This window comes from Ciceribacter sp. L1K22 (assembly GCF_017599385.1).
Taxonomy (GTDB): domain Bacteria; phylum Pseudomonadota; class Alphaproteobacteria; order Rhizobiales; family Rhizobiaceae; genus Allorhizobium.
In genome coordinates, this window is the sequence record NZ_JAGFPK010000001.1 from 2,166,717 (window position 1) to 2,280,105 (window position 113,389).

The window sequence follows — 113,389 nt, forward strand, 5'->3', positions numbered from 1 at the left end:
CGGAGGTCTCACATGGCAAATGAACCAGTCGACATGATCATGCCGATGCTGCGGGAAATACGCGGCGAGATTGGCCAGATGCGCGGCGAGATGCAGGACATGAAGCAGCAACTGGACAAGCTGGAAAGCGGCCAGAAGACCATTCGCCAGGCTCTGCAGGCGGATACGATGATGTCGAGACTCGTGACCGGCGAATTCGAGGACCGGATATTCGAGCTGGAGCGCAAGGTCGATGCGCTGATGAAGGGCAAGTGACGGGTCGGGCGCGGACGCGTTTACGGCAAGGGCAGGCAAGGGACCGAAGGCTCATATGAAAAGCGTTCTCTGCTACGGCGATTCACTGACCTGGGGTTATGATCCCGTCAATCTCGGCCGTCATGCCTATGAAGACCGCTGGACGAGCGTGCTGCAGAAGGGGCTTGGCCATGGCGTCCGCGTTCTGGCGGAAGGGCTGAACGGGCGCACCACGGCCTATGACGATCACCTGGCCGACTGCGAGCGCAACGGCGTGAAACTGCTGCCGACCCTTCTCGAGACCCACAAGCCCATCGACCTCGTGGTGATCATGCTCGGCACGAACGACATGAAGCGCGGGATCGAGGGAACGGCCGTGGGCGCCACCAGCGGGATGAAGCGCCTTGTTTCGCTCGTGCGCCACCACGACTGGGGCTTCGACTTCGAGGGACCGGACGTGCTGATCGTCTCGCCGCCGCCGATTTGCGAGACGGCGAACGCCTTTTTCGCGGCGATGTTCAAGGACGCGCTGGAGGAAAGCGCCATGCTCGCCAGCATGTATCGCGACATGGCCGATGAGATGGGGTGCGGTTTCTTCGATGCCGGTTCCGTGGCGAAGACGACGCCGCTTGACGGTATCCACCTCGACGCGGCCAACACCCGCGCAATCGGTCGCGGGCTTGAGCCGGTCGTGCGCATGATGCTTGGAATCTAATAGAAATCCGGGATTTTTGATCAGGATCAAGGAGTGAGAGAGAGGGGACGCTAGGCTTCAGGTATCAGACAACAAGAGGAGATACCTGATGTCGAACACCCCGCACGAACTGGCGGAAGAGTTTCCCGAACATGTCGCCAAGATGCACGCGCTGAAGACCGGCGACGCACACTTTGCGAAACTCTTCGAGGACTATCACGAGGTGAACCGCGCCATTCATCGTGCAGAAACGGATGTGGAGCCGGTCGGTGACGCGCACATGGAAACGATGCGCAAGAAGCGGATGGTTCTGAAGGATGAAATCTACGGGATGCTGATGCGCGCATAGCTCTTCATCCCGGGCAGGCGGGCCGGTTCAGGTCCGCTTGCCGATAACAAGGAGATGAAGACCCGTGTCGAACGCCTATGACGTCATCGTAATCGGATCCGGTCCCGGCGGATACATCGCCGCGATTCGCGCAGCCCAGCTCGGCATGAAGGTTGCCGTCGTCGAGCGCGAACATCTGGCCGGCATCTGCTCGAACTGGGGCTGCATTCCGACCAAGGCGCTACTGCGCACCGCCGACGTGATGCATACCGCCACCCATGCCAAGGATTACGGCCTGACGCTCGAAGGCTCGATCAAGCCTGACATCAAAGCGATCGTCGCCCGCTCTCGCGGCATCGCGCATCGCATGAACAACGGCGTCGGATTCCTGTTCAAGAAGAACAAGGTCGACATCATCTGGGGCGAAGCCAAGATCACCAAGCCCGGCGAGATCGTCGTCGGCAAGCCGACCAAGAAACCGGTCGAGCCGATGGGTCCCGTGCCGAAGAACACGCTGGGCGAGGGCACCTACACCGCCAAGCACATCATCGTCGCCACCGGTGCGCGTCCGCGTGCGCTGCCGGGGATCGAGCCTGATGGCAAACTGATCTGGACCTATTTCGAGGCCATGAAGCCGGAGGAAATGCCGAAGTCCCTGCTGGTCATGGGCTCCGGCGCCATCGGCATCGAATTCGCCAGCTTCTACCGTACCATGGGCGTAGACGTGACCGTCGTCGAGATCATGAAGCAGGTTATGCCGGTCGAGGACGAAGAAATCTCGGCCTTTGCCAAGAAGCAGTTCGACAAGCAGGGCATGAAAATCCTGCTCGAGGCCAAAGTCGCCAAGGTCGAGAAGGGTGCCAATTCCGTCACCGCAACGATCGAGAAGAAGGACGGTTCGGTCGAGAAGATCACCGCCGACCGGATGATCTCGGCGGTCGGCGTGCAGGCCAATATCGAGGGTATCGGGCTGGAAGCCGTCGGCGTGAAGACCGATCGCGGCTTCATCGTCATCGACGGCTACGGCAAGACCAATGTGCCGGGCATCTATGCGATCGGCGATGTCGCCGGCCCCCCGATGCTGGCCCACAAGGCCGAGCATGAGGCGGTCATCGTCGTCGAGAAGATCGCCGGCCTGCCGAACGTCCACCCGATGGACAAGAACAAGATCCCCGGCTGCACCTATTGCCACCCGCAGGTCGCCTCCGTCGGCCTGACCGAAGCCAAGGCGAAGGCCGAGGGCCGCGACATCCGCGTCGGCCGCTTCACCTTCGCCGCCAACGGCAAGGCGGTGGCTCTTGGAGAGGACCAGGGCATGGTCAAGACGATCTTCGACAAGAAGACCGGCGAGCTTCTGGGCGCCCACATGGTCGGCGCGGAAGTCACCGAACTCATCCAGGGCTTTGTCGTCGCGATGAACCTCGAGACGACAGAGGAAGACCTGATGCACACGATCTTCCCGCATCCGACCATTTCGGAGACGATGAAGGAAAGCGTGCTCGACGCCTACGGCCGGGTCCTGAACGCCTGAGGTCTGTTGTGAAAGAGGACCAAGCCGCCTATATGGGCGGCAGGTCCAAACTGCAATCCGAAAGGGGTTCGACGTGGCTGGTTTCGAAGTCGGCATCATTGCAACGATATTCTTCGGCGGTCTCGCCGGCTGGCTCGCTGGCAAGCTGATGAACATGCGCTTCGGCGTGTTCATGAACATCGTGATCGGCATCGTCGGAGCGGCGATCGCCGCCGCTATCTTCCGCCGCCTTGGCATTTTCGTCGAGGGCGACTGGCTCGGCTATCTGATCACCAGCTTCGTTGGCGCAAGTCTCCTTCTCTTCATCGCCAGGCTCGTCAGGCGATAAATCAGAAAGGCCGTCTCGGCGGCACAAAGGGTCTCCATCATGGTCACCATCCTCGACAGGACCAATCTCGCAACGGCAGCCGCGGATGAGAAGCGCGTTCGCCATCCGGAGAAGGCGCACCGGCCCGATACGGAAGTGCTGCGCAAGCCGGAATGGATCCGCGTCAAGGCGCCGACCTCGAAGGGCTACAACGAGACGCGCGAACTGGTGCGCTCGCACAAGCTTGTCACCGTGTGCGAGGAGGCGGGTTGCCCGAACATTGGCGAGTGCTGGGACAAGAAGCACGCCACCTTCATGATCATGGGCGAGATCTGTACCCGCGCCTGCGCCTTCTGCAATGTCGCCACCGGCAAGCCGAACGCGCTTGACATGGACGAGCCGGAAAACGTCGCCAAGGCCGTCCGACAGATGGGCCTGAGCCACGTGGTCATCACCTCCGTCGACCGCGATGATCTGGAGGACGGCGGCGCCGAGCACTTCGAGAAAGTGATCTGGGCGATCCGCGAAGCCTCGCCGCTGACGACGATCGAAATCCTGACACCGGATTTCCTGAAGAAGCCGGGTGCTCTGGAACGCGTCGTCGCTGCCAAGCCTGACGTGTTCAACCACAACATGGAAACCGTTCCGGGCAATTACCTGACGGTCCGCCCCGGCGCGCGCTACTTCCATTCGGTACGGCTCCTCCAGCGGGTCAAGGAACTCGACCCCACCATGTTCACCAAGTCAGGCATCATGGTGGGCCTCGGCGAGGAGCGCAACGAAGTCCTTCAGTTGATGGACGACCTGAGGACGGCCGATGTCGACTTCCTGACGATCGGCCAGTACCTCCAGCCGACCCGCAAGCACCACAAGGTCGAGCGCTTCGTCACGCCGGACGAGTTCAAGTCCTACGAGACGGTCGCCTATTCCAAAGGCTTCCTGATGGTCTCGTCGAGCCCGCTGACGCGGTCTTCGCACCATGCGGGTGATGATTTCGCGCGGCTGCGAGCGAACCGGGAGAAGTATCTGGCGTCGCACCCCTGATGGCTTTGTACGGTCGGCGCTCAACCTTTCGGGGCATTTGACGTCGACCGCTAAGGCTCAATCTGCTAGTATTTGTTGTATCCGCCAACGATTTGGGGATAGCAGATGCTGTCGAAGATCAAGGCTTGGGCTTCGATGCCCTGGTACGCCATGCAGGTGTTGACCGGACAAAAGGCCTTCAAGGGCAATCCAATCCTGACCAGCGAGCGCCTGAACAGGCGCGGCCTGCATGTCTGGCGCGTGCGAACGGCACATCGGCTGGCCGCTTACCGTCGTCGCAAGTTGGAGCATCTCGTCGCTGCGGAGGACCGCGAGGCGTTCGACCGGAACGGCTATATTGAGCGGCGGGACCTTCTGCCGCCCGACCGCTTCCGGCAGGTGATGAAGGAGGTCGAGAGCCTTCGCATGCCGGCACGGGAGATGTACGAGGGCAACGCGGTCACCCGCCGCACGCCGCTAACGCCCGATGTTTTGGCGAACATGCCCGCACTCCGTGCGCTTCTCGATAGTGCCGAATGGAAGAACCGGATTTCCTATGTCGGCAGCTTCCGTAACGAACCTGTGCTCAGCATACAGACGATCTTCTCGGACGCTTCGCCGCGCGAGAAGGGAAAGGACCCCCAGACCAATCTGCACATGGATACCTTCCATCCCACGGTGAAAGCCTGGTACTTCCTGCATGACATTGTGGAAGAGGAGGGACCCTTCACCTATGTGCCCGGCTCGCACAAGCTGACCCGTCGTCGTCTCGCCTGGCAGAAGCGCAAAAGCATCCTCGCATCGCGCAAGGCCGACGGTGGCTCGTTCCGGCTGCAGGCGACGGATCTGAAATATCTTCGGCTGCCGCAACCCACAGTGTTCAGCGTACCTGCCAACACGCTGGTCGTGGGCGATACGTTCGGCTTTCACGCACGCGGTCCGTCGTCGCGCCCCTCAGTACGGATTGAAATCTACGCGACGCAAAGACCGAATCCGTTCATTCCTTTCGTCAATCTCGACAGCGCTGTCTTACCGTTTGTCCGCGGTCGCAAACAAGTCATTCCGTGGTACTTCGAAGACCTGCTGCTGAAACTCGGTATCGGCCGGCGCCGCTGGTATCCGGTGGGTGCGCCGGCACCTGGTGAACCGGTGCCGCAGGCAGAGGGCTGACGCGGCCGGGGGGCGCCGTGGCGACGATGGACGTCACGTGTGGAAATTGCGTCCGGATTTCCGATGCCTCCGCTTGATCTCCGCCGCGCGCGCGCCTAATTGGCTGGTATGCCTCAATTCGAAACCCGCCGTATCGTCAAGCACTCGCCCGACCGAATGTATGCCCTCGTCGCCGATGTCGAGCGCTATCCGGAATTCCTGCCGCTTTGCGAGGCGCTGACCGTTGGGTCGCGCAAGGAGCGCGACGGCAAGGAACTGCTGATTGCCGACATGAGCGTCGGTTACAAGGCGATCCGGGAAACCTTCACGACACAGGTTCTCCTGAATGAGCCCGAACGGGCGATCGATGTGAAATACATCGACGGGCCGTTCCGCTATCTCGACAACCGCTGGCGGTTCGAGGAAACGGCGGACGGCGGCTGCTCTGTCCACTTCTTCATCGACTACGAATTCAAGAGCCGGATATTGGGCGCGCTGATGGGCTCGATGTTCGACCGCGCCTTCCGCATGTTCGCCGAAGCCTTCGAGGCCCGCGCCGACAAGGTCTATGCCGCGGCCTGAGCCGCCTCGATCAGCATGTCGAGCGCCGTTCTGACTGTGGCGAGCCTTACCTCTTCCCGACCGAGATCGCCGTAACGCATTTCGCGGTGGAACGCCGTGCCATCTCTGGCAACCGCGGCCAGATGCACGAGTCCGACAGGCTTGTCTTCCGATCCGCCGCCTGGACCGGCGATTCCCGTCACGGCGACAGAAACACTTGTGCCGGCCTTCGCGCGCGCGCCGCGCGCCATCTGCAGGGCGGTCTGCATGGAGACAGCGCCGAAGTCGCGCAGCGTATCGGCCTCCACGCCGAGCATCTCCATCTTGGCCTTGTTCGAATAGGTGACGAAGCCGCGGTCGACGACCGCCGACGATCCGGCGATCTCCGTCAGGATTCCGGCGATCAGCCCGCCCGTGCAGGATTCCGCCGTTGCGATCGTCAGGCCACGCGCGGTGAAGTCCCTGATGATGGATGATGCAAGCGCTTCCAGTTCGGCGGGAAAGAGGCTCATCCCTTGGCTCCGTAGACGACCGTCGCCGTAGCGATCGCGGCGATGCCCTCTCGGCGACCGACGAAGCCGATCGTCTCGTTCGTCGTCGCCTTGACCGAGCAGCGGTCGACGGTGATGCCGAGGATGTCGGACAGCATCTCCCGCATGGCCTGCCGGTGCGGCCCCACTTTCGGCGCCTCGGCGATCAGCGAGATATCCGCGTTCATGATCGTGCCGCCGGCATCGCGCACGATTTTTGCCGCATGCTCCAGGAATATTCGCGAGGCCGCGCCTTTCCATTGGGGGTCCGATGGCGGAAAATGATCGCCGATGTCGCCCGCGCCGCAGGTGGCAAGCAGGGCATCCGTCAGGGCATGCAGTGCTACATCCGCATCGGAATGCCCCTTCAGTTTCTGGTCGTGCTGGATGAAGATGCCGCAGAGCGTGACACCGTCGCCGGGTTCCAGTTGGTGGACATCGTAGCCGTTGCCTGTGCGCACGTCCGGCAGTTTTGTCTGTGACAGACGTTCGTCGGCCATGGCTATATCCCTTTGTATGGTGAGCTTCACATTGTCGGGCGAGCCAAGCACGATAGTAACAGGCAGCCCGGCCCATTCGGCGATTGCGGCATCGTCGGTGAAGTCGAGCCGGCCTTCCGCGAGAGCCTTGCGGTGCGCGGCAAGGATCGCCTGCAGGTCGAAGCTCTGTGGTGTCTGCGCGGCATAGAGGTCGGTGCGGGAAACAGTTTCCTTAACTGTCATGCCCTCGCCAGCCCTTTTCAGCGTGTCGGTAACAGGTGTGGCCGGCAGCACGCACGGCGCGCCTTCCTCAAGCGCGTCCGCCACCCTGTCGAGCAGCTCCGGATTGAGGAACGGCCTGACGCCGTCATGAATCATGACGTGGCGGAGATCGTGGCCGTCAAGGCGTTCGAGACCTGCAAGCACGGATTGCTGCCGGGTCGCGCCACCGAACACTTTCTCGACCGAGATCGGCCCGGCTGTGGCTTCAAGCGCGGCGTCGAACAAGGTCTCGTCGTCCGGGTGGATGACCACCACGATCGGACCGTGATCTCGCCAGGCCGCGAACCTGTCCAGCGTGTGGGCGATGACAGGACGGCCGCCGATACGCCTGTATTGTTTAGGGCCTTCCGACGAGGCGCCGGCCCGCTCTCCCCGCCCGGCCGCGACGATGACGATTCCCGTGTGCGGCGCCGAACGATGTTGCATTTGCACAAAAAATCCCGGAGAGAAAATCAGACGACCTTCCTCTAGCCTCTGCACAGGTGTTTTTCCAGCATTTGCCCGGTTTTTTGTCCACCGCTTGGGATTTTGCTTGGCAAAGGCGCCGTCGATGTTTAAAAAACGTGCAGTACATTATCGTGCCTGAAAGATAGTCATTTGCGTCCAGCGGACCTCGATACGCCCTTCCAGATCGGATCGGTCACTGTTCGGAACAGGGTCGTGCTTGCGCCGATGTCCGGCGTGACGGATCTGCCTTTCCGAAAGCTGGCCGTTCGCTTCGGCGCAGGGCTCGTCGTGACGGAAATGGTCGCAAGTCGCGAACTCGTTCACAACGCGGCCGAATCGTGGACACGCCTGCGGCATGCCGGCCTCAAGCCGCATATGGTGCAGCTCGCGGGACGCGAGGCACACTGGATGGCCGAGGCCGCCAGGATCGCCGAGGCCGAAGGTGCTGATATCATCGACATCAACATGGGTTGCCCGGCCAAGAAGGTGATCGGCGGCTATTCCGGATCGGCGCTGATGCGCGATCCCGATCATGCACTATCCCTGATCGAGGCGACAGTGAAAGCCGTCAGGGTGCCTGTGACTGTCAAGATGCGGCTCGGCTGGGACGAAAACTCGCTGAACGCGCCCGAGATTGCACGCCGCGCCGAACAGGCAGGCGCCGCGCTTGTCACCGTGCATGGCCGGACGCGCATGCAGTTCTATGAGGGCCGTGCCGACTGGGACGCGATCGCGCGGGTTCGCGAGGTCATATCCATTCCGCTGATCGCCAATGGCGATGTCGATTCGGCTGAGGATGCCCGCGAGATCCTGCGCCGGTCCGGTGCGGATGCCGTGATGGTCGGACGAGGCTGTCAGGGCCGTCCCTGGCATGCGGGTGTGCTCGCCGGTCATGCCGCGCCCGCGGCCAGCGAGATCGGTGCGATCGTCGAGGAACATTATCTGGCGATGCTGGAACACTACGGCGAAGCCGTCGGCATCCGTCACGCCCGCAAGCATCTGGGCTGGTATGTCGAAAGGTTCGCTCCTGAAACCTCGGCCGGGGAGAAGGCGGCGCTGATGACCGCGAAGGACAGCGGGACGGTCGTATCGCTGCTGCGGCGCCTGTTCGACGCGGCCGGACACAAGATCAACCAGCGTTGCGAGGCAGCATGAGCGGATCGAACCCCGCCGCAGGATCGAACGGACTGGCGATGGCCGTCCTCAACGCGATCCAGAATCCGGTGATCCTCGTCGATGCCGCGGGCCATATCGCCTTTGCGAACTGGGAGGCCGAAGCTTTTTTCGGTGCCAGCGCCAGCCATCTGTCGCGCTATCGTATTTCCACCTTCATCCCCTTCGGAAGTCCCCTCCTGGCGCTGATCGACCAGGTGCGGGAGCGCCGTGCGCCGGTCAATGAATACAGGGTCGATCTCTCGTCGCCACGGCTCGGGCAGGACAAACTGGTCGATCTCTATGTCGCTCCGGTCGTCAGCGAACCCGGCTCGGTCGTCGTCGTCTTTCAGGAACGGTCCATGGCCGACAAGATCGACCGGCAGCTGACCCACAGGGCGGCGGCGCGCTCGGTCACCGGGCTCGCTTCCATGCTGGCGCACGAGATCAAGAATCCGCTGTCGGGCATTCGCGGTGCGGCGCAATTGCTGGAAAGCTCTGTGCAGGATGACGACCGGGCGCTGACGCGGCTGATCTGCGACGAGACCGACCGTATCGTCTCTCTGGTCGACCGCATGGAGGTGTTCTCCGACGAACGGCCAGTCGACCGCCTGCCGATCAATATTCACTCGGTTCTCGATCACGTGAAGGCGATCGCCCAGGCCGGTTTTGCCCGCAATATCAAGATCACCGAAAGCTACGATCCCTCGCTACCGCCGGTCTTCGCCAATCGCGACCAGCTGGTCCAGGTCTTCCTGAACCTCGTGAAGAACGCGGCAGAGGCGGTCGGCGACCGGACTGACGGCGAGATCCAGCTCACAACCGCGTACCGCCCCGGCATCCGCCTGTCGGTCGCCGGTTCGCGGGAGAAGATTTCACTGCCGCTGGAGTTCTGTGTCCATGACAACGGTCCCGGCGTGCCGACGGATCTGCTGCCGCATCTCTTCGATCCCTTCATCACCACTAAGACCAACGGTTCGGGCCTCGGCCTCGCGCTGGTCGCCAAGATCATCGGCGCCCATGGCGGCATCGTTGAATGCGACAGCCAGGCCAGCCGCACCACCTTCCGAGTGCTGATGCCGGTCTCCAAGGTCCCCGGACCGGACGACATCGGCACGCCGAGACCAACGGGAAGCAACGCATGACAGCAACAATCCTTGTCGCCGACGATGATGCCGCCATCCGCACGGTGCTGAACCAGGCGTTGAGCCGCGCCGGCTACGATGTCCGCATCACCTCCAATGCCGCGACACTCTGGCGCTGGATTTCGGCCGGCGAGGGCGATCTGGTGGTGACCGATGTGGTCATGCCGGATGAAAACGCCTTTGACCTGCTACCGCGCATCAAGAAGGCGCGGCCCGAGCTTCCGGTTCTGGTTATGAGCGCGCAGAACACCTTCATGACCGCCATCAAGGCGTCGGAGAAGGGGGCTTACGACTATCTGCCGAAGCCATTCGACCTCACCGAACTCATCGCTATCATCGGTCGGGCGCTATCGGAGCCGAAGCGCCGGCCGGCGCGCGCGGACGATGACATGCAGGACGGCATGCCGCTGGTCGGCCGCTCCGCCGCCATGCAGGAAATCTACCGTGTGCTCGCGCGCCTGATGCAGACCGACCTGACGCTGATGATCACGGGCGAGTCCGGCACCGGCAAGGAGCTGGTTGCCAAGGCGTTGCATGATTATGGCAAGCGCCGCAACGGACCCTTCGTTGCGATCAACATGGCGGCGATCCCGCGTGACCTGATCGAATCCGAATTGTTTGGCCACGAGAAGGGTGCTTTTACCGGTGCCCAATCGCGGTCCACCGGCCGTTTCGAGCAGGCCGAGGGCGGAACGCTGTTTCTCGACGAAATCGGCGACATGCCAATGGACGCCCAGACCCGGCTTCTGCGCGTTCTTCAACAGGGCGAATATACGACGGTGGGCGGCCGCACGCCGATCCGCACCGATGTGCGCATTGTTGCGGCCACCAACAAGGATCTGAAGCAGTCGATCAACCAGGGTCTGTTCCGCGAGGATCTCTACTATCGCCTCAACGTAGTACCCCTGCGCCTACCGCCGTTGCGCGACAGGGCCGAGGACATCCCGGACCTCGTGCGCCACTTCGTGCAGTATGGCGAGAAGGAAGGCCTTGACGCCAAGCGCTTCGACAACGAGGCGCTGGAGGCGATGAAGGCCTATCCCTGGCCGGGTAACGTCCGCGAACTGGAGAACCTCATCCGTCGCCTCATGGCGCTCTACCCGCAGGATATCATCACCCGCGAGATCGTCGACGCGGAACTCCGGTCCGAGGTCAGCGACAGCCCGATCTCCAAACCCGGCATTGCGGCTGGCTCCATGACCATCGCCCAGGCGGTGGAAGAGAACATGCGCACCTATTTCGCGAGCTTCGGCGACGGTCTGCCGCCTCCGGGCCTCTACGACCGGGTGCTGACCGAGATGGAATATCCCCTGATTCTCGCTGCGCTCACGGCAACGCGCGGAAACCAGATCAAGGCCGCCGATCTTCTCGGACTGAACCGGAATACGCTCCGCAAGAAAATCCGCGAGCTTGGCGTTTCGGTCTATCGGAGCTCGCGCTCGGCTTGACAACCGTGACCGCTTAGTTGCAATTTCGCCACATTGCGTTGCTCAAAAGTCACGAATCCACCATGGACCGCGCGTTGATGGTGGAGCGTCGGGACCGAGCCGCGCCTGTCCCCCGATTTGTCAAGCGCGGCCGTCCGGCCGGACGGGTGGCTGACTGACCTTGCCACCCGCAATGGGCGACGAGAGGGGATGAATGAAGAAGCCGAATATGCTGAGGAAAGCTGATGGTGAACCGGTGTCCGCCCCGCAGGATCGCCGTGCGTCCTTCGCCATGCCCGGCTTGCTTCTCGCCGGCGGCGCGCTGACCTGCGCTATCCTTACGCTCCCGATCCTTCTGGGACTGACACCGGTCGAACCGACGTCGCAGGTTCTGATCGCCTCCGCGGTCGTCAACTCGCTGTTCGTCGTCGGACTGATGGTGCTGATCGGGCGGGAGGTGAGCAGGCTGGTGCGTGCTCGCACCCACGGACGAGCCGCCGCCCGGCTGCACGTCCGCATCGTGGCGCTGTTCTCGATCGTCGCCATTACCCCCGCGATTCTCGTCGCTATCTTCGCGTCGATTACGCTCAATGTCGGTCTCGATCGCTGGTTCTCGATCAGGACGCAGTCGATCGTCAGCTCGTCGATGAATGTCGCCCAGGCCTACATGCTGGAGAATGCCAGCTATCTGCAGGGCCAGACGATTTCCATGGCGAACGACCTGGAGCGCAATCGCGCGCTGTTCTTCCTCGATCGCACCGGTTTCGTAGAGCTTTTGACGCGGCAGGCGCGGGGGCGTGGCATGCTGGGTGCGTTTCTGGTGCGTCAGGATGGTTCGGTCATGACCCAGGCCGAGATCGACACCGAAAAGCCGCTTCCCGCCATCCCCCAGGATGCGCTCAACAGCGCCGTGGCGGGACAGCCGACCCTCATCCCGCCTGGGGTCACCAACCTCGTCGGCGCGATCATCAAGCTCGAGGCGATTTCAGGCGCCTACCTTTATACGATCCGGGCGGTCGATCCGAAGGTGATGTCGGCCATGCGGCTGATGGAAGACAACATCGCCGAATACAAGGCGATGGAGGCCGGGCGGGCGTCGCTGCAGATCGCATTCGCCGTTCTCTATGTCGGCTTCGCGCTCGTTGTGCTTCTCGCAGCGATCTGGACGGCAATCGCCGTGGCGGACCGAATCGTACGGCCGATCCGCACCCTTATCGGAGCCGCCGACAACGTTGCCTCGGGCAATCTCGACGTCGTGGTGCCGGTACGTGCCATCGATGGCGACGTCGGCAGCCTGTCGCGCACCTTCAACAAGATGATCTCGCAGATCAGGACGCAGCGGAACGAAATCCTCGAGGCCAAGGACGAGGTGGACGACCGACGTCGCTTCATCGAGGCCGTGTTGTCGGGCGTCACCGCCGCCGTCATCGGCGTCGAGGACGATCACGTGATCACCATCGCCAATCCGACCGCGGAGTATTTCCTGGGGCTTTCAGCCGATCAACTTGTCGGACGCAAGCTCGGCGACGTCGTGCCGGAGGTCGAGCAGGTGCTGCAGGAGGCGGCGGGGCGCCACCGGACCGACTACCGCCGCCAGATCAACATCATCAGGGGCGGCACCGAGCGCACGCTCAACGTCCAGGTCACCCGCGAGGAAACACGCGGCAGTGCCGACAGCTACGTGATCACGCTCGACGACATTACCGACCTTGTGATCGCCCAGCGCTCGACTGCCTGGGCGGATGTGGCCCGCCGCATCGCCCACGAGATCAAGAACCCGCTGACCCCGATCCAGCTCTCCGCCGAGCGCCTGAAGCGCCGTTATGGACGGCAGATCGCCGACGACGACCGCGCTGTCTTCGACCAGTGCACCGACACCATCGTCCGGCAGGTGGAGGATATCGGGCGCATGGTTGACGAATTTTCGGCTTTCGCGCGCATGCCGAAGCCGACGAAGCAGAAGTCCGACCTGCGCGACATCGTAAAGGATGCCGTCTTCCTGCGCGAAATGGCGAGCACCGGCGTCACCTTCGACCGCGATCTGGGCGATGCCCCGCTGATGGGCATGTTCGACGCCCGAATGCTCGGCCAGGCCTTTGCCAACCTGATCAAGAACGCGGTGGAGGCGATCGAGGCTGCGGCGACCGATCGCCCGGGCATGGTCGGCCAGATCCTCGTGCGGTCGCGTTTTGAGCCGTCGCTCGACCGGTTCGTGATCGACGTGATCGACAATGGCAAAGGGCTGCCGGTCGAGAACCGGCACCGCATTTTGGAACCGTATATGACGATGCGCGAGAAGGGCACCGGGCTCGGTCTTGCGATCGTGAAAAAGATTATCGAGGAGCATGGTGGTCAGCTCGAACTGCATGACGCACCGGCCGATTTTGACAATGGACGAGGCGCGATGATCCGCGTCCTGCTTCCCCGCATGGAAGCAGGTGCGGTCTCCGCCGAGCAGGACAAGGAAGTAGTTCATGGCCTCTGACATTCTGGTGGTCGACGACGAGGAAGACATCCGCGAGATCGTGTCGGGGATCCTCAGTGACGAGGGGCATGAGACCCGCACCGCGCATGACGCCGACAGCGCGCTTGCCGCGATTTCCGATCGCGCGCCGCGGCTCATCTTTCTCGACATCTGGATGCAGGGCAGCCGTCTCGACGGACTGTCGCTGCTCGACGAGATCAAGGCCCGTCATCCCGACCTTCCGGTCGTGATGATTTCCGGCCATGGCAACATCGAAACAGCCGTCTCTGCCATCAAGCGGGGCGCCTTCGACTTTATCGAGAAGCCGTTCAAGGCTGACAGGCTCGTGCTGATCGCCGAGCGGGCGCTGGAGAATTCCAAGCTGAAGCGTGAGGTCTCCGAGCTCAAGCGCCGCACGGGAGATGCCAGCGAACTGATCGGTACCTCGGTGGCCGTCTCCCAATTGCGCCAGACAATCGAGAAAGTGGCGCCGACCAACAGCCGGATCATGATCGTCGGCCCGTCCGGTTCCGGCAAGGAACTGGTGGCGCGAATGATCCACAAGCGGTCCTCCCGCTCCGGTGGTCCATTCGTGACGCTGAACGCCGCCGCTATCACGCCGGAGCGCATGGAGATCGCGCTCTTCGGCACAGAGGGCGGTCCCGGCCAACCGCGCCGTATCGGCGCGCTGGAAGAGGCCCATCGCGGCATCCTCTATCTCGACGAGATCGGCGAAATGCCCCGCGAGACGCAGAACAAGATCCTGCGGGTTCTCGTCGACCAGCAGTTCGAGCGGGTCGGCGGCTCGAAGCGGGTAAAGGTGGATGTCCGCATCTTTTCGTCCAGCGCCTACAATCTGGAATCGATGATCGCCGAAGGCCGCTTCCGTGAGGACCTGTTCCACCGTCTGGCGGTCGTGCCGGTCAAGGTGCCGGCGCTTGCCGAGCGGCGCGAGGACATTCCTTTCCTGGTCGACATGTTCATGCGCCAGATCTGCGAACAGGCGGGCATACGCCAGCGCAAGATCGGTGACGATGCCATGGCCGTGCTTCAGGCCAACGACTGGCCGGGGAACATTCGCCAGTTGCGCAACAATATCGAGCGTCTTCTCATCCTGGCGAAGAACGACAGCCCCGAGCAGGCAATCACCGCCGACATGCTGCCGACCGATCTGTCCGACATGCTTCCCAAGGTATCGGCGAAGAACGACACGCACATCATGACGCTGCCGCTGCGCGAGGCGCGCGAAATGTTCGAGCGCGACTATCTGGTGGCGCAGATCAACCGTTTTGGCGGCAATATTTCCCGAACCGCCGAATTCGTCGGCATGGAGCGCTCCGCTCTCCATCGCAAACTGAAATCGCTTGGCGTATAAGACGCACGACGAAGCGGGCCGCGAAGGCGGCCCGATTCTCCTAAAAAACGGCGGTGAAAGACAACAATGAAGGTGATTATCTGCGGCGCGGGTCAGGTGGGCTACGGCATCGCCGAGCGTCTGTCCCAGGAAGACAACGACGTCTCGGTCATCGACACGTCCGCCTCGCTGATCGCCAGAATTACCGAAACGCTCGATGTCCGCGGCTATGTCGGCCATGGCGCCCATCCGGATGTGCTGGCGAAGGCCGGCGCGGACCAGGCCGACATGCTGATCGCCGTCACGCTCTACGACGAGATCAACATCGTTGCCTGCGAGGTGGCGCACGCGCTCTTCAACGTTCCGACTAAGATCGCCCGCATCCGCGCGCAGAACTATCTCCTGCCGGAGTATTCCGACCTCTTCAGTCGCGATCATATGCCGATCGATGTGGCGATTTCGCCGGAGGTCGAGGTTGGCAAGATGGTGCTGCGCCGCATTTCCTTCCCCGGTGCCACCGACGTGGTGCGATTCGCCGAGGAAAACATCGCGATGGTGGCGATCGAGTGCATGGAGGACTGCCCGGTCCTTAATACGCCGCTACACCAGTTGAGCCAGCTTTTCCCGGACCTGATGGCGACGGTGACCGGCATATACCGCAATGGCCGCCTGTCCGTTGCCCATTCGAATGACCAGTTGCTGGTTGGCGATCTCGCCTATGTCATCTGCCAGAAGGACCATGCGCGCCGCACGCTCGGCCTGTTCGGCCACGAGGAGCAGGAGGCAGCTCGGATCGTGATCGCCGGAGGCGGCAATATCGGCTATTTCGTCTGCCGCGCCATCGAGCAGATGCAGCCGAAGACGCGGATCAAGATCATCGAAAACGACCGGGCCCGCGCGGTCGCGATCTCCGAGCAGTTGCGCAACGCCATCGTGCTGCACGGCTCGGCTCTCGACCAGAACATTCTGCAGCAGGCCGACATCCAGGACGCCGAACTGATGGTGACCCTGACGAACAGCGACCAGACCAACATTCTGGCCGCCGCCATGGCCAAACGTCTCGGCTGCCAGTCGACCATGGCGCTTCTCAACGATCCTTCGATGCAGGAATTGACGACCGCCGTCGGCATCGACGCACACATCAATCCGCGCGCCGTGACCATTTCGCGCGTCCTCCAGCATGTCCGCAAGGGTCGCATCCTTTCTGTTTATGCCGTCCAGAAGGGCGCAGCGGAGGTGATCGAGGCGGAAGCGCTCGAAACCTCGCCACTGGTCGGCATTCCCTTCCGTGACCTTCACCTACCAGCGGGTGTCCGCATCGGCGCCGTGTACCGCGACAAGAAGGTCCTGCGGCCGGATGGCGACCTGAAGATCAAGGCGAAGGACCGCGTGGTGCTGTTCGCCACCGCCGCCGCCGTCAAGGACGTCGAGCAGATGTTCCGCGTTTCCATCCAGTTCTTCTGAGAGACCCATGCCGCGCATAGCCTATGTTAACGGCCGTTACGTGCCCCACACCGAAGCCCGGGTCCACATCGAGGATCGCGGCTATCAGTTCGCCGATGGCGTCTACGAAGTGTGCGAGGTGCGCCACGGTCTGATCGTCGACCTGACCCGCCATCTCGACCGGCTGGACCGGTCGCTGTCGGAATTGAGAATTGCGGCGCCGATGAGTCGCAAGGCGCTGACCGGCGTGATCCGCGAGGTCGTGCGGCGCAATCATGTCCGCAACGGCCTGTTCTACCTCCAGGTGACGCGCGGCGTGGCGCGGCGCGATCATGTGTTTCCGTCAGCCTCTGTGAAACCGGCTCTGGTGGTGACAGCGAAGAGCACGGACCCGAAAGGCATTGCTGCGAAGAACGAGAAGGGCATCAAGGCGATCACGGTCCCCGACAACCGCTGGGACCGAGTCGACATCAAGTCCGTCGGCCTGCTTCCCAATGCGCTCGCCCGGCAACAGGCAAAGGAGGAGGGCGCCCAGGAAGCGATCTTCATTGATGTCGACGGCATGGTGACGGAGGGTGCGGCGACCAATGTCTGGATCATAGACCGCGACGGTTTCCTCGTCACGCGTCCCGCCGATCACGGCATCCTCAAGGGCATCACCCGCACGACGCTCATGGATGTGGCGGAAAAACTTGGCGTCGAGATCCGTGAGCGGCGGTTCTCCCGCGCGGAAATGCTGGCCGCAAGGGAGGTGTTCATCACCGCCGCCACGAGTATTTGCTTTCCCGTCGTGGAGATCGACGGGCAGGTGATCGGCAACGGCCATCCCGGCGAAACGGCCGAGCGCATCCGCGGTCACTTTTTCGAGATTGCGGAAAAGATCGCGATTTGATACCAAACCTTGCCGGGAGGGGGCTCGGGGGCGAACCCTATCCAGCTTAGCAAGCTCAAGAATCATAAGATCCGGCACAATGCCGGCAAAGAAGAAAGAATCGGCGCCATGGCGGAACGTTCTCAGAATTTGCAGGATTTGTTTCTCAATACCGTCCGCAAGCAGAAGATCTCCCTGACAATCTTCCTGATCAACGGTGTGAAACTGACAGGAGTCGTCACGTCTTTTGACAATTTCTGCGTGCTTCTGCGGCGCGACGGTCACTCGCAGCTGGTCTACAAGCACGCGATTTCGACGATCATGCCCGGCCAGCCGATGCAGATGTTCGAGACCGAGGAAGCCTCGGCTCAGTAAGGGTTGATCCGATCAACACCAGGGATACCAACAACGACTCGATCATCCCGGAGCTGGAAAAGCGCCGCGATGACATGCGGGCACTGGTTGTCGTTCCGGTCCTGAAGCAGCAGGCGAAGGTGCTTGCGGCGCAGGCGGCGGAAGCCTCGCACGCGCCGCGCAGCAATGAAGCCCGGCTCGAGGAAGCGATCGGGCTTGCCCGCGCCATCGACCTCGAAATTGTCGACGGCTTGATCGTGACCGTGTCGCAGCCGCGCCCGGCAACCCTGATGGGAACGGGCAAGATCGCGGAAATCCGCGAAGGCCTCGACGCGCACAATGCCGGCCTCGTCATCGTCGACCATCCGCTGACGCCCGGCCAGCAGCGCAATCTCGAGAAGGAATGGAACGCCAAGGTCATCGACCGGACGGGCCTGATCCTCGAAATCTTCGGCCGCCGCGCCTCCACCAAGGAAGGCACGCTGCAGGTCGAGCTCGCGCATCTGAACTACCAGAAGGGCCGTCTGGTTCGCTCCTGGACCCACCTCGAACGCCAGCGCGGCGGTGCGGGCTTCATGGGTGGCCCCGGTGAAACCCAGATCGAGGCCGACCGCCGGCTGCTGCAGGACCGCATCGTGCGCCTGGAGCGTGAACTGGAACAGGTGGTGCGCACCCGCCAGTTGCATCGGGCCAAGCGCCGCAAGGTGCCGCACCCGATCGTGGCGCTCGTCGGCTACACCAATGCCGGCAAGTCCACTCTGTTCAACCGGATCACCGGGGCAGGGGTGCTGGCCGAGGATATGCTGTTCGCCACGCTCGACCCGACGCTGCGCCGCATGAAGCTGCCGCATGGCCGGACCGTGATCCTGTCGGATACCGTCGGCTTCATTTCCGACCTGCCGACCCATCTCGTCGCCGCCTTCCGCGCCACGCTTGAAGAGGTGCTGGAAGCGGACCTGATCCTGCACGTGCGCGACATGTCCGACCCGGACAACGGCGCGCAATCCGCCGACGTCCTGCGCATTCTCGACGATCTAGGGATCGACGAGAAGGAGCGCGCCGAGCGCATCATCGAGGTCTGGAACAAGATCGACCGACTGGAGCCCGAGGCGCACGACGCGCTCACCCAGCGCGCCGCCGGCCGCGAGGACATTATGACCGTCTCGGCCGTCACCGGCGAAGGCATGGATCGGCTGCTTAACGTGATTTCGGAGCGATTGTCCGGCGTCCTGACGGAGACCACGGTCGTCATTCCGGCCGACAAACACGCGGTCATTTCCTGGGCCTACGAGAATGCCGTCGTCGATGGCCGCGAGGACCACGAGGATGGCTCGGTGGGCCTGGAGGTGCGCCTCACCGAGCGCCAGGCCGCCGAACTGGAGCGCAAGCTCGGGCTCGGAAAGAAGCCGAAAAAGGAAGATTGGGAGCGCTGAGTGCTCCCAGTATCTTAGAACATCTGTGATCTATTGATCTACGTCAAATTGCCGTGACTGTCTCCGTGTCAACTTATGTTGACACTTTAGGGAGGTGGTCATGCGCGTCGTCTTTATCCATCCGAACTATCACTCCGGCGGCGCCGAGATTGCTGGCAACTGGCCGCCGGCCTGGGTCGCCTATCTCGGCGGGGCGCTGAAATCAGCTGGCTTCAGCGACATCCATTTTATCGATGCCATGACGAACGACATGACAGAGGAGCGCCTGCGCGAGGAATTGCGTCGCCTGCAGCCCGACATCATCGGCTGCACCGCGATTACCCCGTCGATCTATATGGCCGAGCGCTGCCTGGAGATCGCCAAGGAGGTCTGCCCGGACGCGCTGCGCGTTCTGGGCGGTGTTCATGCCACCTTCATGTACCAGCAGGTGCTGTCAGAGGCGCCTTACATCGATGTTATCGTACGCGGCGAAGGCGAGGAGATCATCGTCGACCTGGTCCGCGCTGTTGCCACGGGCGACTGGAAGGAGGCGAGGGCATCGATCAAGGGGCTCGCCTACACCGCCGACGACGGCAAGATCGTCGCCACCCCGGCCGCACCGACGGTCAAGAACTTCGATGCCATCGATCCGGACTGGACGCTGCTCGAATGGGAGAAATACATCTACGTGCCGCTCGGCGTCAGGGTCGCGATCCCCAACATGGCGCGCGGCTGCCCCTTTACCTGCTCCTTCTGCTCGCAGTGGAAGTTCTGGCGCGACTATCGCATCAGAGACCCGAAGAAGGTGGTCGACGAGATCGAGAAACTGGTCAACGACCACAAGGTCGGCTTCTTCATCCTGGCCGACGAGGAACCGACCATCAACCGCAAGAAGTTCATCGCCTTCTGCGAGGAGCTGATCGCCCGCGGCCTGCCGGACAAGGTCAAATGGGGCATCAACACCCGCGTCACCGACATTATCAGGGATGAGGAATATCTGGCGCTCTACCGCAAGGCCGGCCTTGTGCATGTCTCGCTCGGCACGGAAGCGGCCGCCCAGTTGAAGCTCGACCGCTTCAACAAGGAGACCAAGGTCGAGCAGAACAAGAAGGCTATCCGCCTCCTGCGCGAAGCCGACATCTTCACGGAGGCACAGTTCATTGTCGGTCTCGAAAACGAGACGGCGGAGACGCTGGAGGAAACCTATCGCATGGCGCGCGACTGGAACCCGGATCTCGCCAACTGGGCCATGTACACGCCCTGGCCCTTCTCGCCGCTGTTCCAGGAACTGGGCGACAAGGTCGAGATCTTCGATTTCTCGAAATATAATTTCGTCACACCGATCATGAAGCCGGATGCCATGGATCGCGGCGAACTGCTCGACCGGGTCATGAACAACTACCGCCGGTTCTACATGATCAAGGCGCTATTCCACTATCCCTGGCGCGGCAAGGGTTTCCGCCGCCGATATCTGCTCGGCTGCCTCAAGGCCTTCCTGAAGGCCGGCTTCGAACGCAAGTTCTACGACCTTGGCAAGCACAATTACTGGGGTCCGCAATCGAAGGAGAAGGTCGACTTCGGTTTCGACATGACACGCAAGATCGCTCCGGCGCAAATGGCGGATTGGCAGGCAGCTTCCGATCGGGCGAGCCAGATGCGCGCCCGCAAGGCTGGCGAGGCGGAGCAGGGGAAAGCCCCTATGCTTGCCTGCGGCGGCGGACCGGAGGCGCATGATGCGCTCGTCTGAGCCGGCGGTGACGGAGGTGCACGGCATCACCGCTTCCGTCCGTGGCGACGCAGGAACGATATCCGGCGCCACGCCGGTCGCCCGGATCGGTCCCAACGCGGTGATCCAGACCGGTCATGCGCTGGCAGCCCTCTACGGTCGGGACGTCGCCCGGCTGATCTACGAGAGCGCCGGATTGGCGCATCATCTCGATCATCCGCCGCAGGCCATGATCGACGAACGCGAACCGGTGCGCCTGTTCGCCGCGATCCGCAAGGCCCTGCCGGTGGAGGAGGCGGACCGGGTGCTTGCCGAGGCCGGTCATCGCACGGCGCACTATATCCTCGAAAACCGCATCCCGCTTAATGCCAGGCGTCTTTTGCCGCACCTGCCGCCTGCCGTCTCGGCGCGCCTTCTCGCCTTCGCCATCAAGCGCCACGCCTGGACCTTCGCCGGCAGCGGCCGTTTCTCCGCGAGCGTGTCCGGCTGGACGCGTCCTGTGGTCACGCTGACGATCCGCGACAACCCGTTGGCCACGCCCGGCTGCCCCTGGCATAGCACAGTGTTCGAGCGGCTGTTTGCCACCCTTGCCGGCGGTGTTTCGACCGTCCGCCATCCGCACTGCCGTGGGAAAGGCGAGGGGCGGTGCGTGACGGAACTGGTGATCGGCGCAGGCGGTTGATCGGTTCTGTCCGCGCCGTCACGTCGACAACAGTCGCTCCCGAGGCTAACTTCGCGTCGCTCAACGATGGGAGGAGCGACATGGACGAGACGCGGCAGAAAATCGACGACTTCTTCGACAAGGCGGAGCTGTGGCCAGCGGAGCTTGCGGCGCTGCGGGCGATCCTGCTCGGCTGCGGCCTCATCGAGGTGTGGAAATGGAGTTCCCCGGTCTACACCGTCGATGGCGGCAATGTCGCGATCCTCTGGGGCTTCAAGGACAATGCCACGCTCGGCTTCTTCAAGGGTGTTCTCCTTAAGGATGAGCAGAACCTGCTGGTGGCGCCCGGCGAAAACTCCCGCTCGTCGCGCATCTTCAAATTCACCGACATCGACCAGATCCGGGCGATGGACGACACCATTCGCGCCTATGTGACCGAGGCCATGGAACTGGAAAAAGCCGGCGCTAAGGTCGATTTGCCGAAGGACGACATTGCCTATCCGGAAGAACTGCTGGCCAAGCTGGAGGAAGACCCTGTAATGCACGAGGCCTTCGAGGCGCTCACCCCCGGCCGCAAACGCGGCTACGCTCTCTACTTCGCCCAGCCGAAACAGTCGGCGACGCGGGTCGGGCGGATCGAGAAGATGCGGGAGAAGATTTTGGCGGGGAAGGGGTATCAGGAGCGGTGATGCGAGTGCCGGCTCATGCCTCGAATTTCAGCCGCATCTCCCTCGCCATCTCGAACCCGACGGAACGGTAGACCGGTTCGCCGGCATCGGAGGCATGGAGGATGACCAACGTGCATCCGGCGCGTCGCAAATGCTCGACGGCTGTCTTCACCAATGCCTTCGCGATACCCCGGCCCCGGAATGCATCGTCGACGAAGACCGACCAGATGTAGCCCGGCAGTCGCTTTTCCGAACGGATCACGGCTGGAAAAACGGGAAAGCCGACATAGCATGACAACGATCCGGCGGCATTTCCATCTACGTCGGCGATGAAGGATGTCAGCGCGGTCTGCGTGCGGCCGTTTTCCAGGAACTCGGCGATCGCCTCCCGTACATCCGGCCTGAAGTCTTCGGCAGGCGTCTCGTAGCTTTCCCAGATTTTGATGTGGTGGTCGATGATGAGCAGGTCATCCGCCGGCGTGGCGATCCGGATATCCATCGTCAGCCTCGCATGCCCGAAGTCGCCTTCGCCGCCTGCCACAACGCTTCCATCCGCTCCAGGCTCGCTCCCTCCAGCGTCTCACCTGATGCTTGAAGACCCTTCTCTATGTGGCTGAATCGTCTCCTGAACTTTGTGTTCGTCCCCCGCAGCGCCTGTTCCGGTTCGGCCTTCACATGCCGGCCGATATTGACCAGTGCGAAGATCAGGTCGCCGAGTTCGTCCTTGACCTTGTCAGGTCGCCCCTCGGCCAGCGCCTCGCGCAATTCGCCGATCTCCTCCTCGATCTTGTCGAGAATGGGCGCGGGTTCGGACCAGTCGAAGCCGACCTTGGCGGCGCGCTCCTGCAGTTTCAGCGCCTCCGTGAGCGCCGGGAAGGAGCGCTGGACGGAGCCGAGATGGCCGGCCTTGAAATCCTCGACCGGAGCGCCGGTCGCGTCCGCCCGCGCGGCGCGGCGGGCGGCGCGTTCGACTTTTTCCTGCTGCTTGATCGCGTCCCATTGCAGCTTCACGGCCTCCGGCGTGTCGGCCTCGGAGCGGGCGAAGACGTGCGGATGGCGACGGATCATCTTCTTCGTGATTGCCTCGACCACGTCGCCGAAGGAAAACAGTCCCTGTTCCTCCGCCATCCGGGCGTGGAACACCACCTGCAGCAGCAGGTCGCCAAGCTCGTCGCAGAGGTCGTCCGGATCCTTGCGCTCGATTGCGTCGGCCACCTCGTAGGCCTCCTCGATCGTGTAGGGCACGATGGTCTCGAAGGTCTGGACCACGTCCCAGGGGCAACCGGTCTCGGGGTCGCGCAGCGCCGCCATGATCTCGATCAGGCGCGCGATGTCCTTCGATGCTTCCATCGTGAAACTCCAATAGCAGGATCGTTTCGCCGGCCGCAGCCGACTCAGTTGAGCGGAATGTCGTTTTCGCCCTTGCCGGACTGGTAGCGCTCCGAAAGGGTCGCGTAAACGTCCTTGATGCGGGCCGTCTGGTCGACGAGGCGCTGACGCAGCGGTTCGTCTTCCGCCGCCACGAGGTCGGCGATCGCGAAGGAGTGCCAGAAGGCGTTCTGCTTGCGATAGCCGCCGGGCTCCAGTCCGAACACTTCCTTCAGGATCTTCAGGTCGTGCGGAATGGCGAAGGCGTCGCGGCTGTCCTCGTGGCTGAAGAAATAGTAGAAATTGTCGAAGCCCGCCCAGGTGATCGCCGACATGCACATGGTGCAGGGTTCGTGGGTCGAGAGGAAGATCAGGTCCTTCGTCGCCGGCTTCTCGCCGAGTTCGTAGAAGCGCTTCAGCGTATGGACTTCGCCGTGCCAGAGCGGGTTTTCGAGCTCGTTGTTGGTTTCGGCGATCACCACCGACAGGTCTGATTTCCGCAGGATCGCGGCGCCAAACACCTTGTTGCCAGCCGAGACACCCTTGTCGGTCAACGGCAATATGTCATGCTCCATCACGTCGAGCAGGCGGGCGGCGGGAACGGGCTGGTGCAAAGGAATGTCTCTTCTTGGAAAATCAGGTCAGTGTTCCGGACGTTATCGGGCCTTCCCGTCGATGTAAATTGGTGCGATGCGGTCGATTTTACCCGCGAAAGGCCGCTCTCTAGCAAAGAAATGTCCGACGCGGACATGACCCGGATTTCCGTTTCTTCATATTTAGGACGTTAGAAGGGATAGTTGGGCCTCATCCTAGGGGATTCTGTATGTCCGCGACCGAAAACCGACTTGGCGTCTTTCCGGCCTTCTTCCGCGTTGCGGACGAAGCCGTCGCCGTGTTCGGAAACGGCGACGAGGCTTTCGCCAAGGCACGCCTGCTCGGCAACACCAAGGCGCGCGTGATCGCCTACGCGGACGCGCCCGAAGCAGATTACGCTGCCTATCTTGTCGACAAGCGCATCGAGCAGGTCCGGGCCGCGTTCGATCCGGCGCAGGTCGAGGACAAGACGCTCGTGTTCGCTGCCACCGGCGATGGCGCGCTCGACCGGGCGATCGTCGATGCTGCGCGCGCCGCCAAAATCCCGGCCAATGCCGTCGACCAGCCGGACTGCTGCGATTTCTATACACCGGCGCTCGTCAACCGCGCGCCGATCGCCGTTGCCATCGGCTCGGAAGGGGCGGGACCCGTGCTCGCGCAGATGATCCGCGCCGATGTCGATCGCCTGCTGCCGAAGTCGCTCGGCAAACTGGCGCTTCTCGCCAATTCCTACCGCTCCGCCGTCGACAGCCTCCTGCCGCGCGGTGTCGTTCGGCGGCTGTTCTGGCGCTCCTTCTTCAAGGGCGACGTCGCCGACGCTGTCGAGAATGGCGATGTCAGCACCGCTCGCCGGCATGCGACGCGTCTCCTCAAGGCAACGCGGGCGAGCGGCAATGTCGGTCGCGTGTTCCTCGTCGGCGCCGGCCCGGGTGCCGAAGACCTGCTGACGCTGCGCGCCCACCGCCTGCTGATGGAAGCCGACGTCATCCTGTTCGATGCACTGGTGCCACAAGCAGTGGTCGACATGGGCCGCCGCGACGCCGAACGCATCTCCGTCGGCAAGCGCAAGGGCTGTCATTCGAAGTCCCAGGAAGAGATCAACGATCTGCTCGTCGAACTCGCCCGCGAAGGCAAACGCGTCGTGCGCCTCAAGGCGGGTGATCCGCTGGTCTTCGGCCGCGCCGGCGAGGAGATGGCAGCGCTGCGAAATGCCGGTATTCCCTATGAGGTGGTGCCCGGCATCACGTCGGCGCTTGCGGCGGCTGCCGATTTCGAGCTGCCGTTGACGCTTCGCGGCGTGGCCTCGACGCTCGTCTTCACGACAGGCCACGATCTTCACGGCGACGTTCTGCCCGACTGGGCGCGGCTTGCCCTTTCCGGCGCAACCGTCGCCGTTTATATGGGCCGCTCTGTTGCCGCTTCGGTGGCCGGCAAGCTCATGGGTGCCGGCCTGCCGGAGGATACGACGGTCGCCGTCGTCGAGAATGCCGGCCGCGCCGACAGGCGCCTGCTGCATGGCACGCTCGCCGAACTGCCCCGGCTCGAGCATGTCGACAGCCTGACGGGCCCGGTCATGGTGATCATCGGCGACGCCGTTGCGGGCGCCAGTTTCGAACGTTCAGTGGCGCTCGGCGGCATCGTCGCCGGCGCCCGGCAGAATTTTGCGAGGATTTGACGATGGCAGACAAGGTATTGACCGCCAACCGGCTGACCGACGGCATCGCCGTCTGGCTCGACGCCGCCGGCCAGTGGAACGAGAACCTGCAGAACGCTTTCGTCGCCCGCCATGCCGAGGCCGTTTCCGCGCTGGAAGAAACCGGCAAAAAGGCTTTTGCCGACAATCTCGTTGTCGACGTCAACGTCATCGAGATCAAGGAGCGCGACGGCCAGCTCTGGCCGCTGCGTCTGCGCGAACGCATCCGGGCCGGTGGCCCGACCATCCCATACGCCAAGGACCACGGCTTCGCCGATCCGGCCTTCGTCGCCGCCTGAGGACAGCATGTACCGTTACGATGAATTCGACCACGCCTTCGTCAACGCCCGGGTCGCGCAGTTTCGCGACCAGGTGGGCCGCCGCCTGTCCGGCGAGTTGACCGAGGATGCCTTCAAGCCGCTGCGCCTGATGAACGGCGTCTACCTGCAGCTGCACGCCTACATGCTGCGCGTCGCCATTCCTTATGGCACGCTGAATTCGCGCCAGATGCGCACGCTGGCGCATATCGCCCGCAAGTACGATCGGGGCTATGGTCACTTCACCACCCGGCAGAACATCCAGTACAACTGGCCGAGCCTCTCGGATACGCCCGATATCCTGATGGATCTCGCAAGCGTCGAGATGCACGCGATCCAGACTTCGGGCAACTGCATCCGCAATGTCACCGCCGACCATTTCGCCGGCGCCGCCGCCGACGAGGTCGCCGACCCCCGGCCGTACGCCGAAATCCTGCGGCAGTGGTCGAGCGTGCATCCGGAATTTTCCTTCCTGCCGCGCAAGTTCAAGATCGCCGTGACAGGCGCTCCGGCCGACCGCGCCGCGATCCAGGTTCATGACATCGGCCTGCACCTGAAGAAGGACGAAGCGGGACGCCTTGGCTTTGCCGTCTATGTCGGCGGTGGCCAGGGTCGCACGCCGATGGTGGCGAAGAAGATTCGGGACTTCCTCCCCGAAGAGGACCTTCTGTCCTACGTGACCGCGATCGTGCGCGTCTATAATCTGCACGGCCGCCGCGACAACAAGTACAAGGCCCGCATCAAGATCCTCGTACACGAAACCGGCACCGAGGAACTGACGCGCCAGGTTGAGGCCGAGTTCGCCGAGTTGCGCGATGGCGAGCTGAAGTTGCCCGACGCCGACATCCGGGCGATCGAAACCTATTTCGCGCCGCCGGCTCTGCCGGAACGCCCTGAGGGTTGGGCCGATCTGACCAAGGAGCGCAAGTCTGACGCCGGCTTCGACGCCTGGGTGGCGCGCAATGTGGGTGCCCACAAGCATCCGGACTATGCCACCGTGACGATCTCGCTGAAACCGATCGGCGGCATTCCGGGAGACGCAACAGACGTTCAGATGGATCGCGTTGCCGATCTCGCCGAGCGCTATGCCTTCGACGAAATCCGCGTCAGCCACGAGCAGAACCTGATCCTGCCGCACGTCGCCCGCGCCGACCTGAAGGCGCTCTACGATGCGCTGCTCGAAGAAGAACTGGCGACCGCCAATGCCGGCCTGATCACCGATATGATCGCCTGTCCGGGCCTCGATTATTGCGCGCTTGCGAACGCCCGCTCCATTCCCGTCGCCCAGGAGCTGTCGATCCGCTTCGGATCGGCTGCGCGTCAGGCGGAGATCGGTGATCTCAAGATCAAGATTTCCGGCTGCATCAATGCCTGCGGCCATCACCATGTGGGCCATATCGGCCTTCTCGGGGTCGAGAAAAAGGGCGGCGAGCTCTACCAGATCACCCTCGGCGGCTCCGGCGACGAAAACACCTCGATCGGCGAAATCATCGGTCGCGGCTTCGAGCCGGAAAAGGTACCGGACGCGGTCGAGACGATCGTCGACACCTATATCGGCCTGCGCCTGTCGCCCGCCGAAACCTTCATCGAGGCCTACCGCCGCGTCGGCCCGCAACCCTTCAAGACCGCGCTCTACGGCAGCGCCGCCGAAGCCGCCTGAGGAGCGACCCATGACGCGTATCTGGAAAACAGACGGTTTCGTCGCGGCCGATCCCTGGGTGGTCGAAACCGATGAGCGCAAGGCAGGCGAGGGCGAGCGCGCCGTTCTGCCGATGAAGGAGTTCCTGGTGAAGGCCGAGGAAAGCAACGAAGGCGGCTTCGGCGTGCTGATCGCACCGGCCGATGACGTGAAGACGCTTCAGCCCTATCTCGACCGCATCGACCTCGTTGCCGTTGCGTTTCCAGCGTTCAACGATGGCCGCGCCTTCAGCCATGCCTCGCTGCTGCGCGACCGCCTCGGCTTTTCCGGTGAAGTTCGGGCCGTGGGCGACGTGCTGATCGACCAGATCCCTCTGATGCTGCGAACCGGCATTTCGTCGTTTGCCGTCACCAACGCGACGGCGCTGAAACGGCTGGAAGAGGGCAGGTTGCCCGGCATCGATCAGCACTATCAGCCTGCTGCGACGGAGAACTGTCCGGCCGGCGGCTATAGCTGGCGCCGGCGGGCCTGAGAGAAATATTAAAAAGAAACTATGTATTCTGTCGTGCATTGACGGAGGTCAATGATTGGAGGCATGTGCTGCGGCACAACAGTCCCGGATGTCCGGCTTGGCCTCGTTGCGCCGCCGGGCGGGACCTGCTCCCGGTGCGCCCCCCGCGGCGCCAGACGGATCGATTAGGATAGGACCAGATAGCGCATGAATGCCCCAGCCAAGACAGACAATGCGGAACTGATTGTTCCGGACGGTGTCTACGCCGAAACCGTTCTCAGCGTCACCCATTACACCGATCGCCTGTTCCGTTTCAGGATGACGCGCCCGGCGGGCTTCCGCTTCCGCTCGGGCGAGTTCGCCATGATTGGATTGATGGTCGACGGCAAGCCGATCTACCGCGCCTATTCGGTCGCCAGCCCGTCGTGGGACGAGGAATTGGAATTCTTCTCGATCAAGGTGCCGGACGGACCGCTGACCCAGCATCTGCAGAAGATCCAGCCGGGCGACAAGGTCTTGATGCGAAAGAAGCCGACGGGCACGCTGGTGCTCGACGCGCTGACGCCGGGCAACCGTCTCTATATGTTCTCGACGGGCACGGGTATCGCTCCGTTCGCGAGCCTGATCCGGGATCCGGAAACCTACGAAAAGTTCGAGGAAGTGATCCTCACGCACACCTGCCGCGACGTCGCTGAGCTGAAATACGGCTTCGACCTCGTGGACGAGATCAGGAACCACGAGTTTCTGGCCGAGGTCGTCGGCGACAAGCTGAAGCACTATGCGACGGTGACTCGTGAGGACTATCCCTTCAAGGGCCGCATCACCGACTTGATCGAAAACGGCAAGCTGTTTTCTGATTTGGGCGTCCCGCCGCTCGATCCGGCCGTTGACCGTGGCATGATCTGCGGATCGGCCGCCATGCTGAAGGACACCAAGGCGCTCTTGGAAAAGGCGGGGCTTACTGAGGGCGCCAACAACAAACCGGCCGAGTTCGTGATCGAGCGCGCCTTCGTCGGTTGACGTTTGACCTGCCGCAAAACGCAGCTTTCACGCCCGGCCTCGCGCCGGGCGTTGTCGTTCACGCGTCCCGCAGCGCTCCGATCAGCCGCCGCATCGCCGTTTCGGCCTCGACGGCGTTGCCTTTCTGGATCGCGCGAATGACCGCGACATGCAGCAGGACCGAGCGATCCATCTTCTCCGGCGTGGCGCCCGCATACCAGAGACGGCGCGAGTGGGTCTGGAGCGGCGATAGCGCCGAGATCAGGAAGGGATTGGGGCAGGCGGCCTCCAGGATCTCGTCGAACCGCTTGTCAGCCGCGAGGAAAGCCTCGTAGCTTCCGGCCGTTGCCGCCGACGTCATGGCTCTGGCGCACTCGACCAGCGCCGCGCGTTGTTCGTCGTTTGCGTTTTCGGCAACGAGCGACGCGGCCATCGGTTCCAGGAGATGCCTTACCGCCAGGATCTTTCCGTGGTCGGCCGGGCAGATCGCCGAGATCCGTAGCCCAACGCGGGGACGCACCTCTATCAGGCCCTGCCAGGCGAGTTTCTGTATCGCCTCTCGCACCGGCGTTCGCCCGTGTCCAGAAAGGTCGATCAGTTCCCGCTCGGTGACGAGAGTCCCCGGCGCGAGCCGATGAGTCACGATGCGTTCTTCGATATCGAGATAGGCGCGGTGGCTTTGCGAACCTAGAGTGAGTGTCATCAAGCCCTCATTGATATATCAGACTCTGCCATGCTCCATGACGCAATGCAAGGTTGCCTGATATATCAGCCGCGCTATCACTCGTGACGCAGAGCCTCGATCGGGTTGAGTTGGGCGGCGCGGCGAGCCGGGAAGAAGCCGAAGACCATGCCGATCGCGGCTGAAAACGCGAAGGCAAGGGCAATGATCGACGGGCTTGCCACGAACGGCACGCCCATCAAGCTGACGGCGGTATAGGCAAGGCCCAGTCCGAGTAAGATCCCGACGATGCCACCGAAGACCGAAAGCGTCACTGCCTCGACCAGGAACTGCATCAGCACCTGCCGTTCAAGTGCGCCGATCGCCAGGCGGATGCCGATTTCCCGTGTCCGTTCCGTGACCGAAACCAACATGATGTTCATAATCCCGATGCCACCGACAAGCAGGCTGACGGCAGCGACCGCGCCCAACAGGCCGGTCATCAGTGTCGTCGTGCCGGTCAAGGTCGAGGCCATCTGCGTCATGTCGTTCACAGTGAAGTCGTCGCTGCGGCCGGCGACGATTTTCCGCCGCTCCCGCAACAGGCGCTCGACATCGGCCTGCACCTTCGACGTCGACACTCCATCCCGCGCCGACAGGATCATCGCAGAAACGTCAGTCGTTCCGCCTATGCGGCGCTGAAAGATCCGGAGCGGCATGATGACGACATCGTCCTGATCGCTGCCCATGCCGCTCTGACCCTTCTCGGCAAGAATGCCGATCACCTCGCACGACAGTCCGCCGACGCGGATTTTTTGCCCGACCGCTGGTGTGGAGCCGAACAGTTCGCGTCTCAGCGTCTCGCCCATGATGCAGACAGCCTGTCCGCCCCGTTCCTCGGACGCAGTGAAGCTTCGGCCGCTGGAGAGGAGCCAGTCCTGCGCGACGAGATAGTCGGAGATCGTGCCGATCACGGTCGTTGACCGGTTGGCGCTGCCGAAGATCGCGACCGCCGTCGACTGGTTCATGCCAGCCGCGGCCCTGAGACCGCCGATCTGGTCGCGGACCGCCTCGACATCGCGAATCGTGAATTTTCGGGCGTCGGTACTGGCCCGGCCGGGGCCGAATTGACCGGGGCGGACGAAGAGCAGGTTCGTGCCAAGCTTCGAAATCTCCGCCGTCACCTGCGCCGTCGTGCCATTGCCGATTGTGACCATGGCGATGACAGCCGCCACTCCGATCACAACGCCGAGCACCGTCAGGAAGGACCGGAGCATGTTGCGGCTGATCGCCCGGAAGGCGAGCTTGATGGTCTCAAGAAACATCGGCGCGAACTCCGTTCGTCTGGTCAGACTGGATACGGCCATCGAGGAACCGGATCACCCGGCGTGCATAGGCGGCGATGTCGTCCTCGTGCGTCACCATGATCACGGTGATCCCGTGCTCCCGGTTGAGACCGCTGATCAGTTCCATGATCTCCCGGCTGGTCTTCGTATCGAGGTTGCCGGTCGGCTCGTCTGCAAGCAGGACCCTTGGGCTGGTGACGATTGCACGCGCGATCGCCACGCGCTGCTGCTGGCCACCCGAAAGCTCCTGCGTCGTGTGCCCCTCGCGTCCGGCGAGCCCGACCTGCTGCAGCGCGATGCGCGATCGCCCGCGGCGTTCCGCCGCCTCCATGCCGCGGTAGATCAGCGGCAATTCGACATTTTCGATCGCCGAGGTGCGGGCCAGCAGGTTGAAGCCCTGGAAGACGAAGCCGAGCATGTGGCGCCTGAGTATGGTTCGCTGCGCCTGGTCCAGCCCCGATGTGGGAATGCCTTCAAAGAAGTATTCGCCTGAGGTCTGCACGTCGAGGCAGCCGAGGATGTTCATGGCCGTGGATTTGCCGGAGCCCGATGGCCCCATGATCGCCACGAACTCGCCATGGCCGATCGTCAGATCGACGCCATCAAGGGCCCTGATCGTCGCCTCGCCACGGCCGTAGACCTTGGTGATGTCTCGGAACGCGATCAGCGGCTTTTCGAGGGTAGCGGCCATCCTCTTATTCGTTCCCGGCCGTTTCATCGGTGATCAGTTCGTCCCCCTCGGCGATGTCGCCTTTGGTGACGACGGTGTTCTGCCCATCGCTGGCGCCGATCTCGATATTGACCGCAACCGGGACCCCCGCCTTGAGCAGCCAGACGGTCCGCTCGTTGCCCGCCGGCTCGGGCGCGGTGAGCGGACCCATGCGCGGCGGCCGGAAGATGCTGAAGACGCCGCCACCGCTGCTGTCACTTTCCGGCGTTACAGCGCTGGCTGCCGGGCTATAACGGAGGGCGGCGTTGGGAACGAGCAGGCCTTCCTTGATGGACTGCACTACGATGTCGGCCGTTGCGGTCATGCCCTGTCGCAGCTTCAGCGCATCATTGTCGACCGACAGGATACCTTTATAGGTCACGACATCGTTCGTCGTCTCTGAGGCATAGCGCACGCTGGTGATTTCCGCCGGAAACCGTTCGTCCGGAAAGGCGTCCACGGTGAAGGTCGCCTTCTGTCCCACGGCCACCTGGCCTACATCGGCTTCGTCGATCGCCACCTGAAGCTCCATCTCCTTGAGATCGCCGGCGATGGTGAAGAGAACCGGCGCTTCCAGCGACGCCGCGACCGTCGCTCCCGGATCGACGTCGCGCGACAGAACGATCCCATCGATGGGCGAGATGATCGTCGCCTTCGACAGGTTGAGTTCAGCCTGCTGCAGCGCGGCCTCCGCCGAAAGCACATCCGCCTCGGCGCTTTCCTTGGTGGCGATTGTCGCGTCGTAGGAATAGCGCGCCGCGTCGAGATCCTGCTGGCTGGACACCCGGCTGTTGACGAGGCTCGTCAGACGGTCGAGCGTGATCCGTGCCGAATTCATGTCGGCGACGGACTTGGAGACGGCGGCCTTCGCCGCCAGCAGCTTCGCTTCCGCGCTCTTGACGTCCGCCTCAAGCTTCGCCGTATCCAGCCGGGCAACGATCTCACCCTTCTTCACCGGGCTGTTGTAATCGACGAAGACTTCGCGGAGCGTACCCGACTGCTCGCTGGAGACATCGACGCTGACCGTCGGCTCGATCGAGCCCGTCGCCGTCACCAGCACCGTGAGGTCACCCTTGCGGGCCGGCACGGTCGTGTAGCTGTAGGTTGCTTCGCCCCCCGCCAGCAGCAGGTATCCGGCCAAGGCTACGATCACCAGCCCCAACACGACGCTTCGCCACAGCCAGCGGCGCCTCCCGCTCCCGCTACGCGCCGACGCCAGCAGCGTCGCGAGGTCGGGGGAGGCGCCGCCCTGGTTCGTGGATTTCGGTGTCATGTCGCCCGTCATGCTCTCTTCCGTCGGTGGAATGTCGTTACCGTTCTTATGGCCCGGATCACGCTAAACGCCTTTGACGAGAATCAAGTTCGCCGCCGGCCGCCGATCCTGGGCGTCTGGGATGCGGCCGACAATTTCACATGGATGTGATGGGGAGTAGTGAAATTGTCGTAATGTTGCCGCTCGGCTCTGACGCAAGCCTCGCGCAATTCCAGCAGAACAGTTTCGTGGCAGTCGTTCGGAACAGGCGGCAGGCCGGCGCGTTAAGCCGACAATCCGTCAATCGAACAGAGACCAAGCAACAGGACGTTGCGCGGCTTCCCCGGCATTTGCCGCATGGGACGGTTCATGACGGTATCGGAGACCAAGATGCGAAATTCCGGCAGAAACTTCACGATAGAGATCAAGGGCTCGCGCGCTGCAAGCCTTAAGAGAAAGCAATCGTCGCTCTGGGGAGAGATTGATCTCGGCCATTTGATGGAAAAGGCAGAGCAGGACATGCCGATCGACGCGCGCGACAGCGACGACGGCGTGGCAAGGCCTGCAGCCGACTGACGCCATCGTACTGACCATCCCAGGAACTGGCCAGGCACACATGCGACTCCGGGAGCGGCGCTCTGTGGCCATGACCCTTCCCAGCTAACGTCGAGCTCTCAATTCGCTCAACGATAAAGCTGCAGGAGGACCTCCGGCGAGGAGTTGGCGATCGAAAGCGACTGGATGGCCAGCTGCTGCTGGGTCTGCAGTGCTTTCAGGCGGGTCGATTCCTCGTTCATATCGGCATCGACGAGAAGGCCGATGCCGCGGTCGATCGAATCCGACAGCTCGTCGATGAAGTCGATCTGAAGATCGATTCGCATGCCGACGGAGCCGAGGTGGGCCGCAGCACTTGTCATCAGCATCAGCGCGTCGTCGACCATCTGCACCAGTCCGTCGAACTGTGCGGCTGTGGTCGAATTGTTGATCGTGAGGCCGACCACCGAAGCGGTGATCGCGCCGGCCGGAGGGGTCAGATCGACAGCCCAGAGTGCGCCGGTGCCATCTTCGTAGGCGACTTCCTGATTCGTGACGCCGCTTTGATCGACGGCCCGGACCCAGGTATCCTTGGCAATCTTCACATAGTCATTGCCTCCGGCATTGGCATAGTCGCCGTCAAATGCTCCGCCAGCTATACCAATCACGTCCTCGGTCGTGAAAGCGTCGACAGTGTAGGCTGAAACGACGCCGTCGACATTGACCTGCAAGGTTACCGTTGAGCCCTCGATCGCGTGCTGGGCATCGAGAATGCCGATGTCGCCGCCGGTGTCGAACAGGACGGTACTGGATGACAACTCGTAGTTCACCCGCTGGACACGCACGCCGCTGTCGTCCCGCACCAGCGAACCGACTACGCTCTTCGTGTCCGTGCCACCTGCCGCCGTGATGTCGGCCTGCAGCCAGTTTTCACCGTTAAAGGAGGCAGACTGGGCGATGGAGAGGAGCTGGTCCTGAAGCTGTGAAAGTTCCTCCTGGATCTTTTCCCGGTCGACGCCGTCTTCCGTCGCGGCAATGAGCTTGGCCTTGATTTCCTTTACGACCTCGACGGCCGATTCCATGCCGGTGTAAGCGGTGTCGACCTTGGCTGCGCCCAGGCCGAGGGCGTCGGAGACCGTCGACAGCCCCATATTGTCCGAGCGCATGGTAGTGGCGATGGACCAGTAGGCGGCGTTGTCGCTCGCGGTTCCGACACGCATGCCGGCCGAAAGTCGTGCCTGGCTCTCTTCAAGATCGCTGGAAATGGCGCGAAGGGTTTTGAGCGCGGCCATGGCTCCAATATTGGTAATAACGCTAGACATACTCACAGCACCAAGAAACAAAGTACAAATGGGGCACATTCCGGCCTTTGCCGGGGAACGGAGAGAAGCGTCATGCAGGGCGAGGCTAGCGAGCCATTAACCATACCGTTCGATTTACAAAAATGCACCGGGATGGTTAAATAAGCATAAAATCTATGTTTAGATCGAACTATATTTCGCTCGTTGAGAGAGTATAGTTTTGGTTAATATTTGAATTTCTGCTAATTTAAGTCGGCGGCGCGCGCCCCTCAGAATGATCAAGGCCGGAAGAGCGCGCGGGGTCGCAGGCGCACGGACACCTGATGACACTCGTCGTTTGGATTTTGGCTGCCGGAGAATCGTCAAATGGTGAGAGCGCAGGGATTCGAACCCTGGACCTACTGATTAAAAGTCAGTTGCTCTACCGGCTGAGCTACGCTCTCCCATGGGCGACCGCAGGGGGTCGCCGGAAGTGCGCGGAACATATTCAGGTGACCCCTTGCGGTCAACCCGAAAAATTGCCCGCCGGTCCGGCTTGTCAGCACGATTGTCGCAGCGAACACAAAGGTGATTGGCAAGTGAGGGGTGGCGGGGGTAGGAAGGGCCGTTTTTGCGGAGCCGCCTTGTGTCCATCGTCGATATCTCGTTCTGGAGCGCCTTGCTGGCAGGAGCCCTGTCGTTCCTGTCTCCGTGCGTTCTTCCGCTGGTTCCTCCGTACCTCTGCTACATGGCGGGCATCTCGGTGGAGCAGTTCCGCAATGGCGGCGAGGCGGCACCGGCGGCCCGGCGCGCGGTCATGCTCTCGGCGTTCTTCTTCACATTGGGATTTGCGACCGTCTTCGTCGCGCTTGGGGCAGGGGCGTCGTCGATCGGCATGCTTCTGCGACAGCATCTAGACGTTCTGGCGAAGATCGGCGGCCTGATCATCATCGTCATGGGCCTGAATTTTCTTGGCGTCTTCCGGATCGGACTGCTGTCGTCAGAGGCACGGTTCCAGGGCGGTGGCAAGCCGGCGACTTTATCCGGCGCCTATGTCATGGGGCTCGCGTTCGCCTTCGGCTGGACGCCGTGCATCGGGCCGGTTCTCGGTGCCATCCTCGCTGTTGCGGCCGCCCGCGACACCGTATCGGATGGCGCGCTCTTGCTCGCGATCTATTCGCTGGGGCTCGCCGTGCCCTTTTGGATCGCAGCGGCGTTTTCCGGCGCCTTCATGCGCTTCCTCTCCCGCTTCCGCAAACATTTAGGCACCGTCGAAAAGGTGATGGGCGGCCTTCTGGTGTTGACCGGACTTGCCTTCATGTTCGGTTTCGTTACCGATCTTGCGATCTGGTTCCAGCAGACTTTCCCGGTTCTCAGTCGGATCGGTTGAGGGGCGTCGCACGTGGCCACTCTCTTGACTGGAGAGAACCGTTTTGCTCCCATCCGGCCTTGATCCCGCACGCCTGACACGGCAATCCAGAGATATACCTTTCATGATCGCCGGGATGACCGGCCGATTTGCCGTGAGTGAGGCGAGATGGCGGAAATCATCGGGCTCGTCCTGCCCTTCTTCGGACTGATCCTCATCGGCTACGTCGCCTGCAAGCTCGCCCACCAGCCGGCAGAAGCGCTCGGCTGGCTGAATTTCTTCATCGTCTACATCTCGCTGCCGGCGCTGTTTTTCAAACTGGTCTCGCGTACGCCGATCCACGAACTGACGCGGATCGACTTCATCGTCGCATCGCTGCTGGCCACGTATGCGATCTTCGCTTTGGTCTTCGCCATCGGCTGGTTCATCCGCCGCAATTCAATCGCGGACTGCACGATACAGGCGCTGGCGGGTGCCTACGGTAATATCGGCTACATGGGGCCTGGTCTTGCGCTTCTGGCGTTCGGCGAAAAGGCAGCCGTGCCGGTGGCGCTGATCTTCTGTTTCGAAAACGCCGTGCATTTCATGGTCGCACCGGCGATGATGGCCGTGGCCGGTGGGGATGATCGCCCTCGGGGTCGGGTCGCAATCGATGTGGTCAAGCGGATCGCCTATCATCCGTTCATCATTGCGACCGTGGTTGGCATAGCCGCCGCGGCAATCGCGTTTGAACCGCCGACGGCGGTGCAACGCCTCATTGACTACCTCGCCCAGGCTGCGGCGCCCTGTGCTCTGTTCGCCATGGGCGTCACGCTGGCACTGCGGCCGCTGAAGCGCGTGCCGCCGGAAATCGGCTACATCGTGCCGATCAAGCTTCTCCTGCATCCTGTGCTGGCCTACGTCGTCCTGAGCTTGGCGGGAGATTTCGAGCCGCTCTGGGTGTACACCGCCGTCCTTCTGGCCTCGCTGCCGACGGCCACCAACGTTTTCGTCATTGGTCAGCAGTACGGCGTGTGGCAGGAGAGGGCGTCTGCAACGATCCTGATCACCACCGTCCTGTCGGTGCTGACGGTCTCTGCCCTTCTCTACGCGATCACCAACGGCCTGCTACCGGCGGATCTTTTCCCGCAGTCGTGAGGGAATGCCCGAAAGACCGAATCCAGGGGCAACACCTTCCTGCATGACCAGATGACGAAGGGGCGGAATGCTCGCCAGCACGTGAAGTCCGGCGGCCCTCACCATCTGCACGGGCAGGAATGGGCTGAGCAGCGACCGGTTCAAAAGATCGACGCTCGCCGTGCGGCTCCACACGTCGGCGCGACGCTTGCGATCGAAGGCGTCCCCTGCATGCGCATCGATTGGTTTGTCGGACCGGCAAAGCAGGTCTTCGAGCGCCATCACGTCGCGCAGCGACAGGTTCAGCCCCTGCGCGCCGATCGGCGGGAAGGCGTGCGCTGCTTCGCCGATGAAGGCGGCGCGCCCCTTGCCGTAGCGCTTCGCCGTCAATCCGGAGAGCGGCCATGATTGAACGCCATCCTCGACGGAAACCTTGCCGAGCAGCGAGGCCAGCCGCTCCTCGACAAGACGGCTCAACTGGTCGAGCGGAAGCGAAACCAGGCGTTCCGCTTCAGCAGGTTCGACGACCCAGACGAGGCTCGAGCGGTCGCCTGGTAGCGGCACCTGCGTACAGGGGCCGTGGTCGGTGTGGAATTCGGTCGAGACATTACGGTGGGGAAGGCTGTGGCCGAAATTCAGCACCACAGCCGTTTGCGGATAGGACCAGGTATGGATGCCGACCCCGGCGCTTTCGCGTGTCCTTGATCGCCGGCCATCCGCGCCGACAACGAAATCCGCAGCGATCGACGTGCCTTTGGCAAGCGTCACCGCCACGGCATCATCTCGGACCTCCACTGCGGCCGCGTTTGACGGAAACACGGCGATATTTGCCTCGCCCGCCACAGCCTCATCGAGAACTGCCAGAAGGGCGGCGTTCGGAATGTTGTAGCCGAAGGCCTCGAGATTGATTTCGGAGCTGCGGAACGCAACCGGCGGGGCGCGCAGCAGCCGCTTCGTGCCGTCGATGATCTGCATCGTTGAGAGCCGCGCCGCCGCAGGCCGGATCGCCTCCCAAAGCCCGAGACGGTCGATATAACGGATCGACTGCTCCATCAACGCCGTCGTACGGCGGTCGTTCGTGTCGGATCTGGGCGCGACGAGCGCGACCTTGCGGCCGCCGCGTGCAAGCGCGATCGCAGCGATATTGCCGGCCAGCCCGGCGCCGATGACGGTGATGTCGAACCTGTCCATGAACCCGATCCTCGTCTGATCTCGTCACATCTAGGGCGATTTGAAACGGAAATCCATGGGATGCTTTGGCGCACCCCGGTGACCCCTTTCCGTGGGCAAAGCCGAACCGGTGTCGTTTCGACATTGCAAAACGGTCGGATTCGTCGAATATCGCCGCACCGAAGAGACAAGGGGCCGAAACGGCATGAAAATCTTCAACTACAGACGGGTGCCTTACGCGGAGATGCGTGCGTTCTCCGTACATATCCTGACGGCATCCGGCTCGTTCCTGGCCTTTCTCGGTGTCGTGGCGGCTGCCGAGCACCGCTTCGTCGACATGTTCTGGTGGCTTGGCCTTGCGCTTCTCGTCGATGGCATCGATGGGCCGATCGCCCGCAAGGTGCGGGTCAAGGAAGTTCTGCCGAACTGGTCCGGCGACACGCTGGACAACATCATCGACTATGTCACCTATGTCCTTCTGCCCGCCTTCGCCCTCTATCAGAGCGGCATGATCGGCGAGCCCTGGTCGTTCGTCGCGGCAGGCATGATCGTCGTGTCCAGCGCCATCTACTACGCCGACATGGGCATGAAGACCGACGAGTACTTTTTCTCCGGCTTTCCCGTGGTCTGGAACATGATCGTCTTCACCCTGTTTGTGATCGACGCCTCGGCCTTGACCGCGATGATCGTCGTCTCCGTCTCGGTCGTGTTGACCTTCCTGCCGATCTTCTTCCTCCACCCGGTGCGGGTGAAGCGGCTTCGTGGCCTCAACATGGCGGTGTTTCTGCTGTGGTGCGCGCTCGGTGGTTATGCCTTGCTCCTGCATTTCGAGACGCCTGCCTGGGTCGTGTATCCTTTCATCGCGACCGGCATCTATCTCTATGTCATTGGCGGGATACTCCAGGCCTTTCCGGCACTAGGGCGTCGAGGCTGAAGGTGCCTCTCCGGCGGGCGCGATCCACGAAAAATCATGCGGCACCAGTTGTGCAAAGCAACAAACCGGTTATCAATAGTCGCTTGTTGCGTGTCCGGCATCACACCGGGGCGCGGCGGGGAACAACAGCATGCCCGGGATGAATAAAATATACCCGGTACGATAGGGGGATTTGTGTCGCTTTCGCCTCAGCCGGAACCGGCCGCTCTATTGTCGGCTCGCAAACTGACGAAGCTTTTCGGGACATTCGCGGCCTGCGACGGGATCGACCTGAGCATCGCGCCGGGTGAAATCCATGCGCTTCTCGGCGAGAATGGCGCCGGAAAATCCACTTTGGTGAAGATGCTTTTTGGCGTTCTGGCGCCGAGCTCCGGCAGCGTTGAATGGCAGGGCCGGGTGGTCGCGATCGGTTCGCCCGCTGCGGCGCGTCGTCTCGGCATCGGCATGGTTTTCCAGCACTTTTCGCTCTTCGAGTCGTTGACGGTCGCGGAGAACATCGCTTTGTCGCTCGACAGCAAGGTTCCCCTCGATACCATCGCGCAGAAGGCGGCCGAACTGTCCCGGACCTATGGACTTCCTCTCGACCCGTCCGCCCATGTCGCGGACCTGTCCGTCGGTGAGCGTCAACGCATCGAGATCGTCAGGGCGCTGCTTCAGAACCCGCAATTGATTATCCTTGACGAGCCGACCTCGGTGCTGACGCCGCAGGAGGCCGACAGGCTGTTCGAAACGCTCGACAAGCTGAAGGCCGAGGGGCGCTCTGTGCTCTACATCAGCCACAGGCTCGAAGAGGTGCAACGCATCTGCGACCGCGCGACGGTCTTGCGCCACGGCAAGGTGACGGGTGCCTGTGATCCCCGCAAGGAGACGCCGGCCTCGCTCGCCCGCATGATGGTCGGCGCAGAAGTGCCGCATGTGTCGGCAGAGGGCACGACTACCAGGGGCGAGGTGCTGCTCGAGGCCGTCTCGCTGGATGTCGCGCCCCGCACTCCGTTCGCCGTCTCGCTGAAACAGGTGAACCTTAAGGTTCGCGCCGGCGAGGTGCTCGCCATCGCCGGGGTTGCCGGAAATGGGCAAGGGGAGCTCTTTGACGCATTGTCGGGCGAGTATCCCGTGGTATCGGACGCGTCAGTCGTCATACGCGGCAAGCCCGTTGGCCGGAGTGGCATCAATCGCCGGAGGCTGATGGGAGCCGGTTTCGTTCCCGAGGAACGCCATGGCCATGCGGCTGTCTCGGCGCTCACGCTTTCCGACAACCTGGTATTGGCGCGCAACGCGTCGGACCGCCGGGCCTTTGTCGGTGGTGGCGTTCTCGGCATCATCCGCAACGATGCGGTCAAGGCCGCCGCCCGGCGGATTTCGGAAGCCATGGATGTCCGCAAAAGCGGAGAAGACCCACCGGCCGGGTCGCTCTCAGGCGGTAACCTGCAGAAATTCATCGTCGGCCGAGAACTCGATCGGCGCCCTGCCGTGCTCGTGGTCAACCAGCCGACCTGGGGTGTCGATGCCGGTGCGGCGAGCCGCATTCGTCAGGCGCTCGTCGATCTCGCAAAATCCGGTTCCGCCGTGCTCGTGATCAGTCAGGATCTCGACGAGATTTTCGAGGTCGCGACCGAGATCGCCGTTATCAGCGAGGGCCGGCTTTCGTCAGCCTATCCGGCAAAGGATATGACCCGCGAGAAGATCGGGCTGCTGATGGGCGGCCTTCACGGGCTGGAGCCCGTGGCGGGGGAGACTGCCCATGCGCATTGAACTCGAAAAACGCGCAGCACCCTCGCGCCGCTGGTCGCTGCTGTCGCCGTTCGTCGCGCTTCTGCTGACGCTCGTGTTCGGCGCCCTGATGTTCGCTCTTCTCGGCAAGGACCCGATCCAGGCGCTCTATATAATCTTCATCGAGCCGCTGACGGAAGTGTGGTCGCTGCACGAGCTCGCCGTGAAAGCATCGCCGCTCATCCTGATCGGTGTCGGCCTCTCGGTCTGCTACCGCTCCAACAACTGGAACATCGGCGCCGAGGGCCAGCTGATCTTCGGTGCCATCTTCGGCTCGATCCTCCCGATCGTGTTCTACGACTGGCAATCGCCGCTTCTGCTGCCGCTGATGCTTGTCATGGGAATGATCGGCGGAGCGCTCTATGCCGCCATCCCGGCGTTTCTCAAGGCGCAGACCAATACCAACGAGATCCTCACGAGCCTGATGCTGGTCTATGTCGCCGAGCTCTTCCTCGACTGGCTGGTGCGCGGCCCCTGGCGGGATCCCGGAGGCTACAATTTCCCGGTGACACGGTCGTTCGTGCCGGAGGCCATCCTTCCGGAGATATTGTCCTCCGGTCGCGCCCATCTCGGTATTGTCTTCGCGATCGTCGCTGCCTTTGCGGTCTGGTTCATGCTCCGCTTCACCTTGCGCGGCTTTCAGGTCAACGTCATCGGCCAATCGGAACGCGCCGCGCGATTTGCCGGCTTCTCCCGCCGCGGCATGATCTGGTTCTCGATGCTGCTGTCGGGCGCCCTTGCAGGTCTCGCCGGCATCTCGGAGGTCAGCGGCATCATCGGCAAGCTGCAGCCTGAAATTTCGCCGGGCTACGGGTTCACCGCAATCATCGTCGCCTTTCTCGGACGGTTGAATCCGCTCGGCGTGATCGTAGCCGGCCTGGTCCTTGGTCTGACCTATCTCGGCGGCGAAGCGGCTCAGATCTCACTCAATGTGTCGGACAAGGTCGTTCGCGTCTTCCAGGGCATGCTGCTGTTCTTCGTCCTGGCCTGTGACTCGCTGGCCTATTGCCGCATCCGGCTGGTCGGACGGTCCGCCGCCGCAGGGGAGGCATGATCATGGGCATGATCGAAAGCATCCTCCTGACCATCGCCACCGCAGCGACGCCGCTTCTCATCGCGGCCATCGGCGAGATGGTGGTGGAGCGGTCGGGCGTCCTCAATCTCGGTGTCGAGGGTATGATGGTGATGGGTGCGGTCTGCGGCTTCGCCGGCGCCAGCCTCAGCGGCTCGCCCTGGATCGGTGTCCTTTGCGGGATTGCCGCCGGGGCGCTGTTCTCCATGCTGTTTGCCGTCCTGACCCTGACGATCGCGGCCAACCAGGTAGCGACGGGTCTGTCGCTCACCCTGCTCGGGCTCGGGCTCTCAGGCATGATCGGGGAGAGCTTCGTTGGCCAGGCAGGACAGAAATTGCCGAGCCTGTTCATCCCCGGCCTCAGCGAACTGCCGCTTGTGGGGCGGTTGGTGTTCGGCCAGGACCCGATCTTCTACGCCTCCGTCGCCCTTGTGCTCGGTACGGGCTGGTTTTTGTTCCGGACGCGAACCGGCCTGACGCTTCGCTCGATCGGCGACAATCCGGCCTCGGCGCATGCGCTTGGCATCGGCGTCATTCGCTATCGCTACCTCGCGGTCCTGTTCGGCGGAGCCTGCGCCGGTCTCGCCGGGGCCCACTTGTCGCTGGTCTACACGCCGCAATGGGTGGAGAACATGACGGCTGGCCGTGGCTGGATCGCGCTTGCGCTCGTCGTCTTTGCTTCCTGGCGACCGGCCCGTGTTGCCGTCGGCGCCTACCTGTTCGGCGGTGTGACGATCGGCCAGTTGCATGCGCAGGCGATCGGTCTCGGTATCCCGTCGCAGTTCCTGTCATCGCTGCCATATCTTGCGACGGTGGTCGTTCTCGTGGTGATGTCGAGAAACAGGCGGTTGATGCTGGTGAATACCCCGGCGGCGCTCGGGCGGCCCTTCGTGCCGGACCGTTGAGGCCGGGGAATAACAAAATCCGATAAACAGGTTTGAAGAGAGGAACCTATCATGAAGAAAATCATCCTTGGCCTTGCGGCGGCACTCGCCGCCTCGACCATGGCCGTTCCGGCCATGGCGCAGGAAAAGACGAAGGCCTGCTTCGTCTATATCGGTCCGAAGACGGATGGCGGCTGGACACAGGCGCATGACGTCGGACGCCAGTACGTCGAAGAGAAGATGGGCGACAAGGTCGAAACCCAGTACGTCGAAAACGTTCCGGAAGGTCCGGACGCAGAGCGCGCCATCGAGCGTCTTGCCCGTTCCGGCTGCGCGATCATCTTCACCACCTCGTTCGGCTATATGGATCCCACGCTGAACGTCGCGAAGAAGTTCCCCGATGTGAAATTCGAGCACGCGACCGGCTACAAGACCGCCGAGAACGTCACGACCTACAACTCGCGCTTCTATGAAGGCCGCTACATCATCGGCCAGATCGCCGCCAAGATGTCGAAGACCGGCGTTGCCGGCTACATCGCCTCGTTCCCGATCCCGGAAGTGGTCATGGGCATCAACGCCTTCGAACAGGGCGCCAAGTCGGTCAACCCGGATTTCAAGATGAAGGTCATCTGGGTCAACACCTGGCATGACGCCGGCAAGGAAGCCGATGCCGCCAAGGCGCTCGTCGACCAGGGCGTCGACATCCTGACGCAGCACACCGACTCGGCCGCGCCGATGCAGATCGCCGAAGAGCGGGGCATCAAGGCGTTCGGTCAGGCATTCGACCAGATCCAGGCCGGCCCGAACGCCCAGCTGACGGCCATCATGGACACCTGGGGCCCGTATTACGTCAAGAAGATCCAGGCGGTCATCGACGGCACCTGGAAGGGTGGCGAATCCACCTGGGACGGCCTCAAGGACGGTATCCTGGCGATGGCGCCTTACACCAACATGCCTGACGACGTTAAGGCGATGGCCGAGGAAACCGAAGCCAAGATCAAGTCGGGTGAACTGCATCCGTTCACCGGTCCGATCAACAAGCAGGACGGCACGGCATGGCTTGCCGCCGGGGAGAAGGCCGACGATGGCACGCTTCTTGGCATGAATTTCTACGTCGAGGGTGTCGACGACCAGTTGCCGAAGTGAGGCTTTTAGAGGCGTACGATTGGGGAGGGGCGCTTCGGCGCCCCTTCTTTTTTCTCGGAAGGCGAAAAAAAGCCGATTTACAAAAGTAATACTATATGATTTAAAAAATCGCACGTCGTATGGAGACGACGTTTGGGAGGTAAATCATGAAATTGTTTCAAGCGCTTGCCAGCGCCACGGTTCTTGCTGGCCTTATGTTCGCTCCGGCCGTAGCGGCTGACATGACCGTCGGCTTTTCGCAGATCGGTTCGGAATCCGGCTGGCGCGCCGCCGAGACCACGCTCACCAAGCAGCAGGCCGAAGCCCGCGGCATCGACCTGAAGTTCGCCGACGCCCAGCAGAAGCAGGAAAACCAGATCAAGGCGCTTCGCTCGTTCATCGCCCAGGGCGTTGATGCGATCCTGGTTGCTCCTGTCGTTGCAACCGGCTGGGACGAAGTCCTGGAAGAAGCCAAGGATGCCGACATCCCGGTTATCCTGCTCGACCGTACGGTCGATGCGCCGGAAGATCTCTACATGACCGCCGTTACCTCCGATCTCGTCCACGAAGGCAAGGTTGCCGGCGAGTGGCTGGTGAAGACCGTCGCCGATAAGCAGTGCAACATTGTCGAGCTGCAGGGCACGACCGGCTCCTCTCCCGCGATCGACCGCAAGAAGGGCTTCGAGGAAGCGATTGCCGGCAAGGATAATCTCAAGATCATCCGCAGCCAGACCGGCGACTTCACCCGCACCAAGGGCAAGGAAGTCATGGAAAGCTTCCTGAAGGCCGAAGACGGCGGCAAGAACATCTGCGCCCTCTACGCCCACAACGATGACATGGCCGTCGGCGCCATCCAGGCGATCAAGGAAGCCGGTCTGAAGCCCGGCACCGACATCCTCGTCGTCTCGATCGACGCCGTTCCGGATATCTTCCTCGCCATGGCCGCTGGTGAAGCGAATGCGACGGTCGAATTGACGCCGAACATGGCAGGCCCGGCCTTCGACGCCCTGGAAGCCTACAAGAAGGACGGCACCATGCCTCCGAAGTGGATCCAGACCGAATCCAAGCTCTACACACAGGCCGACGATCCGCAGAAGGTCTACGAAGAGAAGAAGGGCCTCGGCTACTGATCCGAACCGAGATCGTGCGGGCGTAAGCGTCCGTTCGAACACGGGGAACCGGCGGAAGATCCCGCCGGTTCCCAGTCTCTTTATGTCATCGGAACCGGGCATGACCTCTCACGACACAGCCATTCTGGCGGCGACGGGTATCTGTAAGAATTTCCCGGGCGCCAAGGCGCTCGACAATGTCGATTTCACGTTGAAACGGGGCGAAATCCACGCGCTTCTCGGCGAAAACGGCGCCGGCAAATCCACCCTTGTGAAGTGCCTGACCGGCGCCTATCGCCGCGATGATGGCGACATCAGGCTTGACGGTCAGTCGATCGATCCGCGCGACACGCACGAGGCCCAGGTGCTGGGCATTGGGACCGTCTACCAGGAGGTCAATCTCCTCGAAAACCTGTCCGTCGCGGAAAACCTCTTTCTCGGTCGCCAGCCACGTCGCTTTGGTCTCGTCGATAACCGGCGCATGAACGCCGCCGCGCGCGACCTTCTGTCCGGCTACGGCCTCGACATCGACGTCGGTGCCGAGCTTTCCCGCTATTCGGTCGCGATACAGCAGATCATCGCGATCGCGCGCGCCGTCGACCTTTCGGGCAAGGTGCTGATCCTTGACGAGCCGACGGCAAGCCTCGACAACCGCGAAGTCGAAATGCTGTTCAATGTCATGCGCGATTTGAAGGCGCGGGGCCTCGGCATCGTTTTCATCACCCACTTTCTGGGTCAGGTTTTCGATGTGACGGATCGTGTCACGGTCTTGCGGAACGGCTGCCTCGTCGGCTCCGCAGACACCGCCACGCTCGACCGCCGTAACCTGATTTCCATGATGCTGGGCCGCGATCTGGAATCTGCAGAGAGCCAGCATCACAACAAGTCGGCTGTCGACCAGCCGGTGCGCTTCCGCTTTTCTGGCTACGGCCGGCGGGGGAAGATCGAACCCTTCGATCTTGATGTGCGGGGCGGAGAGGTGGTCGGCATGGCCGGCCTGCTGGGCTCCGGCCGCACCGAGACCGCGGAAACCCTGTTCGGTGTGACACCCGCCGACAGTGGGCAGGCCACGGTCGATGGCAAAACCGTCAACCTGCGCTCGCCTCGCGACGCCATTCTGAACGGCTTCGGTTTCTGCCCGGAGGATCGCAAGCTCGACGGCATCGTCGGTGACCTGTCGATCCGGGAAAACATCGCGCTTGCGCAGCAAGCCCGTCGTGGTTGGTGGCGCCCCATCCGACTCGCTGAGCAGATCGAGATGGCCGATCGCTATATCGCGGCGCTCGACGTGCGGACGACGGATCGCGAAAAACCGATCCGCGAGCTATCGGGCGGCAACCAGCAGAAGGTTATTCTGGGACGTTGGCTTGCGACCAATCCGGGTTTCCTGATCCTCGACGAGCCGACCCGCGGCATCGACGTCGGTGCTCACGCGGAAATCATCCGGTTGATCGAGAAGCTGTGTGACGACGGCATGTCGTTGCTCGTCATCTCCTCCGAACTCGAGGAGCTTCTGGCCTACAGCTTGCGCATTATCGTCGTTCGCGATCGTAAGCATGTCGCGGAACTGGTCGGCGAACAGATGACGACGGCATCGATCGTCGACGCAATCGCGTCGCTTCACACCGAGGAGGCGACGCAGTGATCGCAGCCCTGCCATATTCTGTGCGCCGTCTGGCGCCGCAGATCATCGCGCTGGTGATCATTCTGGCGTTGAATTTCCTCGCCTTTCCGAGTTTCTTCGACATCGGCGTTCAGAACGGCCGGCTCTACGGAAGCCTGATCGACGTCCTCAACCGCGGGGCGCCGGTGGCACTTCTCGCGGTCGGCATGACGCTGGTGATCGCCACCAAGGGCATCGACCTCTCCGTCGGCGCTGTCATCGCGATCAGCGGCGCTGTCGCCGCTGCCATGGTTGCCTCAGGCCAGCCGCTTGCCGTCGCGCTGCTTGCGGCGCTGGCGACGGGGCTGCTGTGCGGGGTCTGGAACGGCGTGCTTGTCGCCGTCCTCGGCATCCAGCCCATCATCGCGACTCTCGTTCTCATGGTCGCGGGCAGGGGTATCGCCCAGCTCATTACAGAGGGCACGATCCTCACCTTCACCAATCCCGGATTTGAGTTCATTGGTAGTGGTGCTGTCGGTTACATCCCTATGCCGGTGATCATCTGGCTTGCCTTCGCTGCAATTGTGGGGCTCGTCGTCCGCCGCAGTGCCCTTGGCTTGCTCGTCGAAGCGGTCGGCATCAACAAGCGCGCCGCCGTACTTGCAGGCGTCGGCGCGCCGGCACTTCTCATCAGCGTCTACCTGATCAGCGGCCTGGCCGCATCGATCGCGGGCATCATTGTCGCCGCCGACATCAAGGGCGCGGATGCCAACAATGCGGGCCTCTGGCTCGAGCTCGATGCCATCCTCGCGGTCGTGGTCGGCGGCAACTCGCTGCTCGGCGGTCGCTTTTCGATCGCCGGCTCGTTGCTGGGCGCGATGATCATCCAGGCGATCAACACCGGCATATTGCTGTCCGGTTTCCCGCCCGAGTTCAACCTGATCATCAAGGCCGCAATCATCGTGGTCATCCTGATCGTCCAGTCGCCGTCGCTGCACGGGCTGTCGGGCTTCTGGCTCGCGGCAAAAAGAAAGTCCCAGGAGCAGCCGAAATGAATGCCCGTCACCTGCCGCTGCTCGCGACGATCCTGATCTTCTTTGTCGCTTACGCCATCTGCGCATTCCAGTTTCCGGCGATGCTGTCGCTGCGTGTTCTGTCCAACCTGCTGACGGATAATGCGTTTCTCGGCATAGTCGCGGTTGGCATGACATTCGTCATCCTGTCCGGAGGGATCGACCTGTCAGTCGGTGCCGTCATCGGCTTTGCGGGCGTGTTCCTGGCCGTGATGCTGCGGGATACGGGCGTGCACCCGATTACCGCCTTTGTGCTTTTGCTGGTGATCACGACGCTCTTCGGCGCGGCCATGGGCGCCGTCATCCACTATCTCGACATGCCGGCCTTCATCGTGACGCTGGCAGGCATGTTCCTGGCCCGAGGCATGGCGTTCGTCCTGTCGATCGACAGCATTCCCGTCGATCACGAGTTCTACAGTATGCTGCGGCGGACCTTCTACAAGCTGCCCGGCGGAGGACGATTGACGCTCATCGGCGGCCTGATGATCCTGGTCTTCATCGTCGGGGCCATCGTCGCGCACCGCACCCGCTTCGGCGCCAATGTGTATGCCCTCGGCGGCGGCGTGCAGACCGCGCGCCTGATGGGTGTGCCGGTGGCGCGGACCACGATCAGCATCTACGCGCTGTCCGGTTTCCTTGCCGGCCTGTCGGGAATCGTCTTTTCGCTTTACACGTCTGCAGGATACCCGCTGTCGGCAGTTGGAGTGGAGCTTGATGCGATCGCGGCGGTGGTGATCGGCGGTACGCTTCTGACGGGCGGCTCCGGCTATGTCGTGGGCACCTTCATCGGGATCCTGATCCAGGGTCTGATCCAGACCTACATCACCTTTGATGGTTCGCTCTCCAGTTGGTGGACTAAAATCCTAATTGGCCTTCTTCTGTTTGCGTTTATTTTGCTGCAGAAGGCGATCCTGGCTGCTTCGCAGGGGCGGGGTCGATGAGGGGCGGAAAGGGAGTGTCTTTTGCAGAATGCATTGGCAGGAGTGGGGTCCGCGATACAGTTATCGCGTAACAGCCACGGACAGGTGGTGAATGCGCTGGGACGCGCGATCGTGTCCGGCGAATTCGCCGTCGGGGGCCTGCTGCCGGGAGATGTGGAGCTTGCCCAGCGTTTCCAGGTATCGCGCACGGTGCTCCGCGAAGCGATGAAGACGCTGACGGCCAAGGGGCTGGTCGTGCCCAAGGCGCGGATCGGCACGCGCGTGACCGACAAGGCGTTCTGGAACCTGTTCGACGCCGATATCCTGACCTGGCACTTCGATGTCGGCGTCAGCGAGGAGTTCCTGCTCCATCTCTACGACATCCGTCTGGCCTTCGAACCGGCAGCCGCCGCTCTGGCCGCGGAACGTGCGACGCAAGACGAGATCGACGAACTCGACCGTTTGGCAGAGTCTCTTGGAGACGAGGGCCACAGTGTCGAAACGCTTGCTTTCGCTGATCTGCGCTTTCATCTGGCTCTTGCCGCAGCCTCCAGGAACCCCTTCATGCGTACGCTCGGCGGATTGATCAAGGCGGCGTTGATGGGGGCCTTCCGCATGTCGTCGCTACCGCCCGAAAAAGGCCGTGGAAACGATGTCCGCGTCTCCCACCTGGCGATCGTCGAGGCGATTCGCGCTCGTGATCCGGCTGCCGCCAGGTTGACGATGGAAAAGGTGATCCAGGTCGGCCGCCAGCGGGCGCAGGCCACCCACCGCGGCGAGAGCGTATAACCCATCGAGTCAACGCGGCGAGCGCTCTTCCGGGCTTGCGGCAAATCGTGGTCGCGGCTAGGAGTCCCTGTCCTTCGGCCCCAATGGGTCCGTTCATCTTGGAGCAGAGCATGCAGCGCAGTTGTCTCGCCGTCATTCTCGCCGCCGGCGAGAGCACCCGCATGAAATCGTCGATGTCGAAGGTGCTGCATCCCGTGGCCGGCCGACCGATGATTGCCCATGTGACAGCGGCAGTGGCGAGCGCCGGCATCGCCGATGTCGCCTTGGTCGTCGGCCGCGATGCGGAGAAGGTGGCTGCGGCCGCCAGCGTCGAAGGTGTATCGGTGACGCCCTTCCTGCAGGCGGAGCGGCTCGGCACAGGTCATGCTGTGCTTGCGGCGCGCGCCGCGATCGAAAAGGGATACGACGATGTGCTCGTCACCTACGGCGACGTTCCGCTGATCACCGAACAGCCCTTCCTCGCCGCACGCGAAGCGTTGGCGGGCGGTGCCGATGTCGTGGTCATCGGCTTCCATACCGACAAGCCGACCGGTTACGGACGCCTGCTGGTCAACGATGGCGAACTGATCGCCATCCGGGAGGAGAAGGACGCCACCGAATCGGAACGCGCCGTTACCTGGTGCAACAGCGGCCTGATGGTCATCAACGGCGGCAAGGCGCTCGATTACCTGCTGCAGATCGGCAACAAGAACGCCAAGGGCGAATACTACCTGACGGACATCGTCGAGATCGCCCGCGCCAATGGCGGTCGGGTCGTGGCCGTCGACGCCCCGGAGGCCGAACTTACCGGCTGCAACAACCGTGCCGAACTCGCCATGGTCGAGCGTCTTTGGCAGGAGCGTCGCCGCACCGAGCTTATGGTGGAAGGCGTCACAATGATTGCGCCGGAAACCGTTTTTCTGAGCTACGACACCGCCATCGGCCGCGATGCGGTCATCGAACCGAATGTCGTCTTCGGCCCCGGCGCCGTGATTGAAAGCGGCGCCATCATCCACGCCTTCTGCCATATCGAGGGCGCCCGCGTGTCATCAGGCGCCACCGTCGGACCGTTCGCGCGGCTTCGCCCCGGCGCCAACCTCGCCGAAGGCGCCAAGGTCGGCAATTACTGTGAAGTGAAGAATGCCGAGATCGGCAAGGGCGCCAAGGTCAATCACCTGACCTATATCGGCGACGCCGAAATTGGCGCCGACAGCAATATCGGTGCCGGCACGATCACCTGCAACTATGACGGCGTCAACAAGGCAAAGACGAAGATCGGGCAGGGCGCCTTTATCGGCTCCAATTCCTCGCTCGTCGCGCCGGTTGCCATCGGCAACGGTGCCTATGTGGCCTCAGGCAGCGTTATCACAGAGGACGTTCCGGATGACGCGCTGGCCTTCGGCCGCGCCCGCCAGGAGGTCAAGCCGGGCCGGGCGGTCGCCGTTCGCGAACGCGCGCTCGCCATCAAGGCGGCGAAGAAGGCCGGGCGCTGATTGCTGCGATTGCGTAACGATTAGAAATCGAAAGTGACCGATGGCCGGATTGCGCCGCGGCGCAAAATCATTAGGACTGGCGCTCGAAACTCACGCCAGACGGAGAATTCTATGTGCGGTATTGTCGGGATCGTCGGTAACCAGCCTGTCGCGGAACGTCTGGTCGACGCCCTCAAGCGGCTCGAATATCGCGGCTATGACTCCGCCGGCGTCGCCACGATCCATGACGGCGCGATGGATCGCCGTCGCGCCGAGGGCAAGCTGTTCAATCTTGAAAAGAGGCTCTCCGAGGAACCGCTCGCCGGCACGATCGGCATTGCTCACACGCGTTGGGCGACGCACGGCGTACCGAATGAGACGAACGCCCATCCGCATTTCGTCGATGGAATAGCCGTTGTCCATAACGGCATCATCGAGAATTTTTCCGAACTGAAGGACGCACTTGCCGAGGGTGGCGCCACCTTCACGACGCAGACCGATACCGAAGTCGTGGCCCATCTGCTCGCCAAGTACCGCCGCGAGGGCCTGGACAACCGGGCGGCGATGCTCGCGATGCTGAACGAGGTGACCGGCGCTTATGCGCTCGTCGTCATGTTCGCCGAGGATCCGGATACGATCATGGCCGCCCGCTGCGGCCCGCCGCTCGCCGTCGGTTTCGGTAGGGACGAGATGTTCCTCGGATCGGACGCCATCGCGCTCGCGCCTTTCACTAACGACATCGTCTACCTAGAGGATGGCGATTGCGCCATCGTTCACCGCAGCGGTGCCGAGATCATCGACTATCGCGGCAATCCAGTCGAACGGCCGCACCAGATTTCGCAGGCGACGGCCTATATCGTCGACAAGGGCAATCACCGCCACTTCATGGAGAAGGAAATCTATGAACAGCCGGAGGTGATCTCCCACGCGCTGTCCCACTATGTCGATTTCGCCACCCACGGCGTTCGCCCCAACGAAACCGCCATCGATTTTGCGGCGCTGCGCGGTCTGGCCATCTCCGCCTGCGGCACAGCCTATCTGTCGGGCCTGGTCGGGAAATACTGGTTCGAACGCTACGCACGCCTTCCCGTCGAAATCGATGTCGCCTCCGAGTTCCGCTACCGTGAAATGCCGCTGTCGCAGGATCAGGCGGCATTGTTCATCTCGCAATCCGGCGAAACCGCCGACACACTCGCCTCGCTCCGCTACTGCAAGGATGGCGGCCTCAAGATCGGTGCCGTCGTCAACGTCAAGGAATCGACCATCGCTCGTGAAGCCGACGCGGTTTTCCCGATCCTCGCCGGACCCGAAATCGGTGTCGCCTCGACCAAGGCTTTCACCTGCCAGCTCGCCGTGTTGGCTTCGCTCGCGATCGGTGCCGGTCGAGCGCGCGGTACGCTGAGCGCTGATGATGAAAAGCAGATGGTGCGCCACCTGATCGAGATGCCGCGCATCATGAGCACGGTGCTGAACCAGATCCAGGAACCGATCGAGCATCTCTCGCGAGAACTGTCTAAGTTCAAGCATGTGCTCTATCTCGGCCGCGGTACCAGCTATCCGCTGGCGCTGGAGGGCGCGCTGAAGCTCAAGGAAATTTCCTATATCCACGCCGAGGGTTATGCCGCCGGCGAGCTGAAGCATGGTCCGATCGCGCTGATCGACGAGACCATGCCTGTGATCGTCATCGCCCCGCATGACCGTTTCTTCGAAAAGACGGTCTCCAACATGCAGGAGGTCGCGGCGCGCGGCGGCCGGATCATCTTCATCACGGATGAAAAGGGTGCAGCCGCGTCCAAGCTCGAGACCATGGCGACGGTCGTTCTGCCCAACGTGGCGGAAATCATCGCGCCGATGGTGTTCTCGCTGCCGATCCAGTTGCTCGCCTATCACACAGCCGTCTTCATGGGCACCGACGTCGATCAGCCGCGTAACCTCGCGAAATCGGTCACCGTCGAATGATCGTCCGGCCGGAGCGCGTAGGTGACGAGGCGCAGATCGGCGCGCTCACGGCCCGCGCCTTCGCAGACATGCCCTATAGCGACCAGACCGAGTCGCTGATTGTGGAGCGGTTGCGCAGAGCCGGGGCGTTGACGGTCTCACTTGTGGCGGAGGACGATGGCGTGATCGTCGGCCACGTCGCTTTTTCACCCGTCATGCTTTCGAGCGGACAGACAAACTGGTATGCGCTCGGTCCGATTTCGGTCGACCCAGTCCGGCAGAGATCGGGAATTGGATCGATGCTGATCGCGAAGGGCTTCGCAAGGTTGCAAGAACTCGGTGCGGCCGGCTGCATCCTCGCGGGCGATCCTGCCTACTATGGCCGCTTCGGTTTTCGCGGCGTCGAAGGTTTGTCCTGCGACGCCGTACCATCACAGTATTTGCTCGCTCTGCCCTTGAATGACGAGGCTCCCTCCGGCATTGTCGGCTTCCATCCGGGTTTCTTCGGCGATGCAGCATAGCGGCGAGGGCGATGAGCGACATCCATCCTGAGCGGATTTCCGTAGCGACGCGCCTGCGCAACAATTTCCTGACAGGCGTGATTATCTGCGCGCCGATGGCGATCACCATCTATCTGACATGGACCTTCATCCATTGGGCCGACAGTTGGGTAAAACCTTACATCCCCGATCGCTACAACCCCGAGTCCTACCTCAAGTTCGCGATCCCCGGATTCGGCCTGCTGATCGCGATCGTTGTCATCACGCTGGTCGGATTTCTCGGCCGCAATCTCATCGGTCGCTCGATCGTTCGCTACAGTGAATCCATCCTCAATCGCATGCCGCTGGTCCGCACGGTCTACAAGAGCACCAAGCAAATCTTCGAGACGGTGCTGAAAGAGCAGTCGAACTCCTTCAAGAAGGTCGGCCTGATCGAGTTTCCCAATCCCGGGACATGGGCCCTGGTCTTCGTCTCGACTGACGCGAAAGGCGAGATAGCCGCCAAGCTCAACGAGGATGGCGAGGAGATGGTCGCCGTCTTTCTCGCGCCCACTCCGGTCCCGACAGCCGGTTTCCTGATGTTCGTGCCGCGCAGCAAGCTGAAACTGCTCGACATGTCGCCGGAGGAGGGAATCAAGCTGTTGATTTCCGCCGGCCTCGTTACCCCAGAATACAAGGGCGCGGCGACCGAGACGGCGGTCGACCTGGTCACCCGGCCCGCAAAAACCGGATAGCCTCGTCGCGGCGGTGCAGATAGAGCAGCGTGCGCACAGCCTGGCCTCGCTCGCTCGTCAGGTCCGGATCCTTTTCCAGGAGATAGGCCGCGTCCTTGCGCGCGATCTCCAGCAGGTCCGCATGAGCCTCAAGACTGGCGATCCGGAAACCCGGCGTGCCGGATTGGCGGGTGCCGAGAAGCTCGCCTTCGCCGCGCAGGCGAAGATCTTCCTCGGCGATCAGGAAGCCATCCTCGCTTTCACGGAGGATATTGAGTCGCGCCCGGCCGTTTTCCGAGAGCGGCCCCTTGTAAAGCAGGATGCAGCTCGAGGCTTCGTCGCCGCGCCCGACGCGGCCGCGCAACTGGTGCAGTTGCGCGAGCCCGAAGCGTTCGGCGTGCTCGATCACCATAATGGAAGCATCAGGCACGTCGACGCCCACCTCGACCACGGTCGTCGCCACCAGCAGCCGCGTCTCGCCGGTCTTGAACGCCATCATCGCGGCATCCTTTTCCGGCCCGCTCATCCGGCCGTGCACAAGACCGATATCCGGACCGAGTGCGGCGACCAGCGTCGCATGTCGCTCCTCCGCCGACATCAGGTCGGAAACCTCTGATTCCTCGACCAGCGGGCAAATCCAGTATGCCTTTTTGCCTTCTGCGATCGCCGACTGCAGCCGGTCGACGATATCGCCGACACGCTCCATCGGCACCGTCACCGTCTGGATCGGTTTTCTGCCCGCCGGCTTCTCGGTCAGCTTCGAGACGTCCATGTCGCCGAAGGCCGCGAGTACCAGCGTGCGAGGGATCGGGGTGGCAGTCATGACCAGCATATGCGGCGAGATTCCCTTCGCGGTCAGCCGCAGCCGCTGGTGCACGCCGAACCGGTGCTGTTCGTCGACGACGGCAAGCAGCAGGTTCTTGTAGCTGACGCTGTCCTGGAACAGCGCATGCGTGCCGATGATGATCTGCGCCTCGCCGGTGGCGATGCGTTCGGTGATCGCGTCGCGTTCCTTGCCCTTGGTACGACCCGTCAGCACCTCTATGCGGATGCCAGCGGCTGCGGCCAGCTTCGATATCGTCGCGTGGTGTTGGCGCGCGAGAATTTCGGTCGGCGCCATCAGTACGGCCTGGCCGCCGCTCTCGACGGCCGCCGCCATCGCGAGCAGTGCCACCAGGGTTTTGCCGGCGCCGACATCGCCTTGCAACAGGCGCAGCATGCGTTGGTCGCCGGCCATGTCGTTCAGGATGTCGCGCACGGCCGCTTCCTGGCTGTTGGTGGGTGAGAAAGGCAGCGCGGTTCGGATCGCTCCGCTCATCTGTCCGGTCGCCTTTACCGGCGTCCCGGCGACCCGCCGCAGCTTCTGACGCACCAGCGCCAGCGATACCTGGCCAGCCAGGAATTCATCATAGCCCAGCCGGCGGCGCGCCGGAGCCTGCGGATCGATGCCGATCTCGTCGCGCGGATGATGCAGCCCCATGAACGCCGCGGTCGGCGGCGGAAAGCTTTGCTGCAAGGCGAGCGTCGCGTCGGCCCATTCCGGCAGCGCCGGCAGCCGTTCCAGTGCATGCTCGATGGCTTTGCGCAGCACCTTTGGCGAAAGCCCGGCCGTCAGCGGATAGACGGGCTCCGTCAGCGGCATGTCTCCCGCTTCGCTCGCCTTCACCATCAAGTCCGGATGCACCATCGACGGCCGGCCGTTGAACCAGTCGACCTTGCCGGAGACGATGATCTCCTCGTCGACCGGCAGAGCCTTTTCCAGCCAGTTACCCTTGACCTTGAAGAAAGTCAGCGCCAGTTCCCCGGTCGCATCGTGGATGAACACCCGGTAGGGCAGGTTCGATTTTCCACGCGGCGGCGGCTGGTGCCGGTCGACACGTCCGGTGATCGTCACGATCGCGCCTTGCGGGGCGAGTGCTATCCCCGGCTGGTTGCGCCGGTCGATCAGCCGGAACGGGGCGAGAAACAGGAGGTCAACGACCCGCGCATCGTCGGCATCCTCCTTGCCGAGCAGAGTCGCAAGCAGGCTCGCGACCTTCGGCCCGACGCCGGAGAGCGAGGATATGGGGGCAAACAGGGGATCGAGCAGCGTGGGTCTCATGGTGCCGGCAGGATGCGACGAGAAATGCGCCCGATGCAAGGCTGACAAGGGACGGGCAGGGCGCTATAGAGGCGCATCAACAGGAAGGTGAATGACATGACAGGGCTGACGCTGAGCAGTGCCGATCTCGACCCCCGCCGGCGGCGCATCCTTTTCCGCTGTTGGCACCGCGGCATCCGCGAGATGGACCTGATCCTCGGCCAGTTTGCCGAGGCCGAAATCGCCCGCCTTAATGATACCGAACTCGACGAACTCGAGCGCATCATGAGCGAGGAGGACAACGACCTCATCAAGTGGATCAACGGCGCGGCACCCGTCCCTGATCACCTGAAGACGCCGATGTTCGAACGTATCGCCGCCGTTCGTCCGGACTTCTCGCCCGTCACCATGGAGCCGGATGGCCGCTGACATGATCCGCTTTCTCGATACCAAGGTCGTCTCGGACGTTGGCGTTCCCCTGACGCTGTCCAATGTCCAGCAGGGCATGGATGCCTTCCTGCTTGCCGAACTCGCCCGCGAGGGCCGTTCGATCGCCTACATCGTCTCGGACGGCCAGCGGCTTGCCGATGTCGAGCAGCTGTTGGGCTTCGCGGCGCCGGAGATCCCGGTTCTGACTCTGCCGGCCTGGGACTGCTTGCCCTATGACCGCGTGTCGCCCAGCCATGACGTGTCGGCGCGGCGCCTTGCGGCACTTGGCGGCCTGATAGCGCGGGCGAAGAAGCCGCATCCGGCCATCGTCCTGGTGACGGTCAATGCCATGCTCCAGAAGCTGGCGCCGGCTGATCTTATCGAAAGTCTGTCGTTTTCCGCAAGACCGGGCAACCAGGTCCGCATGGACGATATCGCCGCCCGCCTTGAGCGTAACGGTTTCGAGAGAGTCGCGACCGTCCGCGAGGTCGGCGAGTACGCCGTCCGCGGCGGCATCCTTGACGTTTTCGTTCCCGGCTCTGAGGAACCGGTGCGGCTCGATTTCTTCGGCGATACGCTGGAAAGCATTCGCTCCTTCGATCCCGCTTCGCAGCGCACGACGGGACAGGTTCGCTCCCTCGATCTCAATCCGATGAGCGAGGTGACACTGACGCCGGAGACCATCGGCCGGTTCCGCAAAAACTATCTCTCCCTGTTCGGCGCGGCCACCCGCGACGACGCGCTCTATGCCGCCGTCTCGGAAGGCCGTCGTTACGCAGGCATGGAGCACTGGTTGCCGCTTTTCTATGACGGTATGCAGACCGCCTTCGATTACCTCGACGGCTTTACCTTCGTCACCGACCATACGGTGCGCGAGGCGGCGGAGGAACGTGCCAAGCTGATCCGCGACTATTACGAGGCGCGGCTGTCGGCGGGCGAGGGCGGCAAGGGCCATCTCGGCCAGGGCGCGCCTTACAAGCCTGTCCCTCCAGAGCACCTCTATCTCGGCTCGGGCCAGTTCGGCCGGCTTCTCGACAGCGTCAACCCGGTGCGACTGACACCCTTCGTTGAGCACGACGGCGCCGGGCGTCGCGTCGTCGAACTCGCCGCTCGCCAGAGCCCGCGCTGGGCCAAGACCGCGCTTGAGGAAAATGACGGCGCGCGTGTCAACGTCTTCGAGCAGGCGGTGAAGTTCATCGCCGAGAAACGCGCGAGCGGGACGAAAGTGCTGATCTCGGGCTGGTCGGAAGGCTCTCTCGACCGCCTGCTACAGGTTCTCAACGAACACGGGCTGGAAAAGCTCAAGCCCGTCGCGGCGCTGAAGGACCTCGACACCCTGAAGAAGGGCGAGGCCGCAACCGCCGTTCTGTCGCTGGAAGCCGGTTTCGAAGCCGATGGCATTCTCGTCATCGGCGAGCAGGACATCCTCGGCGACCGCATGGTGCGCCGGTCCAAGCGCCGCAAACGCGCCGCCGACTTCATCTCGGAAGTCACCGCGCTGGAAGAGGGCTCCATCGTCGTCCATGCCGAACACGGTATCGGCCGCTTCGTTGGGCTCCAGACGATTGAGGCGGCAGGCGCGCCGCATGCCTGCCTTGAGCTGCGCTATGCCGACGACGCCAAGCTGTTTCTGCCGGTCGAGAACATCGATCTGCTCTCGCGCTACGGATCGGATGGCTCCGATGCCCAGCTCGACAAGCTCGGCGGCGGCGCCTGGCAGATGCGCAAGGCCAAGCTCAAGAAGCGGCTGCTCGACATGGCGGGTGCCCTGATCCGGGTCGCGGCCGAGCGCATGACGCGGACAGCGCCTGTCCTGACAACCCAGGAAGGTCTCTACGACGAATTCGCCGCCCGTTTCCCGTACGACGAGACAGAAGACCAGATGAACGCTATCGACGCCGTGCGGAGCGATCTCGGTGCCGGCCGTCCTATGGATCGCCTCGTCTGTGGCGACGTCGGCTTCGGCAAGACCGAGGTGGCCCTTCGCGCCGCCTTCGTCGCTGCAATGAATGGCATCCAGGTCGCAGTCGTCGTACCGACCACGCTTCTCGCGCGCCAGCACTTCAAGACCTTCTCCGAACGCTTCCGCGGCCTTCCGGTTCGCATCCAGCAGGCCTCCCGTCTGGTCGGCACCAAGGAGCTCAACCTCGTCAAGAAGGAGCTGGCCGAGGGCAAGACCGATATCGTCGTCGGTACGCACGCTCTGCTCGGCACCGGCGTCCAGTTCGCCAATCTCGGCCTGCTGATCATCGACGAAGAGCAGCATTTCGGCGTCAAGCACAAGGAGCGGCTGAAGGAGCTGAAGTCCGACGTCCACGTTTTGACGCTTTCGGCGACGCCCATCCCGCGCACGCTTCAGCTTGCGATGACCGGTGTTCGCGAACTCTCGCTGATCACTACCCCGCCTGTCGACCGCATGGCGGTCCGCACCTTCATCTCGCCATTTGATCCGCTGGTCATCCGCGAGACGCTGATGCGCGAGCATTATCGCGGCGGCCAGAGCTTCTATGTCTGCCCGCGCCTCGCCGATCTGCCGGAAATCCAGGCGTTCCTGCAATCGGACGTGCCGGAGCTCAAGGTCGCCGTCGCCCACGGACAGATGCCGGCGAGCGAGCTTGAAGACATCATGAACGCCTTCTACGACGGCCGCTACGATGTGCTGCTGTCGACAACGATCGTCGAGTCCGGCCTCGACGTGCCCACCGCGAACACCATGATCGTGCACCGCGCCGACATGTTCGGTCTCGCCCAGCTTTACCAGTTGCGCGGCCGCGTCGGCCGCTCCAAGGTCCGCGCCTTTGCGCTCTTGACCCTGCCGGTCAACAAGATGCTGACGCAGACGGCCGAGCGCCGCCTCAAGGTCCTGCAGTCGCTCGATACGCTGGGCGCCGGTTTCCAGCTCGCAAGCCACGACCTCGACATACGCGGCGCCGGCAACCTGCTCGGCGAGGAACAGTCCGGTCATATCAAGGAAGTCGGCTTCGAACTTTACCAGCAGATGCTGGAGGAGGCGGTCGCCGAGGTGAAGGGCATCGATGAGGTTCACGATACGGGCTGGTCGCCACAGATCTCGGTCGGCACCTCGGTTATGATACCCGACGATTATGTCCCGGATCTCCATCTGCGCATGGCGCTCTACCGTCGTCTCGGCGAGCTCACCGACCTCAACGAGATCGACGGGTTCGGCGCCGAGATGATCGACCGCTTCGGCCCGCTTCCGCCCGAGGTCCAGAGCCTTTTGAAGGTCGTCTACGTCAAGGCGCTCTGCCGCAAGGCCAATGTGGAGAAGCTCGACGCCGGCCCCAAGGGCGTCGTGGTGCAGTTCCGCAACAAGGAGTTCCCGAACCCGGCTGCCCTGGTCGGCTACATCGCCAAACAGGGCACCATGGCGAAGATCCGTCCCGACCAGAGCGTGTTCCTCACCCGCGACCTGCCGACACCGGAAAAGCGGCTAGCGGGTGCTGCCATGGTGATGACTCAGCTCGCGGAATTGGCGACCGTTAAGTAGGATGACCGGCACGACATCGCTCGGACAACATTCAGCTCAGGCACGCGCTCGTGCGTGTTAGGCGTCGTCCGTCTCCGGCTTGATTGCCAGCGCCGCTTCTCCCTTGCCCGCCACCGGCGGGGGAAGCGGTACGCCGCGGGTGCGTTCGCGCGACAGCGTCAGCAGTCCCGAGCCGATGATAAGGGCGATGCCGACAAGCATCGGCGTATCGATCCTGTCGCCAAACATCAGATAGCCTAAGGCGATCGCCCACAGCATCTGGCTGTACTGGATCGGTCCCACAATGGCGGCCGGGGCGTAGAACGAGGCATACATCAGGAGGATGTTGCCGACCGCCCCGAGAATTCCGTAGCCGGCGAGGTAAAGCCATTCCTCGCCTGTCGGGTTGCGGTATTCCGGCAGCATGGCCAGCCCGCAGATGATGAGGCCGCCGAGCAGCCCGGCGCCATAGAGCGAGATGTTTTTTTCCTGCGGCCCGATCGCCCGGTATATGATGATCGACACTGCACCGCTGAGGCCGCCGAAGACGGCGCCGACGTGACCGATCGACAATTCCCGGAATCCCGGCCGCAGGACGACCAGCACGCCGAGAAAGCCGATCAGCACGGCGCTCCACCGTTTGAGGCCGACGCTCTCCTTCAGGAAAACGACCGACATGATTGTCACGAACGACGGCAGCAGGAAGATCAGGCAGAAGGCCTCGGCCATCGACAGGTGCGTGAAGGCGGTCACGCTGCCGATGATGCCGGCTCCTGCCGAGAAAAACCGCAGGATCCAGAGCGGGCGGTTGGTGGTCCTGAAAATGTCGCGCCAGCTGTCGCCGCGCTTCATCAGGAAAGGCAGGGCGAAAATGCCAAACACGGCACCGAAAAAACCCGATTCGTAGGGACTTATCCCGCCTTCGATGAGTTTGACGCAGGCATCGCTGATCGAATAGGCGGCAAAGGCCACGAAGGCGACCACAATGCCCTTGAAGACGGTGTCGGAGCGCAAGGCGGAAGAATCCTGAGCGGGGGCGGGAGCCGATGCTTAGGATCGTTTGTGACCGAAATCAATTCAGTTTGTTGAGAGCCTGCAGCTTCTCGCGCGCCAGTTCGCGAAAAGCGCTGACCAGGACCTCGACCGGCTGGGCGCCACTCACCGCGTATTGCTGGTCGAGGATGAAGAAAGGCACGCCTGATACACCCATGCGCTGCGCGGCGTCGATCTCCGAAACGACATGGTCTTTGTCCGCGTCGGTGGAGAGCAGTCTGCTGACCAGCGCCTCGTCCATGCCGGCTTCTCTGGCGACATCGATCAGAACCCGATGATCCCCGACATTGCGCCCCTCTTCGAAATTGGCTTTGAACAGGCCTGCGACGACGGCAGCCTGCACATCGCGATTTTCCTGTCCGGCCCAGTGGATCAGCCGATGCGCGTCAAGCGTATTGGGACCGACCTTGATCGCTCCGAAATCGAAGGTGATGCCGACGTCGCGCCCGAGCGACGTCAGCTGCTCGTGCGCCCGGTCCATATTGGCCTTGCCGCCAAGCTTCTTCGCGAGTTCCGTCTGGTGGTCGACGCCTTCCGAAGGATAGTCGGGATTGAGACGATAGGGTCGCCAGTTGACGTCGATCCCGATTTCGTCCTGCACTTCGGCGATGGCGAGGTCGAGCCGCGCCTTCCCGAGATAGCACCAGGGGCACACGACGTCTGAGACGATGTCGATCGTAATGCGGGCCATGGCGGTGTCCTTTCCGGTTGGCGCGGAGTGTCGCGCAGTTGGACGCGACTTAGGGCCTGTGGCGCCGGCTTTCAACCAGGCATCTTTCGGTAACTGCCCCGCACCGTTTCACTGCGCGCGCGTATCAAACCAGGTCGGTAGTTGATAACCGTAAAGCGGCGTCGTCTCGGGCCGACCGATATGCTTCCAGCGGGCCACCCACTGTTCCCCGACATGATAGAGGGGCACGACGTAGTGCCCGTCGACCAGCAACCGGTCGTAGGCCCGCACCGCCGCCTCGAAATCCTCCATGCTGCGGGCGTTGACCAGCGCGTCGATCATGCGGTCGACATCCGGATCGGCGACCCCGGCATAGTTGAAGCTGCCCTGCGCGTCCTTCGACGCCGAGCCCCACCGGTTGATCTGTTCGGCCCCCGGCGACAGCGAGGACGTATAGGCCTTGACGATCACGTCATAGTCGAAGCTGTTCGAACGCGCCTGGTACTGCGCATCGTCGACGGTGCGGATCGTCATGTCGATGCCAATCAGCGCCAGCGTCCGCTGATAGGCGAGCGCCATCTTCTCCTGTCCGGCATTCTGGGTCATCACCTCGAAGGTGAGCGGCTTGCCTGCCGCATCGACCATCTTGCCGCCCTGGATTTTGTAGCCTGTCTCAGTCAGGAGGCTGACCACCTGTCGCAGCACCTTGCGGTCGGTGCCGGAGCCGTCCGTCGCCGGCATGGTATAGGTCCCCGCGAGGATCGCCGGATCGATCCGATCCTTGGCGGGACCAAGAAGGGCGAGCTCTCGTTCGTCGGCGGCATTCCCATAGGCACCGAGCGCCGAATTCTGCCAGAAGCTATGCGTACGATTGAAGGCGTTGTTGTACAGGTTCTTGTTGATCCAGTCGAAATCGAGCGCCAGCGACAATGCCTCGCGCACCTTTTCATCGGCGAACAGCGGCCGCCGGACATTGAAGACGAAGCCGAGCATGCCGGAGGGCAGGCCGGGCTGGAACTCCTCCTTCACAACGTCTCCGTTCGTCACCGCAGGAAAGTCGTAGGCGCGTTCCCAATGGTTGGAATCGCCATCCGGATAGACGTCGACATCACCCTTCTTAAAGGCTTCGAACAGGGTCGAATCCTGCAGGAAGTAGGTCACCGAAATCTCGTCATAATTGTCGAATCCGACCTTGGACGGAATGTCCTTGCCCCAGTAGTTTGGGTCGCGCTCGTATGTAATGCGCTCTCCGGGCCGGATCGCCTTGATCTTGTAGGGACCTGAACCGACAGGAACTTCCAGCGATGTCTGGTCGAAGGTCGCAGGATCGATCGCGTGCTGCGGCAGGATCGGCGACATGGCGATGATCAGCGGGGTTTCCCGGTTGGCCTTGTCGTTGAAGGTGAAGCGGACGCTGTTTTCGCCAACCTTTTCCATCTTGTCCACGACCGCCAGGCGGCGGTTATACGGAGGACGGCCCTTTTCCTGGAGCAGGTTGAACGAGAAGATGACGTCCTCGGCCGTCACCGGCTTGCCGTCATGCCAGCGTGCCTTCGGGTTCAGGTTGAACTGGATGAAGGTGCGGTCGTCATCCCATTCGACGCTTTCGGCCAGCAGTCCGTAGAGCGAGAAGGGCTCGTCGGACGAGCGGGTCATCAGCGACTCGTAGAAAAGGTTTCCGTATTCCGGATCCCAGATGCCGCGTGCCGTGGTTCGCATCCCCTTGAGGACAAACGAATTCAGACTGTCGAACGTGCCGACGACACCGTAGGAAATCTTGCCGCCCTTTTTCACGGTGGGATCGACATAGGGAAAATGCGTGTAGCTGGCAGGGAGCGCCGGTTCGCCGTGCATGGCAATGCCGTGAACCGGTTCCGCTGAAGCCATGGCGGGGAATGTCAGCAGGACAGCTAGGGCCAGTAAGCGACGCAAGGGAACCTCTCCTCATGGATCCGACTCAATCGCCGCGTAAACTAACATGAATGTGGCCCGTTTGAAGGCTTTCGGGGGAATCCTTGCCAGCCTTGGACGAAAGAAAAGCTGGATATTCCGGCCGCTGCGATGTAACAGGTTGAGCCGAACGGCCCGGGTCATGCATTTGCCTCATTTGCACGACAGGTCACGGAGGACGCCGGCCGAAACCATTTGAATTGCCGAAAGGCTGTTCCGCCGGATTTCAGGAGACGAATTTCGTATGTTTGAGAAAATGACCCCTTCGATGCGGATGGGATTGTCCGCGCTCGCTTTTGCCTTCGCCGCAGGCGCTGCACCGGTCGCCACGGCCCAGGAAGCGGTTCCTGCCGGAGCTCCGCCGCAGGGCTGGTTCAAGACCTGCTCGAAGCAGGAAGAGTCCGATGTCTGCGTCGTCCAGAATCAGGTCATCGCCCAGAACGGCCAGCTTATCACGGCCGTCGGCCTCATCTCGCTCGAGGGCAAGGTAAACCGCAAGATTCTTCAGGTGACGGTGCCGTCTGCACGTCTGATCCCGCCGGGCATCGGCATGCAGATCGACGGTGGCAATGTCCAGAAGATCGACTATGCCGTATGCCTTCCGGATCGCTGCACGGCTGAAATTCCGTTGACTGACGCCATTATCGCAAGCCTGAAGAAGGGCGGCGAGGTCGTCTTCACCTCCATCAACGTTCGCCGCGCGCCGAACCCGATCAAGATTTCCCTGTCCGGTTTCACTGGCGCATACGACGGCGAGGCGATCACGCAGAACCAGGCTGAAGAGCGCCAGCGTCTGCTGCAGGAACAGATGCAGAAAAAGGCCGAGGAAAGCCGCAAGGCTCTCGAGCAGGCCCAGGATGCGGCCAAGCAGGGTCAGTAAACCGATCCGCAAAACCATGAAAAGGCCCGGTTGCAGCCGGGCCTTTCTGCATTGAGGGTAGTTATGCAAGGTCAGTGGGCGAAGTTTGCCTTCGGCTTGTAGCGGCCAGCCTGTTCCATCACGAAGATCCTGTTGATCTGTGCGTTCCGGAGGGGCAAGGCGCTGTCATCGCGCTCCAGGTTCTGCTCCGAGACATAGGCGACGTATTCGCTCTCGTCGTTTTCCGCCAGAAGGTGGTAGAAGGGCTGATCCTTGCTCGGTCGGATTTCCGCCGGGATCGAATTCCACCATTCTTCGGTGCTGGCAAACTCCGGGTCCACGTCGAACACGACGCCGCGGAACGGAAAGACCTTGTGTCGTACGACGTCCCCGATGCCAAATTTTGCGTTGCGTTGTTTCATGGTTGCCTTCCTTTCCCTGCATTATTTGGGAAAGACGCAACCATACATCAAGGCTTTACGATCGGTTTTGTCGTCGAACCGTCATATCTGCCCGACCGCCGGGAGGCGATGATCAGTCCGCCGGTTACAAGAATAATTCCGGCCGCGTGATGCAGGTGGAACTGCTCGCCCAGAAAGATCACCGCCATGAGGATCGAAACCGGTGGCATGAGGTAAAGCGTGATGCCGGCGAAGGCGGGGCCGAACACATGAACCGCATGCTGGAAGCAGTAGAAGGCGGCAAGCGAAGCAAAGAGGATGATGCCCCCGAGCATCAGCCAGTCATGCCCGCTGTCCGGCATCAGACCGTTGTTGAGCATCTCGTACAGCGCCGGCGGCACGAGCACGACCGCGCCTGAGATCGCCAGAAGCCCGAACAGGGGTAGCGGTCCCAGCGCGGCCGCGGCCGGATGGCGCAGCGTCAGCGAATAGAGTGCGAAAGCAATCGCCGCCACGAGGATGCCGAGATCGCCGACATTGAAGTGGAAGTCCTGCAGTTTCTCAACCGACCCCTCGAAGACGATGACGGCGACGCCCGTGAAGGCGATTGCCATACCCGCCAGTTGCAGGCGTCCGATCGGCTTTCCCAGGAACAGCCACTGGAAGAGGATGATGAAGAGCGACGATGTCGTGTAGATGAGCGTTGCATTTGACGCCGTTGTCAGTGTCAGGGCCCAGTAGACGAAGCCACCGCATATCCCCATCCCTAAAACACCGAGCCAGAGCCATATGCCCCAGTGGCTGCGCACGAAGTCGAGAGCGGCCCGTCGATGAGCAAACACGACAGGCGACATGATGAGCGCGGCTCCGGTCCAGCGAATGAGCGCGGTCGTGAACGGCGCGATCTCGCCGCTGACGCCCCGGCCGAAAATCAGGTTTGACGAAAAGAACACCGGCGCGAGGAGAAAGAGCAGCCAGTCAAACGCGCGCGGCTGCGCATCGGGGGCAGTTGTCATCGTTACCATATCCTGGTCTTCGGGGAAGGCGATCGAGCTGGAAGCTGCGCCAACCTAGCCAAAAACGGTCGGGGGCGGAAGCGGTGTCATCAATTCAGACGTAACATTAGAAACTAGTCGCAAATGTTTGGAGCAGAAATAAAAATGCCGGCGCCACCCTGGCGCCGGCTATGATTGTCTCCACGCAACGTGCGTAGCTCGGTTTGCTTAGACCGAGTAGTACATGTCGTATTCGACCGGATGCGGAGTCATTTCAAAACGCATGACTTCCTGCATCTTCAGTTCGATGAAGGAGTCGATCTGGTCGTCGTCGAAAACGCCGCCGGCGGTGAGGAACTTCCGATCCTTGTCGAGGCTCTCCAGAGCTTCGCGCAGCGAGCCGCAGACGGTCGGAATCTTCTTCAGTTCCTTCGGCGGCAGATCGTAGAGATCCTTGTCCATGGCCTTGCCGGGATGGATCTTGTTCTTGATGCCGTCGAGGCCGGCCATCAGCATGGCGGCAAAGGCGAGGTAGGGGTTGGCCGTCGGATCCGGGAATCGGACTTCGACGCGCTTGGCCTTCGGATTGGAGCCGAACGGGATGCGGCACGAAGCCGAGCGGTTGCGGGCCGAATAGGCCAGCAGAACCGGAGCTTCGTAGCCCGGAACCAGACGCTTGTAGGAGTTGGTCGACGGGTTGGTGAAGGCGTTGATCGCCTTGGCGTGCTTGATGATACCGCCGATGTAGTAGAGGCAGCTTTCTGACAGGCCCGCATATTCGTCACCGGCGAAGGTCGGCTTGCCGTCCTTCCAGATCGACTGGTGAACGTGCATGCCCGAGCCGTTGTCGCCGAAGATAGGCTTCGGCATGAAGGTGGCCGTCTTGCCGTAGGCGTTGGCGACCTGATGCACCACGTACTTGTAGATCTGCATCTTGTCGGCGTTGCGCACCAGCGTGTCGAACTTGATGCCGAGCTCGTGCTGGGCCGCTGCCACTTCGTGGTGATGCTTTTCGACGACGACGCCCATCTCGCCGAGCACGGTCAGCATTTCAGAGCGCATGTCCTGCAGGCTGTCGATCGGCGGGACCGGGAAGTAGCCGCCCTTGACGCGCGGACGGTGGCCGAGGTTGCCGGTTTCGTAATCCGTGTCGTCGTTCGACGGCAGTTCGGAAGAATCGAGCTTGAAACCCGTGTTGTACGGGTCGGCCTTGTATTTGACGTCGTCGAAGACGAAGAACTCGGCTTCCGGGCCGACAAAGACGGTGTCACCGATGCCCGAGGCCTTCAGGTACGCCTCGGCCTTCTTTGCCGTGCCGCGCGGGTCGCGGTTATAGGCTTCGCCGGAGACCGGATCGAGGATATCGCACATGATGACCATGGTCGACTGGGCGAAGAACGGATCCATGTGAACCGTGGCCGGATCGGGCATCAGCACCATGTCGGACTCGTTGATGGCTTTCCAGCCGGCGATCGAGGAGCCGTCGAACATCACGCCGTCGGCGAACATGTCCTCGTCGACGCAGGTAACGTCCATCGTGACGTGCTGCATCTTGCCCTTCGGATCGGTGAAGCGCAGGTCGACGAACTTGACGTCGTTGTCCTTGATCTGCTTCAGGATATCGTTTGCGGTCGTCATATACGTGTTCCTTGGGTGTTAGATGACGATTGTCCCGGACCGTATTTTTGTCCCGGGAAGAGTTAGATGGCGTCTATGCCTGTTTCGCCGGTACGGATGCGCACCACTTCCTCGACGTTGGAAACGAAGATCTTTCCGTCTCCGATCCGTCCGGTCTGGGCCGCGTTGCGGATCGCGTCGATAACGGCCTCCACGTTTTCATCCGCCAGCACGACCTCGACCTTCACCTTCGGCAGAAAGTCGACGACGTATTCGGCGCCACGGTAGAGTTCCGTATGCCCCTTCTGCCGGCCGAAGCCTTTGGCTTCCGTGACCGTGATGCCTTGCAGCCCGACTTCCTGAAGGGCTTCCTTCACTTCGTCCAGCTTGAAGGGCTTGATGATCGCTTCGATCTTCTTCATGAGAAAATGTCTCTCCGCTTCCCTCGCTAATGCAGGCCAATGCCCGCTCGCCCTCGTGAATGCACGTAACGTGCCAGTTCTCCGCCGTTTCAGGATGAAATCGCGTCGGATCCCCCTCCGGCAAGCGCCAAGTTCCCCCAATTTGACGGAAAATGCCAGCCGTTCATGCCTATTTTTTATGAATTAGGTTGGAAATGTCGCAGTTTTTTGAAAAGCATAGCAGATGGCTTCTGTCATTTCAGAAAGCGCTAAAAGACAAAATATAGGCATATGCATAAATAATAGCCTGGCAGGCGGTAACGTACCATCTCTGTTCGGGGACGTCGAAATTTGCTTTGATGGACCAATGACTGCGACTCGCCGCACGACATTGCTGACGCCGCTGGAAATGGCAGCCGTTGACCGTGCAGCGGCAGCCTCCGGCATCGACTCCTACGGCCTCATGGAGAGAGCCGGCCGTGCGGTCTCTGCATCTGTCCTTAGACATTTCCCTTATGCCGAACGCGTTGTCGTGTTCTGCGGCCCCGGGAACAATGGCGGCGATGGCTATGTCGTGGCGCGCGACCTGGCTGCATCGGGGGTGATGACGGCAGTTTATTGTCTAGGCGATCCGCAAAAGCTGCGGGGAGACGCAAGAAAAGCCTTCGAAAATTGCGGGCTCGTGCCGTCCGGCCTGGAAAGCTATGAACCGAAAGCCGGCGATGTCCTCGTCGATGCCATATTCGGCGCCGGGCTGGACAGGTCTGTGCCCGCAGAGGTGGGCGCGGCGGTAAAGACTGTCGCCGACGCTGGCATTCCGGTCGTGGCGGTGGATCTACCGTCGGGCCTCGACGGTCGAACGGGCGCCGTCCGCGGTGCAGCCTTCATCGCGGCGCACACGATCACGTTCATGACGCGCAAGCCGGGGCATCTTCTCTTGCCCGGGCGCAATCTCTGCGGCGCGGTCGAGGTGGTGGATATCGGCATTCCCTGGCGCATCGTCTCAGCCGCCGCGGGATCGCTGGCGGAGAACGATCCCGACCGCTGGTTGGCCGCGATGCCACGTGCCAGCGCCGGCCAGCACAAGTTTTCCCGCGGACACCTTGCGGTGTTTTCCGGCCCGGCAAACGCGACAGGTGCGGCCCGCCTTACCGCCAGCGCTGCTCTCCGCGTTGGTGCGGGGCTTGTCACGCTGGCCTCGCCACGGGATGCGCTGGAGGCCAATGCGGCGCACCTGACGGCGGTGATGCTGAAAGAAATCGGGAGTGTGAGTGACTTGCGGGACTGGGGCAGCGACGACAGACTGAACGCCTTCGTTCTCGGCCCCGGCTTCGGCATCGGACAAAAGGCACGCGACTTCACGATCGCGCTTGGCGAAGCCGGCAAATCCCTTGTGCTCGACGCTGACGGAATCACTAGCTTCAGCGACGGCCCCACCCCACTTTTCAAGTCCTTTGGTGGCGGGCCGTGCCGTCTGGTCCTGACGCCCCACGAAGGCGAGTTCTCGCGTCTTTTCCCCGATATCGCCGCCGATCCCAGTCTGGGCAAGATCGACAAGGCAGTCCGCGCCGCAGAGCGAGCAAACGCTGCCGTGATCTATAAAGGGGCCGATAGCGTCATCGCGGCGCCGGACGGTCGCGCACTGATCAACACCAATGCTCCGCCACAGCTGGCGACAGCGGGGTCCGGTGACGTGCTCGCCGGCATTGTCGGCGGTCTCCTGGCGCAGGGAGTGCCGGCGTTCGAGGCTGCCGCAGCCGGCGTCTGGCTGCATGGGCAGGCGGCAAAACGGGCGGGCAGGGGGCTAACCGCCGAAACGCTCGTCGAGACAGTCGAACCGCCCTGACTACATCAGCCGGCTGCGGCGGAGCATGCCTTCGTCTTCGAGAAGCGGATAACCGATCGCCACCACCAGCGAGTTGATTTCCTTCAGATCCCGCATCGTGTCGATGTGAAGTGAACTGGAATCGTAGCTGGCTAGGTTTCCGGCGCGCAGCCTCTGCATATGACGCTCCTCGCTCTCTCGAACGAGATCGCGGACAACCTCCTTGCGATCGACCAGTTGCCGCGCATGATCGACGTCACGGCTGATAAGCAGGTTGAAGGCAAGGTGGGCGTTCTTCACCACCTCGTTGTGCATGCCGCAGAGTTCCGTCCAGCCCTCCTGCGAGAACACTACTTTGCGATCATGCTTCTTGCGTGCCCGGGCGAGCATATTCTGCGAGATGATGTCGGCGGCCTGCTCGATCTTGATTGTCGTCCCAAGCAGTGTTTGGCACTGCGCGGCGGTCTCCTTGTCGAGCTCGCCTTCCGACACCCTGGCAAGGTAGAACTTGATGTCGCGGTGGATGTGGTCGATCTCATCATCGAGCTGCGCGATCCTGTTCATCTTGCTCTGGTCGAAATTCTCGAACAGCTCGAAGATACGCCCAAGCATCGCCTCGGTTTTCTCGCAGAGCGTCAGAACTTCGCGTGTCGCATTGTTTACGGCTTGCCGGGGATGGCCAAGGTCGGCAGGATTGAGGGCAGACAATCGCGTATCCATCGGCACGCCGGTCGGGGCGATACGGGGTAAGAGCGCCTTGTCGAGCAGGGAGGCGACGATCCCGCATACCGGCAGCCCCACGACCAGGACAATGGCGTTGATCGCCAGATGCGCCACGACCACGGCATCGCCCGGACCGGACGCCAGCAGAGACGGTGAAAGGGGAAATGCGATCTGTGCCCCTAGCGCCAGAAGCGTCGTCAGTCCGCGAATGACAACATTGCCCAGCGGCACGACGCGGGCCATCGGCTCGGCATTCTTCGTCAGCACCGCGGCAATAACGGCAGCACCGAAATTGGCACCGAGCACCAACGGTATGATCAGCTCCGGCGTCAGCAGATGCCTGTCGGCCAGCGACGCAAGCAGGAGAACGGTGGCAACGGATGAATGAAAAGCCCAGGCAAGGAGTGCGGCCAGCAGGAAGGCGGTAATCCAGTCGCGCGAGAGGTAGTTGATGATGACAGGCAGGATTTCGCTGGTCTTGAGCGGATCGGAGGCCTCGCCGATCAGCCGCAGGGACAGCAGAAGAAGGCCCAGGCCGAAGGAGATGCGGCCGAGCTGCCGCCATTCCCGCGCTTCTGACGCGCGGAACATTACGGTGCCCGCCAGCAGGAAAATAGGGATCAGCAGCGACAGGTCGTAGCGTAGGATGCGGGCGACGAAAGCCGAGCCCAGATCGGCGCCGAGCAGTGTTGCGATGCCGATCGTGCTGCCGACATAGCCGCCTGCGACAAACGAGGACAGGATCAGCGCCACCGCCGTCGCGCTCTGTAGCGCCACCGCAAAGACGAAGCCGGCCGCGCCGGCCGACAGCCGATTGCCAAGCGCCAGACGCAGGCGTTCCTTCAGCACATTGCCGTAGGCGCGCTCGATACCGGTCCTGACCAGCCGCGTCGCCCACAGCAAGAGGGCAACCGCTCCGGCGAGGTTGATGAAGACGACGATACCCGACATGAAAAACGCCTCGGCAGGAAAACGCAAAGCGGCAGGCCGCCCCGCAAACGACAACGGTCGATCTTTTCCCGACGGGATGAGATCGACTCTGCGACGGAACCTAGTCCAGATTCGCCGTTGTCACAAATTGCCGCCGAAAAGCTGCCGGTTTGAAATCACGCCACTTTCGATTGCAGAAGGCGTGCCCCATTCGGTGCATTCACCTTTCCGCCGGTGATGAAGAAGGCAAAGACGTCCCGCGGCGTCTCTTCAACCTTGCGGTCGGGACTGACGAGGGGAAGGTCAACAGGCGTGCCGCCGGCGGCATACGTCTTGAACCGACCGGCCCACTCGGCCACCTGCTTTTCCGGGTAACAGCTCTTCACCTCGTCCGTGCCCTTCTGCAGCCGTGCGTACACGAAGTCGGCCGTAACATCCGGAAACATCGGATAGTCGTGATGATCGGCGCAGACGGCGGCAACGCCGTGCTTCGCCAGCATCTCGATAAATTCCGGCGTGCGGAAGGAATCATGCCTCGGCTCCACCACATGCCTGAGCGGCAAGCCGTCGAGCGTTTTCGGCAGCAGTTTCAGAAAAGCTTCGAAATCGTCAGGCTCGAATTTCTTCGTCCCCATGAACTGCCAGAGGATTGGCCCGAGGTGAGGTCCGAGTTCGACGATCCCCTGGCCGAGAAACTTCTCGACGGACTCGCCGGCTTCCGCCAGCACCTTGCGATTGGTGCAGTAGCGGCTGGCCTTTAGTGAAAAGATGAAACCCTCCGGCACCTCCGACGCCCACTTGGCGAAGGTCGCCGGCTTCTGGCTGGAATAGTAGGTGCCGTTCACCTCAATGGCCGTCAACTCCCGGCTGGCAAATTCCAGCTGGCGCTTCTTGGCTAGCTTCTCCGGATAGAACGTGCCTTCCCAGGGATCGAAGGTCCAGCCGCCGATGCCCGTGCGGATCATGCCTGATTTCGTCATAAAAAACCTCCCGGAGTACAGGTTTACTCGGCCGCTTCCACCTTTTTCACAGGGCGTCGCTGCAACAATTCCTTCAGGAACTGGCCAGTGTAGGAAGCATCCACCTTGACGACATCCTCCGGCGTGCCTTCGGCCACGATCGTGCCACCACCGTCACCGCCTTCGGGGCCGAAATCGATCACCCAGTCGGCGGTCTTGATGACCTCGAGATTGTGTTCGATGACAACGACCGAATTGCCCTGGTTGACCAGTTCCTGCAGCATTTCCAGGAGTTTGGCGACGTCGTGGAAATGCAGGCCGGTGGTCGGTTCGTCGAGAATGTAGAGCGTGCGCCCGGTCGAGCGCTTCGAGAGTTCCTTGGCGAGCTTGACGCGCTGTGCCTCGCCGCCCGACAGCGTGTTCGCCTGCTGGCCCACCTTGATATAGCCAAGGCCGACATCGAAGAGCGCCTGCAACTTGTCGCGCACGGCCGGTACGGCCTGGAAGAACTCGACGCCTTCCTCGACCGTCATATCAAGCACGTCGGCGATCGACTTGCCCTTGAAGGTCACATCAAGCGTCTCGCGATTGTAGCGCTTGCCGTGGCACACGTCACAGGTCACGTAGACATCCGGCAGGAAGTGCATCTCGATCTTGATCACGCCGTCGCCCTGACAGGCCTCGCAGCGTCCACCCTTGACGTTGAACGAGAAGCGGCCGGGCTGGTAGCCGCGCGCCTTTGCCTCGGGAAGGCCGGCAAACCAGTCGCGGATCGGTGTGAACGCGCCGGTATACGTGGCCGGGTTGGAGCGCGGCGTCCGCCCGATTGGTGACTGGTCGATGTCGATGACCTTGTCGATGAATTCGAAACCATCGATGCGGTCATGCTCGGCAGGGTTCTCCCGCGCCCCCATGATGCGCCGCGCTGCTGACTTGTAGAGGGTTTCGATCAGGAAGGTCGACTTGCCGCCACCCGAAACGCCGGTCACCGCGGTGAAGACGCCAAGCGGAATCTCTGCCGTGACGTTCTTGAGGTTGTTGCCGCGAGCGCCGATCACCTTCAGCCGCTGGCCTTTCTTTGGCTTGCGACGCTTGTCCGGCACGTGCACGCCGAGTTCTCCGGAGAGATACTTGCCGGTCAGCGACTTGGGGTTCGCCATGATCTCCTGCGGCGACCCTTGGGCGACGACTTGGCCTCCGTGGATGCCGGCCGCAGGCCCGATATCGACGACATAGTCGGCCGTCAGGATCGCGTCCTCGTCATGTTCGACGACGATCACCGTATTGCCGATGTCACGGAGGTGTTTCAGCGTATCGAGAAGTCGGGCATTGTCGCGCTGGTGCAGGCCGATCGACGGCTCGTCAAGCACGTAGAGCACGCCCGTCAGACCCGAGCCAATCTGCGAGGCAAGCCGGATGCGCTGGCTCTCGCCGCCTGACAGCGTGCCGGAACTGCGCGACAGCGACAGATAGTCGAGGCCGACATCATTGAGGAAGCGCAGCCGTTCACGGATTTCCTTCAGGATGCGGGCCGCGATCTCGTTCTGCTTGGATGACAGCTTCTCAGGCAGAACCTCGAACCAGGCGCCTGCATTCCGGATCGACATGTCCGTGACCTGACCGATATGCAGCCCATCGATCTTTACCGCCAGCGCTTCCGGCTTCAGGCGGAAGCCGTTGCAGGCCGGGCAGGGGGCGGCCGACATGAAACGCTCGATCTCTTCGCGCGCCCAGGCGCTATCCGTTTCCTTCCAGCGTCGTTCGAGGTTCGGCACGATGCCCTCGAAATTCTTCACCGTCTTGTAGGAGCGGGCACCATCGGCATAATGGAATTCGATCTTGTCGTCCGTGCCGTGCAGGATCGCGTGCTGCGCCGTCGATGACAGATCGGACCATTTGTTCGACAGCTTGAAGCCGAACTCTTTACCCAGCGCCTCGAGCGTCTGGTTGTAGTAGGGAGACGACGACTTGGCCCACGGGGCGATGGCCCCGTCGTTCAGCCGACGGTCGGCCTCGGGCACGATTAGCGCCTCGTCGATCTTCTGCTGGAAACCCAATCCGTCGCAGGTCGGGCAGGCACCGAACGGATTGTTGAACGAAAACAGGCGCGGCTCGATCTCCGGAATGGTGAAGCCGGAAACCGGGCAGGCGAATTTTTCCGAAAACAGCACGCGTTCATGCGTCTCGTTGAGCGACTTGTTGGCCGAACCGCCCGCTGCGGTTTCTTCCGGCGGCAACGGCTTGTCAGCGAACTCGGCGATCGCCAGTCCGTCGGCCAGAACGTGCAGGCAGGTCTCCAGGCTGTCCGCGAGGCGGCTGCCGATGTCGGGGCGCACGACGATACGGTCGACGACGACGTCGATGTCGTGCTTGTACTTCTTGTCGAGCGCCGGCACGTCGGCGATCTCGTAAAACTGCCCGTCCACCTTGACGCGCTGGAAGCCCTTTTTCATCAGTTCGGCGAGTTCCTTTTTGTACTCGCCCTTCCTCCCGCGCACCATCGGCGCCAAGATGTAGAGCCGTGTGCCTTCCTCGAACGCGAGGATGCGATCGACCATCTGGCTGACCGTCTGGCTCTCGATCGGCAGGCCCGTCGCCGGCGAATACGGAATGCCAGCCCGCGCGAACAGCAGACGCATGTAGTCGTAGATTTCCGTCACGGTCCCGACCGTGGAGCGCGGATTGCGCGAGGTGGTCTTCTGCTCGATCGAAATCGCCGGCGACAGCCCGTCGATCTGGTCGACATCAGGCTTCTGCATCATTTCCAGGAACTGCCGCGCATAGGCCGACAGGCTTTCGACGTAGCGCCTCTGCCCTTCGGCATAGATCGTGTCGAAGGCAAGCGACGACTTGCCCGATCCGGAAAGCCCGGTCATCACGATCAGGCTGTTGCGCGGCAGGTCGAGATCGACGCCCTTGAGATTGTGTTCACGCGCACCGCGAATGGAAATGGTCTTCAGTTCACTCATGACAAATCTCGACAGGGCAAGCCAATGGGCCGGAGGGCTGGGGAGGGGCAGACACCTTTATTTAGTCAACCACACGCTGCTGTCGAGCGGTGGCGGGAGATAATGCGTCCGAAAACGATTCTATTGACATCATCCTAGCGGAACACTAGAACAAATAAAGAACATTTTTCGCTGTGGATTACAAGTGCTTTGAACCCATCGCCCCGCCCGAATGGGCTAAGGTGGCGCCCGATTGTGTTTTGAAAGCCGCGGCGGCGCGGCAGTGAGGTAAGTATCATGGCTGGAAGCGTCAACAAGGTCATTCTGATCGGCAACGTCGGAGCGGACCCGGAAATCCGCCGCACCCAGGACGGCCGGCCGATCGCCAACCTGCGCATCGCCACGTCCGAAAGCTGGCGTGACCGGAACTCCGGCGAGCGCAAGGAAAAGACCGAATGGCACAATGTGGTCGTCTTCAACGAGGGCCTGTGCAAGGTGGTCGAGCAGTACGTGAAGAAGGGCGCCAAGCTCTATATCGAGGGCGCGCTGCAGACCCGCAAATGGCAGGACCAGAGCGGCCAGGATCGCTACACCACGGAAGTCGTCCTGCAGGGCTTCAACTCGACGCTGACCATGCTGGACGGGCGTGGTGATGGCGGCGGCGCGTCGCGCGGCGGTAGCGATTTCGGTGGCGGCTATGACGATTTCGGCGGTGGCCAGCCGGCGTCCGGCGGCTATCGCGGTGGATCCTCGTCACAGGGCCGCGGCGGCCAGAGCGCGCCAGCGGGCAACTTCTCGCGCGATCTCGACGACGACATTCCGTTCTGATGACCCGGAAGGCTTTGAAAGAAGCGGCGTCTTTCGGCGCCGCTTTTTTGTTTTACCCCTAGAGGTCTCCGAGCAACCGACGCCTGTCGATTTCGGTGGGTAGCGCAGCCTCGGCACGCACCAGCGCTATCCGTGCCTGTTCACGTGCGGAATTCCGGAATGCGTCGTTTCCGGAATTGGCAAGCGCTCTCAGGCATTTCTGCAGCCGCAGTTGAACCTCGACATAGCTCGCCCCATCCCGGGCGATCGCCATGAACGCATCCTCGAAAAGGTCGACGGTGGAAAGAGGCGGGACGTGAACGCGCGGGAATTCGATCTCCTCCTCGTCCGGCGCTTCGGCCCATAAGTTCAGAAGGCGCGTGTTACGCCCGATGACATCGATCGCCGTACCCGGGTCGTTCACCGCTGGTGACAGCGCTCGCGACGCGATCTCGCTCATAACCACCAGTCCGAAACGCGGGTCCTGATCGAAGCTGCGGTTCAGGCCTATCGAGACCGCGTCCCGCACGGCTTGCGATGGCTCCCTGCCATCCTCGGCTTTTGTCGGCCTGCCCCACCATGCAAGGGGCGTATCTGTGTAGACGAATGCACCCGGGTTCACCGCAAGATAGAGGTCCACGTCGTACAGTTTGCAGCACTGCGCGAGGGCGGAAATGTCGATGTGCTGCACATAGCCGATGGCTCCCGCCCGGACCGGCGTCGCGCCGTCGGGGATGTCGCGTTCCGGATCGAGAAGCGGCGTCCCGTTCAGGTAGGGGTGCTGCAACCGATCCTGTATCGCGCGACGCGTTGCGTCTTCGACGCGGGTGGTGGTTTCGCCGACGCGTCCAAGCTTTGTCAGATGGTCTATCCAGCGCAGCAAGGAGACGACGATGAGCACGATGACACCGACCGTGACGACGAAGAGAATGACGCGACCGCTGTCGCCATAGGCTCCGGTTTTGAGAACGACGATACCGACGATGCTATAGAGAAACGAACCGAGGAAGGTCGACAGCACATTCTGGGTCACGCGGTCCTGCACCAAAAGCGCGGTGGCACGCGGCGTGACATTGCTGGTCGCCGACCCGTAGGCGGAGGTCATCGCGCCAAGCGAAAATGTGGTTACAGCAAGCATGCTCGAGGCAAGGATGTTGAGGATGTCGTCGACGGCGTCGGCACGAATTCCCCCTGGAATGCTCCAGGGAATGAAGCGTTCTGCCACGGCAGCGAGGATGGCGGCGAGAATGCCGATCATGCCGATCATCGTGGCGCGAAACCAAAGCTGCCGCGTCAACTGTGACAATAACCATTTCCAGCGCGGCATGATCTCTCCTTCACTCATCGGAACTAGCTAGTGCGCCGGAACGGGAAAGCGAGCGCGGACTTATCCGAAGGCGGATTTCACCCCGTCGACCACGAACTGCACGGAGAGCGCGGCCAGAAGCACGCCGAGAAGGCGGGTCAAGAGCGCACGACCGGTGACGCCGAGGAACCGGTTCAGCGGCTGCGCGATGGCGAGTGACACAAGAACAAGAGCCAGCACCGCACCGATAACGCCGATCAGTTGCAGCCGCCCCAGCCAGCCGTCCAGCGAACTTCCGATCAGCACGGTGGCCGATATTGCACCGGGACCGGCGATCAGCGGTATGGCCAGTGGAAAAACCGCCAGATTGTGAATGTGGTCTTTGGTAATCGCAGTATCCGTGGTCTTTTCCTTCCGCTCCTGCCGTTTCTCGAAAATCATTTCGAAAGCGATGGCAAACAGCATCAGGCCGCCGGCGATGCGGAAGGCGCCCATGGATATGCCAAGAGCACCGAGGATGCTGGCGCCAAACAGCGCAAAGACCGTCAGGATGCCAAAGGCGATGAGGGAGCCGCGGATCGCAACCTGTCGCCGCTGCGTCGAAGTCATGCCCTGCGTCAGCCCGAGAAACAGCGGTGCCAACCCCGGAGGATCGACGGTCACGAGCAAAGTCGTGAAGGCGCTCACCAGAGCGTCCGCGTATGCCATGCTTCGTCCTCCTTTTGCTGCCAACTGTAGGGTGCGGCGGCGGCGGCTGGCAAGCGTTTCGCACAATCCGCCTAAAGACTTGACGAATGACCCGAAAACCCTGTTCAAAACCCCCGCCGAACTTGGCGCTTCGACGGCCTATCGGCTATAAGCTGACATGTGATTCTGAAAAAAGATCGTGATCTGATTTGACTGAGCAAAGCACCCCCGGCGGCAAGTACCCGCAAGGCATCGAGCCGATCTCCATCATGGAGGAAATGCAGCGGTCCTATCTCGATTACGCCATGAGCGTGATCGTCAGCCGCGCATTGCCCGACGTCCGCGACGGCTTGAAGCCCGTTCATCGCCGTATTCTGTATTCGATGTCCGAAATGGGCGTCGACTGGAACAAGAAATATGTGAAGTCCGCCCGCGTCACCGGCGACGTGATGGGTAAATACCACCCGCACGGCGACGCCGCGATCTATGACGCGCTCGCCCGCATGGCGCAGGACTGGTCGCTCCGGCTGCCGTTGATCGACGGCCAGGGCAATTTTGGCTCCGTCGACGGCGACCCGCCGGCCGCCCAGCGTTACACGGAATGCCGCCTGCAGAAGGCCGCCCATTCGCTGCTGGACGACCTCGACAAGGACACGATCGATTTCCGCGAAAACTATGACGGGACCATGCAGGAACCGGTCGTGGTTCCCGCAAAGTTCCCGAACCTCCTGGTCAATGGCGCGGGCGGCATCGCCGTCGGCATGGCGACCAATATCCCGCCCCACAATTTGTCCGAAGTGATCGACGGCTGCATCGCCCTGATGGACAAGCCGGAGATCGAGCTGCCGGAACTGATGGAAATCATTCCCGGCCCGGACTTCCCCACTGGCGCCATGATCCTTGGTCGGTCCGGTATCCGCTCGGCCTACGAAACTGGCCGCGGCTCGGTGATCATGCGCGGCGTTGCCCGCGTCGAGCCGATGCGCGGAGACCGCGAGCAGATCATCATCACCGAGATCCCGTATCAGGTGAACAAGGCGACGATGATCGAGAAGATGGCCGAACTCGTGCGCGAGAAGCGCATCGAGGGCATCTCGGATCTGCGCGACGAATCCGACCGCGAAGGCTACCGCGTTGTCATCGAACTGAAGCGCGATGCCAATGCCGACGTGATCCTCAACCAGCTCTACCGCTACACACCGCTGCAGACCTCGTTTGGCTGCAACATGGTGGCGTTGAACGGCGGCAAGCCGGAGCAGATGAGCCTGCTCGACATGCTGCGCGCCTTCGTCGCCTTCCGCGAGGATGTCGTCAGCCGCCGCACCAAGTTCCTGCTGCGGAAGGCGCGCGATCGCGCCCACGTCCTGGTCGGTCTGGCGATCGCCGTTGCCAATATCGATGAGGTCATCAACCTCATCCGTCGCGCCCCCGATCCACAGACCGCACGCGAGCAGTTGATGGAGCGGCGCTGGCCGGCGCATGACGTCGAGGCGCTGATCCGCCTGATCGACGATCCGCGTCACCGCATCAACGAAGACAACACCTACAATCTCTCCGAGGAGCAGGCGAGGGCGATCCTCGAACTGCGACTCGCCCGCCTGACTGCCCTCGGTCGCGATGAAATCGACGAGGAGCTTAACAAGATCGGCGCCGAGATCACCGACTATCTCGATATCCTGTCCTCGCGCATCCGCATCCAGCAAATCGTCAAGGAAGAAATGGCTGCGATCCGCGACGAGTTCGGCACGCCGCGCCGTACCCAGATCCTCGACGGCGGCCTGGAGATGGATGACGAAGACCTGATCGCCCGCGAGGACATGGTCGTCACCGTCAGCCATGCCGGCTACATCAAGCGGGTTCCGCTCGTCACCTACCGCGCCCAGCGTCGCGGCGGCAAGGGTCGTTCCGGCATGGCGATGAAGGACGAGGATTTCGCCACCCGCCTGTTCGTGGCCAATACGCACACGCCGGTGCTGTTCTTCTCCTCGCGCGGCATCGTCTACAAGGAAAAGGTCTGGCGCCTGCCGATCGGCACGCCGACATCGCGCGGCAAGGCATTGATCAACATGCTGCCGCTGGAGCCCGGCGAGCGGATCACCACGATCATGCCGTTGCCCGAGGACGAGAAGACCTGGGACAATCTTGATGTCATGTTCTCGACGACACGGGGCACCGTTCGCCGCAACAAGCTCAGCGATTTCGTCCAGGTCAACCGCAACGGCAAGATCGCGATGAAGCTCGAGGAAGAGGGCGACGAGATCCTCTCGGTGGAAACCTGCACCGATCGCGACGACGTGCTGATCACGACGGCGCTCGGCCAGGCGATCCGTTTCCCCGTGGACGAGGTGCGCGTCTTTGCCGGTCGCAACTCGATCGGCGTCCGGGGTATCTCGCTCGCGGACGGCGACCGCCTGATCTCGATGACCATCCTCGGCCATGTCGACGCCGAACCCTGGGAGCGCGCGGCCTATCTGAAGCGCTCTGCTGCGGAGCGCCGGGCGATGGGCGTCGATGAGGAGGAAATCTCCCTCGTTGGAGAAGAGGTCGGCGCGGAAGGAGAGCTTTCCGACGAGCGCTATCAGGAATTGAAGGCGCGCGAACAGTTCGTACTGACCGTCTCCGAGCGTGGCTTCGGCAAGCGGTCGTCCTCCTACGACTTCCGCACCTCGGGCCGCGGCGGCAAGGGTATCCGCGCCACCGACACATCGAAGACATCGGAGATCGGTGAACTGGTTGCGGCCTTCCCTGTCGAGGACAAGGACCAACTCATGCTCGTCTCCGACGGTGGGCAGTTGATCCGAGTCCCGGTCGACGGAATCCGGATCGCCAGCCGTGCGACGAAGGGCGTCACGATCTTCTCAACGGCAAAGGACGAGAAGGTCGTCTCCGTCGAGCGGATCAGCGAACCGGAGGAAGACGAGGACGTTGTCGAAGCGGCAGACAACGCCGAAATCGGCGGTGATCCCGCCGGAGGCGAAACCTCCCCGGAAGGCAGTGAATAAGATAAAGAAAAGCCGCCCTCGGATCACGGGGGCGGCTGAAACGTGCTGATAGGCTCAGTGGCGCTAGAAGAGTTCTCGCCGGGACATCATTGCCTTCAGCTCATCGCGTTCACGACGCAGCGCGGTCACGGTTGATGCTATCGTCAGGACGAACATGCCGCTGATGAGCGCGGCGAGCACGGTCAGAGTTGCAAACATCGTCCTTCATTCCCTTCGTTTCCACGGGCGCCTTACGCGCTTTTTCAGTTTCCGAAGCTATGATAGCGGGCAGTTATTGGCGGACCGTAAAAATTCGCCTGGTCTTCGCGTTCCATGTAGAACCCGACTGACGTCGCCAGCATAGCGGACATGGTCATCATCCAGAGCAAGTTGATCACTGTCACTTTGTCAGGCATGGCTTTAAATCCCTTTGGATCTCCTCTCTCGCGCTCCTTCAATGCACGGGCGCTGACGTTGTTCCCGTAAGAGGCGAAAAAGGTATAAAAATGTCCAGAAACTCGGCGGGCTTAACTTTTCGGCACTTCTGTGGCAAGCGCTTTTTTGCAGCGCACAATCAATGCCATAAAACTTTCTCGAAGGCGAGAGAGATTCCGATAGAGGCAAGGGCAAGAAGTGCAAGCATGGTAAATCCGTCAAGCAGTCGCGCTTATTCGCGATCATGATGCTTTTTCGCATATACGCTCTGAAACCTGCCTGAACCGCCCGTTCATCTGGCGTTCATCTTCGAGGGGTTCAAGCTGCCGCAAATGTCTTGCGGAGGGAGGCCTTCCGTGACAAAAGGCGTCAAACTCAACCTCGGTCCCCGATGACAACAGCTTTCTACCCCGGGTCCTTCGATCCGATGACCAATGGTCACCTGGACGTCCTCGTCCAGGCGCTGAATGTTGTTCCCAAGGTAATCGTCGCGATCGGCATTCATCCCGGCAAGACGCCGTTGTTTTCGTTCGATGAACGCGCCGATCTCATCCGAAAGTCCTTGGAAGCAGTCTTGCCTGGACGGGCAGGGGATGTCGATGTCGTCGCCTTCGACGGTCTGGCCATCGATGCCGCCCGTGCGAACGGAGCAAAACTACTCCTGCGCGGTCTGCGCGACGGGACCGATCTCGACTACGAGATGCAGATGGCCGGCATGAATAGCCGCATGGCGCCGGACCTGCAGACCATATTCCTGCCCGCCGGTACCTCCTCGCGGCCCATAACGGCCACATTGGTCCGGCAGATCGCATCCATGGGAGGCGATGTCAGCGCATTTGTGCCATCAGCCGTGCTCGATGCATTAAAATCGAGGCTCGCGAAGTGAGCCTTTCTAAGAAAGAATGGGAGAATCCATGAAACTCATTGGTCTTGCCCTTGCCGGACTTCTCGCCCTCGCCGGTTTTTCCGGCACCGCGGCGGCAGCCGAGGATGACTATCTGACGATCCAGCTCAAGGATGGTCCGGTCGTGATCGAACTCCTGCCCAATGTCGCGCCGCAGCACGTCGCGCGAATGAAGGAACTGGCATCGAAGGGTGAATACGACAACGTCGCCTTCCATCGTGTTATAGAAGGCTTCATGGCACAGACCGGTGACGTGCAGTTTGGCGACATGCAGGATGGCTTTGACGGTTCGCGCGCCGGCACCGGCGGCTCGAGCCTGCCGGACCTGCCCGCCGAGTTCTCCGACGTTCCCTTTGAACGCGGCACGGTCGGCATGGCGCGGGCCCAGGATCCGAACTCGGCCAACTCCCAGTTCTTCATCATGTTCGCCGATGGAAGCTTCCTCAACGGTCAGTACACCGTGGTCGGCAAGGTTGTCTCAGGCATGGAGAACGTCGACAAGATCAAGCGCGGCGAAGGTGGAAACGGCGAAGTCAGTGATCCTGATCGTATGATCAAGGTCACCGTCGGACGCCCGTAACAGCACCGCCCCAAATAAAAAGGAGAATACCGATGGCCGAGATCAAGGACCCGGAAAACGCGATCGTCATGGAAACGACGAAGGGCAAGGTTGTCATCCAGCTTCTGCCGGAAGTCGCCCCCGAACATGTCGCCCGCATCAAGGAACTGTCGCGCGAAGGCGCCTATGATGGCGTGGTCTTCCACCGCGTGATCGAGGACTTCATGGCCCAGACCGGCGACGTCAAGTTTGGCAAGCAGGGCGGCAAGGACTTCAATCCGGGCCGCGCCGGCATGGGCGGCTCCGACAAGCCTGACCTGAAGGCCGAGTTCTCCGCCACGCCGCATGTGCGCGGCACCTGCTCGATGGCACGCTCGCAGAGCCCGAACTCGGCCAACTCGCAGTTCTTCATCTGCTTTACCGATGCGCCGTGGCTCAACAAGCAGTACTCCGTGTGGGGCCAGGTTATCGAAGGCATGGACGTCATCGACCAGATCAAGAAGGGCGAGCCTGTGCGCGATCCCGACTCCATCGTCTCGATGAAGGTTGCCGCCGACGCCTGAGGCCGCTATTGGACAAACCCGCCCCGCGTCGACAAGGCGCCGGGCGGGTTTTTCGTTTCTGGGAACACCAACATGCGTGTCGACCTGTTCGACTTCGACCTACCGGAGGAAAACATTGCGTTGCGGCCCGCAAGCCCGCGCGATCACGCGCGCCTGCTCGTCGTCCGGCCGGACGGAGAGCCGGTGCTGGAGGATCGCCACGTCTTCGACCTGCCGTCTTTCCTGAAGCCGGGCGACGCGCTCGTGTTCAACGACACAAAAGTCATTCCCGCCCAACTCGAAGGTGTGCGACTGCGCGAGGGCGCGCAGGAAACACCGGTCTCCGCGACGCTGCACATGCGCCTCGACCAGAGCCGCTGGAAGGCCTTCGCCCGTCCCGGCAAGCGCATCAAGCAGGGCGACCGGATCGAATTCGGCCACACCGGAAACGCCTGCCTGCTCGGCAAGCTCGGCGCGTTGGTCGAAGAGAAGGGCGATGCGGGCGAGGTGACGCTGAGGTTCGACTTCTCCGGCGCCGCCCTCGACGAGGCGATCGCCACCGTCGGCCACATTCCGCTTCCGCCCTACATCGCTTCGAAGCGCGACGAAGACGAGAAGGACCGGGCCGACTACCAGACCATCTATGCCCGGGAAGAGGGCGCCGTCGCGGCACCGACCGCCGGCCTGCACTTTACGCCGGATCTCTTCGCGAAGCTCGACGCCGCCGGCGTCGAGCGCCATTTCGTGACGCTGCATGTCGGCGCCGGCACCTTTCTGCCGGTCAAGGCCGACGACACCAGCGAACACAAGATGCATGAGGAGATCGGTCACGTCTCCGCGTCGACAGCTGCCAGGCTCAATGCCGTGAGGGAGAGGGGAGGTCGGATCGTCTGCGTCGGCACCACCTCCCTTCGTTTGATTGAGAGCGCCGCGGGCGAGGATGGCGTCATCCGGCCCTTCGCGGGCCCAACGGGTATCTTCATCACGCCGGGCTACCGCTTCCGCGCGGTCGACGTGTTGATGACCAACTTCCACCTTCCGAAATCGACGCTGTTCATGCTCGTTTCGGCCTTCTGCGGCCTCGACACAATGCAGGCCGCCTATGACCATGCCATCAAGACGGGCTATCGCTTCTATTCCTACGGCGACAGCAGCCTGCTCACCCGGAAAAACTGACATGCACGAGAAGTTCGAGTTCAAGCTGAAGGCCACCAGCGGCAAGGCCCGCCTCGGCGAGGTGAGCATGCCGCGCGGCACCATCCGCACGCCGGCCTTCATGCCGGTCGGCACGGTCGGCACCGTCAAGGCCATGTATCTCGATCAGGTGCGCGACACCGGCGCCGACATCATCCTCGGCAACACCTACCACCTGATGCTGCGGCCGGGCGCAGAGCGCGTCGCGCGCCTTGGCGGCCTGCACGAACTGATCCGCTGGCAGCATCCGATCCTCACTGACTCGGGCGGTTTTCAGGTTATGTCGCTCTCCGGCCTCCGCAAAATCGATGAGAAGGGCGTGACCTTCAAGAGCCACGTCGACGGTTCCACCCATCATATGTCGCCGGAGCGGTCGATCGAAATCCAGGGTCTTCTCGGTTCCGACATCCAGATGCAGCTCGACGAGTGCGTCGCGTTGCCGGCCGAACGCAAGGAAATCGAGCGCGCCATGGAAATGTCGCTGCGTTGGGCCGAGCGCTGCCGCCTCGCCTTCGGCGACCAGCCGGGCAAGGCCATGTTCGGTATCGTCCAGGGCGGTGACATGCCCGACCTGCGCGTGCGCTCGGCGGAGGGGCTGAAGCAGCTCGACCTCAAGGGATACGCCGTCGGCGGCCTTGCCGTCGGCGAGCCGCAGGATGTGATGCTCAAGATGCTCGACGTCACCCTGCCTGTGCTGCCGACGGCGAAGCCACGCTACCTGATGGGCGTCGGTACGCCGGATGATATCCTGAAGTCCGTCGCCTGCGGCGTCGACATGTTCGACTGCGTGATGCCCACGCGCTCGGGTCGCCATGGCCTTGCCTTCACGCGGCGCGGCAAGGTGAACATCCGAAACGCTCGCCACGCCGAGGATATGCGCCCGCTCGACGAGCAGTCCAACTGCCCGGCCTCGCGTGACTATTCCCGCGCCTATCTGCACCACCTCGTCCGCTCCAACGAGGCGCTCGGCGGCATGCTGCTCTCCTGGAACAACCTTGCCTACTACCAGGAACTGATGCAGGGGATTCGCAAGGCGATCGAGGAGGGTCGCTTCGAGGACTTCTACGCCGAAACCCAGGAGATGTGGGCGAGGGGCGATATCGATCCGGTCTGAGACCGGATCGTCATCCAGCAGTAAGTGTCACCGGCGCCAGGCCGGGAATATCCGGTCCGACGGGGACCACACGACTCGGATTGAGCGCCTTGATCGAATAGTAGCCCCGCTTGATATGGTCGATGTTGACAGTCTCGCGGACGCCCGGCAGGTCCAGAATCCGCATCATGTAATCCGACAACGCCGTATAGTCGGCGATACGGCGCAGGTTGCATTTGAACACCCCGTGATAGGCGACGTCGAAGCGCACCAGCGTCACGAAAAGGCGAATGTCGGCCTCTGTAAGCGACTCGCCTGTGAGATAGGGCCCTGCAACGGCGAGCCGCTGTTCCAGTCTATCGAGCATTTCGAACACGTCCGCGAACGCCTCCTCGTAGGCGACCTGCGTCGTGGAGAAACCGGCGCGATAGACGCCATTGTTGAGCTTCGGGTAGATTTCCGCATTCAACGCGTCGATCTCGTCCCGCAAGTGTTGCGGATAGAGGTCGATGTCATTCTTCGCAAGCGCCCCAAACCCCGAGTTCAACATGCGCAGGATATCGGCAGACTCGTTATTGACGAGCGTTCCGGTCTTCTTATCCCAGAGCACTGGCACCGTCGCGCGGCCTGTATGGGTCGGGTCGGCGCGGGTATAGAGTTCGTGCAGGTACCGCACGCCGTTGATGGTGTCGCGATCCGATCCGGGGTAGTCGCCGAATTCCCAGCCGAAATCGCCGAGCGCCGGCTCGACGACGGAAACGGAAATCACGTCGTCCAGCCCTTTGAGCTTGCGCCCGATCAGCGTGCGCGAGGCCCAGGGGCAGATCAGTGCGACGTAGAGGTGATAGCGACCGGCTTCGGCCTTGAAGCCGCCGTCACCGGTTGGCCCGGCCGCGCCATCGACGGTCACCCAGTTGCGAAAGCCCGAAATCTGGCGGACAAAACCGCCCTTGTCGTCGGTCGCCTGCACCGGCTGCCAGTCGGCAGTCCATTTTCCGTTGACGAGCATGGCATCTTTCTCCGAACCGCTTTATCTCGGCCGTTAGTTACCCGATTGTATCGTTCACCGATACGCGGCACGTCATGCACAATTCGTGCGACGATTGTGAACGATGTACGATAACGGGTCAGTTGATGGAGAGGGAAGGGTGGACGAACAGGAGCGAGACACCGACGGCGATGCCACGCCGCGCATGCTTGCATGGGCGAAAAACTCGGCCGCCTATCGCCTGTCCCGCCGCATGATGAGCGAGCATGAACTCGCTGTCGCCATCCGTCGCAAAGCGCGTCAGAAGTTCGAGGCTATCTCCGAGCGACAGGTGGAACGGCTGGTGGAGACCGCCCTTCAGTTCGGTCGTCAGGTGGGCGCGCTCGACGACACCGCTTATGCCGAGGTGAAAGCACGTTCGGCGGCCCGAGCCGGCAAATCGAAGCGGATGATCACGCGCAAGCTGTCCGAAAAGGGCATTGCCTCCACCACCATAGGCGAGGCGCTGCACGAAACGGATGATCTGCGGGCGGCCGTTATTTTCGCTCGCAAAAGAGCCCTCGGGCCGTATCGACGCGTCGAGCTCGATCTCCAGCGCCGCCAGAAGGAGTTCGCAGCCTTTGCAAGGAATGGCTTCGCGCAAGATATCGCGAGACGTGTCCTCATTATGGAGATGGATGAAGCAGAGGTCATTCTGCTTGATGGCGGTCAAATCTGACGAGGGGGCATTCCTGTCCCCCCTCAGGCCGCCTTTTCCGTCTTCCGCTGCGCAGCCTCGCCGTGCTCGGCCATGTCGGCCAGCCGGATTTCCATGGCTTCGATCAGCGATTGGCAGATGGCGTTTCGCAGCCTTGCCGAATTGCGCTGGGTCAGTTTCTTGTCGAGCCACTGCGCCGAATGCATGAGATCGACGCCCTCGTTGAGCACGATCTGCTGGGCACGCTGAAGCGCCCAGACTTCAAAAGGATCTGGTTCCCCCATGATATCCATTCCAAATTGAGTTTCGCCGCACTAAATTACTGATTCGCAAAGATAGAATAACAGATTCATACAGCTTGTCATGGTGGCAGGTTATACTTGCGCGTGGCTTTCCGACCAAGCTTTTCCTTCCGACGTAAATGAGCCTCCTTCGTGTTTTCCTGGGCGACAACAATCAAAGCACCGTCGCCAGCGCGGTGTTCACCCGCATATTGATGGCATCGAGGCTCGGGGTCTGCCCGTAGAAGTGGAAGTCCAGGTTGACGCCCGGCCGGAACACCAGGCAATGGGTCGATCCGCCGAAATGGAACATGCCGATCTGATCACCCTTGGTTACACGATCCCCTGGCTTCACGGTGATTTCGCAGCTCGATACCTCGGCCATGCCAACCGGGATGACGGCCATCAGACCGATTGCAGGGTTATCAGCCTGGATGAAGATAACACCGCGCGTCGCGACGGCGGTCAGGAACGGCTGTGAATCGTTCGGAGCGCTCGGATCGGCCCCTCCGGGATTTGCAAAACCTTCGTACAGGTTTTCGAGGTAATAGGAGCCTCCGACGACGTACGCTTTGACGACCGTGCCGGAGACCGGACTGTGCCATCGGTGGTAACTGAGCGCGCTGAGAAACGCCTGATAGATCGTGCCGCCGGTAAACTGTGGCGCCAGATCGTCGAATGCGAGCATGTCGCCGAGGGAGTAGGGCTGCCCCTTGATCCAGAACTGGGCGCTCGCGGAGACATTGTTCACCACTTGGAGAGGTGCGGATTCGCAGGCGTTCGCTATGACACTGTCATCTCCCGGCGCCGAAACGGGGCGTACCCCGGTCCGGAAGGTGCGCGTAAAGAAGTCGTCCCATGACGAAAAACCCAGATACTGCGCGCCTGGAATGCAGTTGAAGATGGACTGGAACCGGTCGGGCGTCGGGTTTGCGCCATCACCCAGCGCTGACATGGCGACCTGCACCATTTCCTGCTGCGCGGCCATGCTCAGCCAGGCGACGGCCTCCGTCGTCGGACTGACCGGATAGGGTTGTTCTGTCAGAACGTAACGCGAGGCAGGCGAGGTGAGAAACTGTGACCAGTAGGCCAGGATACGTTTGAACAGCTGGTTCACGACCGCGTTCGAGAAGAAGGTATATCCGGGTTCCGTCGCCATCGGCCAGTCGAGGAGGGCGTTGATCGGGAATCCGATGAGACCTGCCGGCTGTTGGCTGGCTATATCCTGATACGCCTCCGGCGCCGTCGTCATGATGAGGTTCAGAAGAGTGAGAAACTCATCGAAGGTTTCGACCGATGGCTGTCCGAGCGGCGTCGTCGGCGCCAGCTGATAGGCTCGCGCAAACATGGCCTGCGCAAGATTGTAGAGCGTCTGATCGCTCTCGACCATCGCCCTGAAGTCAGCGATCGGCGGAACATCGGCCAAGTCTTGTCCCTTGGCCGCATCCCGCAGCCGTGCGATCCAAGCGGCCGTGTGGGCCGGATCCCGGGGCAACCATCCGCCGGCGCGGGATTTCACGAGTTGCGGCTTTGCTGCGTGAACCGCGTGTTCCATCTCAGGCCTCTTCGTTCCGTATGAGTTCGCGACTGTCCGGGGTGAGGCTAAGCCAAAGCCCGGACGTCCGCATCCTTGGATTGATATGGAAAAAGAGAGAAACCTTAAGGCGCGTCAGCCGGTACGACGGACGACTGCTGATCGATCGTGCCGACGACGGCGTCAACACCAGGCCAGCCGGCGTTCACCATCGACAGGAAGCCAATGCGAGCCGGGGAGTGTGACATTCCATCCTCCTGCAACTATGGCCATTATTGTCTTCGTTGCATTTGAAAAACGACTTCGAGGCGATGCAATTCTTTCTGCGACATGGTGATCAACAAGGACATGAAGACTCCGACCGCTCATGGTCTCGACCAAGCTCGAAGTCGTCATCCTTGCTCCCGACGTTGGCATTGACCAGTGCATCAAGAGGCGAGACTGTCGCATCTCTAACTGGCCCAACTGTCGCATTACTAAATAGCTGCTACAGATGTTGATTGCATAAGATAGATTATGGAACTAAATGCAATGGGCGCACTTATCGCGAATATCGCAGCAGCGCTCAGAATGCCTTGAAGGTCAGCGTTGTCAGCGTCCGGTCGACGTCTGCGATATCGGCGAAGATGTCATTCACGTATTTCCCCACATCTTCACCTTCTGGCACATAGACCTTCGCCAGGAGATCGTACTCGCCGCTGGTCGAGTAAAGCTCCGACACCACTTCCTTCTCATAGATCCTGTCGGCTACCTCATAGGTACGCCCGGGCTTGCAGCGAACCTGGATGAAGATGCAGATCATGAGGTTTCCTTTCGGACTTGGACGTTGGGTATCAGTGGCTTGTGGCAGAATACTAATGTGCCGACGGAGAACCGTCGTCGATCTCGAGGTCGAACGACATCTGGTCGTAGGCCGGTTCGACATGCGGCGGAGTTTCGGCCATCACGGTCTCGTAGTCCAGTGGCGTATGCATGTGGGTCAGGATCGCGCGTTTCGGCCCGAGCCGTTCGATCCAGCCGAGCGACTGTTCGAGCGACAGATGGCTCGGATGATGTCGGTATTGCAAGGCGTCGATGACCAGCACGTCGAGATCCGAAAGTTTCGCCACCGTGGTTCCAGGGAAATCGCTGACATCGCAACAATACGCCACGTTGCCGATCCGCAGGCCAAGCGAGATGATGTCGCCGTGCTGTTGGACCAGGGGCAGCAAGGAAACCGGCCCGCCGGCTCCATCGACCACGACGGGCGTCGCAAGATCGTCGATCACGATCGGTTTCACGATCGGCGGATAGCTGCTCCCCGGCGGCGTTTCGAGGCAATAACCGAACCCTTGCCGGATACGTTCCATGGTCACCGGTTCGGCATAGATCGGGATTCGATGGTTCTGCATGATGAAATAACCACGCAGATCGTCGATGCCGTGTAGATGATCCGCGTGGGCGTGCGTGTAGATCACCGCGTCGATTTTCGTCACTCCGGCGGCGATCATCTGCGCCCGGAAATCAGGCCCGGTGTCGACAACCACGACCGTCTTGCCGCCACCCTCGCCGATCTGCTCTATCAGGAAGGACGCGCGTGTCCGCCGGTTCCGCGGATTGGCGGGATCGCAGGCGCCCCAGTCGCCATTGATGCGCGGCACGCCTGGCGAGGACGAGCAGCCGAGAATGGTGAAGCGACGGCGCAGCGACATCCGCTCAGAGCCTCGGCATTTTCGAGAAGATACGGAACGCGTTGTCCGTCGTGATTTTGGCCATCTCCTCGAACGGCAGCCCCTTGGTCTCGGCCAGCACCTCCGCCGTGTTGACGACGTAGGACGGCTCGTTGCGTTTGCCGCGCCAGCGCTTGGGCGCCAGATACGGCGCATCGGTCTCCACCAGAAGCCGGTCGAGCGGCACCTTTGCCGCGATATCGCGCAACTCGGTGGATTTTGGAAAGGTCAGGATGCCGGAAAAGGAAACATAGCCGCCGAGTTCCACGCCGACCTCGGCCAGCCGTTCGCCGCTGGAAAAGCAGTGCAAGATGAAAGGGAAGGCCCCCTTCCCTGTTTCATCGGTCAGGATCGCAGCCATGTCGTCGTCGGCGCTGCGGCTGTGAATTACCAGCGGCAGCTTCGTCTCGCGCGCCGCCTCGATATGGCGGATGAGACCCGTCTTCTGGTCCTCCGGCTTCTGCGTGTCGTAGAAGTAGTCGAGCCCCGCCTCGCCGATCGCCACCACTTTTGGATGGGCCGATAGCCGCACAAGGTCCTCCGCCGTCACGTCAAGCTCGTCGCCGGCATTGTTGGGGTGCGTACCGACCGAACAGAACACAGACGGATAGCGCTCCGTCAGCGTCAGCAGCGTCTCGAGCTTCCGAACCCGCGTCGAGATCGTCACCATCTGCGCAACGCCGGCTGCGTGCGCCCGTTCGACGAGGGCATCGCGCTCCTCGTCGAAATCGGCGAAATCCAGGTGGCAGTGCGTATCGATCAGCATGAACTCAGGCCTTGTGGACTTCCGGCGGAACATAACGCGGGAAGACCGGCTTCGGTGCCTCAAGCGGCGTCCCCGATATGAGCCTGCCGGCCTTGCCAAGCACAGCGAAGTCCCGCTTGTCCGCCGGCGACGCAACGAGATCGAGCAGCTTTTCAGCCGAGTCGGGCATATAGGGTGCCAGCAGGATCGCGATCTGGCGCACCACTTCCGCCGTCACGTAGAGCACGGTGGCCATGCGGGCCGGATCGGTCTTCTTCAGCGCCCAGGGCTCCTGGCCGGCGAAATACCTGTCGGCTTCAGACACCACGGCGATGATCGCCGCGACCGCCTTGTGGATCGCGAGCTTCTCCATCTCCTCGCGGCAAATGGCAAGCAAGCCGTCCACGGACGCGAGCATCGCCTCGTCGGCCTCGGTCAGCGGGCCGCACTCGGGAATCTTGCCGTCGCAGTTCTTGACGATCATCGACAACGATCGGCTCGCCAGATTGCCGACGCCATTGGCAAGATCGGCGTTGATGCGGGTCGCGATCGCCTCCTCGCTATAGCTGCCGTCCTGGCCGAACGACACTTCGCGCATCAGGAAGTATCGCAGCGGATCAAGACCGAAATGATTGACGAGATTGACCGGATCGACGACGTTGCCGAGCGATTTCGACATCTTCTCGCCCTTGTTGAGCAGGAAGCCGTGCGCGAACACCTTCTTCGGCAGCGGCAGGCCCGCCGACATCAGGAAGGCCGGCCAGTAGACGGCGTGGAAACGGATGATGTCCTTGCCGATGATATGGATGTCGGCCGGCCAGTATTTCGCCCGCGGTCCATTGGTGTCTTCGACGTAACCGGTCGCTGTAATGTAGTTGGTCAGCGCGTCGACCCAGACATACATCACGTGCTTCGGATCATCCGGTACCTTGATGCCCCAGTCGAACGTGGTGCGCGAGACCGAGAGATCCTTGAGGCCCGATTTGACGAAGGAAATCACCTCGTTCTTGCGCTCGGCAGGGCCGATGAAGTCCGGATTGGCTTCATAATGCGCCAGCAGCCGTTCCTGGTATTCGGACAGCTTGAAGAAGTAGCTCTCCTCCTCCACCCACTCGACGGGTGTCCCCTGCGGCCCGTAGCGCACGCCGTCGCCGCGCAGTTCCGTTTCTTCTTCCTGATAGTAGGCTTCGTCGCGGACCGAATACCAGCCGGCATAGCTGTCCTTGTAGATGTCGCCATTGGCAGCCATGCGCCGCCAGACTTCCTGCACGGTCTGGTGATGGCGCTGTTCCGTGGTGCGGATAAAGTCGTCGTTTGAGGCGTTGAGCAGCTTGCCCATCGCTCTGAATTCGTCCGAATTGCGCTTGGCAAGCTCTTCCGTCGTCACCCCTTCAGCCCGTGCGGTCTGCTGCATCTTCTGCCCGTGTTCGTCGGTTCCGGTCAGGAAGAACACATCCCTGCCGTCGAGGCGCTGGAAGCGCGCGATCGCGTCGGTGGCGATCAGCTCGTAGGCATGGCCGATGTGCGGCTTGCCGTTCGGGTAGGCGATGGCAGTGGTGATGTAGAAATTGTTGCTCATGGATGGCCTTCGGAGGCTATGTCTTGAAACGTCACGCCGCTCTTAGCGCATGTCGCCGCTTTGCGAAACACAAGTTTTCTCGCCGGCCGCCATGACGGACGTGCAGGCCACGTCAGCCGAAAAGGTCGCCGAAGGCGTCGAGAATCGTCTGTTTCCGGTCGAGATTGTAGGCGGCCGAGACGCGAAAGCGCTCGGCGATGGTTGACGTGAGCCGCGCATGGCGCTCGGCTGTTGCGAGATCCCCTGCCCGCGCCGCCGCCCGTGCCGCGTCGGCCGCATGATCGAGGATGTGCTCGACGAAGAAATCGAACGCCGCCTCGTTGTCGCGACCGCTGAGCGCATCGGCGATCTGGTGCATGGCCTTGCGCTGCGATGGACCCGTCTGCGACACGACCTTGTCGAAGGCGGCAATGATATCGAGCCCGCCATAGTTGATGATCTTCAGCGCGCGCGAAACGCTGCCGGCGGCAAGTGACAAGACCTTGTGCGCTTCCTCGTCCGAGCGGAACGCATATCCCAGATGCTTCAGCGCCGCCGTTAGCTCACCGTCGCCAAGCGGCGAGAGTCTCAGAGGCTGGCAGCGCGACCGGATGGTCGGCAACAGCTTGCCCGGGGCATGGCTCAGCACGAGGAACAGCGCGCGCTTCGGCGGCTCCTCGAGAATCTTGAGGATCGCGTTGGCGGCATTGCGGTTGAGATCGTCGGCCGGATCGATGATCACGATCCGCCAGTTGCCGCTGCCCGACGTCTGCGAGAAGAAATGCCCTGCCTTGCGCACCTCGTCGACGGTGATCGCCGACTTCGCCTTGCCCGTCTTTTCATCGACGGGCCGCGTCAGGTGCAGAAGATTGTGGCTGGCGCCGCTCGCGATCTGCCGGCTGACTGCGCTTGCCGCATCCGGCGCCGCCAGCCGCTCGGGAGCCGTCGACGGGTCGGGATGGCTGAGCACATGGTTCGCGAAGCGGAAGGCGAGCGTTGCCTTGCCGATACCCTCAGGCCCTTCGATCAGCAGCGCGTGGTGCCCCTTGCCCGAACGATAGCTCTGCGCCAGGAAATCCTGCGCCTCCTGATGACCGTAGAGGGCCGTGTTGACCGAGGGCGCGATCGCCCCCTCCAACACGCCCGGCGCATTGTCCGTCATGTCGCGCCGACCGTGGTTTTTGCAGAAGCAGCTTGCCTCCGGGCCAACCGCTCCTCAACTGCATCGAGAACCGAACGCGCCACGAGATCGGCCTCCGAACTCGCGTCGACGACGCGGCAGCGGCGCGGATCGGCCGATGCGATCTCCAGGAATGCCTGGCGTCGCCGTTCGTGCGTCTCGAGTTCCTCTTTCTCGAAGCGGTCGGGGTCACCGGCCAGCCCCTGCTCGCCGGCCCGACGCTGTGCGCGCTCCAGACCAACACTGGCAGGAAGATCAAGGATAACAGTAAGATCGGGACGCACGCCGTTGATCGCGATCCGCTCGAGCGCATCGATGAGGTCGGACGGAAGATCGCCGGTCACGCCCTGGTAGACGCGGGAGGAATCCATGAACCGGTCGCAGAGCACGATGAAGCCTTTGCCGAGCGCCGGGCGGATGACGTTCTCGACGTGATCGTTGCGGGCCGCGGCGAAAAGGATGGCTTCCATCGCCGTGCCGAACGGCTCGGCAGCCCCCGACAAAAGAACGTGGCGCAGCGCCTCCGCGCCCGGTGAGCCGCCCGGTTCGCGCGTCGTCAGCACGTCATGTCCGGCCCTCCGCAGGGAATCGGCAAGGCGGCGAATCTGGGTCGACTTGCCGGCCCCCTCGCCTCCCTCGAACGTCACGAACAATCCCTTAGCCTGCGTCAAAACCCTGATTCCGTCTCGTGCGGTGCAATTGGCACCTGTTTAGCGCATGTTGCCGTCCATCGAAACAGCGCAAACGCGGCTTGCGCCGCCCAACGCAGCTTTGTCTGCTGGCGATCACAGCCAGAAGAACAGCAGCTCCACCAAGGCGTCCCATGCCTGTTGGCGAAGCGTGCCCTTTTCCACCGCGGCAACCGTGACCAGTGGCACGGTCCGCAACAACCGCTCGCCCGCGAGAATGCGCAGCTCGCCGACGCTTTGCTCGGCCTCGACGGGTGCCGTCAAGGGCCAGCGATAGACGATGCGGGCGCTCAGCCGGTCGGGATTGTTGACCGGCAGGAAGACGTCGACACCGGATGTCGGCTTCAGATCGACAGTCGACACCGCGCCACCGTAGACACTGGCGGCCCCGACCGCCTCGCCGGCCTTGAAAAGCGAACGTCGTTCGAATTTGGTTTGGCCCCACTGCAGCACCCGTATGCTTTCCTCGGTCCGCTCCTTCTCGCTCGCAAGCCCGCTCATTGCCAGAAACAGCCGCACGCCGTTTGCTTCCGCCGATGTTACGATCGCAAATCCGCTTTCCTCCGCATAGCCGCTGGTCAGCCCGTCGACGCCGAGAGCGAGGGCAAGCAGGTTGTTACGGTTGCGCTGCAGGATCTTGTTCCACTCGAATTCGGTCTGCGCCAGCAACCGGTATTGCGCCGGATAAGTCGCGTGCAGATGGCGCGCCAGCGTCACCATATCGGCAAGTGTCGTCCTGTTGCCGGGATCAGGAAGGCCCGTCGCGTTCGAAAACGTGGAGTTCTTCAGGCCGATCGCCTTTGCCCGATCCGTCATGCGCGCCGCGAAAGCCGCCTCGCTTCCGGCCATCCCTTCCGCCAGGATGATGCAGCCGTCATTGGCCATCTGCACGGCGATGCCCTTCAGCAGATCCTCGACGCGGATCGTCGATTTCAGTGCGGCGAACATCGTCGAGGTTCGCGACGGCGCGCCGCCCGTCCGCCAGGCATGTTCCGAGACGGTGTAGGTGGTATCAAGCGTGATCTCGCCCCGTTTCAGGGCATCGAAAACGACTTCGAGCGTCATCAGCTTGGCAAGCGACGCCGGCGGAAACACCTCGTTCTCACCCTTGGCAAGCAGCACGGTGCCCGTTGAGTCCTCGATCATCAGCACGCGCGGCGCCTTCGCCTCAAAGCCGGGTGCCTCCTGGGCTCGTGTGGCAGGCGTCGTCAGAACAAGGAAAAACAGCGCCAGGACGGCGAGGGAGGTCCGCATGGTGATGTCCGTCTCGCGGCCCGGCGGGACCGCATGGAAATGCGTTTGCGTCAGCGTTGACCGGCCGGCGCGCGTCGCGCGGCGAAAGCCTGAATCGCCGCTTCCGTGAGGCGGTCATCTCGCACCAGAATGGCCTCGAATGCAAGCGCCGACGCCGGTTCCTCGCTGCTCGCATAGGCCGATGACAGCGTACCGTCGCCGAGCGCGAAACTGCGATCGGGGCGCTCCGGGGGGACAGGCCCGATCTCCGGCAGCAAAATGAATTGCATGAATGCGTCGCCGTTCGAACTATCGGCGGATACCGTCGCGAATGCGGTGGCCGTTGACTGCGGAGCAGGTGACGGTGTCGGTGCCGCGACCGGCACGACCGAGGTGGCCTGCGCGCTGGCGGAGGCCACCATGATACCCGGACCGCCGATGCCATCGGGCATCACGTGCGGAAGGCGATTGCCTTTGGGCGAATAGGAGGCCATCAGGAACGGCATGTCGTGACCGTCCATGCGCGCCGGTCCGACATACTCGACGCGAACGCGTGCGGTACCGGTCCCCTTCATGTCGAGCAGGTCCGCCGTCTTTTCAGAGACATCGATGATCCGGCCCTGGTGGAACGGCCCGCGATCGTTGACGCGCACCACCACCGAGCTGCCGTTTTCCATGTTCGTGACCCGCGCATAACTGGGCAGCGGCATGGTCGGGTGCGCGGCGGATATATGGTACTGGTCGTAGACCTCGCCATTGGCCGTCTTGCGCCCGTGGAAAGCCGAACCGTACCAGGAGGCGAGCCCTGTCGCCTCGTAGTCAGGATTGAGCTTAGGCACATAGGTCTTGCCCCGCACCACATATGGCTTGCCGACGAGATATCGTCCGCCGCCCTTGGGCACGTTCTTGCCGGAAGCGACCCGCGGGCTTGCTTTCACGCCGTATTCGGATTCGGCAAAATATTCCTTGGAACGGGCCTTCTTTTTCTCACCGGTGGTCGACGAACACGAGGCGACCCCAATGCACACGACCGACAAGGCGAGCCAGCGCGCGGCTCCAGCGAATGTCGCGGTTTTCTTATTCATGATACTCGCGTACTCAACATCACCATTCACGAGCATTGCCATTCGGGCATTGCCCCAAACTGTCGTCGTCAGGCAGAGTGATCCGAAAGACGACGAAACGATGGACGCGAAAAGCACCCCTCATCCCCAGACTTTATGCTGGGACTGGTATATCAAGGATTAACGGTGGGCAGACGGTGCCCTTCGAACGGCTATGAACCAAGCCCAGGTGATGACGTCATGCGTTCGCGCCGGAAATTGACCACGATGACATTGTCTGTTTGCCGTATAACGGGTCGTCCATCGTCGAGAACGACGGTCGCAGGCGCTTCTGCCGCCGGTCTTGCCGGCTGTTGGGCAGGCGCGGTCTCCTCGGGCTTCCGAAGATCTCGGATGGTGGAATAAAGCTGCGACACCAGCCTTTTGTAATAGGCGACAATCTTCTGGTGTTCGTCGCGGGAGATGTATCGCTCGTTCAGCCATTCGGTCATCGGTTTGTCGCTCCTCTCTTTGCAGCGATCAATTCCCGGCGCCGGCCTTGGTTCCCTCCCCGCGGTCAACGCGAGGTCGGTGGTTAACTAAAATATCTTTCGGCAGCCCTTCTGTCGCAGGTCGAGACGACCGCAAACGACATCTCTTCATGATGTCACGCCCATGCGCAGATTGACGCTGCGACCAAAGCTGCTAAAAGGCCGCAATCGAGCATGGAAGAGTGTCCGAGTGGTTTAAGGAACCGGTCTTGAAAACCGGCGTGCGGGAAACCGTACCGTGGGTTCGAATCCCACCTCTTCCGCCAATTCGCCTTCGCATGGCGTCCCATAGTGACCGTTTGCCCCTTGCCGGCAACGGGTTTCCCGTGCAAGTCTCTCGCATGCTATGGCACCGTCTAGCGTCGATGCCCACGCATTTGTGGGCATAACTGCGGGCATCGGTAGCCAGAAATGTGGGCATCACGTCGAGGGGCTAACATGGCCGGATTGACCGACCTGCAGGTGCGCAAGGCACAGCCTGCTGAAAAACCGTTCCGAATGGCGGACGAAAAGGGACTTTTTCTTTTCGTCACACCGGCCGGCGCAAAGCTCTGGCGACTGCGGTACCGGCGAGATGGAAAAGAGCAGACCCTTTCCCTGGGGGCTTATCCGGACATGACACTGGCAGAGGCTCGCACGGCGGCCGACCAGGCGCGCGGCGTCCTCAAAGCCGGCAAGGATCCTGCACTGGTCAAGAAGATCGACAAGTTGGTCCAACAGCGCCAGAACGGCGAGACCTTCGAGCCGATCGCGCGCGAGTGGCACGATCTGCAGAATTCCAAGTGGGCACCGATCCATGCCAGCGACGTTCTCACCTCGCTTGAGAGCGACGTCTTTCCCGCAATCGGCTCCCTCCCGATCCGGGACATCGATGAGACCATCGTCCTCGCCACATTGAGGGTCGTGGAAAAGCGCGGCGCGGTCGAAACGGCACGCCGCCTCCGTCAGCGTATCTCCGCGGTGTTCTGTTTCGCCATAGCCACTGGTCGCGCGAACCGCGACCCGGCAGCGGTCGTGAAAGGTGCGCTCGCCCCGCTCGTGCCGGGCCGCCAGCCCGCCGTTGTGTCGCTCGACGAGGCCCGCCTGATGCTCCGGCGCGTCGAAGACACGCCGTCACACCCTGTCACCAAGCTCGCGGTCAGGCTGCTCGCCCTGACCGTACCCCGGCCCGGAACACTGGCTAAGACACCATGGGCCGAGTTCGACGAGATCGACGACGCTGATCCGGTCTGGGTCATTCCGGCGGAGCGGATGAAGTTGAAACAGCGACACAAGGGGAATGAGGCTTTTGACCACGTCATTCCCCTCTCCCGGCAGGCGCTGGAGGTCATAGATGCGTTGCGCGCCCTGACCGGCAGCGGGCCTTACGTATTTCCGAATGCTCGGCACGCGCACCGGCCCATGTCCGAAAACGCCATGGGATACCTGCTCAATCGCGCCGGGTATTTTCAGCGGCACGTTCCCCATGGGTTCCGCGCCACGTTCAGTTCGGTGATGAACGAACGCTTCCCCGCCGATCGCTACATCATCGATGCGATGCTGGCGCACGTTCCGAAGGACAAGGTCGAAGCGGCGTATAACCGGGCACAGCATCTAAAGCGGCGGCGGGAACTGGCGCAGGAGTGGGCCGACCTGATCTTGAAAGACGCGCCGTCGGCGGCGGAGCTGCTCGGCGGCCCTCGCAAGATACTGAGCATGGAGACGTTCAGGCGGAAACGGCGGTCCGTAGCCTGATCGCAGCAGGATCGAGCGGTGCCAGCACCCATGTCTGGCGAACCTCCAGAACTCCAGCCCGTGACGGATGCGGATCGTGGGCCAGAACGCCGTCGCGATAGACCACCATGTGATTGACGCCACGCGGCGACGGGCCAGAGGCGAGATAATAGCCGTCAAAGATCCACTCACCACTCCGGCGGATCAGACCGATTCCGCGCTCCTCGCACCAGTCCCAGAAAGCGAGCTCCCATTCCGACGGGGTCGGGGCCGCCTCGAGGAAGTGGGGCACGGCAGAAAGGGGAAGGTCGAGGATGGAGGCGACGGAGGCCTGGACGCAGTTGCCGCCAACGCCTTCGCCGGCAAACTGGGTCTGGTCCACCGGTGTCATCAGGTAACTGCCAACCAGACGATCCACGCCGCGCAGATCAGGGCAGCAACAAGAGCCACCCTGCCCTGTGGTCTGGCGGCCTCAGTGAAATGCCGCGTCTTAAGCTTGCTCATCTCGCCTCGCGATCTCCGCGCTCCTGATGCGGAAGGCTTTGAGGATGATTTCGACGATAATCACGCCGCCGATCCCGATGATGAAACCCCCGACGCTGGCGGCATGTTCCGGTTGGACCGTGATCTTGCCCAAGGCCCACTGGAACATCGGGATACCGATCGGGGCGAGGAAATAGGCCGTCACGCCGCCGATGAAGAGCCTTCTGATTCCGGACCCTACACCGCTCCATTCCATCGCGACCGAGACGGCGGAGCCCGCGATGCCCGCCAGCGCGATTTCACCCTTGGCGCTGGCGAGCCAGTCCCACATCGTCATTTCCCTGCCTTCCACGCCCCAATGCCGCGGAGCGCCGTGTTGCCGCCCATGTAGAGCGTGGTGAACGTCACGAAGACTCCGACGAACGAGACAAAATCGACGGTGAGCTCGACCTTGGCCTGGGCGCCGAGCGCGGTCAGCAAAAGGTTCAAAACGGGCACGATGATGACGTACCAGGCGATGCAGGAGAGCATGAGCCACATGCCGGCGGGGCGCCACGTCCAGGTCCATCCCGGCTCGCCGGTCTTCGCCGCATGCTCCATCTCGGCCAGCATGAGGCGGTTCGCCTCCTTCTGTCGCTCGACATCGGCGAGGATCAGCTCGGGCGCGATCTGCTCAACGCTGCGCACCGCCTCCTCGAGCTCGGCCGGCGGCAGCTTGGGCAGATCCTCGACCGGCACACCGGCCTGACCCGCGATGGCGTCGATCACGGTCCCACCGATCTCGCTCGCAGTGCCTCCGACATGCTTTTCGAGAATGCCCTTGACGATCGGCGCGCCGATCTTCGCGGCGGCAGACAGGACGATTGCGACGATCGGGCTCATGCTGCCAATCCTTCGTAAGCCTCGGCCCGTGCCTTGGCCGCCTTCTTGCGGGCGTGGAACACGAGGAAGGCGACGAGGAGGCCGACGGCGATGATGCCGAGGACCCACAGCGCGGCCAGATCGACATTGGTGCCCTGATCCACGGCTGGCGCGGTCGCGGCACCGGCCGAGCCCGTCGCCGTTGTTTTCGCGGCCTTGTCATTCGCCGCGGCCGACTTCGTCGCTTCAACAGCTTCGATCTTGGCAACCTTGCCTATGACCGCGTCGCTCGATCCCATCGCCTTGAGCGCCATGGCGACACCCTTCACCTCGATGTCGGCGACGCGACGGCCCCAGCCATTCCCGAACGACTTCCATATTTTCAGCCCTTGCATGAAGCTGAGGCGGGTCCGGCAGATCTTCTTGACCGTAACGCTATGATCATTGCTTCCGACAGAAGCCGTGAGCCATTTCCGGCCGCGCGACACGCCCGAATTGACCGACGCGTCATAGACGGCAAGGTCGACACCGGGGAACAGGTTCGGAGCGCCGCATTTGACCCAGAATTCCTCGCGGTAGATCCTGAGCGCTTCCGCCATCGTGATGGTGCGGACAGACCGGTTCGGCTGTCCCCACTTCTTCAGCATCTCGGTGAACTTGGCCTGCGTGACACCATACATCGTGGCGCCGCCGGGGTCGGCCTTGTGGTTGCTCCACCCCCCTTCCCACTTCGCGGTGATGGGGTGACAAACGTCGAACCTGTCGGACATGGCGCAGCTCCGTTTTTGACGAGGCCGCACCTGATGCGCGATGGCCCCGGTTTACCACGCGGGCGCCATTGCAACAATCGGGGAAATCCAGTATTTAGGGCATGACTGCGCATCAAGTGCTGATTTTCCCGAACAGGAGAACGGCACTATGGCCCCCACCACCATCCCCTTTGGCGATCCGAAAGCGGTCAAGAAGTGGTCCGGCAATCTCTTCATCGCGACGATGAAGAAGAGCTACTGGGACCGCAAGTTCATCGGCGACTCCGATGAATTCGTGATCCAGCGCCTCACCGATCTCGAATCCGACGCGGGCGACACGATCCAGTTCGATCTGTCGGTCCAGCTCCGCTCCAAGCCGACCTATGGCGACAATCGCCTGCAGGGCAAGGAAGAGGCGCTTCGCTTCTACAGCGACGAGGTCAAGATCGACCAGATGCGTCACGGCGTGTCCGCCGGCGGCAAGATGAGCCGCAAGCGCACGATCCACAACATCCGCAAGATCGGGCGCGACCGTCTGTCTGACTATTGGTCGAAGTTCATGGACCAGATGGTCACGATCTACATGGCCGGATCGCGCGGCGTCAACGAGAACTTCTACGAAGACATCGGCTGGGCCGGTCACGCCAACAACCCGATCCAGGCGCCGGATGCGGCCCACCTCCTCTACGGCGGCGACGCTACGTCGAAGGCGACGCTCGACTCGGGCGACAAGATGAACGCCGCGCTGATCCGGCGTGCCAAGGTCAAGGCGGGCATGATGGCCGCCGTCGCGCCGGAAAACGCGCAGATGTTGCCGGTCATGATCAACGGCGAAGCGCATTACATCTGCGTCATGTCGGAGTTCCAGAGCTACGACATGAAGTCGGCGGATGCTGCGGGCTGGCTGGAGTACCAGAAGGCCGCCGCCGGCGCCGAGGGTCGCAACAGCCCGCTGTTCAAGGGCAATCTTGGCATGATCGACAACGTCGTGCTGCACGACCACCAGGACATGATCCGCTTCTCCGACTATGGCGCTGGCGGCAACGTCAAGGCGGCCCGTGCTCTGTTCATGGGCCGACAAGCCGGCGTCATCGCCTTCGGCGCGACTGGCGGGTACCGGTTCTCCTGGACCGAGGAGATGCAGGACCATGGCAATGAACCTGTCATTTCCGCCGGCATCATCGCCGGTGCGAAGAAGACCCGGTTCAACAATACCGACTTCGGCAACTTGTCGCTCGACACCGCCGCGGCTGACCCCAACGCCGCAGCCTGATCCATCGCGGCGCTCTGAGCGCCGCGATGCTGTTTCAACGTCACAACGGAGATAGCGGCCATGGCCCTCATCCAAAGCAAATACGCCAAGGGCATTGTCACAGTGCCCTTCCCCGCCTTCGCCGGCGCTGTCGTCGGTCTCCGTTTCGCACACACGCTGAGTGCGGCACCGGCGGCGAACGACATCATCGAACTCGCGCCCATCCTGCCCGGCCTGGTGCCGCTCGACATGATCCTCGATTCCGACGACCTCGACACTGATGGCACCCCGGCGATCACGCTCGACGTCGGCATCATGTCTGGCGTCTGGGGCGTCAACGACGGCGCCCGTACCGTCGGCGCCGAGTTCTTCTCCGGCTCGACCGTGGCACAAACCGGCGCGGTGGCCCGCCCGACGCTCAAGACCGCGTTCCGTGTCGCGCCAAGCGATACGGCCCGGTCGATCGGGGTGAAGATCGCTACGGCGGCGGACGTCTTCGCCGCGGGCGAAATCGGTCTCACCGTGCTCTATGCGACGCGCTGATCCCGGCGCGTCGGTGTTCAACGAGGGGGACGCGACGCGGCCCCCTCTTTTGCTTGGAGGCTCATCATGACCCTGATCCTGTGCAAACTAGGTGTTCGCGAGACCGAAGTCGGCGGCACGACATACAAGTTCGACGACGACGGCCATGGTCGCGCCGTTGCTGAGGTCCAGAACCTCACCCACCAGGCCTGCCTTCTGGCCGTGGAGCACTACACCCTCCCCCCCGAAATTGTGGTCGAACCGGAACCCGAAGTGGAACCGGAGCGGCAGAACGAGCCTGTCTCGGAGACCGAACCGACTTCCGAGCAGGAGGCTGAGACCGAAGCCGAAACGATCACCGAGGCCGAGCCGGAAGTGGCCGCTGCGCCCGAACCGGCACCGGCTGACGAGGTGGTTCCCACGATCCCGCTCAAGTCCTCCAGCAAGTCCGGCGGACGCAAGGATCGGCAGGGAGGCTGATCATGCTGGCATCGAACGTGATGACGAAAGCCGGGGTGCAACTCCTCGACGAAGATCACGTTCGCTGGACGCTCCCTGATCTGGCGACCTATATCACCGAGGCCGTCTCGGCGATCATCTCGGTAAAGCCTTCGGCCCGGACCGTTTCCGTCACGGTCGATCTCGTTGCGGGAACGCGCCAGCAACTTCCCGACGATCAGCGGATTGTCCAACTCATCGACATCCCTTGCAACATGAGCGCCGGCGTGCGCGGCCGGTCGATCCGATCCGTCGCGCGAGCCGAGCTCGATTCCAACGAACCGCGCTGGCACGAGGCGACGGTCGTTCCGTTCCGGAAGGAAGTCCGGAATTTCATGTTCGACGAGATCACGCCGACGCTGTTCTGGGTCTACCCCGGCAATGACGGCACCGGTGCGGTAGAGGCGTTCGTGTCGCAACTTCCGCCACCGGTTGAGACGCTTGTCGAGGAGGATGACAATACCTCTGAGATCGAGACTTGGGAGGTCTCGGTCGGGCTGGCGGATCACTATGAACCCGCTGTGCTGGAATACGTGCTCTACCGTTGTTTCAGCAAGGAAGAGCTCGCGGGTTCGGGCCAGAAGGCCGTGGCGCACTACCAGGCCTTCGCAACGCTGATCGGGCTCAAATCTCAGGTCGAGCGCGACAACAGTCCCAGGAGGTCGTGACGATGGCAACGATGATCGACATCGATGACTGCCTGTCCGCCGTTTTGCGCTACGCACCCAGCGCGAGCGACATCGTGGCGCGGCGTTGCCTGATAGAGGCGGCACGCTCGATCTGCGACAGGTTGAAGAACTGGCGCATCACGGACGAAATGGAGATCACCACACCGGAGATGCAGGGCGTCGTCACGGCAGCGGATGTGGCTATCGTGTCGATCGAGGCCGCGGAACTGGAAGGGCGCAAGCTTGACCCTATCACGGTCATTGCGCTCGACGATAGGCATCCGGGCTGGAGCTATGACACCGAGCTCGGGCAGGCCCGCTACGTCGTGCAGCTCGAGCCGAACACCGTCTCGGTCTACCCGCGACAGGAGGGCACGTTGAAGTGCCGCCTCGTCCTGAAACCCTCCCTTCAAGCCGTCGAGATACCGAAGTTTCTGCGTGAGGATTACGGCGAGATCCTGGGTCGCGGCGCGGCCGGCATCATCTTGACCGAGCCAAATTCCGAAAACCCGCAGCTCGGCCTCGATCATCGCGCCTGGTTCGAGAACCAACTGAACCGGCAGGACACGAAGGCCAAGGCCGGCCAGCACAACGCCCCGCTCCGGACGAAAGGGAGTTATCTCTAATGGCGGTCAAACTGTCCAACAACGCGAGTTCGACCCTGACCGCGTCGATCACCGACACCGACACGTCGCTCACCATCGACGCAGGCGACGTCGGCCGGTTCCCCTCGCTTGGGGTGGGTGACTGGCACCCTCTGACGCTGGTGGACATGGTCGGAAACCGCGAGATCGTGCGTGTCACGGCGCGGACCAGCAACACGCTGACGATCCAGCGGGCGAGAGAAGGCACAACCGCGCTGGCCTTCGCTGCCGGCTCCAAATGCGAGATACGCTTGACCGAAGCCGCCGTTGCCGGAATTAAGGCCGACGCGATCGCCGAGCTCAGCGCGGCGCTCGGCGCTCTTGCCTGGCTCAACACGGTGAACGACGCGAACTGGTCAGGACTCGACCTTTCCGTCGCCAACGGCGGTACCGGCGCATCCACGGCAGCAGCAGCGCGCGCCAATCTTGGGGCGAACAACGCCAGCAATCTCGACAGTGGTACCCTCCCTGACGGTCGCCTTACGGGTGACTACACGGGGATTGGGAATCTCAACTTGATCGGCAACATTACAATCCAGAACCCATCGCCGCAGATCAAGCTTCAGGACAGCACCTCGGGGCAGCTTTCCGGCAGGATCCGGGTCGATGCTAACAACCTCTATATGGATTCTTCGCCGGACGACTCGAACTGGACCAATATTTTCCGCTTCGAGCTAGATACACGACGAGGTTTTATTGACGGAAGCATGATTCCGACGTCGCCCGTTCCCGTAGCTCAGGGCGGAACCGGCGCCACCTCGGCTCCATCAGCGAGGGCAAACTTGGGCGCGAACAATGCCGCTAACCTCACAACCGGGACCATCCCGGACGAACGGCTACCGACTACCGCCGACACCATCGGCGATACATGCCTTATGATTAACGATTTTTCCTCAGCAGACATGTCCTTCAACAGTATCTACTCTGGCTCCGCCCTGCGTCGAGCGATCATAGCTGGCAACGGCTCGCTCATTGCAGGCGGTTCGCCCAGCGGAAGTTGGAGGAACTGTGGTGCGACCATACCACCCGGTAGGGCCTGCATGTTCAAGAAGGTGTCATCATGAGCGAGAATGAGATCGGAGTGGAAGCCGAGGTGCCTGCAATTGTGCTGCCAACGTTCCGTAATGCGCAGTACAACAAGCACGGCACAATCGATGTCGAGGTTCAGCACCCCACGCTCGGTTGGATACCATCGACCGCGGTGCCGGATGACGCGTCACCGATCTGCGTCGCGCTCTACAACGCCGCACTAGCGGCCGGACCCGCTCCCTACGTGCCCCCTACTCCCGAGGAATTGAGGGCGGTCATGCCGGGCGTTACTGCGCGGCAAATCCGGCTTACGTTGGTCCGGAACGGGTTTTCGCTCGGCGCGATTGACGCAGCGATCGACGCTCTTCCCGAGGGTCAGGCCAAGGACGAGGCGCGGATCGAGTGGGAGTATGCCACGCTGTTCGAACGGCTTTCCCCTACCCTGCTTACAATTGCCGCCGCGCTATCAATCAGCGCGGAACAGGTCGACACGATGTGGGCCGAGGCCGTCGCGTCCTGACCGGCGCGACACAGGAGAATAGGCATGGCGGTCATCAAACTCTCGGCCTTCTCGGGCGAAAAGCCCATCCTGAACGCACGGCTCCTGCCTGACACCGCTGCGACCGAGGCGTTTAACGTCAGGCTCACCGACGGCGCCCTCACGCCGATCAACAAGGCAGTCTATATCGGCGTGGGCGCCGGCGCGGCGAACCACAAGACGATCTATCGGCACGGCGGCACATGGTTGTCATGGAGCGGTTTGGTAGACGTGGCGCCGGGCCCGGTCGCCCAGGACAGGCTCTACTACACCGGCGACGGCGCCCCCAAAATGCTGGTCGGCGGGACCGAATATGACCTTGCGGTAGCCAAGCCGGCAGCGGCCCTGACCGCGACGATGGGCGGTACCGGTAGCGGGGATGTTCAGAGCCGGACATACAGCTACACCTATGTCACGTCGTTCGGCGAGGAATCGGCGCCGTGCACCGCGTCCAACATCATCGATTGGCAGCCGGGCAAGACGGTCACCCTGTCCGGTTTCGCGCTTCCCCCAAGCGGCCGGGACATCACGACGCAGCGGATCTACCGGTCGCAGACCGGTAGCGCCGGCACCTATTTCTATCTCATCGCGGAACGGGCCGTTTCGTCCGGCAATTTCTCCGACACGGTGCCGGTCGATGCGTTCCTCGAACCGCTGCCGAGCATGGACTGGAACACACCGCCGTCGAACCTCAAGGGTCTCTGCGCCATGCCGAACGGCATGATGGCGGGTTTCGTCGGAAAGGACGTCTATTTCTGCGAACCTTGGCGCCCCCACGCCTGGCCAGAGAAGTACGTCCTGACCTGCGACACCGACGTGGTCGGACTGCGCGCCATTGGTCCCTACCTTGTCGTGATGACCAAGGGGCAACCCTATATCTTCGCCGGCGCCACGCCCGATACGATGCGACAAGACAAGTTGGAGGCGAACTTTGCCTGCATCAACGAACGGTCGATCGTCGATCTGGGTTTTGCGATCTGCTACGCCACGAACGAAGGTCTGGTCGCGGTGCGCGCCGATGGCAGCATCGGCATCGTGACGGAGCAGTTGTTCAACCGTGACACCTGGTTGACCTTCGAGCCGGACAAGATCATCGCGGCCCAGTCGAACGGGAACTACGTGATGTTCTACAACACCACGGATACCGAGGGCGTGGTGAGACGCGGTGCGATGATGATCAACATCAACGCGGCGCAATTCCTGGTCCGGTCCAGCGAAGCGGCCGACGCCGTGTTCTTCTGCGCCGAGGACGCGTCGCTGTATTTCAAGCGGATCGGGTCGACTTCCATATTCCAGTTCGACAGCCCGGACGGTTCACCGGATGAACTGTTCTGGAGGTCGAAAGAGTTTTGGCTCACGGCACCGGTGAATTTCGGGGCGGTGCTAATCGATCTCGGGCGCGCGCGGTCTGGCGAATCCATGGTCAACATCGAAGACGAGATCGAGGCTATAAGGGAAGAAAACGCGCTGCTCTTTGCCGGCGATCTGCTGGGCGCTCTGAACGACGCTGAGCTCAACGTATTCGAGATGAACGGCGACGTTCTGCTTCCATACCCGAGATACGAAAGCGTGATGGCGAACATCTACGCCGACGGTGAGCTGTTTCACTCGGTCTCTGCGGTAAACAGGATTGCCCGGCTGCCCGGCGGGAAGACAGCGCGCAAATGGGAAATCTCGGTCTCAGCGAATGTTCAGATCGGGCAGATCACGATGGCCACCACGATCGAGGAGCTGAGGAACACACTATGACAGCTAAGAAGCTGGACGAGCCGTCCATCATTGAGGACGTCGAAGTCTTGGCAGGAAAGCGGGGCAAGGCATCGATCCGTCGAGCGGCGATACGAATCCAGGATCTGGACGAGCTGCTGCGCATCGAACCCGTAAAGGCCGAACAGGTGAGTGGCACCCCGACAGCGGCGCAGTACAACAAGCTTCTGGAAGACGTCACCGAGCTCAACAACCGGCTCAATGCCGTGGCGTTGGCGCTCCAGCGCCGGCTCATCGCATGAAGGATGTGGTCTACGACGATCCGGCTGAACTCGTCGCATGGGCTCAGGAGAGGACGGGGCATACCTACTTTTCAGACGCCACCGCGATCGGCATCAAGGACGAGACCGGTATTCGCGGCGTGACGGTGTTCGACAGCTTCACCAAGACGGGATGCTGGGTGCATGTCGCGTCGGACGGCTCGGGTCGCTGGTTCAACCGGGACTATATCACCTGCATCTTTGCCTATCCGTTTATCCAACTGGGCTATCCACGGATCAGTGCGTGGGTCTCAGAGAAGAATGCGGCGTCGCTCAGGTTCACCGAGCATTTCGGCTGGGTCCGCGAGGGCGTCATGCGTCGTGCGGGGTTTGACGGTGAGGACATCATCACGTTCGGCATGCTGCGCAGCGAGTGCCGCTACCTGCCGCCCCTGATTACTGGAAACCCCGGCCCGGTTCGGCTATAGTCCGCCTCATCGTCGCGCATCACGTGCGACCTCACCCGTTGAGGTTCGCACCATGAAGGGCTCGGCTCCAGCTCCAAAGCCAGACAAGAATATCGGCAAGGCCGCGATCATGCAGGCCAAGACGGGCGAGCAGTGGCTAAGTTTCGCCCGCGACGCGTTCAAAATCACCCAGTCCCGGCAGAACGATCTCGACAAGCTCACGACGCGGGTCACGGAGCAGCAACTCGGGCTCGCGCGCGAGCAGGCGGGCTGGGCGCGGGCGGACCGGCAGCGGTACAACGAAACGTTCCGGCCGCTCGAAAACAAGTACATCCAGGAAGCGACGAACTACGATTCCGTCGCACGCCAGCGTCAGGCAGCGTCGGAGGCGCGCGCCGATGTCAGGACCGCCGCGGCATCGGCCCGCGACACCAGTCTTCGGGAGGCCGCGTCATATGGCATCAGCCCTGCATCGGGGCGGTTTAAGGGCGTCGACGCTTCGGTGCGGATGAACACGACTCTGGCCGAGGCAGGCGCGGCGAACAAGGCGCGTCAGGATCTGCGCGACCGTGGCTTGGCTCTGAGGGCCGACGTGGTCAACATGGGCCGTGGACTGCCGGCTCAGGCCGCCGGTGGCGCTGCGGGCAGCGTGGCCGCCAGTGGCACCGCCCTTTCCGGGGCGCAGGCGACCAATGCGCAGGCCCTCGCCGCTCCTGGCATCATGAGCAGCGGGTTTCAGGGCGCGATGGCGGGCTACCAGGGAATGGGCTCGACGCTTAACCAGCAATACGGGCTGCAAGTCGATGCATGGCGGACCCAGCAGCAGATGGCGGCGCAGGGTGCGGCCGGCATGGGCTCCTTCCTTGGCGGCGTGTTGGGCCTGTTTGCGCCATCCTCGCCTGACTACAAGGAAAACAAGACACCAATCGAGGACGGGGCCGCGATCGCCGCAGTCAATGAGATGCCGGTAGAGGAATGGGATTATAAACCCGGCATTGCCGATGGTGGCCATCATGTCGGCCCGTACGCCGATGATTTCGCGCGGGCGACCGGCAAAGGCGACGGAAAAATGATCAACATGCAGGATGCGATCGGCATCACGATGAAGGCGGTCCAGGACGTCGACAAGAAAATCGAGCGGATCGCGGAAGCAGTGGGTATCGGCGCCGGTCGACGGCCCGCTCGCAGGCGAAACGCTGAACCGATGATGAGGGAAGCGGCATGAATATCGGAATCGGCCTTGGTGGCTTCATGGACGGTTTCACGCGGGGCATGGACGCCCGCGAAGCGATGGACCAGCGCAAGCGGAGAAAGATGCTCGATGCGAGGGCCGACGCCGAGTATCAACGCAGCGAGGACGAGCGGAAGGCGATTTCCGAGATCGGAATCGGGGCACAACGCGAGTTCGACAGCCGGGTTGCCGCTGGAACGGCGCAGCCCAATGACTTCGACACCTTCTGGGCCGACTATGCCTTGCCCAAGATGCGTCAGACCTATCTCGCCAACGGCGATATCGAATCCGCCCGCAAGGTGATGGAATGGGGCGAGGCAGCAGAAACCAAGCTTGGTGCCAAGCTATCCATGAACGCAATATTCAAGGCGCAAAACGGCGACGTCCAGGGCGCGCTGACCGATGCAGTGGAGGTTGGAAAGCTTCGCGGCTACCTCGATCACAGCTACGACATCAAGGGTTTCGACACGATCCACGAGACAGAGGGCGGACCCGTTGTCGGCTACCGGCTCAACATGAGCGACCCCGATGGAAAGCCGATCACTCAGGACTTCCGCGCCGCTGACGTTCCCAACCTGCTGGCCACGTATCTGAACCCCGAAGCTGCGTGGCAGACCCAGATCGCGGCGCGCGAGAGCGCGGCGAAAGAGGCCGGCGAGCTCAGGAAGTACGAGGAAAAGAAAAAGATCGACCAGGCCTACGGGACAAAGTCAAAGTCGAACGACGGCAAGGTTCGGTCAACGGCAGTGACCAATCTGCGAAAGCGGATGGACGGCGGACTTGGCGGTGAGGAACCGACGTTCGACGATTTGCCGCGAGAAAAGCAGGAAGAACTGATCGAGAAGGAGATCGAGCTCCTGACCGGCCAGCCCGGCACCGGCCAAACATCGCAGAGAACGGGGTCAACCACGGCACCGGCCAGCAACGATCGCAAGGTTGTTGTGGATCGGGCCACCGGCAAGCCGGTCGAACCTCCCGCCGAGCGTGCCGCGCCGGAACGTCGAGCCCCTACCCGCCGCGATACCCCGCCCCCACGCGAGGCGCCCCCACGCGATCCCCGCGCAGCACGCGAGCAGGCGGTCACATCCGCGGTGGGCGAGGCGGAAACACTTCTGCAACAGGGCGTGCCGCCGCAGCGCGTCGCGGAAATCCTGCTCCAGAACAACGTGTCTCAGAATCTGTGGCCCCCAGCGTTGCGACAGGCCTTGCAGCAGGCTCAGGCCCCTCAAGGCGCGGTCGGCATCATGCGCGGCGGGCCGAGATAGCCCGCCTAGCGCGAGGAGTTGCCAATTCCATCTCTGCGTGCATTAATTCGCCATCAATGGAGGGGGCGAAGATGAAAAATGCATGGCTGATTGGTCTGTTGGCTCTGGCATCGTGCGCGCAGAGCGACACGATGCGGACCTCTAGCAACGAGATGGTTGTCAGCACCAGGGCAGCGCCGATCTGCGGCGGAATGGGCGCAGCGAAGGTGGCGCAGCGCGTCGCCGCGATCGAGACTTTGAAGGCTGGATATGACCGCTACGTCATACTTGGCGCGGATCGTTACAACGATGTCAGGACGGTGCAGATGCCGGGGCAGTACAACACGTTCGGCACTGCGACGACCTATGGCGGCATGACGTCGATCAACGCGACGACGACATATACCCCCGGCCCAACCTTCGTTGCAGGCGGTCATCACCAGTCGCTCAGGGTGCGGATGTTCAGGGAAGGCGAGCCGGGCGCAAACAATGCTCTATCAGCCCGAGCCGCGCTCGGCCCAGAATGGGAAAGAGCGGTCAAGAACGGCGTGAGCCACTGCGGAGATTAGCGATAAATCGCCTCCGGCAGTTGATCCCGTAGAGCCTTGCCCAAGGCGGGGTTCTGGATCAGAACCCCCTCCTCCCGTTTGGCGCGGTTCCGTGCCCGGGTCTTGATCGACCGTTCGAGCGTCTCGCGCGTGATCTTCACCCCGATGCTGTATGGCCGAGCGTTGAAGGCCTTGATCGCGGCGAGCGCTTGGCTCGAATCCTCTTTCGCCAAGACTGCCATGGCCCACTT

112 protein-coding genes and 2 tRNA genes (1 of these 114 running past the window's edge) are annotated in these 113,389 nt (G+C 62.2%); 69 read left to right on the top strand and 45 right to left on the bottom strand.

The annotated features are described in order from the left end of the window. Positions 1-12: 12 nt before the first annotated feature. From J5J09_RS10835 to J5J09_RS10870, 8 genes are all read left to right on the top strand, one after another. Positions 13-255 (top strand): hypothetical protein, encoded by a 243-nt coding sequence (locus J5J09_RS10835; protein ID WP_208550144.1) that lies wholly within the window; start codon positions 13-15, stop codon positions 253-255. A gap of 55 nt (positions 256-310) precedes the next feature. Continuing rightward, positions 311-949, top strand: a complete 639-nt coding sequence (locus J5J09_RS10840) for an SGNH/GDSL hydrolase family protein (protein ID WP_208550145.1) — start codon at positions 311-313, stop codon at positions 947-949. An 88-nt stretch (positions 950-1,037) separates the two neighbouring features. Next, positions 1,038-1,277, top strand: a complete 240-nt coding sequence (locus J5J09_RS10845; RefSeq protein WP_208550149.1) for a YdcH family protein — start codon at positions 1,038-1,040, stop codon at positions 1,275-1,277. A gap of 64 nt (positions 1,278-1,341) precedes the next feature. Further along, entirely contained in the window at positions 1,342-2,787 is a 1,446-nt protein-coding gene (lpdA, locus tag J5J09_RS10850) for a dihydrolipoyl dehydrogenase (protein ID WP_208550154.1), read from the top strand. Between the two features lie 73 nt (positions 2,788-2,860). Further along, positions 2,861-3,115: a GlsB/YeaQ/YmgE family stress response membrane protein gene (locus J5J09_RS10855; RefSeq protein ID WP_208550155.1), complete on the top strand. Its 255-nt coding sequence runs from the start codon at positions 2,861-2,863 to the stop codon at positions 3,113-3,115. A 39-nt stretch (positions 3,116-3,154) separates the two neighbouring features. Beyond that, a complete protein-coding gene (gene lipA / locus J5J09_RS10860; RefSeq protein WP_208550163.1) occupies positions 3,155-4,138 on the top strand; it encodes a lipoyl synthase in 984 nt (327 codons plus the stop codon). Between the two features lie 105 nt (positions 4,139-4,243). Next, positions 4,244-5,287 carry a phytanoyl-CoA dioxygenase family protein gene (locus tag J5J09_RS10865; protein WP_208550168.1) on the top strand — a complete coding sequence of 348 codons (1,044 nt, stop codon included), beginning with the start codon at positions 4,244-4,246 and terminating at the stop codon, positions 5,285-5,287. A gap of 108 nt (positions 5,288-5,395) precedes the next feature. Then, positions 5,396-5,848 (top strand): type II toxin-antitoxin system RatA family toxin, encoded by a 453-nt coding sequence (locus tag J5J09_RS10870; protein WP_208550173.1) that lies wholly within the window; start codon positions 5,396-5,398, stop codon positions 5,846-5,848. Here J5J09_RS10870 and J5J09_RS10875 read toward each other — a convergent pair. Both J5J09_RS10875 and J5J09_RS10880 read right to left on the bottom strand, forming a co-directional pair. Next, positions 5,833-6,339, bottom strand: a complete 507-nt coding sequence (locus tag J5J09_RS10875) for a CinA family protein (protein WP_208550176.1) — start codon at positions 6,337-6,339, stop codon at positions 5,833-5,835. The two genes, J5J09_RS10870 and J5J09_RS10875, sit on opposite strands and share 16 nt — an antisense overlap. Beyond that, positions 6,336-7,544 carry a bifunctional 2-C-methyl-D-erythritol 4-phosphate cytidylyltransferase/2-C-methyl-D-erythritol 2,4-cyclodiphosphate synthase gene (locus tag J5J09_RS10880; protein ID WP_208550178.1) on the bottom strand — a complete coding sequence of 403 codons (1,209 nt, stop codon included), beginning with the start codon at positions 7,542-7,544 and terminating at the stop codon, positions 6,336-6,338. Before J5J09_RS10880 ends, J5J09_RS10875 begins: the two co-directional genes overlap by 4 nt. A gap of 171 nt (positions 7,545-7,715) precedes the next feature. Between J5J09_RS10880 and dusB the strand changes: the two genes are divergently transcribed. The 12 genes from dusB to J5J09_RS10940 all read left to right on the top strand — a co-directional run bounded on the left by dusB (position 7,716) and on the right by J5J09_RS10940 (position 22,263). Next, entirely contained in the window at positions 7,716-8,720 is a 1,005-nt protein-coding gene (gene dusB, locus J5J09_RS10885) for a tRNA dihydrouridine synthase DusB (protein WP_208550179.1), read from the top strand. Next, complete coding sequence (locus J5J09_RS10890; protein ID WP_208550181.1) at positions 8,717-9,862, top strand: nitrogen regulation protein NR(II); 1,146 nt, start codon at positions 8,717-8,719, stop codon at positions 9,860-9,862. The genes dusB and J5J09_RS10890 overlap by 4 nt, the downstream gene beginning before the upstream one ends. Then, entirely contained in the window at positions 9,859-11,310 is a 1,452-nt protein-coding gene (ntrC, locus tag J5J09_RS10895; protein WP_208550182.1) for a nitrogen regulation protein NR(I), read from the top strand. The genes J5J09_RS10890 and ntrC overlap by 4 nt, the downstream gene beginning before the upstream one ends. 193 nt (positions 11,311-11,503) lie before the next feature. After that, positions 11,504-13,774, top strand: a complete 2,271-nt coding sequence (locus J5J09_RS10900) for a PAS domain-containing sensor histidine kinase (RefSeq protein WP_208550184.1) — start codon at positions 11,504-11,506, stop codon at positions 13,772-13,774. Beyond that, entirely contained in the window at positions 13,764-15,128 is a 1,365-nt protein-coding gene (locus J5J09_RS10905; RefSeq protein WP_208550185.1) for a sigma-54 dependent transcriptional regulator, read from the top strand. Before J5J09_RS10900 ends, J5J09_RS10905 begins: the two co-directional genes overlap by 11 nt. Positions 15,129-15,194: 66 nt before the next feature. Then, positions 15,195-16,571 carry a Trk system potassium transporter TrkA gene (trkA, locus tag J5J09_RS10910; protein ID WP_208550189.1) on the top strand — a complete coding sequence of 459 codons (1,377 nt, stop codon included), beginning with the start codon at positions 15,195-15,197 and terminating at the stop codon, positions 16,569-16,571. Positions 16,572-16,578: 7 nt separating this feature from the next. Beyond that, complete coding sequence (locus tag J5J09_RS10915) at positions 16,579-17,442, top strand: D-amino-acid transaminase (RefSeq protein ID WP_208550192.1); 864 nt, start codon at positions 16,579-16,581, stop codon at positions 17,440-17,442. 108 nt (positions 17,443-17,550) lie between these two features. Further along, positions 17,551-17,796: an RNA chaperone Hfq gene (gene hfq, locus J5J09_RS10920; RefSeq protein WP_208550199.1), complete on the top strand. Its 246-nt coding sequence runs from the start codon at positions 17,551-17,553 to the stop codon at positions 17,794-17,796. 74 nt (positions 17,797-17,870) lie between these two features. Then, on the top strand, positions 17,871-19,208 hold the full coding sequence (gene hflX / locus J5J09_RS10925; protein ID WP_208550204.1) for a GTPase HflX: 1,338 nt from the start codon (positions 17,871-17,873) through the stop codon (positions 19,206-19,208). Positions 19,209-19,308: 100 nt separating this feature from the next. Then, positions 19,309-20,934: a magnesium-protoporphyrin IX monomethyl ester anaerobic oxidative cyclase gene (bchE, locus tag J5J09_RS10930; RefSeq protein WP_208550205.1), complete on the top strand. Its 1,626-nt coding sequence runs from the start codon at positions 19,309-19,311 to the stop codon at positions 20,932-20,934. Beyond that, on the top strand, positions 20,921-21,595 hold the full coding sequence (bchJ, locus tag J5J09_RS10935; protein ID WP_208550208.1) for a bacteriochlorophyll 4-vinyl reductase: 675 nt from the start codon (positions 20,921-20,923) through the stop codon (positions 21,593-21,595). Before bchE ends, bchJ begins: the two co-directional genes overlap by 14 nt. 80 nt (positions 21,596-21,675) lie before the next feature. Further along, entirely contained in the window at positions 21,676-22,263 is a 588-nt protein-coding gene (locus tag J5J09_RS10940; protein WP_208550210.1) for a YdeI/OmpD-associated family protein, read from the top strand. Between the two features lie 13 nt (positions 22,264-22,276). Here the strand turns inward: J5J09_RS10940 and J5J09_RS10945 are convergent, their stop codons facing one another. From J5J09_RS10945 to J5J09_RS10955, 3 genes are read right to left on the bottom strand one after another with little or no spacing between them, the layout of a single operon-like run. Further along, positions 22,277-22,741 carry a GNAT family N-acetyltransferase gene (locus J5J09_RS10945; RefSeq protein ID WP_208550211.1) on the bottom strand — a complete coding sequence of 155 codons (465 nt, stop codon included), beginning with the start codon at positions 22,739-22,741 and terminating at the stop codon, positions 22,277-22,279. Between the two features lie 2 nt (positions 22,742-22,743). Next, a complete protein-coding gene (mazG, locus tag J5J09_RS10950) occupies positions 22,744-23,592 on the bottom strand; it encodes a nucleoside triphosphate pyrophosphohydrolase (protein WP_208550217.1) in 849 nt (282 codons plus the stop codon). A 44-nt stretch (positions 23,593-23,636) separates the two neighbouring features. Next, on the bottom strand, positions 23,637-24,185 hold the full coding sequence (locus J5J09_RS10955) for a nucleoside deaminase (protein ID WP_208553545.1): 549 nt from the start codon (positions 24,183-24,185) through the stop codon (positions 23,637-23,639). A 248-nt stretch (positions 24,186-24,433) separates the two neighbouring features. Here J5J09_RS10955 and cysG point away from each other — a divergent pair, with 248 nt between their 5' ends. The 5 genes from cysG (at position 24,434) to J5J09_RS10980 (ending at position 29,384) form a co-directional block, all read left to right on the top strand. After that, complete coding sequence (cysG, locus tag J5J09_RS10960; protein WP_208550218.1) at positions 24,434-25,879, top strand: siroheme synthase CysG; 1,446 nt, start codon at positions 24,434-24,436, stop codon at positions 25,877-25,879. A gap of 2 nt (positions 25,880-25,881) precedes the next feature. Further along, positions 25,882-26,196, top strand: a complete 315-nt coding sequence (locus tag J5J09_RS10965; RefSeq protein WP_208550219.1) for a DUF2849 domain-containing protein — start codon at positions 25,882-25,884, stop codon at positions 26,194-26,196. Between the two features lie 7 nt (positions 26,197-26,203). Then, positions 26,204-27,874 (top strand): nitrite/sulfite reductase, encoded by a 1,671-nt coding sequence (locus tag J5J09_RS10970; RefSeq protein ID WP_208550222.1) that lies wholly within the window; start codon positions 26,204-26,206, stop codon positions 27,872-27,874. Positions 27,875-27,884: 10 nt separating this feature from the next. After that, the gene (locus J5J09_RS10975) at positions 27,885-28,385 is read left to right on the top strand and encodes a DUF934 domain-containing protein (RefSeq protein WP_208550223.1); all 501 of its coding nucleotides are present in this window, start codon (positions 27,885-27,887) and stop codon (positions 28,383-28,385) included. Between the two features lie 186 nt (positions 28,386-28,571). Continuing rightward, the gene (locus J5J09_RS10980; protein ID WP_208550224.1) at positions 28,572-29,384 is read left to right on the top strand and encodes a ferredoxin--NADP reductase; all 813 of its coding nucleotides are present in this window, start codon (positions 28,572-28,574) and stop codon (positions 29,382-29,384) included. A 58-nt stretch (positions 29,385-29,442) separates the two neighbouring features. Here J5J09_RS10980 and J5J09_RS10985 read toward each other — a convergent pair whose 3' ends face one another. The 4 genes from J5J09_RS10985 to J5J09_RS11000 all read right to left on the bottom strand — a co-directional run bounded on the left by J5J09_RS10985 (position 29,443) and on the right by J5J09_RS11000 (position 33,364). Then, on the bottom strand, positions 29,443-30,066 hold the full coding sequence (locus J5J09_RS10985; RefSeq protein ID WP_208550228.1) for a GntR family transcriptional regulator: 624 nt from the start codon (positions 30,064-30,066) through the stop codon (positions 29,443-29,445). A gap of 77 nt (positions 30,067-30,143) precedes the next feature. Continuing rightward, positions 30,144-31,349 carry an ABC transporter permease gene (locus J5J09_RS10990; protein WP_208550233.1) on the bottom strand — a complete coding sequence of 402 codons (1,206 nt, stop codon included), beginning with the start codon at positions 31,347-31,349 and terminating at the stop codon, positions 30,144-30,146. After that, on the bottom strand, positions 31,339-32,061 hold the full coding sequence (locus J5J09_RS10995) for an ABC transporter ATP-binding protein (protein WP_208550235.1): 723 nt from the start codon (positions 32,059-32,061) through the stop codon (positions 31,339-31,341). Before J5J09_RS10995 ends, J5J09_RS10990 begins: the two co-directional genes overlap by 11 nt. Positions 32,062-32,065: 4 nt before the next feature. Beyond that, a complete protein-coding gene (locus J5J09_RS11000; protein WP_208550236.1) occupies positions 32,066-33,364 on the bottom strand; it encodes an efflux RND transporter periplasmic adaptor subunit in 1,299 nt (432 codons plus the stop codon). A gap of 336 nt (positions 33,365-33,700) precedes the next feature. On the opposite strand from J5J09_RS11000, the gene J5J09_RS11005 reads away from it, so the two are divergent. Next, positions 33,701-33,907 (top strand): hypothetical protein, encoded by a 207-nt coding sequence (locus tag J5J09_RS11005; protein WP_208550237.1) that lies wholly within the window; start codon positions 33,701-33,703, stop codon positions 33,905-33,907. Between the two features lie 107 nt (positions 33,908-34,014). On the opposite strand, the gene J5J09_RS11010 is transcribed toward J5J09_RS11005, so the two are convergent. Together J5J09_RS11010 and J5J09_RS11015 are read right to left on the bottom strand one after the other, a co-directional pair. Beyond that, entirely contained in the window at positions 34,015-35,187 is a 1,173-nt protein-coding gene (locus J5J09_RS11010; protein WP_208550240.1) for a flagellin, read from the bottom strand. 346 nt (positions 35,188-35,533) lie between these two features. Next, positions 35,534-35,609 (bottom strand) — tRNA-Lys (locus tag J5J09_RS11015). Positions 35,610-35,791: 182 nt separating this feature from the next. Here J5J09_RS11015 and J5J09_RS11020 point away from each other — a divergent pair. Then, positions 35,792-36,535 (top strand): cytochrome c biogenesis protein CcdA, encoded by a 744-nt coding sequence (locus J5J09_RS11020; protein ID WP_208550245.1) that lies wholly within the window; start codon positions 35,792-35,794, stop codon positions 36,533-36,535. Positions 36,536-36,682: 147 nt separating this feature from the next. Continuing rightward, complete coding sequence (locus tag J5J09_RS11025; RefSeq protein ID WP_208550249.1) at positions 36,683-37,651, top strand: AEC family transporter; 969 nt, start codon at positions 36,683-36,685, stop codon at positions 37,649-37,651. On the opposite strand, the gene J5J09_RS11030 is transcribed toward J5J09_RS11025, so the two are convergent. Further along, positions 37,622-38,821 (bottom strand): UbiH/UbiF family hydroxylase, encoded by a 1,200-nt coding sequence (locus J5J09_RS11030; RefSeq protein WP_208550253.1) that lies wholly within the window; start codon positions 38,819-38,821, stop codon positions 37,622-37,624. The two genes, J5J09_RS11025 and J5J09_RS11030, sit on opposite strands and share 30 nt — an antisense overlap. Positions 38,822-39,005: 184 nt before the next feature. Here J5J09_RS11030 and pcsA point away from each other — a divergent pair, with 184 nt between their 5' ends. The 14 genes from pcsA (at position 39,006) to J5J09_RS11100 (ending at position 54,702) form a co-directional block, all read left to right on the top strand. Next, positions 39,006-39,734, top strand: coding sequence for a phosphatidylcholine synthase (pcsA, locus tag J5J09_RS11035; protein WP_208550257.1), 729 nt, complete (start codon positions 39,006-39,008; stop codon positions 39,732-39,734). Between the two features lie 174 nt (positions 39,735-39,908). Beyond that, positions 39,909-41,486 (top strand): ATP-binding cassette domain-containing protein, encoded by a 1,578-nt coding sequence (locus J5J09_RS11040; RefSeq protein ID WP_208550261.1) that lies wholly within the window; start codon positions 39,909-39,911, stop codon positions 41,484-41,486. Further along, a complete protein-coding gene (locus J5J09_RS11045; RefSeq protein WP_208550266.1) occupies positions 41,476-42,558 on the top strand; it encodes an ABC transporter permease in 1,083 nt (360 codons plus the stop codon). Before J5J09_RS11040 ends, J5J09_RS11045 begins: the two co-directional genes overlap by 11 nt. Before the next feature lie 2 nt (positions 42,559-42,560). After that, the gene (locus J5J09_RS11050; protein WP_208550269.1) at positions 42,561-43,481 is read left to right on the top strand and encodes an ABC transporter permease; all 921 of its coding nucleotides are present in this window, start codon (positions 42,561-42,563) and stop codon (positions 43,479-43,481) included. A 51-nt stretch (positions 43,482-43,532) separates the two neighbouring features. Beyond that, positions 43,533-44,606: a BMP family ABC transporter substrate-binding protein gene (locus J5J09_RS11055; RefSeq protein ID WP_208550271.1), complete on the top strand. Its 1,074-nt coding sequence runs from the start codon at positions 43,533-43,535 to the stop codon at positions 44,604-44,606. A 146-nt stretch (positions 44,607-44,752) separates the two neighbouring features. After that, entirely contained in the window at positions 44,753-45,715 is a 963-nt protein-coding gene (ytfQ, locus tag J5J09_RS11060; protein WP_208550272.1) for a galactofuranose ABC transporter, galactofuranose-binding protein YtfQ, read from the top strand. Between the two features lie 100 nt (positions 45,716-45,815). Continuing rightward, the gene (gene ytfR / locus J5J09_RS11065; RefSeq protein WP_208550273.1) at positions 45,816-47,339 is read left to right on the top strand and encodes a galactofuranose ABC transporter, ATP-binding protein YtfR; all 1,524 of its coding nucleotides are present in this window, start codon (positions 45,816-45,818) and stop codon (positions 47,337-47,339) included. After that, positions 47,336-48,352: an ABC transporter permease gene (locus J5J09_RS11070; RefSeq protein ID WP_208550275.1), complete on the top strand. Its 1,017-nt coding sequence runs from the start codon at positions 47,336-47,338 to the stop codon at positions 48,350-48,352. The genes ytfR and J5J09_RS11070 overlap by 4 nt, the downstream gene beginning before the upstream one ends. Further along, entirely contained in the window at positions 48,349-49,311 is a 963-nt protein-coding gene (yjfF, locus tag J5J09_RS11075) for a galactofuranose ABC transporter, permease protein YjfF (protein ID WP_208550278.1), read from the top strand. Before J5J09_RS11070 ends, yjfF begins: the two co-directional genes overlap by 4 nt. 21 nt (positions 49,312-49,332) lie before the next feature. Beyond that, positions 49,333-50,079, top strand: coding sequence for a FadR/GntR family transcriptional regulator (locus tag J5J09_RS11080; RefSeq protein WP_208550282.1), 747 nt, complete (start codon positions 49,333-49,335; stop codon positions 50,077-50,079). Positions 50,080-50,189: 110 nt separating this feature from the next. Next, positions 50,190-51,551 carry a bifunctional UDP-N-acetylglucosamine diphosphorylase/glucosamine-1-phosphate N-acetyltransferase GlmU gene (glmU, locus tag J5J09_RS11085; RefSeq protein ID WP_208550291.1) on the top strand — a complete coding sequence of 454 codons (1,362 nt, stop codon included), beginning with the start codon at positions 50,190-50,192 and terminating at the stop codon, positions 51,549-51,551. Between the two features lie 111 nt (positions 51,552-51,662). Next, on the top strand, positions 51,663-53,489 hold the full coding sequence (gene glmS / locus J5J09_RS11090; RefSeq protein ID WP_208550293.1) for a glutamine--fructose-6-phosphate transaminase (isomerizing): 1,827 nt from the start codon (positions 51,663-51,665) through the stop codon (positions 53,487-53,489). Next, complete coding sequence (locus J5J09_RS11095) at positions 53,486-53,989, top strand: N-acetyltransferase (protein ID WP_208550296.1); 504 nt, start codon at positions 53,486-53,488, stop codon at positions 53,987-53,989. The genes glmS and J5J09_RS11095 overlap by 4 nt, the downstream gene beginning before the upstream one ends. Before the next feature lie 11 nt (positions 53,990-54,000). Further along, the gene (locus J5J09_RS11100) at positions 54,001-54,702 is read left to right on the top strand and encodes a DUF502 domain-containing protein (RefSeq protein WP_208550300.1); all 702 of its coding nucleotides are present in this window, start codon (positions 54,001-54,003) and stop codon (positions 54,700-54,702) included. Here J5J09_RS11100 and recG read toward each other — a convergent pair. Then, positions 54,677-56,782 (bottom strand): ATP-dependent DNA helicase RecG, encoded by a 2,106-nt coding sequence (recG, locus tag J5J09_RS11105; RefSeq protein ID WP_208550304.1) that lies wholly within the window; start codon positions 56,780-56,782, stop codon positions 54,677-54,679. The genes J5J09_RS11100 and recG overlap by 26 nt on opposite strands. A 96-nt stretch (positions 56,783-56,878) precedes the next feature. Between recG and J5J09_RS11110 the strand changes: the two genes are divergently transcribed. Together J5J09_RS11110 and mfd are read left to right on the top strand one after the other, a co-directional pair. Next, a complete protein-coding gene (locus J5J09_RS11110; protein ID WP_208550306.1) occupies positions 56,879-57,190 on the top strand; it encodes a succinate dehydrogenase assembly factor 2 in 312 nt (103 codons plus the stop codon). A gap of 1 nt (position 57,191) precedes the next feature. Then, entirely contained in the window at positions 57,192-60,698 is a 3,507-nt protein-coding gene (mfd, locus tag J5J09_RS11115; RefSeq protein WP_208550309.1) for a transcription-repair coupling factor, read from the top strand. Positions 60,699-60,755: 57 nt separating this feature from the next. Here mfd and J5J09_RS11120 read toward each other — a convergent pair whose 3' ends face one another. From J5J09_RS11120 to J5J09_RS11130, 3 genes are all read right to left on the bottom strand, one after another. After that, positions 60,756-61,691 carry a DMT family transporter gene (locus tag J5J09_RS11120; protein ID WP_208550311.1) on the bottom strand — a complete coding sequence of 312 codons (936 nt, stop codon included), beginning with the start codon at positions 61,689-61,691 and terminating at the stop codon, positions 60,756-60,758. Between the two features lie 58 nt (positions 61,692-61,749). After that, a complete protein-coding gene (locus J5J09_RS11125) occupies positions 61,750-62,421 on the bottom strand; it encodes a DsbA family oxidoreductase (RefSeq protein ID WP_208550312.1) in 672 nt (223 codons plus the stop codon). Positions 62,422-62,529: 108 nt separating this feature from the next. Further along, on the bottom strand, positions 62,530-64,287 hold the full coding sequence (locus J5J09_RS11130) for an extracellular solute-binding protein (RefSeq protein ID WP_208550313.1): 1,758 nt from the start codon (positions 64,285-64,287) through the stop codon (positions 62,530-62,532). 307 nt (positions 64,288-64,594) lie between these two features. On the opposite strand from J5J09_RS11130, the gene J5J09_RS11135 reads away from it, so the two are divergent. Continuing rightward, positions 64,595-65,230, top strand: coding sequence for an invasion associated locus B family protein (locus J5J09_RS11135; RefSeq protein ID WP_208550314.1), 636 nt, complete (start codon positions 64,595-64,597; stop codon positions 65,228-65,230). Positions 65,231-65,301: 71 nt separating this feature from the next. Here the strand turns inward: J5J09_RS11135 and hspQ are convergent, their stop codons facing one another. From hspQ to J5J09_RS11155, 4 genes are all read right to left on the bottom strand, one after another. Further along, positions 65,302-65,631, bottom strand: coding sequence for a heat shock protein HspQ (gene hspQ / locus J5J09_RS11140; RefSeq protein WP_208550319.1), 330 nt, complete (start codon positions 65,629-65,631; stop codon positions 65,302-65,304). A gap of 47 nt (positions 65,632-65,678) precedes the next feature. Further along, positions 65,679-66,626, bottom strand: coding sequence for a DMT family transporter (locus J5J09_RS11145; protein WP_208550322.1), 948 nt, complete (start codon positions 66,624-66,626; stop codon positions 65,679-65,681). 207 nt (positions 66,627-66,833) lie between these two features. Beyond that, positions 66,834-68,243, bottom strand: coding sequence for a type I glutamate--ammonia ligase (gene glnA, locus J5J09_RS11150; protein WP_208550326.1), 1,410 nt, complete (start codon positions 68,241-68,243; stop codon positions 66,834-66,836). Positions 68,244-68,305: 62 nt separating this feature from the next. Beyond that, positions 68,306-68,644 carry a P-II family nitrogen regulator gene (locus J5J09_RS11155; protein ID WP_006727717.1) on the bottom strand — a complete coding sequence of 113 codons (339 nt, stop codon included), beginning with the start codon at positions 68,642-68,644 and terminating at the stop codon, positions 68,306-68,308. A 346-nt stretch (positions 68,645-68,990) separates the two neighbouring features. On the opposite strand from J5J09_RS11155, the gene J5J09_RS11160 reads away from it, so the two are divergent. Then, positions 68,991-70,469, top strand: a complete 1,479-nt coding sequence (locus J5J09_RS11160; RefSeq protein WP_208550329.1) for an NAD(P)H-hydrate dehydratase — start codon at positions 68,991-68,993, stop codon at positions 70,467-70,469. Here the strand turns inward: J5J09_RS11160 and J5J09_RS11165 are convergent, their stop codons facing one another. From J5J09_RS11165 to uvrA, 3 genes are all read right to left on the bottom strand, one after another. Continuing rightward, positions 70,470-72,122, bottom strand: coding sequence for a Na/Pi cotransporter family protein (locus J5J09_RS11165; protein WP_208550330.1), 1,653 nt, complete (start codon positions 72,120-72,122; stop codon positions 70,470-70,472). It abuts the gene before it with no gap. Between the two features lie 155 nt (positions 72,123-72,277). After that, on the bottom strand, positions 72,278-73,081 hold the full coding sequence (locus J5J09_RS11170) for a DUF72 domain-containing protein (protein ID WP_208550332.1): 804 nt from the start codon (positions 73,079-73,081) through the stop codon (positions 72,278-72,280). A gap of 23 nt (positions 73,082-73,104) precedes the next feature. Then, a complete protein-coding gene (gene uvrA / locus J5J09_RS11175) occupies positions 73,105-76,029 on the bottom strand; it encodes an excinuclease ABC subunit UvrA (RefSeq protein ID WP_208550333.1) in 2,925 nt (974 codons plus the stop codon). Between the two features lie 276 nt (positions 76,030-76,305). Here uvrA and J5J09_RS11180 point away from each other — a divergent pair, with 276 nt between their 5' ends. Further along, the gene (locus J5J09_RS11180; RefSeq protein ID WP_208550334.1) at positions 76,306-76,836 is read left to right on the top strand and encodes a single-stranded DNA-binding protein; all 531 of its coding nucleotides are present in this window, start codon (positions 76,306-76,308) and stop codon (positions 76,834-76,836) included. Between the two features lie 58 nt (positions 76,837-76,894). Here J5J09_RS11180 and J5J09_RS11185 read toward each other — a convergent pair whose 3' ends face one another. Both J5J09_RS11185 and J5J09_RS11190 read right to left on the bottom strand, forming a co-directional pair. Further along, the gene (locus tag J5J09_RS11185) at positions 76,895-78,142 is read right to left on the bottom strand and encodes a DUF2254 domain-containing protein (RefSeq protein WP_208550335.1); all 1,248 of its coding nucleotides are present in this window, start codon (positions 78,140-78,142) and stop codon (positions 76,895-76,897) included. 60 nt (positions 78,143-78,202) lie between these two features. Next, positions 78,203-78,829 carry a MarC family protein gene (locus J5J09_RS11190; protein ID WP_208550338.1) on the bottom strand — a complete coding sequence of 209 codons (627 nt, stop codon included), beginning with the start codon at positions 78,827-78,829 and terminating at the stop codon, positions 78,203-78,205. Positions 78,830-79,017: 188 nt separating this feature from the next. On the opposite strand from J5J09_RS11190, the gene gyrA reads away from it, so the two are divergent. After that, positions 79,018-81,810: a DNA gyrase subunit A gene (gyrA, locus tag J5J09_RS11195; RefSeq protein WP_208550339.1), complete on the top strand. Its 2,793-nt coding sequence runs from the start codon at positions 79,018-79,020 to the stop codon at positions 81,808-81,810. 63 nt (positions 81,811-81,873) lie between these two features. Here gyrA and J5J09_RS22960 read toward each other — a convergent pair whose 3' ends face one another. Further along, positions 81,874-82,008, bottom strand: coding sequence for a hypothetical protein (locus J5J09_RS22960; protein WP_281436225.1), 135 nt, complete (start codon positions 82,006-82,008; stop codon positions 81,874-81,876). 44 nt (positions 82,009-82,052) lie between these two features. Next, positions 82,053-82,205, bottom strand: a complete 153-nt coding sequence (locus J5J09_RS11200; RefSeq protein WP_208550343.1) for a hypothetical protein — start codon at positions 82,203-82,205, stop codon at positions 82,053-82,055. Between the two features lie 410 nt (positions 82,206-82,615). Between J5J09_RS11200 and coaD the strand changes: the two genes are divergently transcribed. The 5 genes from coaD to tgt all read left to right on the top strand — a co-directional run bounded on the left by coaD (position 82,616) and on the right by tgt (position 86,537). Further along, positions 82,616-83,110: a pantetheine-phosphate adenylyltransferase gene (gene coaD / locus J5J09_RS11205; protein ID WP_208550346.1), complete on the top strand. Its 495-nt coding sequence runs from the start codon at positions 82,616-82,618 to the stop codon at positions 83,108-83,110. 28 nt (positions 83,111-83,138) lie between these two features. Next, positions 83,139-83,708 (top strand): peptidylprolyl isomerase, encoded by a 570-nt coding sequence (locus J5J09_RS11210; protein ID WP_208550347.1) that lies wholly within the window; start codon positions 83,139-83,141, stop codon positions 83,706-83,708. Between the two features lie 32 nt (positions 83,709-83,740). Beyond that, on the top strand, positions 83,741-84,250 hold the full coding sequence (locus J5J09_RS11215; RefSeq protein ID WP_208550350.1) for a peptidylprolyl isomerase: 510 nt from the start codon (positions 83,741-83,743) through the stop codon (positions 84,248-84,250). 72 nt (positions 84,251-84,322) lie between these two features. Continuing rightward, complete coding sequence (queA, locus tag J5J09_RS11220; protein ID WP_208550352.1) at positions 84,323-85,405, top strand: tRNA preQ1(34) S-adenosylmethionine ribosyltransferase-isomerase QueA; 1,083 nt, start codon at positions 84,323-84,325, stop codon at positions 85,403-85,405. A gap of 1 nt (position 85,406) precedes the next feature. Continuing rightward, positions 85,407-86,537: a tRNA guanosine(34) transglycosylase Tgt gene (tgt, locus tag J5J09_RS11225; protein WP_208550357.1), complete on the top strand. Its 1,131-nt coding sequence runs from the start codon at positions 85,407-85,409 to the stop codon at positions 86,535-86,537. A gap of 10 nt (positions 86,538-86,547) precedes the next feature. Here tgt and J5J09_RS11230 read toward each other — a convergent pair whose 3' ends face one another. Next, positions 86,548-87,525: a glutathione S-transferase family protein gene (locus J5J09_RS11230; protein ID WP_208550360.1), complete on the bottom strand. Its 978-nt coding sequence runs from the start codon at positions 87,523-87,525 to the stop codon at positions 86,548-86,550. A gap of 184 nt (positions 87,526-87,709) precedes the next feature. Here J5J09_RS11230 and J5J09_RS11235 point away from each other — a divergent pair, with 184 nt between their 5' ends. Further along, on the top strand, positions 87,710-88,222 hold the full coding sequence (locus tag J5J09_RS11235) for a regulatory protein RecX (protein ID WP_246745956.1): 513 nt from the start codon (positions 87,710-87,712) through the stop codon (positions 88,220-88,222). 23 nt (positions 88,223-88,245) lie between these two features. Here the strand turns inward: J5J09_RS11235 and J5J09_RS11240 are convergent, their stop codons facing one another. The 12 genes from J5J09_RS11240 to J5J09_RS11290 all read right to left on the bottom strand — a co-directional run bounded on the left by J5J09_RS11240 (position 88,246) and on the right by J5J09_RS11290 (position 98,685). Next, positions 88,246-88,485 (bottom strand): hypothetical protein, encoded by a 240-nt coding sequence (locus tag J5J09_RS11240; protein ID WP_208550364.1) that lies wholly within the window; start codon positions 88,483-88,485, stop codon positions 88,246-88,248. Positions 88,486-88,657: 172 nt separating this feature from the next. Beyond that, a complete protein-coding gene (locus J5J09_RS11245) occupies positions 88,658-90,037 on the bottom strand; it encodes a phosphatidylserine decarboxylase family protein (protein WP_208550366.1) in 1,380 nt (459 codons plus the stop codon). A 104-nt stretch (positions 90,038-90,141) separates the two neighbouring features. After that, positions 90,142-90,264: a hypothetical protein gene (locus tag J5J09_RS22965; protein ID WP_281436226.1), complete on the bottom strand. Its 123-nt coding sequence runs from the start codon at positions 90,262-90,264 to the stop codon at positions 90,142-90,144. A 317-nt stretch (positions 90,265-90,581) separates the two neighbouring features. Further along, entirely contained in the window at positions 90,582-90,818 is a 237-nt protein-coding gene (locus J5J09_RS11250) for an Lrp/AsnC ligand binding domain-containing protein (RefSeq protein ID WP_208550367.1), read from the bottom strand. A 52-nt stretch (positions 90,819-90,870) separates the two neighbouring features. After that, a complete protein-coding gene (locus J5J09_RS11255; protein ID WP_208550369.1) occupies positions 90,871-91,707 on the bottom strand; it encodes an MBL fold metallo-hydrolase in 837 nt (278 codons plus the stop codon). Positions 91,708-91,711: 4 nt separating this feature from the next. After that, the gene (locus tag J5J09_RS11260) at positions 91,712-92,491 is read right to left on the bottom strand and encodes a TatD family hydrolase (protein ID WP_208550370.1); all 780 of its coding nucleotides are present in this window, start codon (positions 92,489-92,491) and stop codon (positions 91,712-91,714) included. Positions 92,492-92,495: 4 nt separating this feature from the next. Then, positions 92,496-94,049, bottom strand: a complete 1,554-nt coding sequence (gene metG, locus J5J09_RS11265) for a methionine--tRNA ligase (protein WP_208550374.1) — start codon at positions 94,047-94,049, stop codon at positions 92,496-92,498. A 112-nt stretch (positions 94,050-94,161) separates the two neighbouring features. Then, the gene (locus tag J5J09_RS11270; protein WP_208550375.1) at positions 94,162-95,190 is read right to left on the bottom strand and encodes a DNA polymerase III subunit delta'; all 1,029 of its coding nucleotides are present in this window, start codon (positions 95,188-95,190) and stop codon (positions 94,162-94,164) included. Next, positions 95,187-95,879 (bottom strand): dTMP kinase, encoded by a 693-nt coding sequence (gene tmk / locus J5J09_RS11275; protein WP_208550376.1) that lies wholly within the window; start codon positions 95,877-95,879, stop codon positions 95,187-95,189. Before tmk ends, J5J09_RS11270 begins: the two co-directional genes overlap by 4 nt. Positions 95,880-95,993: 114 nt before the next feature. Beyond that, positions 95,994-97,151 (bottom strand): D-alanyl-D-alanine carboxypeptidase family protein, encoded by a 1,158-nt coding sequence (locus tag J5J09_RS11280; protein WP_208550379.1) that lies wholly within the window; start codon positions 97,149-97,151, stop codon positions 95,994-95,996. 50 nt (positions 97,152-97,201) lie between these two features. Continuing rightward, complete coding sequence (locus J5J09_RS11285; protein ID WP_208550381.1) at positions 97,202-98,215, bottom strand: septal ring lytic transglycosylase RlpA family protein; 1,014 nt, start codon at positions 98,213-98,215, stop codon at positions 97,202-97,204. Positions 98,216-98,406: 191 nt separating this feature from the next. Next, positions 98,407-98,685: a hypothetical protein gene (locus tag J5J09_RS11290; protein WP_208550385.1), complete on the bottom strand. Its 279-nt coding sequence runs from the start codon at positions 98,683-98,685 to the stop codon at positions 98,407-98,409. 215 nt (positions 98,686-98,900) lie between these two features. Between J5J09_RS11290 and J5J09_RS11295 the strand changes: the two genes are divergently transcribed. Beyond that, positions 98,901-98,990, top strand: a tRNA-Ser gene (locus J5J09_RS11295). Between the two features lie 172 nt (positions 98,991-99,162). Further along, positions 99,163-100,458: an integrase arm-type DNA-binding domain-containing protein gene (locus J5J09_RS11300; RefSeq protein WP_208550388.1), complete on the top strand. Its 1,296-nt coding sequence runs from the start codon at positions 99,163-99,165 to the stop codon at positions 100,456-100,458. Here the strand turns inward: J5J09_RS11300 and J5J09_RS11305 are convergent. From J5J09_RS11305 to J5J09_RS11320, 4 genes are all read right to left on the bottom strand, one after another. Further along, complete coding sequence (locus J5J09_RS11305) at positions 100,430-100,855, bottom strand: hypothetical protein (protein WP_208550392.1); 426 nt, start codon at positions 100,853-100,855, stop codon at positions 100,430-100,432. The two genes, J5J09_RS11300 and J5J09_RS11305, sit on opposite strands and share 29 nt — an antisense overlap. Before the next feature lie 72 nt (positions 100,856-100,927). Then, a complete protein-coding gene (locus tag J5J09_RS11310; protein WP_208550395.1) occupies positions 100,928-101,251 on the bottom strand; it encodes a hypothetical protein in 324 nt (107 codons plus the stop codon). A 2-nt stretch (positions 101,252-101,253) separates the two neighbouring features. Continuing rightward, on the bottom strand, positions 101,254-101,802 hold the full coding sequence (locus tag J5J09_RS11315; RefSeq protein WP_208550398.1) for a hypothetical protein: 549 nt from the start codon (positions 101,800-101,802) through the stop codon (positions 101,254-101,256). After that, positions 101,799-102,551: a glycosyl hydrolase 108 family protein gene (locus tag J5J09_RS11320; RefSeq protein WP_208550400.1), complete on the bottom strand. Its 753-nt coding sequence runs from the start codon at positions 102,549-102,551 to the stop codon at positions 101,799-101,801. The genes J5J09_RS11315 and J5J09_RS11320 overlap by 4 nt, the downstream gene beginning before the upstream one ends. A 148-nt stretch (positions 102,552-102,699) precedes the next feature. Here J5J09_RS11320 and J5J09_RS11325 point away from each other — a divergent pair, with 148 nt between their 5' ends. From J5J09_RS11325 to J5J09_RS11385, 13 genes are all read left to right on the top strand, one after another. Continuing rightward, positions 102,700-103,803: a N4-gp56 family major capsid protein gene (locus J5J09_RS11325; RefSeq protein ID WP_208550408.1), complete on the top strand. Its 1,104-nt coding sequence runs from the start codon at positions 102,700-102,702 to the stop codon at positions 103,801-103,803. A gap of 60 nt (positions 103,804-103,863) precedes the next feature. Beyond that, the gene (locus tag J5J09_RS11330; RefSeq protein ID WP_208550413.1) at positions 103,864-104,325 is read left to right on the top strand and encodes a hypothetical protein; all 462 of its coding nucleotides are present in this window, start codon (positions 103,864-103,866) and stop codon (positions 104,323-104,325) included. A gap of 66 nt (positions 104,326-104,391) precedes the next feature. Continuing rightward, positions 104,392-104,784, top strand: a complete 393-nt coding sequence (locus tag J5J09_RS11335; protein WP_208550419.1) for a hypothetical protein — start codon at positions 104,392-104,394, stop codon at positions 104,782-104,784. A 2-nt stretch (positions 104,785-104,786) separates the two neighbouring features. Next, positions 104,787-105,470 carry a DUF6682 family protein gene (locus tag J5J09_RS11340; protein WP_208550424.1) on the top strand — a complete coding sequence of 228 codons (684 nt, stop codon included), beginning with the start codon at positions 104,787-104,789 and terminating at the stop codon, positions 105,468-105,470. Between the two features lie 2 nt (positions 105,471-105,472). After that, positions 105,473-106,096: a hypothetical protein gene (locus J5J09_RS11345; protein ID WP_208550428.1), complete on the top strand. Its 624-nt coding sequence runs from the start codon at positions 105,473-105,475 to the stop codon at positions 106,094-106,096. Beyond that, positions 106,096-107,178 carry a hypothetical protein gene (locus J5J09_RS11350; protein ID WP_208550432.1) on the top strand — a complete coding sequence of 361 codons (1,083 nt, stop codon included), beginning with the start codon at positions 106,096-106,098 and terminating at the stop codon, positions 107,176-107,178. Before J5J09_RS11345 ends, J5J09_RS11350 begins: the two co-directional genes overlap by 1 nt. Next, positions 107,175-107,663, top strand: coding sequence for a hypothetical protein (locus tag J5J09_RS11355; RefSeq protein ID WP_208550436.1), 489 nt, complete (start codon positions 107,175-107,177; stop codon positions 107,661-107,663). Before J5J09_RS11350 ends, J5J09_RS11355 begins: the two co-directional genes overlap by 4 nt. Before the next feature lie 24 nt (positions 107,664-107,687). Then, positions 107,688-109,430, top strand: coding sequence for a hypothetical protein (locus J5J09_RS11360; RefSeq protein WP_208550439.1), 1,743 nt, complete (start codon positions 107,688-107,690; stop codon positions 109,428-109,430). Further along, positions 109,427-109,690: a hypothetical protein gene (locus J5J09_RS11365; RefSeq protein ID WP_208550442.1), complete on the top strand. Its 264-nt coding sequence runs from the start codon at positions 109,427-109,429 to the stop codon at positions 109,688-109,690. Before J5J09_RS11360 ends, J5J09_RS11365 begins: the two co-directional genes overlap by 4 nt. After that, positions 109,687-110,136 (top strand): GNAT family protein, encoded by a 450-nt coding sequence (locus tag J5J09_RS11370; protein WP_208550445.1) that lies wholly within the window; start codon positions 109,687-109,689, stop codon positions 110,134-110,136. Before J5J09_RS11365 ends, J5J09_RS11370 begins: the two co-directional genes overlap by 4 nt. Positions 110,137-110,245: 109 nt before the next feature. Beyond that, entirely contained in the window at positions 110,246-111,340 is a 1,095-nt protein-coding gene (locus tag J5J09_RS11375) for a tail fiber domain-containing protein (protein ID WP_208550449.1), read from the top strand. After that, positions 111,337-112,611 carry a hypothetical protein gene (locus J5J09_RS11380; protein WP_208550453.1) on the top strand — a complete coding sequence of 425 codons (1,275 nt, stop codon included), beginning with the start codon at positions 111,337-111,339 and terminating at the stop codon, positions 112,609-112,611. The genes J5J09_RS11375 and J5J09_RS11380 overlap by 4 nt, the downstream gene beginning before the upstream one ends. A gap of 71 nt (positions 112,612-112,682) precedes the next feature. Further along, positions 112,683-113,159, top strand: coding sequence for a hypothetical protein (locus J5J09_RS11385; protein WP_208550457.1), 477 nt, complete (start codon positions 112,683-112,685; stop codon positions 113,157-113,159). Here the strand turns inward: J5J09_RS11385 and J5J09_RS11390 are convergent. Next, positions 113,156-113,389, bottom strand: the end of a protein-coding gene (locus tag J5J09_RS11390; RefSeq protein WP_208550468.1) for a PLxRFG domain-containing protein. Its footprint extends 14,295 nt past the window's final position; the window shows 234 of its 14,529 coding nt (coding positions 14,296-14,529); its start codon lies off the right edge, out of view; its stop codon occupies positions 113,156-113,158. The genes J5J09_RS11385 and J5J09_RS11390 overlap by 4 nt on opposite strands.

Bases quoted from the DNA above. Each gene is read 5' to 3' on its own strand.
- recG (WP_208550304.1), bottom strand. From the start codon at position 56,782: ATGAGACCCACGCTGCTCGATCCCCTGTTTGCCCCCATATCCTCGCTC.
- glnA (WP_208550326.1), bottom strand. From the start codon at position 68,243: ATGACGACCGCAAACGATATCCTGAAGCAGATCAAGGACAACGACGTC.
- J5J09_RS11375 (WP_208550449.1), top strand. From the start codon at position 110,246: ATGCAGGCCAAGACGGGCGAGCAGTGGCTAAGTTTCGCCCGCGACGCG.
- J5J09_RS10940 (WP_208550210.1), top strand. From the start codon at position 21,676: ATGGACGAGACGCGGCAGAAAATCGACGACTTCTTCGACAAGGCGGAG.
- J5J09_RS10905 (WP_208550185.1), top strand. From the start codon at position 13,764: ATGGCCTCTGACATTCTGGTGGTCGACGACGAGGAAGACATCCGCGAG.
- J5J09_RS10835 (WP_208550144.1), top strand. From the start codon at position 13: ATGGCAAATGAACCAGTCGACATGATCATGCCGATGCTGCGGGAAATA.
- J5J09_RS10865 (WP_208550168.1), top strand. From the start codon at position 4,244: ATGCTGTCGAAGATCAAGGCTTGGGCTTCGATGCCCTGGTACGCCATG.
- J5J09_RS10875 (WP_208550176.1), bottom strand. From the start codon at position 6,339: ATGAGCCTCTTTCCCGCCGAACTGGAAGCGCTTGCATCATCCATCATC.
- J5J09_RS11255 (WP_208550369.1), bottom strand. From the start codon at position 91,707: ATGTCGCTGCGCCGTCGCTTCACCATTCTCGGCTGCTCGTCCTCGCCA.
- J5J09_RS11325 (WP_208550408.1), top strand. From the start codon at position 102,700: ATGGCCCCCACCACCATCCCCTTTGGCGATCCGAAAGCGGTCAAGAAG.
- J5J09_RS11240 (WP_208550364.1), bottom strand. From the start codon at position 88,485: ATGGGGGAACCAGATCCTTTTGAAGTCTGGGCGCTTCAGCGTGCCCAG.
- J5J09_RS10840 (WP_208550145.1), top strand. From the start codon at position 311: ATGAAAAGCGTTCTCTGCTACGGCGATTCACTGACCTGGGGTTATGAT.
- J5J09_RS10945 (WP_208550211.1), bottom strand. From the start codon at position 22,741: ATGGATATCCGGATCGCCACGCCGGCGGATGACCTGCTCATCATCGAC.
- hspQ (WP_208550319.1), bottom strand. From the start codon at position 65,631: ATGAAACAACGCAACGCAAAATTTGGCATCGGGGACGTCGTACGACAC.
- J5J09_RS11050 (WP_208550269.1), top strand. From the start codon at position 42,561: ATGGGCATGATCGAAAGCATCCTCCTGACCATCGCCACCGCAGCGACG.
- J5J09_RS11215 (WP_208550350.1), top strand. From the start codon at position 83,741: ATGGCCGAGATCAAGGACCCGGAAAACGCGATCGTCATGGAAACGACG.
- J5J09_RS10955 (WP_208553545.1), bottom strand. From the start codon at position 24,185: ATGGAGCATGACATATTGCCGTTGACCGACAAGGGTGTCTCGGCTGGC.
- J5J09_RS11280 (WP_208550379.1), bottom strand. From the start codon at position 97,151: ATGCGGACCTCCCTCGCCGTCCTGGCGCTGTTTTTCCTTGTTCTGACG.
- J5J09_RS11010 (WP_208550240.1), bottom strand. From the start codon at position 35,187: ATGTCTAGCGTTATTACCAATATTGGAGCCATGGCCGCGCTCAAAACC.
- J5J09_RS11290 (WP_208550385.1), bottom strand. From the start codon at position 98,685: ATGACCGAATGGCTGAACGAGCGATACATCTCCCGCGACGAACACCAG.
- J5J09_RS11355 (WP_208550436.1), top strand. From the start codon at position 107,175: ATGAGCGAGAATGAGATCGGAGTGGAAGCCGAGGTGCCTGCAATTGTG.
- glmU (WP_208550291.1), top strand. From the start codon at position 50,190: ATGCAGCGCAGTTGTCTCGCCGTCATTCTCGCCGCCGGCGAGAGCACC.
- hfq (WP_208550199.1), top strand. From the start codon at position 17,551: ATGGCGGAACGTTCTCAGAATTTGCAGGATTTGTTTCTCAATACCGTC.
- J5J09_RS10985 (WP_208550228.1), bottom strand. From the start codon at position 30,066: ATGACACTCACTCTAGGTTCGCAAAGCCACCGCGCCTATCTCGATATC.
- J5J09_RS11030 (WP_208550253.1), bottom strand. From the start codon at position 38,821: ATGGACAGGTTCGACATCACCGTCATCGGCGCCGGGCTGGCCGGCAAT.
- J5J09_RS11350 (WP_208550432.1), top strand. From the start codon at position 106,096: ATGGCGGTCAAACTGTCCAACAACGCGAGTTCGACCCTGACCGCGTCG.
- J5J09_RS11005 (WP_208550237.1), top strand. From the start codon at position 33,701: ATGACGGTATCGGAGACCAAGATGCGAAATTCCGGCAGAAACTTCACG.
- J5J09_RS10880 (WP_208550178.1), bottom strand. From the start codon at position 7,544: ATGCAACATCGTTCGGCGCCGCACACGGGAATCGTCATCGTCGCGGCC.
- ytfQ (WP_208550272.1), top strand. From the start codon at position 44,753: ATGAAATTGTTTCAAGCGCTTGCCAGCGCCACGGTTCTTGCTGGCCTT.
- tgt (WP_208550357.1), top strand. From the start codon at position 85,407: ATGCACGAGAAGTTCGAGTTCAAGCTGAAGGCCACCAGCGGCAAGGCC.
- lipA (WP_208550163.1), top strand. From the start codon at position 3,155: ATGGTCACCATCCTCGACAGGACCAATCTCGCAACGGCAGCCGCGGAT.
- J5J09_RS11125 (WP_208550312.1), bottom strand. From the start codon at position 62,421: ATGGCCCGCATTACGATCGACATCGTCTCAGACGTCGTGTGCCCCTGG.
- J5J09_RS10970 (WP_208550222.1), top strand. From the start codon at position 26,204: ATGTACCGTTACGATGAATTCGACCACGCCTTCGTCAACGCCCGGGTC.
- ytfR (WP_208550273.1), top strand. From the start codon at position 45,816: ATGACCTCTCACGACACAGCCATTCTGGCGGCGACGGGTATCTGTAAG.
- J5J09_RS11285 (WP_208550381.1), bottom strand. From the start codon at position 98,215: ATGAATAAGAAAACCGCGACATTCGCTGGAGCCGCGCGCTGGCTCGCC.
- J5J09_RS11055 (WP_208550271.1), top strand. From the start codon at position 43,533: ATGAAGAAAATCATCCTTGGCCTTGCGGCGGCACTCGCCGCCTCGACC.
- J5J09_RS11185 (WP_208550335.1), bottom strand. From the start codon at position 78,142: ATGCCGCGCTGGAAATGGTTATTGTCACAGTTGACGCGGCAGCTTTGG.
- J5J09_RS10845 (WP_208550149.1), top strand. From the start codon at position 1,038: ATGTCGAACACCCCGCACGAACTGGCGGAAGAGTTTCCCGAACATGTC.
- J5J09_RS11045 (WP_208550266.1), top strand. From the start codon at position 41,476: ATGCGCATTGAACTCGAAAAACGCGCAGCACCCTCGCGCCGCTGGTCG.
- ntrC (WP_208550182.1), top strand. From the start codon at position 9,859: ATGACAGCAACAATCCTTGTCGCCGACGATGATGCCGCCATCCGCACG.
- mazG (WP_208550217.1), bottom strand. From the start codon at position 23,592: ATGGAAGCATCGAAGGACATCGCGCGCCTGATCGAGATCATGGCGGCG.
- J5J09_RS11340 (WP_208550424.1), top strand. From the start codon at position 104,787: ATGCTGGCATCGAACGTGATGACGAAAGCCGGGGTGCAACTCCTCGAC.
- J5J09_RS11335 (WP_208550419.1), top strand. From the start codon at position 104,392: ATGACCCTGATCCTGTGCAAACTAGGTGTTCGCGAGACCGAAGTCGGC.
- J5J09_RS11210 (WP_208550347.1), top strand. From the start codon at position 83,139: ATGAAACTCATTGGTCTTGCCCTTGCCGGACTTCTCGCCCTCGCCGGT.
- J5J09_RS11345 (WP_208550428.1), top strand. From the start codon at position 105,473: ATGGCAACGATGATCGACATCGATGACTGCCTGTCCGCCGTTTTGCGC.
- coaD (WP_208550346.1), top strand. From the start codon at position 82,616: ATGACAACAGCTTTCTACCCCGGGTCCTTCGATCCGATGACCAATGGT.
- J5J09_RS11110 (WP_208550306.1), top strand. From the start codon at position 56,879: ATGACAGGGCTGACGCTGAGCAGTGCCGATCTCGACCCCCGCCGGCGG.
- J5J09_RS11165 (WP_208550330.1), bottom strand. From the start codon at position 72,122: ATGTCGGGTATCGTCGTCTTCATCAACCTCGCCGGAGCGGTTGCCCTC.
- trkA (WP_208550189.1), top strand. From the start codon at position 15,195: ATGAAGGTGATTATCTGCGGCGCGGGTCAGGTGGGCTACGGCATCGCC.
- J5J09_RS11320 (WP_208550400.1), bottom strand. From the start codon at position 102,551: ATGTCCGACAGGTTCGACGTTTGTCACCCCATCACCGCGAAGTGGGAA.
- J5J09_RS11180 (WP_208550334.1), top strand. From the start codon at position 76,306: ATGGCTGGAAGCGTCAACAAGGTCATTCTGATCGGCAACGTCGGAGCG.
- J5J09_RS11365 (WP_208550442.1), top strand. From the start codon at position 109,427: ATGACAGCTAAGAAGCTGGACGAGCCGTCCATCATTGAGGACGTCGAA.
- J5J09_RS10890 (WP_208550181.1), top strand. From the start codon at position 8,717: ATGAGCGGATCGAACCCCGCCGCAGGATCGAACGGACTGGCGATGGCC.
- J5J09_RS11360 (WP_208550439.1), top strand. From the start codon at position 107,688: ATGGCGGTCATCAAACTCTCGGCCTTCTCGGGCGAAAAGCCCATCCTG.
- J5J09_RS11000 (WP_208550236.1), bottom strand. From the start codon at position 33,364: ATGACGGGCGACATGACACCGAAATCCACGAACCAGGGCGGCGCCTCC.
- J5J09_RS11270 (WP_208550375.1), bottom strand. From the start codon at position 95,190: ATGACGGACAATGCGCCGGGCGTGTTGGAGGGGGCGATCGCGCCCTCG.
- glmS (WP_208550293.1), top strand. From the start codon at position 51,663: ATGTGCGGTATTGTCGGGATCGTCGGTAACCAGCCTGTCGCGGAACGT.
- J5J09_RS11160 (WP_208550329.1), top strand. From the start codon at position 68,991: ATGACTGCGACTCGCCGCACGACATTGCTGACGCCGCTGGAAATGGCA.
- hflX (WP_208550204.1), top strand. From the start codon at position 17,871: ATGCGGGCACTGGTTGTCGTTCCGGTCCTGAAGCAGCAGGCGAAGGTG.
- queA (WP_208550352.1), top strand. From the start codon at position 84,323: ATGCGTGTCGACCTGTTCGACTTCGACCTACCGGAGGAAAACATTGCG.
- J5J09_RS11310 (WP_208550395.1), bottom strand. From the start codon at position 101,251: ATGTGGGACTGGCTCGCCAGCGCCAAGGGTGAAATCGCGCTGGCGGGC.
- J5J09_RS11315 (WP_208550398.1), bottom strand. From the start codon at position 101,802: ATGAGCCCGATCGTCGCAATCGTCCTGTCTGCCGCCGCGAAGATCGGC.
- bchE (WP_208550205.1), top strand. From the start codon at position 19,309: ATGCGCGTCGTCTTTATCCATCCGAACTATCACTCCGGCGGCGCCGAG.
- pcsA (WP_208550257.1), top strand. From the start codon at position 39,006: ATGAAAATCTTCAACTACAGACGGGTGCCTTACGCGGAGATGCGTGCG.
- J5J09_RS11300 (WP_208550388.1), top strand. From the start codon at position 99,163: ATGGCCGGATTGACCGACCTGCAGGTGCGCAAGGCACAGCCTGCTGAA.
- J5J09_RS22960 (WP_281436225.1), bottom strand. From the start codon at position 82,008: ATGTTTGCAACTCTGACCGTGCTCGCCGCGCTCATCAGCGGCATGTTC.
- J5J09_RS11025 (WP_208550249.1), top strand. From the start codon at position 36,683: ATGGCGGAAATCATCGGGCTCGTCCTGCCCTTCTTCGGACTGATCCTC.
- J5J09_RS11170 (WP_208550332.1), bottom strand. From the start codon at position 73,081: ATGACGAAATCAGGCATGATCCGCACGGGCATCGGCGGCTGGACCTTC.
- J5J09_RS11245 (WP_208550366.1), bottom strand. From the start codon at position 90,037: ATGGAACACGCGGTTCACGCAGCAAAGCCGCAACTCGTGAAATCCCGC.
- J5J09_RS10965 (WP_208550219.1), top strand. From the start codon at position 25,882: ATGGCAGACAAGGTATTGACCGCCAACCGGCTGACCGACGGCATCGCC.
- J5J09_RS11145 (WP_208550322.1), bottom strand. From the start codon at position 66,626: ATGACAACTGCCCCCGATGCGCAGCCGCGCGCGTTTGACTGGCTGCTC.
- J5J09_RS11135 (WP_208550314.1), top strand. From the start codon at position 64,595: ATGTTTGAGAAAATGACCCCTTCGATGCGGATGGGATTGTCCGCGCTC.
- uvrA (WP_208550333.1), bottom strand. From the start codon at position 76,029: ATGAGTGAACTGAAGACCATTTCCATTCGCGGTGCGCGTGAACACAAT.
- J5J09_RS11200 (WP_208550343.1), bottom strand. From the start codon at position 82,205: ATGCCTGACAAAGTGACAGTGATCAACTTGCTCTGGATGATGACCATG.
- J5J09_RS22965 (WP_281436226.1), bottom strand. From the start codon at position 90,264: ATGTCACACTCCCCGGCTCGCATTGGCTTCCTGTCGATGGTGAACGCC.
- bchJ (WP_208550208.1), top strand. From the start codon at position 20,921: ATGCGCTCGTCTGAGCCGGCGGTGACGGAGGTGCACGGCATCACCGCT.
- cysG (WP_208550218.1), top strand. From the start codon at position 24,434: ATGTCCGCGACCGAAAACCGACTTGGCGTCTTTCCGGCCTTCTTCCGC.
- J5J09_RS11370 (WP_208550445.1), top strand. From the start codon at position 109,687: ATGAAGGATGTGGTCTACGACGATCCGGCTGAACTCGTCGCATGGGCT.
- J5J09_RS11385 (WP_208550457.1), top strand. From the start codon at position 112,683: ATGAAAAATGCATGGCTGATTGGTCTGTTGGCTCTGGCATCGTGCGCG.
- J5J09_RS10995 (WP_208550235.1), bottom strand. From the start codon at position 32,061: ATGGCCGCTACCCTCGAAAAGCCGCTGATCGCGTTCCGAGACATCACC.
- J5J09_RS11330 (WP_208550413.1), top strand. From the start codon at position 103,864: ATGGCCCTCATCCAAAGCAAATACGCCAAGGGCATTGTCACAGTGCCC.
- J5J09_RS11190 (WP_208550338.1), bottom strand. From the start codon at position 78,829: ATGGCATACGCGGACGCTCTGGTGAGCGCCTTCACGACTTTGCTCGTG.
- J5J09_RS10870 (WP_208550173.1), top strand. From the start codon at position 5,396: ATGCCTCAATTCGAAACCCGCCGTATCGTCAAGCACTCGCCCGACCGA.
- J5J09_RS10900 (WP_208550184.1), top strand. From the start codon at position 11,504: ATGAAGAAGCCGAATATGCTGAGGAAAGCTGATGGTGAACCGGTGTCC.
- J5J09_RS11100 (WP_208550300.1), top strand. From the start codon at position 54,001: ATGAGCGACATCCATCCTGAGCGGATTTCCGTAGCGACGCGCCTGCGC.
- J5J09_RS11380 (WP_208550453.1), top strand. From the start codon at position 111,337: ATGAATATCGGAATCGGCCTTGGTGGCTTCATGGACGGTTTCACGCGG.
- J5J09_RS11235 (WP_246745956.1), top strand. From the start codon at position 87,710: ATGCTTGCATGGGCGAAAAACTCGGCCGCCTATCGCCTGTCCCGCCGC.
- metG (WP_208550374.1), bottom strand. From the start codon at position 94,049: ATGAGCAACAATTTCTACATCACCACTGCCATCGCCTACCCGAACGGC.
- mfd (WP_208550309.1), top strand. From the start codon at position 57,192: ATGATCCGCTTTCTCGATACCAAGGTCGTCTCGGACGTTGGCGTTCCC.
- J5J09_RS10990 (WP_208550233.1), bottom strand. From the start codon at position 31,349: ATGTTTCTTGAGACCATCAAGCTCGCCTTCCGGGCGATCAGCCGCAAC.
- J5J09_RS11155 (WP_006727717.1), bottom strand. From the start codon at position 68,644: ATGAAGAAGATCGAAGCGATCATCAAGCCCTTCAAGCTGGACGAAGTG.
- yjfF (WP_208550278.1), top strand. From the start codon at position 48,349: ATGAATGCCCGTCACCTGCCGCTGCTCGCGACGATCCTGATCTTCTTT.
- J5J09_RS11130 (WP_208550313.1), bottom strand. From the start codon at position 64,287: ATGGCTTCAGCGGAACCGGTTCACGGCATTGCCATGCACGGCGAACCG.
- J5J09_RS11230 (WP_208550360.1), bottom strand. From the start codon at position 87,525: ATGCTCGTCAACGGAAAATGGACTGCCGACTGGCAGCCGGTGCAGGCG.
- J5J09_RS10915 (WP_208550192.1), top strand. From the start codon at position 16,579: ATGCCGCGCATAGCCTATGTTAACGGCCGTTACGTGCCCCACACCGAA.
- J5J09_RS10980 (WP_208550224.1), top strand. From the start codon at position 28,572: ATGAATGCCCCAGCCAAGACAGACAATGCGGAACTGATTGTTCCGGAC.
- J5J09_RS10975 (WP_208550223.1), top strand. From the start codon at position 27,885: ATGACGCGTATCTGGAAAACAGACGGTTTCGTCGCGGCCGATCCCTGG.
- J5J09_RS11095 (WP_208550296.1), top strand. From the start codon at position 53,486: ATGATCGTCCGGCCGGAGCGCGTAGGTGACGAGGCGCAGATCGGCGCG.
- J5J09_RS11260 (WP_208550370.1), bottom strand. From the start codon at position 92,491: ATGCTGATCGATACGCACTGCCACCTGGATTTCGCCGATTTCGACGAG.
- J5J09_RS11250 (WP_208550367.1), bottom strand. From the start codon at position 90,818: ATGATCTGCATCTTCATCCAGGTTCGCTGCAAGCCCGGGCGTACCTAT.